87 protein-coding genes (1 of these 87 only partly in view) are annotated in these 85661 nt (G+C 49.5%); 14 read left to right on the forward strand and 73 right to left on the reverse strand.

Annotation, left to right across the window (positions count from 1 at the left end; translation table 11 throughout):
• The 6 genes from xerD to A3849_RS24995 form a co-directional block, all read right to left on the reverse strand.
• On the reverse strand, window positions 1-47 hold the 5' portion of the coding sequence (gene xerD, locus A3849_RS24970) for a site-specific tyrosine recombinase XerD (RefSeq protein WP_074113816.1). It extends 847 nt beyond the left edge of the window; 47 of the gene's 894 nt are visible here — the first part of the coding sequence; its start codon is at window positions 45-47; the stop codon falls past the left edge of the window.
• Between the two features lie 155 nt (window positions 48-202).
• Entirely contained in the window at window positions 203-436 is a 234-nt protein-coding gene (locus A3849_RS24975) for a DUF4227 family protein (protein WP_074113817.1), read from the reverse strand.
• A 168-nt stretch (window positions 437-604) separates the two neighbouring features.
• Entirely contained in the window at window positions 605-1072 is a 468-nt protein-coding gene (gene fur, locus A3849_RS24980; protein WP_074087517.1) for a ferric iron uptake transcriptional regulator, read from the reverse strand.
• A 131-nt stretch (window positions 1073-1203) separates the two neighbouring features.
• Window positions 1204-1836 carry a stage II sporulation protein M gene (gene spoIIM, locus A3849_RS24985; RefSeq protein ID WP_074113818.1) on the reverse strand — a complete coding sequence of 211 codons (633 nt, stop codon included), beginning with the start codon at window positions 1834-1836 and terminating at the stop codon, window positions 1204-1206.
• A 74-nt stretch (window positions 1837-1910) separates the two neighbouring features.
• Window positions 1911-3104, reverse strand: a complete 1194-nt coding sequence (locus A3849_RS24990; RefSeq protein ID WP_074113819.1) for an endonuclease Q family protein — start codon at window positions 3102-3104, stop codon at window positions 1911-1913.
• Entirely contained in the window at window positions 3095-3667 is a 573-nt protein-coding gene (locus A3849_RS24995) for an NUDIX hydrolase (protein ID WP_074113820.1), read from the reverse strand. Before A3849_RS24995 ends, A3849_RS24990 begins: the two co-directional genes overlap by 10 nt.
• A 78-nt stretch (window positions 3668-3745) precedes the next feature.
• Here A3849_RS24995 and A3849_RS33100 point away from each other — a divergent pair, with 78 nt between their 5' ends.
• Window positions 3746-3922, forward strand: coding sequence for a hypothetical protein (locus A3849_RS33100; RefSeq protein WP_178382797.1), 177 nt, complete (start codon window positions 3746-3748; stop codon window positions 3920-3922).
• A gap of 122 nt (window positions 3923-4044) precedes the next feature.
• On the opposite strand, the gene A3849_RS25000 is transcribed toward A3849_RS33100, so the two are convergent.
• On the reverse strand, window positions 4045-5172 hold the full coding sequence (locus A3849_RS25000; RefSeq protein ID WP_074113821.1) for a M20/M25/M40 family metallo-hydrolase: 1128 nt from the start codon (window positions 5170-5172) through the stop codon (window positions 4045-4047).
• 96 nt (window positions 5173-5268) lie between these two features.
• On the opposite strand from A3849_RS25000, the gene prli42 reads away from it, so the two are divergent.
• Window positions 5269-5370 carry a stressosome-associated protein Prli42 gene (gene prli42 / locus A3849_RS32500; RefSeq protein WP_143186211.1) on the forward strand — a complete coding sequence of 34 codons (102 nt, stop codon included), beginning with the start codon at window positions 5269-5271 and terminating at the stop codon, window positions 5368-5370.
• A 79-nt stretch (window positions 5371-5449) separates the two neighbouring features.
• On the opposite strand, the gene lipB is transcribed toward prli42, so the two are convergent.
• From lipB to lpdA, 5 genes are all read right to left on the reverse strand, one after another.
• A complete protein-coding gene (gene lipB, locus A3849_RS25005) occupies window positions 5450-6172 on the reverse strand; it encodes a lipoyl(octanoyl) transferase LipB (protein ID WP_074113822.1) in 723 nt (240 codons plus the stop codon).
• Between the two features lie 57 nt (window positions 6173-6229).
• The gene (locus A3849_RS25010) at window positions 6230-7669 is read right to left on the reverse strand and encodes a dihydrolipoamide acetyltransferase family protein (protein ID WP_074113823.1); all 1440 of its coding nucleotides are present in this window, start codon (window positions 7667-7669) and stop codon (window positions 6230-6232) included.
• Between the two features lie 359 nt (window positions 7670-8028).
• Complete coding sequence (locus A3849_RS25015) at window positions 8029-9015, reverse strand: alpha-ketoacid dehydrogenase subunit beta (protein ID WP_074113824.1); 987 nt, start codon at window positions 9013-9015, stop codon at window positions 8029-8031.
• A 3-nt stretch (window positions 9016-9018) separates the two neighbouring features.
• Window positions 9019-10050, reverse strand: a complete 1032-nt coding sequence (locus tag A3849_RS25020; RefSeq protein ID WP_074113825.1) for a thiamine pyrophosphate-dependent dehydrogenase E1 component subunit alpha — start codon at window positions 10048-10050, stop codon at window positions 9019-9021.
• 251 nt (window positions 10051-10301) lie between these two features.
• Window positions 10302-11723, reverse strand: coding sequence for a dihydrolipoyl dehydrogenase (lpdA, locus tag A3849_RS25025; protein ID WP_074113826.1), 1422 nt, complete (start codon window positions 11721-11723; stop codon window positions 10302-10304).
• Window positions 11724-11893: 170 nt separating this feature from the next.
• Between lpdA and A3849_RS25030 the strand changes: the two genes are divergently transcribed.
• Window positions 11894-12199 (forward strand): DUF2627 domain-containing protein, encoded by a 306-nt coding sequence (locus A3849_RS25030; RefSeq protein ID WP_074113895.1) that lies wholly within the window; start codon window positions 11894-11896, stop codon window positions 12197-12199.
• An 88-nt stretch (window positions 12200-12287) separates the two neighbouring features.
• On the opposite strand, the gene A3849_RS25035 is transcribed toward A3849_RS25030, so the two are convergent.
• Genes A3849_RS25035 through A3849_RS25045 form a run of 3 tightly spaced genes read right to left on the reverse strand, consistent with a single transcriptional unit; the run spans window position 12288 to window position 16086 of the window.
• The gene (locus A3849_RS25035) at window positions 12288-14135 is read right to left on the reverse strand and encodes an ABC transporter ATP-binding protein (protein ID WP_074113827.1); all 1848 of its coding nucleotides are present in this window, start codon (window positions 14133-14135) and stop codon (window positions 12288-12290) included.
• Window positions 14116-15861, reverse strand: a complete 1746-nt coding sequence (locus A3849_RS25040; RefSeq protein WP_074113828.1) for an ABC transporter ATP-binding protein — start codon at window positions 15859-15861, stop codon at window positions 14116-14118. Before A3849_RS25040 ends, A3849_RS25035 begins: the two co-directional genes overlap by 20 nt.
• 18 nt (window positions 15862-15879) lie before the next feature.
• Entirely contained in the window at window positions 15880-16086 is a 207-nt protein-coding gene (locus tag A3849_RS25045) for a hypothetical protein (RefSeq protein WP_074113829.1), read from the reverse strand.
• A 186-nt stretch (window positions 16087-16272) separates the two neighbouring features.
• Here A3849_RS25045 and A3849_RS25050 point away from each other — a divergent pair, with 186 nt between their 5' ends.
• Complete coding sequence (locus A3849_RS25050) at window positions 16273-16842, forward strand: thymidine kinase (protein ID WP_074085406.1); 570 nt, start codon at window positions 16273-16275, stop codon at window positions 16840-16842.
• Window positions 16843-16926: 84 nt separating this feature from the next.
• Here the strand turns inward: A3849_RS25050 and A3849_RS25055 are convergent, their stop codons facing one another.
• A complete protein-coding gene (locus tag A3849_RS25055; RefSeq protein WP_074113830.1) occupies window positions 16927-17181 on the reverse strand; it encodes a hypothetical protein in 255 nt (84 codons plus the stop codon).
• A 41-nt stretch (window positions 17182-17222) separates the two neighbouring features.
• Window positions 17223-17747 carry a DinB family protein gene (locus A3849_RS25060; protein WP_074113831.1) on the reverse strand — a complete coding sequence of 175 codons (525 nt, stop codon included), beginning with the start codon at window positions 17745-17747 and terminating at the stop codon, window positions 17223-17225.
• A 127-nt stretch (window positions 17748-17874) separates the two neighbouring features.
• On the opposite strand from A3849_RS25060, the gene A3849_RS25065 reads away from it, so the two are divergent.
• From A3849_RS25065 to sda, 4 genes are all read left to right on the forward strand, one after another.
• Window positions 17875-18531, forward strand: a complete 657-nt coding sequence (locus tag A3849_RS25065) for a hypothetical protein (protein WP_074113832.1) — start codon at window positions 17875-17877, stop codon at window positions 18529-18531.
• The gene (locus A3849_RS25070) at window positions 18528-19043 is read left to right on the forward strand and encodes an accessory gene regulator ArgB-like protein (RefSeq protein ID WP_074113833.1); all 516 of its coding nucleotides are present in this window, start codon (window positions 18528-18530) and stop codon (window positions 19041-19043) included. The genes A3849_RS25065 and A3849_RS25070 overlap by 4 nt, the downstream gene beginning before the upstream one ends.
• Window positions 19044-19184: 141 nt before the next feature.
• Window positions 19185-19520 carry a LytTR family DNA-binding domain-containing protein gene (locus A3849_RS25075; protein ID WP_074085267.1) on the forward strand — a complete coding sequence of 112 codons (336 nt, stop codon included), beginning with the start codon at window positions 19185-19187 and terminating at the stop codon, window positions 19518-19520.
• Window positions 19521-19741: 221 nt separating this feature from the next.
• Window positions 19742-19921: a sporulation histidine kinase inhibitor Sda gene (gene sda / locus A3849_RS25080; protein WP_074113834.1), complete on the forward strand. Its 180-nt coding sequence runs from the start codon at window positions 19742-19744 to the stop codon at window positions 19919-19921.
• 128 nt (window positions 19922-20049) lie between these two features.
• On the opposite strand, the gene A3849_RS25085 is transcribed toward sda, so the two are convergent.
• Entirely contained in the window at window positions 20050-20358 is a 309-nt protein-coding gene (locus tag A3849_RS25085) for a hypothetical protein (RefSeq protein WP_074085269.1), read from the reverse strand.
• 117 nt (window positions 20359-20475) lie between these two features.
• Window positions 20476-21135: a helix-turn-helix domain-containing protein gene (locus A3849_RS25090; RefSeq protein ID WP_074113835.1), complete on the reverse strand. Its 660-nt coding sequence runs from the start codon at window positions 21133-21135 to the stop codon at window positions 20476-20478.
• Window positions 21136-21307: 172 nt separating this feature from the next.
• On the opposite strand from A3849_RS25090, the gene A3849_RS25095 reads away from it, so the two are divergent.
• Complete coding sequence (locus tag A3849_RS25095) at window positions 21308-22123, forward strand: FlxA-like family protein (RefSeq protein WP_074113836.1); 816 nt, start codon at window positions 21308-21310, stop codon at window positions 22121-22123.
• Between the two features lie 160 nt (window positions 22124-22283).
• Window positions 22284-22682 carry a TM2 domain-containing protein gene (locus A3849_RS25100; protein WP_083613654.1) on the forward strand — a complete coding sequence of 133 codons (399 nt, stop codon included), beginning with the start codon at window positions 22284-22286 and terminating at the stop codon, window positions 22680-22682.
• Window positions 22683-22973: 291 nt separating this feature from the next.
• Here the strand turns inward: A3849_RS25100 and spo0A are convergent, their stop codons facing one another.
• The 26 genes from spo0A to A3849_RS25235 all read right to left on the reverse strand — a co-directional run bounded on the left by spo0A (window position 22974) and on the right by A3849_RS25235 (window position 45099).
• Entirely contained in the window at window positions 22974-23789 is an 816-nt protein-coding gene (spo0A, locus tag A3849_RS25105) for a sporulation transcription factor Spo0A (RefSeq protein ID WP_074085273.1), read from the reverse strand.
• A 199-nt stretch (window positions 23790-23988) separates the two neighbouring features.
• A complete protein-coding gene (gene spoIVB, locus A3849_RS25110) occupies window positions 23989-25089 on the reverse strand; it encodes a SpoIVB peptidase (RefSeq protein WP_372237795.1) in 1101 nt (366 codons plus the stop codon).
• Between the two features lie 138 nt (window positions 25090-25227).
• On the reverse strand, window positions 25228-26955 hold the full coding sequence (recN, locus tag A3849_RS25115) for a DNA repair protein RecN (protein ID WP_074113838.1): 1728 nt from the start codon (window positions 26953-26955) through the stop codon (window positions 25228-25230).
• 42 nt (window positions 26956-26997) lie between these two features.
• Complete coding sequence (ahrC, locus tag A3849_RS25120; protein ID WP_074085276.1) at window positions 26998-27447, reverse strand: transcriptional regulator AhrC/ArgR; 450 nt, start codon at window positions 27445-27447, stop codon at window positions 26998-27000.
• A 30-nt stretch (window positions 27448-27477) separates the two neighbouring features.
• Window positions 27478-27948 (reverse strand): hypothetical protein, encoded by a 471-nt coding sequence (locus tag A3849_RS25125; RefSeq protein WP_083613655.1) that lies wholly within the window; start codon window positions 27946-27948, stop codon window positions 27478-27480.
• 173 nt (window positions 27949-28121) lie between these two features.
• Window positions 28122-29000 (reverse strand): TlyA family RNA methyltransferase, encoded by an 879-nt coding sequence (locus A3849_RS25130; protein ID WP_074113840.1) that lies wholly within the window; start codon window positions 28998-29000, stop codon window positions 28122-28124.
• Between the two features lie 46 nt (window positions 29001-29046).
• Window positions 29047-30951, reverse strand: a complete 1905-nt coding sequence (gene dxs, locus A3849_RS25135; protein ID WP_074113841.1) for a 1-deoxy-D-xylulose-5-phosphate synthase — start codon at window positions 30949-30951, stop codon at window positions 29047-29049.
• A gap of 98 nt (window positions 30952-31049) precedes the next feature.
• Window positions 31050-31997 carry a polyprenyl synthetase family protein gene (locus A3849_RS25140; RefSeq protein ID WP_074113842.1) on the reverse strand — a complete coding sequence of 316 codons (948 nt, stop codon included), beginning with the start codon at window positions 31995-31997 and terminating at the stop codon, window positions 31050-31052.
• The gene (xseB, locus tag A3849_RS25145) at window positions 31984-32241 is read right to left on the reverse strand and encodes an exodeoxyribonuclease VII small subunit (RefSeq protein WP_074085281.1); all 258 of its coding nucleotides are present in this window, start codon (window positions 32239-32241) and stop codon (window positions 31984-31986) included. The genes A3849_RS25140 and xseB overlap by 14 nt, the downstream gene beginning before the upstream one ends.
• The gene (gene xseA, locus A3849_RS25150; RefSeq protein ID WP_074113843.1) at window positions 32225-33598 is read right to left on the reverse strand and encodes an exodeoxyribonuclease VII large subunit; all 1374 of its coding nucleotides are present in this window, start codon (window positions 33596-33598) and stop codon (window positions 32225-32227) included. Before xseA ends, xseB begins: the two co-directional genes overlap by 17 nt.
• Before the next feature lie 9 nt (window positions 33599-33607).
• Window positions 33608-34471, reverse strand: coding sequence for a bifunctional methylenetetrahydrofolate dehydrogenase/methenyltetrahydrofolate cyclohydrolase FolD (folD, locus tag A3849_RS25155; RefSeq protein ID WP_074113844.1), 864 nt, complete (start codon window positions 34469-34471; stop codon window positions 33608-33610).
• A gap of 84 nt (window positions 34472-34555) precedes the next feature.
• Window positions 34556-35005, reverse strand: a complete 450-nt coding sequence (gene nusB / locus A3849_RS25160; protein WP_074113845.1) for a transcription antitermination factor NusB — start codon at window positions 35003-35005, stop codon at window positions 34556-34558.
• 196 nt (window positions 35006-35201) lie between these two features.
• On the reverse strand, window positions 35202-35435 hold the full coding sequence (locus A3849_RS25165) for a DUF2273 domain-containing protein (RefSeq protein ID WP_074085285.1): 234 nt from the start codon (window positions 35433-35435) through the stop codon (window positions 35202-35204).
• Between the two features lie 15 nt (window positions 35436-35450).
• On the reverse strand, window positions 35451-35990 hold the full coding sequence (amaP, locus tag A3849_RS25170; protein WP_074085286.1) for an alkaline shock response membrane anchor protein AmaP: 540 nt from the start codon (window positions 35988-35990) through the stop codon (window positions 35451-35453).
• Between the two features lie 73 nt (window positions 35991-36063).
• The gene (locus A3849_RS25175) at window positions 36064-36480 is read right to left on the reverse strand and encodes an Asp23/Gls24 family envelope stress response protein (protein WP_074085287.1); all 417 of its coding nucleotides are present in this window, start codon (window positions 36478-36480) and stop codon (window positions 36064-36066) included.
• A 116-nt stretch (window positions 36481-36596) separates the two neighbouring features.
• Window positions 36597-37940 carry an acetyl-CoA carboxylase biotin carboxylase subunit gene (gene accC, locus A3849_RS25180; protein WP_074113846.1) on the reverse strand — a complete coding sequence of 448 codons (1344 nt, stop codon included), beginning with the start codon at window positions 37938-37940 and terminating at the stop codon, window positions 36597-36599.
• Between the two features lie 56 nt (window positions 37941-37996).
• On the reverse strand, window positions 37997-38503 hold the full coding sequence (gene accB / locus A3849_RS25185) for an acetyl-CoA carboxylase biotin carboxyl carrier protein (protein ID WP_074113847.1): 507 nt from the start codon (window positions 38501-38503) through the stop codon (window positions 37997-37999).
• Between the two features lie 280 nt (window positions 38504-38783).
• Window positions 38784-39701 carry a SpoIIIAH-like family protein gene (locus A3849_RS25195; RefSeq protein ID WP_074113849.1) on the reverse strand — a complete coding sequence of 306 codons (918 nt, stop codon included), beginning with the start codon at window positions 39699-39701 and terminating at the stop codon, window positions 38784-38786.
• A gap of 118 nt (window positions 39702-39819) precedes the next feature.
• Window positions 39820-40464 carry a stage III sporulation protein AG gene (spoIIIAG, locus tag A3849_RS25200; protein ID WP_074113850.1) on the reverse strand — a complete coding sequence of 215 codons (645 nt, stop codon included), beginning with the start codon at window positions 40462-40464 and terminating at the stop codon, window positions 39820-39822.
• A gap of 36 nt (window positions 40465-40500) precedes the next feature.
• The gene (locus A3849_RS25205; RefSeq protein ID WP_074113851.1) at window positions 40501-41292 is read right to left on the reverse strand and encodes a stage III sporulation protein AF; all 792 of its coding nucleotides are present in this window, start codon (window positions 41290-41292) and stop codon (window positions 40501-40503) included.
• 26 nt (window positions 41293-41318) lie between these two features.
• Complete coding sequence (spoIIIAE, locus tag A3849_RS25210) at window positions 41319-42569, reverse strand: stage III sporulation protein AE (protein WP_074113852.1); 1251 nt, start codon at window positions 42567-42569, stop codon at window positions 41319-41321.
• Window positions 42570-42619: 50 nt separating this feature from the next.
• The gene (gene spoIIIAD, locus A3849_RS25215; protein WP_039875230.1) at window positions 42620-43009 is read right to left on the reverse strand and encodes a stage III sporulation protein AD; all 390 of its coding nucleotides are present in this window, start codon (window positions 43007-43009) and stop codon (window positions 42620-42622) included.
• 9 nt (window positions 43010-43018) lie between these two features.
• The gene (gene spoIIIAC / locus A3849_RS25220) at window positions 43019-43222 is read right to left on the reverse strand and encodes a stage III sporulation protein AC (RefSeq protein ID WP_020426549.1); all 204 of its coding nucleotides are present in this window, start codon (window positions 43220-43222) and stop codon (window positions 43019-43021) included.
• A gap of 13 nt (window positions 43223-43235) precedes the next feature.
• Window positions 43236-43754, reverse strand: coding sequence for a stage III sporulation protein SpoIIIAB (spoIIIAB, locus tag A3849_RS25225; protein ID WP_074113853.1), 519 nt, complete (start codon window positions 43752-43754; stop codon window positions 43236-43238).
• Complete coding sequence (spoIIIAA, locus tag A3849_RS25230; protein ID WP_074113854.1) at window positions 43747-44751, reverse strand: stage III sporulation protein AA; 1005 nt, start codon at window positions 44749-44751, stop codon at window positions 43747-43749. Before spoIIIAA ends, spoIIIAB begins: the two co-directional genes overlap by 8 nt.
• Before the next feature lie 84 nt (window positions 44752-44835).
• Complete coding sequence (locus tag A3849_RS25235) at window positions 44836-45099, reverse strand: YqhV family protein (protein WP_074113855.1); 264 nt, start codon at window positions 45097-45099, stop codon at window positions 44836-44838.
• A gap of 277 nt (window positions 45100-45376) precedes the next feature.
• Here A3849_RS25235 and A3849_RS25240 point away from each other — a divergent pair, with 277 nt between their 5' ends.
• On the forward strand, window positions 45377-46243 hold the full coding sequence (locus A3849_RS25240; RefSeq protein WP_074113856.1) for a YitT family protein: 867 nt from the start codon (window positions 45377-45379) through the stop codon (window positions 46241-46243).
• Between the two features lie 54 nt (window positions 46244-46297).
• Here the strand turns inward: A3849_RS25240 and A3849_RS25245 are convergent, their stop codons facing one another.
• The 4 genes from A3849_RS25245 to A3849_RS25260 form a co-directional block, all read right to left on the reverse strand.
• Window positions 46298-47551 carry an aspartate kinase gene (locus A3849_RS25245; protein WP_074113857.1) on the reverse strand — a complete coding sequence of 418 codons (1254 nt, stop codon included), beginning with the start codon at window positions 47549-47551 and terminating at the stop codon, window positions 46298-46300.
• Between the two features lie 215 nt (window positions 47552-47766).
• Entirely contained in the window at window positions 47767-48324 is a 558-nt protein-coding gene (gene efp / locus A3849_RS25250) for an elongation factor P (protein WP_074085298.1), read from the reverse strand.
• A 45-nt stretch (window positions 48325-48369) separates the two neighbouring features.
• Complete coding sequence (locus A3849_RS25255; protein ID WP_074113858.1) at window positions 48370-49437, reverse strand: M24 family metallopeptidase; 1068 nt, start codon at window positions 49435-49437, stop codon at window positions 48370-48372.
• Between the two features lie 74 nt (window positions 49438-49511).
• Entirely contained in the window at window positions 49512-50003 is a 492-nt protein-coding gene (locus A3849_RS25260) for a YqhR family membrane protein (protein WP_074113859.1), read from the reverse strand.
• A 207-nt stretch (window positions 50004-50210) separates the two neighbouring features.
• On the opposite strand from A3849_RS25260, the gene A3849_RS25265 reads away from it, so the two are divergent.
• Together A3849_RS25265 and A3849_RS25270 are read left to right on the forward strand one after the other, a co-directional pair.
• The gene (locus A3849_RS25265) at window positions 50211-51158 is read left to right on the forward strand and encodes a DUF1385 domain-containing protein (RefSeq protein ID WP_143186213.1); all 948 of its coding nucleotides are present in this window, start codon (window positions 50211-50213) and stop codon (window positions 51156-51158) included.
• A 7-nt stretch (window positions 51159-51165) separates the two neighbouring features.
• Complete coding sequence (locus tag A3849_RS25270; RefSeq protein ID WP_074113860.1) at window positions 51166-51507, forward strand: hypothetical protein; 342 nt, start codon at window positions 51166-51168, stop codon at window positions 51505-51507.
• Window positions 51508-51598: 91 nt separating this feature from the next.
• Here the strand turns inward: A3849_RS25270 and A3849_RS25275 are convergent, their stop codons facing one another.
• The 3 genes from A3849_RS25275 to mntR form a co-directional block, all read right to left on the reverse strand.
• Entirely contained in the window at window positions 51599-52546 is a 948-nt protein-coding gene (locus tag A3849_RS25275; protein ID WP_074113861.1) for a patatin-like phospholipase family protein, read from the reverse strand.
• Window positions 52547-52604: 58 nt separating this feature from the next.
• Complete coding sequence (locus tag A3849_RS25280; RefSeq protein WP_074113862.1) at window positions 52605-54269, reverse strand: family 10 glycosylhydrolase; 1665 nt, start codon at window positions 54267-54269, stop codon at window positions 52605-52607.
• Window positions 54270-54450: 181 nt separating this feature from the next.
• Complete coding sequence (gene mntR, locus A3849_RS25285; RefSeq protein WP_019909637.1) at window positions 54451-54876, reverse strand: transcriptional regulator MntR; 426 nt, start codon at window positions 54874-54876, stop codon at window positions 54451-54453.
• A gap of 191 nt (window positions 54877-55067) precedes the next feature.
• Here mntR and splB point away from each other — a divergent pair, with 191 nt between their 5' ends.
• Window positions 55068-56144 carry a spore photoproduct lyase gene (splB, locus tag A3849_RS25290; RefSeq protein WP_074113863.1) on the forward strand — a complete coding sequence of 359 codons (1077 nt, stop codon included), beginning with the start codon at window positions 55068-55070 and terminating at the stop codon, window positions 56142-56144.
• Here the strand turns inward: splB and A3849_RS25295 are convergent.
• The 21 genes from A3849_RS25295 to A3849_RS25395 form a co-directional block, all read right to left on the reverse strand.
• Complete coding sequence (locus A3849_RS25295) at window positions 56141-56854, reverse strand: cytochrome c biogenesis CcdA family protein (RefSeq protein WP_074113864.1); 714 nt, start codon at window positions 56852-56854, stop codon at window positions 56141-56143. The two genes, splB and A3849_RS25295, sit on opposite strands and share 4 nt — an antisense overlap.
• Before the next feature lie 63 nt (window positions 56855-56917).
• Complete coding sequence (locus A3849_RS25300) at window positions 56918-57721, reverse strand: metal ABC transporter permease (RefSeq protein ID WP_074113865.1); 804 nt, start codon at window positions 57719-57721, stop codon at window positions 56918-56920.
• 300 nt (window positions 57722-58021) lie between these two features.
• Window positions 58022-58771: a metal ABC transporter ATP-binding protein gene (locus tag A3849_RS25305; RefSeq protein ID WP_074113866.1), complete on the reverse strand. Its 750-nt coding sequence runs from the start codon at window positions 58769-58771 to the stop codon at window positions 58022-58024.
• Window positions 58772-58803: 32 nt separating this feature from the next.
• A complete protein-coding gene (locus A3849_RS25310; RefSeq protein WP_074113867.1) occupies window positions 58804-59778 on the reverse strand; it encodes a metal ABC transporter solute-binding protein, Zn/Mn family in 975 nt (324 codons plus the stop codon).
• 183 nt (window positions 59779-59961) lie between these two features.
• The gene (metG, locus tag A3849_RS25315; protein WP_074113868.1) at window positions 59962-61986 is read right to left on the reverse strand and encodes a methionine--tRNA ligase; all 2025 of its coding nucleotides are present in this window, start codon (window positions 61984-61986) and stop codon (window positions 59962-59964) included.
• Window positions 61987-62430: 444 nt separating this feature from the next.
• Window positions 62431-62694 (reverse strand): membrane protein insertion efficiency factor YidD, encoded by a 264-nt coding sequence (gene yidD, locus A3849_RS25320; RefSeq protein ID WP_074113869.1) that lies wholly within the window; start codon window positions 62692-62694, stop codon window positions 62431-62433.
• A gap of 1 nt (window position 62695) precedes the next feature.
• Window positions 62696-63157, reverse strand: coding sequence for a Fur family transcriptional regulator (locus A3849_RS25325; protein ID WP_074113870.1), 462 nt, complete (start codon window positions 63155-63157; stop codon window positions 62696-62698).
• A gap of 158 nt (window positions 63158-63315) precedes the next feature.
• The gene (locus A3849_RS25330) at window positions 63316-65580 is read right to left on the reverse strand and encodes a stalk domain-containing protein (RefSeq protein WP_074113871.1); all 2265 of its coding nucleotides are present in this window, start codon (window positions 65578-65580) and stop codon (window positions 63316-63318) included.
• 319 nt (window positions 65581-65899) lie between these two features.
• The gene (locus A3849_RS25335; RefSeq protein WP_074113872.1) at window positions 65900-66691 is read right to left on the reverse strand and encodes a response regulator transcription factor; all 792 of its coding nucleotides are present in this window, start codon (window positions 66689-66691) and stop codon (window positions 65900-65902) included.
• Window positions 66669-68531 (reverse strand): cache domain-containing sensor histidine kinase, encoded by a 1863-nt coding sequence (locus A3849_RS25340; protein WP_074113873.1) that lies wholly within the window; start codon window positions 68529-68531, stop codon window positions 66669-66671. Before A3849_RS25340 ends, A3849_RS25335 begins: the two co-directional genes overlap by 23 nt.
• 28 nt (window positions 68532-68559) lie before the next feature.
• The gene (locus A3849_RS25345; protein WP_074085315.1) at window positions 68560-69390 is read right to left on the reverse strand and encodes a carbohydrate ABC transporter permease; all 831 of its coding nucleotides are present in this window, start codon (window positions 69388-69390) and stop codon (window positions 68560-68562) included.
• Window positions 69390-70274 carry a carbohydrate ABC transporter permease gene (locus A3849_RS25350; protein ID WP_074113874.1) on the reverse strand — a complete coding sequence of 295 codons (885 nt, stop codon included), beginning with the start codon at window positions 70272-70274 and terminating at the stop codon, window positions 69390-69392. The genes A3849_RS25345 and A3849_RS25350 overlap by 1 nt, the downstream gene beginning before the upstream one ends.
• A gap of 102 nt (window positions 70275-70376) precedes the next feature.
• Window positions 70377-71780 (reverse strand): extracellular solute-binding protein, encoded by a 1404-nt coding sequence (locus A3849_RS25355; RefSeq protein WP_178382799.1) that lies wholly within the window; start codon window positions 71778-71780, stop codon window positions 70377-70379.
• Window positions 71781-72030: 250 nt separating this feature from the next.
• Window positions 72031-72768 carry a pyruvate formate-lyase-activating protein gene (gene pflA, locus A3849_RS25360; RefSeq protein WP_074085318.1) on the reverse strand — a complete coding sequence of 246 codons (738 nt, stop codon included), beginning with the start codon at window positions 72766-72768 and terminating at the stop codon, window positions 72031-72033.
• A 130-nt stretch (window positions 72769-72898) separates the two neighbouring features.
• Entirely contained in the window at window positions 72899-75160 is a 2262-nt protein-coding gene (gene pflB / locus A3849_RS25365; RefSeq protein WP_074113876.1) for a formate C-acetyltransferase, read from the reverse strand.
• Between the two features lie 262 nt (window positions 75161-75422).
• Complete coding sequence (gene adhE / locus A3849_RS25370; protein ID WP_074113877.1) at window positions 75423-78044, reverse strand: bifunctional acetaldehyde-CoA/alcohol dehydrogenase; 2622 nt, start codon at window positions 78042-78044, stop codon at window positions 75423-75425.
• Between the two features lie 345 nt (window positions 78045-78389).
• On the reverse strand, window positions 78390-79856 hold the full coding sequence (locus A3849_RS25375) for an ABC transporter substrate-binding protein (RefSeq protein WP_074113878.1): 1467 nt from the start codon (window positions 79854-79856) through the stop codon (window positions 78390-78392).
• A gap of 132 nt (window positions 79857-79988) precedes the next feature.
• Window positions 79989-80861: a carbohydrate ABC transporter permease gene (locus A3849_RS25380; RefSeq protein WP_074113879.1), complete on the reverse strand. Its 873-nt coding sequence runs from the start codon at window positions 80859-80861 to the stop codon at window positions 79989-79991.
• A 1-nt stretch (window position 80862) separates the two neighbouring features.
• Window positions 80863-81786, reverse strand: coding sequence for a carbohydrate ABC transporter permease (locus A3849_RS25385; protein ID WP_074113880.1), 924 nt, complete (start codon window positions 81784-81786; stop codon window positions 80863-80865).
• 114 nt (window positions 81787-81900) lie between these two features.
• Entirely contained in the window at window positions 81901-83229 is a 1329-nt protein-coding gene (locus A3849_RS25390) for a response regulator (RefSeq protein ID WP_074113881.1), read from the reverse strand.
• A gap of 15 nt (window positions 83230-83244) precedes the next feature.
• Window positions 83245-85038 carry a cache domain-containing sensor histidine kinase gene (locus A3849_RS25395; protein WP_074113882.1) on the reverse strand — a complete coding sequence of 598 codons (1794 nt, stop codon included), beginning with the start codon at window positions 85036-85038 and terminating at the stop codon, window positions 83245-83247.
• Between the last annotated feature and the right edge of the window lie 623 nt (window positions 85039-85661).

Here is an 85661-nt window from a genome sequence, read left to right on the forward strand (position 1 = left end):
TTGTCTTCGGACAAATACTGCATAAACGGCTGCAAATGTGACTTCATCAATCCACGCTCCTGTCTTACTCAGGCTGCTCTTCACGATTCTGCAGCATTTTAGGCATAGGGTTCGCGGCAAGCTTTTAAGGGCAGGCCATGTCAGGTCCCACCCTTGTCTTTTTCGACAGACTCTCAGCTATTTCCTGCTTATGGAGTAGCACTCACTCACCGTACCAGTAATAAAACCGCAATCTCTCCCCCGCGCCCAGTGCTTCGGGACGATGCGGAACCTCTTGGAATGCCCGGACGGCCGTTCCTTCAGGAATTTCATGTTGCTCATAAGGATTGATCCAACTGCTGATCCAGCTCATAGCATAATAGGCAAGGCAGCTCATGGCCACCAGCAGTGTCATAAAATACAGCCGGCGCATGGTCTTCGGCACAGAGACGATCATCGGGATTCCTCCTCAAAGATTTATGGAGCAAGTCAGCCCCACGGACTCGTCCTACACTCTATGCACCGCTGACTCCTAATATGTATGAAGCTCCTTAAATCATTTAAAAAGCCCCCTCCGGTATATCGTACCGGGGAGAGCTTATGCGGTAAATCTTCATCTATAAGCTTATTCGGAAGGCTTGCTGTCCGTGCTATTCTTGTCCTTGCAGCGGTAGCAGATTCCGTGAAAATCAAGTCTATGATCCAGCACGGTAAAATTAAACTCGTTCTCCAGCCGCTCTTCCAGCGGTCCGAGCCAATCTTCACGAATCTCATCCATGGTGCCGCACTGCACACAGATCAGATGATGGTGGTGATGCTTCGCTGTATCAGTCCGCAAGTCATAACGGGCTACGCCATCGCCGAAATTGATCTTCTCCACGACATGAAGTTCACTAAGCAGCTCTAGGGTACGATAGACAGTAGCGAGTCCGATCTCAGGAGCTTTCTCCTTCACCAGCATGAAAACATCTTCTGCACTTAAGTGGTCTTCCTCATTCTCCAGCAGCACTCTTAAAGTCGCTTCCCGTTGGGGTGTCAGCTTATATCCTTGGGATTGTAGCTGTTGCTTAATCTTATCTATCCGGGCTTCCATTGTCTGCCTCCCCCTTGGAAAATTACCGCTCCGGGCAACAAAATCACTTCTTCCATTATAGGGGGAGTCGGTTTGAGAAGTCAAACGCTTTTGGAGCGGAGAGCTCCTCTGAAGCAGCCCGGTAATCCCTGTTATCCTTTGGGGACCAGCATAGGTGTAACCCAGCGCATCATCGATGGGGTGACCCAGGCTTCAAAACCGGAGACACCCAGTACCAGAACCGCCAGCCCCAAAGAGAGCAGTGAATACATCGCGAACGGCCGGGTTACCGGAGAACGCCGCTGGCCCAGCACCCGGCTGCGGATCATCAGCAGCGAAAAAGCAATCGCCGCCGCGCTGCTTACTAACAGCACCGGAATCAGCACGAGATTATGCGGAGCAACCGAGACCAGCGCGAACAGCATGCCATGCCATGAATACTCGCTGACCAGTGTGCCGACGGTAAAGCCGATCAGTACGCCTTTGAGAAAATCCAGGATCAGTATGCCGGGAAGTCCAATCACAGACAAACCGAGAATCCAGATCAGACCGATCCATTTCAGATTCAGCGCAGCAATGTCCCAGTAAGAATCCGGCGCTGCCGGGAGCCCCTGCTGATCGACGGTGATGAAGAAATTCCCCAGGTAATCCCCAAGCTCCTGCTGCTGATCCAGTGTCAGTGCACTCACAATCAAAGCCCCGAAAACGACCCCAACCAAAAACAATACCGCGACAAAAATATAAAGAGGCGTCTGTTCCTTCATCATCAGCCGTAAACTACGCATCGGGACGTTCTCCTTTCCGGTCATATGTTACACCATATGAAGAAACGTCCCGCTCTATGACTTGTCCTTTGCCGTTAGCTCTTCACTACCTTGCCATAAGTCCCGCCCCCGCCAGACGATAGCGCAAGTGTGCCGGAACGGGCTCTCACAATCTGCGACGCCAGATCTGCTCCGGCAACAGCGGCCAATTCCGCCTCACTGGCAGAGTGCAGGATCCTCATCTCGGTGCCAAAAGCCTGCAGCAACAGCTCCAGCTTACGTTTGCCCAGCCCCGGAATAAACTCCAGCGGCACCTGATAATGGTACTCAGGCCGATGTGAAGGAATTATTGGCTCCCCGCGGTCTGCAATCGCCAGAATCCGGTCTAACACACCTTGCACCAGTTTTGGGCTACCGCAATACGGACAACGCTCCGAGGTGGCATATGCCTCGTCAACGATGCTGCCACAGCCGGCACAATAGGTACGGTGATACTTGCCGAGCCGCGGATTCAACCCATAGTTAGCGCTGACCCTGCGCCCTTCCTGGCGCGCCAGCGCGAGCCGCAGCTCAGCGAACGAGGGCTTTTCCATCTCAATCACATTATACTCGCGGCCGATTTTACCAAGTGAATGGGCATCGGAATTGGTCAGGAAGGTGTAGGGGTCAAGCTCGGAAATATAACCTGCCATTCCCGAATCGGCGCTCAGCCCAAGCTCCACCGCAGCAATCCTCTCCAGATCAAACAGTTCGGCCATTCGTTCAGCGGCACACCCGTACAATCCTTTATGGGGGGTGAAAATATGTGCCGGAATGAGTATCCCGCCCCGCCCGCAGATCTCATCCTGCAGCTCCCGGGCCGGAACATACAACCGCTGGGAGCTCAAATTAATGTTGCGCATATGCTTGCTCATCCAGCTGCTGAATGCCTCCATTGCCGCAAGATCCGGCAGGAAAGCCAGGACATGGCACTCTTTACGCCCGGGCTCACGGATTTCGATTTCCGTTCCCAGCACAATCGTCGTTCCCTGGTAAGCGATCCCACCTCCATCCGCTTCGCCCATCTCACCAGAGGCCAGCAGTGTACGGATATCCGCCTGAACTCCCGGCGCATGGCTGTCGATAATACCGATCAGCTCCATTCCTTTACGCTGTGCCGCCTCTTTGGCGATGTTAGCAAAAGTAAGGCTGCTGCTGCCGCTGATTTTGACAGCTTGCCCTTCAGAAGTCCGCCCGATATGCACATGAAGGTCACAATAGAAGCTTTGAAGCTTAGCTCCTAGTGCCATTGGCCTGTAAGCGTATATAAATGCCAGGCGTAGACGGCCATCATGGTTTTGGCGTCGGCAATCCGCCCATCCGCAATGTATTGATACGCTTCCTCCAATGTCAGCTCCGAAACCTCCAGGAACTCATCTTCATCCAGCGACATATCTCCCGTCTGGGCATTGTCCGTGACATACAAGTGGATGATTTCATCAGCAAAACCGGGAGAGGTATAGAACGATTTCAGCAGCTTCAGCTCACCGCTATGAAAACCCGTTTCTTCCTGAAGCTCCCGACCGGCTGCCACCAGCGGATCTTCGCCTTTATCCAGCTTGCCGGCAGGAATTTCCACCTCGGTGCGGTGCATCGGCTGACGGTACTGTTCAACCACCAGCATTTTACCCTTGTTCAGTGCCAGTACAGCTACAGCCCCCGGATGCTTCACGACCTCGCGTGTTGCGGTATTGCCGTCAGGCAGCTTGACAGTATCTACCTGCAGCGAAATGATTTTACCTTCAAAAATCGGCTGTGTGGATAAGGTCTCTTCGTCCAGTGCGGGATTGCGTTTAATTTCAACTTTTTTCATAGATTATATGGTCTCCTTTGGCTTCAATCTGCATAGGGTGTATTATAGCAAACTTAAGAGGAAAGAAGGAATGCAGGCATGTATGACATCCTTGTCCGTTCAAGCTCATCCGCCGTCACAATGGTAGGCAAACCGGAGCAAATCAAGGCTGTGCTGGCCGGGTGGATGAAGCAATATGGACGTGATATGCCGCTGGCCTATATCCTGATGCTGCATTCCGAAGAACGGAAAAATAACGCGAACAAGGCCGGATAATCTCTTGGTCGCCTCTCTGGTGTTCATCAGGGTGAGTAAACATAAGGAGCTGTTCCCGGGGATGGACCGGAGACAGCTCCTTCATGTATGTCACGCAGCAACCTAAGCGGCCTGTGGCTGGATCAGCCTTTTACACTTTCCTTCACAATAGCAACAACGAGTTCGGCCACCTTAACGATATCCTCGGCTTTGATCCGCTCTTTGGTCGTATGGATATTTTGATAGCCGATCGCCAGGTTTACCGTTGGAACCTTCAATCCGTTGAATACATTGGCATCGCTGCCACCGCCGGACGCGAACAATCTTGGGGACAGCCCAAGTGAGGTAATCGCACGTTCCGCCAGCTTCACTACCGGATCATGCTCATTGAAGCTGAATGCCGGATAGATAATTTCACTGCGGAACTCACTTTCCGCACCGTATTCGCGGGCCGTAGTCTCCAGCGCTTCACGCATGGAAGCAATCTGCCGCTCTACCTTTTCCTGCACAATACTGCGCGCTTCGGCATCCAGCTGCACATGGTCACAGACCACATTCGTTGGGCCGCCACCGGCAAATTTGCCGATATTGGCTGTTGTCTCATTATCGATGCGTCCAAGCTTCATCGCCGAGATGGCTTTGCTGGCGACTTGAATCGCGCTGATTCCATCCTCCGGATTCACGCCGGCATGAGCGGATTTGCCAAAGATCTGCATGGTCACCTTCGCCTGGGTCGGCGCAGCGACTGCTATGGCTCCCACTTCACCGTTAGAGTCCAGGGCAAAGCCGAACTCGGCATCCAAGAGGCGTGGGTCCATGTTCCGGGCACCCAGCAGCCCCGACTCTTCACCTGCGGTAATAACAAACTGAATCTGTCCATGTGGCAGTTTGTGCTCCTGAATCACACGAATGGCTTCGAATACAGCAGCGAGTCCAGCCTTGTCATCCGAGCCAAGAATTGTGCTGCCGTCGCTGGTAATCCAGCCGTCTGCGCCCAGGGAAGGCTTAATATTTTTACCGGGAACCACGGTATCCATATGGCAGGTGAACAGCATCTTAGGTGCTGAAGCCCCTTCTACGGCTGGCCAGGTTACGAATAAATTGCCCGCCCCATGACCCGTGCGGTCTTTGGAATCATCTTCAATGGCGGTAAGGCCCAGTGCGCTGAATTTTTCTGTGAGCACATCGGCAATCTGTCGTTCGTTTCCTGTTTCACTATCTACACGGACAAGCTCCATGAATTCCTGAATCAAGCGGTCTTGTGAGATCATTGGACTTCCCTCTCTTTCACGGATACGTTACAATAACAGTATTGTGCTAAACTTTCCATACGCTTCTAACTTAAACTAATTTCAAAGGAGTCACTCATGCAACGTCAAAAATGGTTCCGCATCGTTATCTATGTTATGCTGATCGCCATGATCGCCTCAACCGTGCTCTTCGTCCTTGAGCCCTTCCTGGCCGGCTGATGATCCCATTGGCCCGTTAATAATAGCGTCCGGATGCTCCGGGCGCTATTTGACTTGAGCGTACCTTAGAATGTCCGGCTTAATCAGCTAGCAGCGAATCCGCCTGAAGTACGGCATCAGACGTCTCATAAGGAAAATACTTCAGGAAATAAGGAATCAGTTCTCCGGCTACCTCCCGGAGTTCAAACGGACGCCCGGCGCATTCCTCCAGTGAGGTGATTCCATACTCGGCAATCCCGCACGGAATAATCCCCTGAAATCCCTGTTCCCCGATTCCAGCAGCGATATTAAACGCGAACCCGTGGCTGGTGATAAAGCCTTTGCGGAATTTGCTTTTATTAAACTTAACCCCAATGGCACAGATTTTCTCATCGCCAACCCACACACCCGTATATTCCGGTTTACGGCTGCCTTCAATACCGTAAGCTGCCAAAAAATCAATAATTACAGATTCCAGACGGCGCAGATAACCGTGCAAATCCACCTTGCCATCCACCCCAAGCTTCAGCAGCGGGTATCCAACCAGTTGGCCGGGACCATGATATGTAATATCTCCTCCCCGGTCGATTTCAAACAGCGAAATGCCTTTTTGCTTAAGCTGTCCGGCACTGAGGAGAAGATGTTCAGGATGATGCTGGGAGCCGATGGTATAGGTTGGCGGATGCTGCAAAAGAATCAGCCGCTCTGGCCCTGTTCCGGCATCAATTGCCTGAACAGCTTCCTTTTGCAGGTCCCAGGCCGCCCCGTATTCCATCAGCGGAAGATATGAAACTTCCAATAAGCTTAGATCCGAGCTGCTCATGCTATCAGGTCCCCTTTGTATTAGAGTCTCCTGTTACAGGGATATACCGTTCATTTATTAATACACCTTCGTATCAGGTGTGTAACCCTCCACATTCTCCTTGACACGCTGGAGGAACCGTCCAGAAATAACGCCGTCCAGAATCCGGTGATCCAGTGACAGACAGATATTTGCCATAGAACGTACGGCAATCATATCGTTGATCACAACAGGCTTTTTCACAATGGATTCGAAGGTAAGTATCGCTGCCTGCGGGTAATTGATGATCGGATAGGACAGAATCGAGCCGAATGAACCGGTATTGTTCACTGTAAATGTGCCGCCCTGCATATCCTCCAGACGCAGCTTGCCTTCACGGGTCTTCAAAGCCAGCTCGTCGATTTCGCGGGCAAGCCCAGCAACATTCTTCTGATCAGCTTTTTTGATGACCGGCGTCATCACTGAATCCTCTGTACCGACAGCCAGCGAGATGTTGATGTCGCGTTTGACGATAATTTTGTCAACAGCCCACACCGAGTTCATGATCGGATAATCTTTAATGGCACTTACGACAGCCTTCATCAAGAAGGCCAGATAAGTCAGGTTAATCCCTTCTTTGCGTTTGAACTCATCCTTCAGCTTGTTACGCAGCATGACCAGATTGGTCACATCCACTTCGATCATCGTCCAGGCATGCGGAATCTCGGAGACACTCTGACGCATTCTTGTAGCAATTGTGTTACGGATTGGGGTTACGTCGATCAGATACTCCGAACTGCTGCCCCGTCCGCCCTCTACCTCAATTGTAGGAATACGTGGTGTTTCACTTAGATGCAGGCCAGAATGGCGAACCGGTACCGTTGGATCCTGCACTTCTTCCTGAATCGCCTGTATCGCAGGCTGCTGCGTAACTTCCGCAGCCTGCTGCCCAGCAGAGGCTGCTGGGGCAGCAGACATGCGAGCGGCAGACGCGCCGCCGTTATCAAGGAACGTCAACACATCCTTACGCGTGATGCGGCCGCCAAGGCCAGTTCCCGGCACCCCCGCGAGATCAATGCCGTGCTCCGCGGCAAGGGTCTGCACTGCCGGTGAATACCGGGAGCGCATCGGTGCGGATGCGTCAAACGCAGCGGCAGGCACTAGCGGTCTGCCCGCTGCCGGAGCTTGATTGGGTGCGGCCGGACGGGACGCGGCCTGCGCTTGCGGCGCAGTACCCACGGAAGGAGCGGCCGCTGGTGCGGCCGGTGCGCTCGAAGCCTCAGGAGCAGCTACCGCTATGCGTGCAATCACCTCGCCTACGCTCACGGTCTGGCCTTCTTCTGCCAGTAGCTCCACCAAAGTGCCATCCACGGTTGCAGGCAGCTCCGCATTGACTTTATCCGTAATCAGATCACAGAGCGGTTCGTACTGCTCGATGGAATCCCCTGGCTGCTTCAGCCATTTACCGATCGTCGCCGACACCAGCGACTCCGCCAGCTGCGGCATAATCACATCGGTCAGCTTTGTATTGTCAGACATAATGTCACTCCTTAAAGTTTTGTAAGCATATGCTTACAGATAGTACTTCGTACAAAACCCGGCGGATTCCCTGCGAGCTATGAGATTCAACAAGAAACCAGGTTAGATTCTAAAGTTCACTCTATATTAAGTGGAAAAAGTAAAACTAATTTGCTGTAATCCTGGTTCGATAAGGTTTTAGTGGGATTTTGTACACCTAATTCATACCTATTCATTACATACAGGGTTTTTCAGCCGGATTAGTGGTACTTTTTCCCACTTGGATTACTCCATAAGCTGAATGAGTCCAATTCATGATACTTTTTCCACTAACGATGCTGCTCTTTGTTTTTTCAAGTTTGGGCTAACTGGTATGAAACTTAGTACTGCGCAAGGCGCAGCATTTCCGCTTTCACTTTATCCTTGCTCAGCATGAAGAACTTCTCCATCGGCGGGCTGATGGGCATCGCCGGCACGTCCGGTCCACAGAGACGGAAGATCGGCGCATCCAGTTCGAACAGGCAGTGTTCTGCGATAATTGCCGCCACTTCTCCGCCGATACCTCCGGTCTTGTTGTCCTCATGGACAATTAGAACCTTGCCGGTCTGGCGGGCGGCAGCAATAATGGCCTCGCGGTCCAGCGGCTGCAAGGTGCGCAGATCAAGGATATGCGCAGTAATGCCTTCCTCGCGCTCCAGCTCTTCCGCAGCCTGCATGGCAAAATGAAGCGGCAGACTGTACCCGATTACGGTAATATCGCTGCCTTCACGCAGCAGATTTGCTTCACCGATCGGAACGGTGTAATCCCCTTCCGGCACATCTTCCTTAATCAGCTTATAACACTTTTTGTTCTCGAAGAAGAGGACCGGATCAGGATCACGCACAGCAGCCTTCAACAGCCCTTTGGCGTCATAAGCCGAGTACGGTGCTACGATCTTCAGCCCTGGCGTCCCAAAGAAAATCGATTCCGGGCATTGCGAATGGTACAGTCCGCCGAAGATCCCCCCGCCAATGGGAGCACGGATCACCACCGGACAGCTCCAGTCGTTATTGGAGCGGTAACGGATTTTGGCAGCTTCGCTGATGATCTGGTTGGTTGCCGGAAGCATGAAGTCTGAATACTGCATTTCGGCAATCGGCTTCATCCCGTACATCGCTGCACCGATAGCTACACCGACTATCGCGGATTCTGCGAGTGGCGTATCCAGTACACGTTCTTCCCCGAACTGCTCCTGCAGACCTTTGGTGGTGGTGAAGACCCCGCCCTTAACGCCGACATCCTCACCGAGCACGAACACCGATTCATCGCGTTCCATTTCTTCTTTCATTGCCAGCCGGATGGCATCAATATATTCCATAATCGCCATGGGTTAGGCTCCTCCCTTGAGGTCAGATTCACTGTATACATGCAGCAGCGTATCTTCCGGTTTCGGAAACGGCGCATTTTCAGCGTATTCAATGGCTGCCTTCAGCTCCAGATTATATTCTGCAGCCAGATCACGTTCCTGCTCGTCACTCCAGAGTCCAAGATCAATCAAGTAGGTGCGGAAGGCGGCAATGCCGTCTTTTTTCCAGTTGGCATCCACTTCTTCCTTCGTCCGGTAAGCCAGATCATTGTCCGAGGTGGAGTGCGGAGACAAGCGGTACATCATCGCTTCAATCAAGGTCGGGCCTTCACCGGCAAGGGCACGCTCACGCGCTTCCTTCACCACGCGGTACACCTCCAGCGGATCATTGCCGTCTACCTGGATACCCGGGAAGCCGTAGCCCAGCGCACGGTCGCTGACTTTACCCCCAAGCTGCTTATGGGCGGGCACCGAAATTGCATACTGGTTATTCTGGCAAAAAATAATGACCGGCAGCTTATTCACCCCGGCGAAATTGCACGCTTCATGGAAATCCCCCTGGTTGCTGGAGCCTTCCCCGAAGGTGACAAACGAAACGAATTTCTTCTTCTGCATTTTGGCTGCCAGGGCAAAGCCCACGGCATGCGGAACCTGTGTGGTCACCGGACTTGACCCGGTCACAATCCGCAGGCGTTTACTTCCGAAATGGCCCGGCATCTGCCGGCCTCCGCTATTAGGGTCTTCGGCTTTGGCGAACACAGACAGCATCAATTCACGGGTTGTCATACCCACAGTCAGCACAAAGGCATAGTCACGGTAATAAGGTAAAAAATAGTCATTCTCCCGGTCCAGCGCAAAAGCTGCTGCTACCTGGGCCGCCTCTTGGCCGATCCCGGAGACATGAAAGTTGATCTTCCCGGCGCGCTGAAGCAGCAGGCTGCGTTCATCGTACTTCCGCCCGAGCTGCATATATCTGTACATATCGATGACCTGGCCGTCACTGAGTCCAAGCGGCTTATGTCTATTAACGGTTTCTACAGTACCTTGGGATTCCATATGAGGTACCTCCTAAAAGTTTGTTAAGCGATGCTTCCTTGATTGATTTTCTTCGTACAACTTGCATCAGGAGGCATACACTCAAGCTAATCTGTGCCTGATCTTAAAACCAGGTACTAAATCATACTCCAGTCCATTATAATCCCTTTTCCTCTAAAAAGAAAAGCCACGAAAAGCCGGTTTGGAGCTGTTTTAGCGCAAATGGCGCCTTGAGCTCCGCCCGGCATTCCCGTGGGGGCATTCATCGTTTCCTAGAATCCGATTGCTCTTCCATCCACAGCGAGCATAGCTTCGCCAATGATCTCGGAAAGCGTCGGATGGGCATGTATCGCTTCCCCGACTTCCCAAGGTGTGGCATCCAGCAGTTGTGCCAATGCCGCTTCCCCGATTAGATCCGTAACATGGGGACCGATCATCTGCACACCGAGGATATCTCCGCTGCTCCGGTCGGCAACGACTTTGACGAAGCCGTCCTTCATCCCGTAGACAATCGCTTTTCCGATGGCCGAAAACGGGAACTTACCAGTGACCACATCCGTTCCAAGCGCCTTGGCCTCTTTTTCCGTATACCCTACGCTAGCCACTTCAGGACGCGTGTAGACACAGCGCGGAACCAGGTGCTGGTGATAGGGATGAAGCGTCTCCCCCGCCAGATGGTTCACTGCGCGTATTCCCTCATGACTTGCAGCATGGGCCAGCTGGAGTCCGCCGATGCAATCGCCGATCGCATAGATATGCGGTTCATTAGTCTGCATGTTGCCATTAACTTCAATTACACCTTTATCAAAATGGATATCAGTATTCTCCATACCAATATTCTCAATATTGGCCACTCTGCCTACAGATACCAGAAGCTTCTCCGCCATCAGGGTCTGGCTCTGTTCACCCTTGCGGGCTTCAATGGTAACCCCGGATTCCGATACCACACAAGTTTCAGCATCTACAGTTGTCCCGGTCAGCACTTTAACGCCGCGTTTCTTCAACAGCCGCAGCAGTTCGCGGGCGATCTCCTCGTCTTCAAGAGGCAGCAATTGGCCTGCCGCTTCGACCACAGTGACCTGCACGCCAAAATCAACCAGCATCGAAGCCCATTCCACACCGATGACTCCGCCGCCCACAATAATGATCGAGGCTGGCAGTTCTTCCAGTGTCAACGCTTCTTCGCTGCTCAGTATAACCTTGCCGTCCGGCTTCAGACCGGGCAGCACGCGTGGTCGCGAGCCGGTTGCCACAATGAGATTGCCGGAAACCACAGTCTCCATCTCGCCATTCTCCAGCTCCACGGCCACGGCCCCGCTGCGCGGAGAGAAAATCGAAGGGCCAATAATGCGTCCTTTTCCCTTCAGCACCTGGATTTTATTTTTACGCATCAGAAACTGCACACCCTGATGCAGCTGCTCAACCACAGCTTCCTTGCGGGCCTGCACCTTCGGGAATACCAGTTGCACTCCCGTAGTCTCGATGCCATAACTCTCACTCTCTTGTATTTCAGCGTATACCTCGGCACTGCGCAGCAGGGATTTGCTCGGAATGCAGCCGCGGTGCAGACACGTTCCGCCCAGTTTGTCCATTTCAATGACAACGACAGATTTCCCGAGCTGGGCTGCGCGGATCGCCGCCACATAACCTCCGGTACCTCCGCCAAGAATGGCCACGTCACATGAAATCGTCATATATGTATCCTCCATTCATTACTCGTAAGTTCTAAATTAACCTATTACATTGTACTCTCTTTTATCCCCATAACAAAGCTTACAAACGTCATATATACATGGACTTTTACCCGTTGAAGCGTTATCATATGGGTGAATTCAATGGGATACAAGTGGAAAAGGAGGAAATCATGAAACTGCTCACCACACGCTTCATTGCCATCCTGATTCTGGTGATTCCCGGCCTCCTCGCGATGACAGGCTTCCTGATGATGAAAGACGATATTTTCAACTATATTTCCATGCATGGCGACGATAAGGCATCTCCTGTTTTTGCCTGGCTGCATTTTGGCGGAGGGCTGCTGCTGTTCCTGGCCGGAATGAGCTTTCTTGGCGGCTGGATTCTGACCCGTGACCGGAAGCGCAATTACGTCGGCCCCCGTTTCAAGGAGAAGCAAAAGACCCAGCAGCCCCCCTCACCGGATGCCTCCAGCTAAAAGGCAGTAATCATTGGCGAAAATAATCCGTTCCCCTTATAAAGAGCAAAGGCAGTTCCGAAAAATTCCGGGACTGCCTTTTTATAACCTACCCCGTCGCGGAATCCGAAGATCCCCGCACCAGATCACTGTACAAACCGCCCTGTTGCAGCAGTTCTGTATGAGATCCCTGCTGCAGCAGCCGTCCGCCCTGAAGCACCAGAATACGGTCTGCCGCACGGATCGTCCCCAGACGGTGGGCGATCACGAAGCTGGTCCGGCCTTTCATCAGCGCCTGTAGCCCCTCCTGAATCTTAATCTCCGTTATTGTGTCGATACTGCTTGTTGCTTCATCAAGCACCAGCATGGACGGATTGGCAAGAATCGCGCGGGCGATAGCCAGCAGCTGCTTTTGTCCCTGGCTGATCCCCGTACCGTCCACGGACAGCATCCGTTCGTAGCCGCCTTTCATCCGCATAATAAAAGAATGGGCATTCGCTAGCTTCGCTGCTTCCTCCACTTCCTCGTCGCTGGCATCCAGCCGGCCGTAGCGGATATTGTCACGGATTGTTCCCTTGAACAAGAAAGAATCCTGCAGTACAAAAGCCATGTGGCTGCGCAAGCTCTCACGCCGGATCGAAGACAGGTCCCTGCCATCCAGCGTAATGCTGCCCTTGTCAGGATCATAGAAGCGGGACAGCAAGCCGATCAGCGTGGTCTTACCTGCTCCGGTTGGACCCACTAGTGCAATCATCTCACCGGGCTTAGCCTCGAAGCTGATATCCTGAAGCGTTTCGGCTCCGTCATCATACGAGAAGGACACTCCGGAGAATTTCACCGCACCTTCCACGTGATCCAGCGTTCCCGCTGTGCCTTCATCCTTGGCTTCGGCTCCTTCATCCAGCACCTCAAATACCCGTTCCGCACCGGCAATCGCCGACAGCAGCGTGTTCCACTGGTTCGCCAGATCATTCAGCGGGCGCGTGAATTGGCGCGTGTATTCCACGAATGCGATAATAACGCCTACGGTAACTAAATCCCGGATAGCCAGCAGACCGCCGACTCCGGCTACAATGGCAAAGCTCAGATTGTTCAAGCCATTCATCAGTTTGGGGATGAAGCCCGAAATCGCCTGAGCCCAGTAGCCCGACAGCATGATCCGGGTATTGCGCTCACGGAAGCCCGCAATGACCCGCTCCTCCTGTGAAAAAGCCTTGATGATTCTCTGTCCGGACAACGTCTCCTCAATAAATCCGTTAAGCTCGCCCATATTGCGCTGGCGTTCCTTGAACAGCGGACCGGTCCGCCGTGTAATCCAGCGCATGCCGAGGATCATCAGCGGTACTACGATGAAGGTCAGCAACGTGAGCAGCGGGCTTAGCCACAGCATCACACCCACTGTGCCCAGCAGAGTCAGTACACTTGAGAAAATCTGAATCGCCGAGCTGTTCAACGTGGAACTGATATTCTCAATATCATTGGTCAGACGGCTCATGATTTCACCCTGCTGCCTGCGGTTGAAGAACGAAATCGGCAGCCGGTGCAGGTGCGCGAACAGATCGGTCCGCATCCGGAATACGGTCTCCTGGGCAATCTCGATCATCCAGATGTTCTGCAGCCAGGAGGTCAGGGAATTAAGCAGATATACGGCGGCAAGCGTGATCAGGAAAAATCCCCAGCTTCTGCCTCCGTTCCCTTCAAGATAGTGGTCCACCGCTCTGCTGATCAAATAAGGTCCGAGTAGAGCAAGACCCGAGCTAAGAAACACCATCGCCAGTACAAGCGCCAGCTTGGCCTTGCGTTTCGCCAGATAGCTCCAGATTCTCCGTAGTGTGGCCGACCAGTTCTTGGCTTTTGCCTTAGGTTTACGTCCTCCCGGCGAACCGAAGCTTGCCGCGTCACCTAGTCCGACATTGAGCTTAGGGTGGCGAAAAGGGTCAAGTAAAGCTTTGAACATGCTGCGCCACCTCCCTGTCTTGGGATTCATTGATCTTCCGGTACAGCTCCGAATCCTTCATCAGCTCATCATGTGTCCCCTTCGCAATCAGTCTGCCTTCATCCAGCAGTAATATAAGGTCAGCAGAGACAGTCGAGCTGATTTTTTGTGTGATAAGAAATGTGGTACAGGACATGTTTTTCAGTTCCGCCAGCAGCCGGCCTTCGGTTACCGCATCCAGTGCACTGGTACTGTCATCCAGAATCAGAACCGCGGGTTTTCTAACTAGCGCTCTGGCAATCGTCAGCCGCTGCTTCTGCCCCCCGGAGAGATTGACACCACGCTGACCCAGCATGGTGTCATAGCCGTGCGGCAATTCTTTTACCGTATCATGTATTTGCGCGGCTCCAGCTGCCCGTTCAATCTCCTCCTGGGTGGCATCCGGCTTGCCCCAGACAATGTTCTCCCGCACCGATCCGGTAAACAGCAGGACCTCCTGGGGTACATATCCGATGGCTCCGCGCAGTCTGGTCATTCCCATCTCTGAACTTGACGTCCCGTCAATCCGGATGACACCGCTGTTCTGCTCATACAAACGGGGAATCAAACCTACCAGAGATGATTTGCCTGAGCCGGTTGCTCCCATAATTGCCACCCGTTCTCCCGGCTGCACCGTAAACGAAATATCCTCCAGCACAGCAATATCACTCTCCGGATAACGGAAGCTAACGTGCTGGAACTCAACTTTACCTTGAATAGGCGCGGTCTTTATTATAGCTGCCGCCACTGCATCTTTAGCTTCCAGGTGATCTGCCGACATAACTTCCTGAATCCGTTGCGAAGAAGCCTTGGCCCGGGAAAAGGTCGCCATTATCCAGGATAGTGCTGACAAGGCTCCGATCGTACGCAGGGAGTAGTTAATTACTGCTACAGTCTGTCCAAGGGTTGCATCTCCAGCGGAAATCTCGATACGTCCGAACCACAGTACCAGCATAATTCCCACATTCACAATCAGCATAATAAGCGGAGCCGAGGTCTCCGTCAGACGCAGCGCAGCATTAGTGGAGGTCATCAGTTCCCTGCTGAATGAAGCGAAACGGTAAGTCTCATGGCTCATACGCACAAACACCCGAATCAACCGGATACCGGTAAGGTTCTCCTGAATTACACTGTTGACTCCATCCAGCCGGATCTGCACGCTACGGAACAATACCGCCGCCTTCCTCATCACCCAGAACAGAAACACAATAAGTACCGGAAGGGTAACTGCCAGAAGCAGCCCCAGCTTCACATGTACGACTAATGCCATCACCACACTTCCCACAACAACGAGCGGCACACGAGTCATGAAGCGGAGTCCCATAAAAATCGTATCCTGCAACTGCGACACATCCGCCGTAAGACGGGTGATTAGAGATGATGTGGGGAAACGGCTGAATACGGCATAGGCAAAGGACTGAACCTTCTCATATAACTTATCCCGCAGATCAAAGGCAAATCCCTGGCTGGCATGAGACGCAAAAAAAGAGCTGAGCACGCCCGCAATAAACGCCACAACTGCGCTTACTACCAGCACACCGCCCCATAGCCAGACGACCCGGTTGTCCTGTTCCCTGATTCCGTCATCAATAATTTTGGAGATCAGCAGGGGCTGGGACAGCTCCACCGCCAGTTCGATCACCATCATCACAAGCGCAGCGATTGCAGCTACTCTGTATTTGTTGAGATAGGAAAAAATGATATTCATCAGCGTTACCCCATTTGTCTATTCGTAGAGCGCTTCACGCAGGCGGGTGGACATCGATGAAGATTGTCCCTTCAAAATCACCCGGCGCAGCGCCTTGTTGCTTCGGTTCATTTCAACCAGCTCGCCCAGCATCTCTGTCAGCAAGCTTAACGTATCCGGTGATAGCTCCCCCTTTTCTTGCAAAGCGGCTATCTTCTCTTTGTAACCTTCCATGTGATCCGTCAATTGTAAGCCTTCTTTCTATAAACGTTCTTCTGAATAAATACACATAACCGCGATCATTATAACATTCTTTAGCCATTACCCGAAATGTTTTCACTGGCTACATTTACTGAGAATATGCTACTCTAATAAAGTCGCATTTTTATAGATGAGGATTCATCAGGCTGATTAACGAAAGGATAGATGGACGTGGCACAGTTGTTTTTCAAGTATGGGGCAATGAACAGCGGCAAATCCATTGAGATACTCAAGGTTGCACATAATTACGAGGAGCAGGGCAAGTCGGTGCTCATCTTCACTCCATCCCTTGACGACCGGGACGAAGTCGGATATATATCCTCCCGTATCGGCCTGCGGAAGCAAGCCATAGCGATCGATGAGAATACGGATATATACAGCATTGTCAGCAGCAATTTGCCCAAACCCCATTGTGTACTTATTGATGAATGCCAGTTTTTGACGAAGGATTGCATCCTCCAGCTGGTTAGGATTGTGGACGAGCTGAATATTCCGGTCATGGCATTTGGGCTTAAAAATGATTTCCAGAACAATCTGTTCGAAGGCAGCAAATATATGCTGATCTATGCAGACAAAATTGAAGAAATGAAAACAATCTGCTGGTTCTGCGAACGCAAAGCCACGATGGCGCTGCGCGTCGAGAACGGCAAGCCTGTATACAGCGGCAAGCAGATTCAGATCGGCGGCAATGAAGCCTACTACCCGGTATGCCGTAAATGCCACAAGAATCCGCCGCTCTAAAAGAAACGAAAAAGCACACACTCTACGGCAATGGCCGGCCTTCGCATAGTGTGTGCTTTTTGTATGGAGATCGAAAGTCTTACGTTAATGGATAGCCTGTGCTGCAAGGTACTCATCTTCCTTGCGGACATAGAGATCATGCTGAACGGAAGCTTTGCCGCCATATTGGGCGCGCTGGACCGTAGCCTGCATTCCTCCATTGATTTTGGAACGATGGGGAATGCCAGCCTCAGTAAGGCGGCCTTTGGCTCTGAAATATTGGGCCTGATCAAAAGTCGTGAACACCAGCGTGCGTTCTCTTGGAATGAAGAAATGCAGTATGCCTTTGAATAAACCCATCTGCAGCTTCCTCCTCTCATTCACACTGTCTTCCTTGCATCTTATACCTTATTCAAGTAGCGTTCGTTAAGAACATTCAGATGATGAAGCTCATGCCCAATGATGACACATGCTATTGCTCTGACGGAAATCGGATGATTACTGGCTGTCCCCATACGGGTCCAGGCTTCCTCAGGCAGGCTCTCCAGCAGAGCAATGGTAGACATACGAACCAGCTTGTAGTGCTGTACCATTTCACTCAGCGTGAACCGGTCAAACTCCCCTGCCGCCGCATAATCATTCTCCTCATACCCAGGCAGCGGAGCCTTTTCTCCCCTGGCAATAGCAAGCAGACGGTAGGACATAATGCGGTCATTGTCAGTCAGATGCCCCAGCAGCTGCTTAACACTCCATTTCCCTTCAGCATAACGGTAGTTCCCCTGCTCCTCGCTCAGCCCTATCAGCAGCTCATACACCTGAATGGATTGTTCGTTCAGAATATCCACAAGATCCCCTTCTGGAGGCACCAATGCAATGTACCGGGCCGGAAATTCGCTGTACTCTTTTTGTTCAGGACGCTGGTTCATAATTAACCCTCTCTCATGAAGAAATATTTACCGGGAAGTGTCAAATGCTGTTGTTGTATTTTAGTTCATTATGTATAATATTTGCAAGAATAGAAGTTGAGTGAACCTGATCTCCGGGAGTGTAAGCATGCTGGAATTTTTGCTGTATATGGTGTTTTCGGTATTGGAAAGCTCCGCTTTATTTTATCTGGGATTCAAGATTTTCAAGATTGACCTCTACCCCAAAGAAATTGTTTTCGCTGGATTAATCATGGCGGTTTTCTCCTATTTCATCCGGGTTAACAATGGCTTTGCAGAATTAGATGTCTTAACGCAATATGCCCTTGTTTTTTGCTTTTTCTGGCTGTTATTTCGTATTCATATTTTTTATTCAGCAATTATGACCGGTATGTCATATCTGCTATACATGTTATTTCAATCCACTTTTTATTTATTATTGAATTCCACCCCTATATTTAACTTGCATGTTCTGGGGATCTCTATAGGAATATACTTTTTACAGTTGGTTTCTGCATTATCAGCCTTCGCTTTTGGTTTTTATATCGGTAAAAAAAGAATGGGCTTTGACTTTATTCCCGATAAACCGAATGAGAAAATCATCATTGGCAGCCATGAGAAAATACTATTTTCATTAAGCTTCCCTTCCATAATCGTGGTGGCACTGATGATTTATTTCTTTGAGAGTTACTCCCAATTTTTCATTGTAGTCCCCTTGTTTTATGTGGTGCTGCTATTCGGATATCTCAACTTTTCAATAAAAAAGAACCGCGGTGAAGAATTTTGAACAGCCTGGCCATTAAGATTTCTGCCGCAATCAAACGCGCAAATCCTGAAGAAACCTCTTCTCTTGAAGTCATGCAATATGCATTGAACATCATTCTGAATACCCTTATCACGTTCTTTGCTGCCATGGCCATTGGCCTGTTCTTCAATAATTTACTGGCAACCTTTATTTTTTATTTAAGTTTTTCCGTGTTACGCATCTGCTCTGGCGGTTTCCACTTACCCACGGCCTGGGCTTGCAATATTGTTACCGCTTTATTATGTTCGCTCACACCACTGCTCAATCCGGTTGGACAAGCCCTTTGGATCATTAACGCTGTAAGTTTAGTGATAATGCTTGTATTCTCACCAAATCCGGATAAGCATGCCCAAATTCCCCCTAGCTGGTTCCCTGCATTAAAGTTGATTTCTATAGTAATGGTTAGTTTGAATTTTCTAATTGGTTCGTCTGTCATCGGATTGGCCTTTATAGTCCAGTCCTTAACAGTAATCCCTTGGAAAAGGAGGTTATGAGATGAAAGCATCAATGGCCAAACATGCTTCTGCAGCGCTTGAAGCTTCTGCCCGTTTCTTTGCATCTGTTATGAAGATTGGATTACACAGTCCAGAAGCACCTAAAGAATTGCGGAAGTAATTTACAAGGATGGGGAGAACATGCGGGTCTTGTTAAACGACGGGTTCTCCCGGGATATCCGGGAAGAAGATATATTGTATTTCTCCAGCTATAAGAATACAATATTCGTCCATACGAAAGAAGGCGAGTTTGTTCTCCCTACCACACTTTCCGATCTTTTGGCTGCTTATAAGGGCAAAGGCTTCGAGCGTCTTGACCGCAGCAATGTAGTTAGTCTAAGTAATATTGAAAGTTATGATTCGGAACGTAAGATTGTTACGTTTCAAGAGGGAGAACAATTCGCTACAGTATCAGAACCAAATGAAACAAGGCTCAAACGATTTTTAGCCTCACGCAAAGATACCTCTGAATCATAACATCATACTCAATAAGGCATCATCAGCCATCCCGACAACCTCTGGTTTCGAGATGGTTTTTATTTTCACCAAAAAAATATATATTATCCCATATGATGCATCAGTTGTAAAGGACTATTCACAGGGCGAATGACAGGAGACGGGTTACCTTCCAAATGGTACCATTTAAATAGATTCGCAGTATTTTCTCAATCTACCAAAATAACCGATGGAGGAATCTAATGGATTATTATTTTCATCCTTCTCCGCGCCCCTCATCCCTGGAGCTATTATCTGACGAACAACTGTTGAACATCTACGAATTGGCCGTGGAGGCCAAAGCCTCACTTGATTTCATTGAGATCATCGAAACCGTTCTGACCGCGAGAAACATGGGTGACTTTGACCGTTCAGAAGATTGACCGTTAATTGTTCAGTACTACTACATATATCTTATGAACACATGATGTATGATCTGCAACAGACAGCAAAAAAGCCAGCCTCACTATTCAGTGGAGCTGGCTTTTTTGTGGGATAAAATGGAAAAAGACTACTCGATAAACTCCGTCTTGAAGACATTCTCCAGCTTGCCGCCCAATCTTTTTTTCAGGGGAACCTTAATATCCCGGCCCAGCTCCTTGAAAAAAGTATCCACATCACACTTCACGTTCTGTGCCATGGCAATAACCGTTCCGTCACTCACAATATTCTGGTTCACTTCAAGAGGTACATCCACTTCAATATCATACTTCTTGGTCAATGTTTTGATATATCTGGCAAAGATCTCAAGCAGCTCTTCATTGTTGAAATTCTCAATCGCGGCTTTTCCCTTGCTGGTAAATTTCATATTAACTCTCATTAGGATTTCCCCTTTTCTGTCATACCATTTTTTGTTGTTTGCTATATGGTTCAAGATGAATAGATGGCTGCAAGAAAGGGCAACATTATTCATTATTGAAAACGGATGAGTCAGCTGTTATTTGAAGGCTCCGTTAACCTGCTGCACTTTAAATTGGGTAAATTCCTTAAGGGCTTGAATGACCTGATCCTGCTCGTCTTCCTTCAGCTCGTAGATACATTCCCGGAGCCACTCTCCGAACATGTACGCCTGTCTGCCTTTTCGGGGCTGCTTGCGCAGGGAGTCTAGACTGCCTTCAAATTTATCGTTCAGTACATCGTTAAGATTATATTTCTCAATTTTTTCTATTACCATTCCTGCCCCATATTCCGTTTCATAAACGATCACCTCGTTTGAGTCGAACGAAACATAGGAGGTTTCCTTGCCTTCCTTCGCCCGGAATTCCTTCAGCTTGTTGAAAGCTGTCTCATAGATGTAATCCTGGGACTGATTGTGCTGAGGATGCTTATATTCCTGCTTGAGGGTCTTGATATATTCTAGGTCAGGCATATAATCCGCCAGATGGTACATCCGGTTCTTGAGATCTGCTCCAAGCGCCTCAATAATCTTATCCAGATTATCTTTTAGCGGAATACTCTCGCCTCGTTCAATCTTGCTGAGCTGGGAATAGCTGATGCCGCTCTTCTCCTCCAGCCCTCTTAAGGTCAGCCCACGGGTTTTTCTGAAGTGCCGGATGAAGTTCCCCAGCTCATCGGGATAGTTATCGAAATCGTTCATAGGAGTCACCTCTACCTATATCATAACACAACATAACACTTTGTGTTTCATTATAACAATTAATACCTGAAAAACTTTGGCTGGCGAAGCCAATTTTACTTATTTTCCCTTGTCGTATTACCGATATAGCTTTTATATGGAAAATAATTCTTTCATTTAGGAGGAAATCCTCATGGCATTGATCTCATCTATATCTAGTAACACTAGTCCTATTCAAAATAACAGCCATCAAGCCATTTCAAATTCCAGAGACAAAGAAATTCAAGGCTTGATGGACCAGAAATCAAGAATCAACGAGCAAATTGAAGCTGTAAAATCCAATGAGAATATGGATAAAAAACTAAAGCAAGAACGGGTACAGGCCCTGAAAACATCCATACAGGAAATTGATGCACAAATCGCCCAGATAAAAGCCGAGGAAATGCAGGAAAAGATAGAGAATAGCAAGCCCAATAAGGCCGAAATAAAAAAGCCTGAAACGGAACCCACATCGGATATTACCGCTGAATCCATGCATGTCCTACTGCAGAATCATATCACTTATGACCGGCTGGGCAAGCTGGTGGGCCTTAGCAAGAAGGTGGAAGGTGAAATCAAGCCTTTGGAGGGTGAGGTGAAGCTGGAGGAAGTCCGATTATCCAACAACCCAACCCATGATGCCGGAAGAGCCACTATGCTGGAAAATGCGGAACGCACAGTCCTTCAAACCAAAAGAGACAGGGTCCAGGATATCAAATCTACTGTTCGTAGCATCGACAGCAAAATTGGAGATGCAGTATCCGAACTGAAAGACAACGGCAATACGGCAGCAACAAGAAAAGATCTCCCCAGGTCGCTTTTACATCCCGAAGGTACAGAGAAGGAGGATCAGGACCATTCTTCAGCAAGCCAAAAGAAAACAGACACCGCTGAGGCCCCAGCCACCGGCGTATCGGGTCAGCTAAACGATAAATCCTCTGGATCACGTTCGATCGATATTCGGGTTTAGGCTCCTAGGACTAGGATAATAAATACATATATTTAAATTTGAATATTTTTAAATTAAATATAATTCCATTTATTAATAAATTTCCCTCTATTTCAACAATATATGATAGAATATTCATAGGTGAAATTACCTATATTATTATTTGCTGGAGGAATATAAAATGTCCGGTTCTAACCTAAGAACAGCACAACCAACGAATTCAACTCAAATGAAATTTTGCTTACACTGCGGGGAGAAAATACCTCTAAAAGCAGTCGTGTGTAATAAGTGCGGACTGCAAGTAGAAGAGTTGAAAGGATCAGCCTCTCAACCCCATATTGTTATTAATAATTCTAATTTGAACAACAACGTAAACAACAATGCAGGGTCGGGTAGAAGAAAAAGCAAATGGGTTTCCGTTCTTCTCTGTTTCTTCCTTGGTGTCTTTGGAGTACATAGATTTTATGAAGGCAAAATTGGGACTGGGATCCTTTATCTATTTACTGGAGGGTTGATGGGAATCGGAGCTTTAGTTGATTTCATCATTCTTTTATTTAAACCAGATCCTTATTTTGTATAAAACAAAAGGACTGACTCTACATGGGGAGTGTTAACAAAAGGAGGTTATGGGTGAAAATCCACAACCTCCTTTTGTTTTCCGGATTTTCATCACAAAGGGGAATAAAAAAATTCTGAAGTGCACAGCGATTGGAACAACGGTCCGTTCGTGCAGCGTCCTAACCGAGCGCAAATGTCCATCCTACTCCAAAACAAGGGGCGTCCCAACCATTTCATGGCTTATGGGACACCCCCGTTTCATGAATAATAATCAGATTTCAATACCCCGTCACGTATCCTGCCCCTTACCCTTTCAAGACACCTTATGCTCAATCCGCAGCTTGTCGGCTACCATGGCAATAAATTCCGAGTTAGTCGGCTTGGATTTGGAGATATTAATGGTATAGCCGAACAGGTGGGAGATGCTGTCGATGTTGCCACGGGTCCAGGCCACCTCGATGGCGTGTCGAATGGCGCGTTCTACACGAGACGGTGTTGTCTTGAATTTTTCGGCTATTGCCGGGTACAAGGTCTTGGTGATGGCTCCCAGGATCTCAATGTTGTTATATACCATGGTAATGGCTTCACGCAGATACTGATAACCCTTGATATGCGCAGGTACGCCAATTTCATGAATGATCGAGGTAATGTTGGCATCCAGGTTCTTGCCCTTGGAGAGCGGCACTACGTTGCTTCCTCTGGAGCCCGAATAATTGGACATGCTGGATGAAGTGCTCATGCTGCCCTGTGTACCGGCGAGTTGCCGCACACGGTTGGCGAGAACCTCCATATCGAATGGCTTCAAAATATAATAAGATGCGCCTAGCTGCACAGCACGCTGAGTGATGTTCTCCTGACCGAAGGCGGTCAGCATAATGACCTTTGGTTCCGGCTTCAGATCCATATCGCGCAGGCGCTCCAGGACACCCAATCCGTCCAAATGAGGCATGATGATATCAAGAATAAGGACATCGGGAATTTTGCGTGCTTCGCTCAGCATTTGAAGTACTTCTTCCCCATTATAGGCGATGCCCGTCACGGTCATATCTTCTTGTTCCGTAATGTACTCGGCAAGCAAATTCGTAAACTCCCTGTTGTCATCGGCCAACAACACTTCAATGTTCTGCACTGGCTGCTTCCTCCTTATTTATATCTGCTATTCGAAAATAATCATTTATCTTCGCTCCCTTACAATTTCGACATACTGATTCAATATCCTTCTGTCGAAAATTATTTTTCTTTATTTTTTTTTAGAGTTGGATTATAATTAATAATTTTATTTCATGGTTCGATCTTGTTCGCTGGTCTTCGACAAAAAAATCTTAAGGCTAAACCGCCTTAAGATCATAGGGAAAAGTGTGTTCTTGCAGGGCTGCACCGGAATCCTGAAGCATCCATTCGATAAAACAGCCATAGCCTGATTTGGGATCATTGACGAATACATGGGTTACCGCACCGACCAAACGCCCATTCTGTACAATAGGACTGCCGCTCATACCTTGAACAATGCCGCCCGTCTTATCAATCAGTCGGGGATCGGTAATACGAAGCACCATGCCTTTGGTCGCTGGAGTATCCTGACGTGCAACATGAATAATCTCTACATTAAATCGTTCCACCTGCTGTCCATCCACAACCGTCAGAATTTGCGCCGGACCTTCCTTCACTTCATTACTCATAGCCACCGGAATCGGTTCCTTGTATAGGCTGTGCTCCGGGTTGCGGGTCATTTTACCGAAGATTCCAAAATCCGTATTACTCTCCACATTCCCGAGGACCTGACTCTCCTTAAGAAAATGGGCCCGTTTCTCACCTGGATCGCCATCCTGGCTCTTGGATATAGAGGTCACGCTGGATTGCACAATATGTCCGCTGCCAACGACAATAGGAGTCCCGGTGTTCATATCGGTAATAACATGGCCCAGTGCACCATACACTCCCTGCTCCGGTGCATAAAAGGTCAGAGTCCCGACACCCGCCGCAGAATCGCGGATATAGAGGCCCAAGCGCCAAACCTTGTCATTACGGTCATATGCCGGTGTCAGCTTAGCTGTATGCTCTTTACCGGCACGTTTGTACACAATCGTAAGGGGCTGATGGGATTTGCCTGCATGCTCCACTAGCCTGGAAACCTTGGACACCTCGTCCAGCTTCACCCCATTGATGGAGATCATCAAATCCCCGGGCAGTAAACCACTGTTCTCACCAGGAGAAAGCTTGGACTGCTTTGACACTTCAATTAAATGATGTCCTACAACAAGCACGCCTGCTGACTTTACTTTTACACCAATCGTTTGCCCCCCCGGGATCACCTTGAGATCACGGGTTTCCCCCAAAACGGTCTTGTCAGCCTGCGCTGCAGCATAGCTCTGATGAGGTCCCGTTATGCCTGATAAGCTGAGAAAGAAGGCAAATAAAAGGCCGGGCATTAATTTCCTGAGGTTCGGCTTCAATGGCTGTCACGCTCCCTTTTGCTTCTTTCGCTTGACGAAAAAGGTGGTCGCCAATTGCGTACCTATAAGATAACCTTGCCCCCAGGCTTTTATTACTGTCAATCATTGTCCCGCTTACCCTGCAGCCGCCTTGCTGGCCTCGGCCAGTCCGAGCATTTCCTGTGCGTGGTGCAAGGTTTTTTCGGTAATTTCCACACCGCCCAGCATTCTGGCCAGCTCCATGACCCGGCCTTCTAAGGGCAGCGATTCCACTTCGGTCATCGTGCGCCCGTCTTCAACTTTCTTGCGGATCAGATACTGATGATCAGCCATGCACGCTACCTGAGGCAGATGGGTAATGGAGAACACCTGACAGGTGGCTGAAAGCTTGTACAGCTTGTCAGCGATTGATTGGGCTGCTCTTCCGCTGACCCCGGTATCCACTTCGTCAAAAATGAGTACAGGGATCGCATCGTGCCGGGCAAAAATACTCTTCATCGCCAGCATAATCCGTGACAGCTCACCGCCTGAAGCGATTTTGCCCAGCGGGCGAAGCGGCTCACCTGGATTCGGAGAGATCATGAACTCTGCACTGTCGATGCCTTGGCGGGTCAGCCGGTAGCGGCGGTCCTGGTATTCCACACCACGGGGGTCCTCCAGAATATCCATTTTCACCTGAAGCGAGGTCCGTTCCATCTGCAGGTCTTTCAGTTCACTTTCAACTTGGGTAGCCAAATCTGCTGCACACTGCCGGCGGGCTTCACTGAGCGCCTCCGCTGCTTCCATTAATGTGTTCAGGAGTCCGTTGCGCTTCACGGTCAGCTTCTCAATATATTCATCCTTATTCTCCAGCAAATCGGTCTCCCGGCTAATTTGCTCATAATAAGCCAGAATCTGCTCTACGCTGTCTCCATATTTGCGCCGAAGTCCGGAGATCTGATCCAACCGGTTCTCAATATCCTCGAGCCGTGCCGGGTTGAACTCAATATCCTCACGGTAATCCCGCAGCTGAAAGGCGGCATCCTCCAGCTGGTAATATGAGGATTGAAGCTGGTCCAGGATACCCTTCAGACCTTTCTCATCGTATCGAACCGCATCCTCCAGCCGGGAAATCACATTACCGATGGATTCCAGCCCCTGCCTGTCATACAGCAGCTCGTATGCGCCGGATACCGAATCCATCATTTTCTCGCTGTGGGATAGTTTGACCCTTTCTTCGGCAAGTAATTCATCTTCCCCCGGTTTTAGTCCTGCGGAAGAAATTTCCTCCAGCTGAAAACGGTATAAATCCAGCATCTGATAGGCCTTCTGGCTGGTTTCCTGCAATTCACGGAGTTCTTTTTCCACCTTAGCAAAGGCGGTATATTTCTCTTGATAGTCGGCCTTAAGCGGTCCGATAACAGCTTCGCCGTAAGTATCCAGTAGGCCCAGATGGCGCTCTGCCTTCAGCAGATTCTGATGCTCATGCTGTCCGTGAATATTAACCAGCTGTTCACCGATTTCCCGCAGCATGCTAAGATTTACCATCTGTCCGTTGACACGCGAAGTGCTTTTGCCTTGGGAGGTAATCTCACGGCGGATAATTAAATGCTCCTCAGGATCTGCTGTGATGCCAAGACGCTCCAGCGTCTCCCATACGGGATGTGATACAGGCAGGCTGAATAGCGCTTCCATCTCTGCTTTGTCTGTACCGTAACGGATGGAATCCGCTGAGCCACGGCCTCCGACCACAAGTCCAAGCGCATCGATAATGATTGATTTCCCTGCACCGGTCTCCCCTGTAAGTACATGAAAACCGGGATAAAAATGCACATCCACCGCTTCAACAACGGCAAGATTACGGATCGACAATGTGTCTAACACGAATACTGCACCTCCGAAAAGATGATTGCGACATCTATGATTCTAGGATATATATCCCATGATTTGCGAAATTACGTCTTTGCTGTTCTCTGGCTGACGGCAGATAATCAGGATCGTATCGTCACCGGAAATGGTACCCATAATCTGCGGCCAATCAATATTATCGATCAGGGCAGCGACAGAGTTAGCCGTTCCCGGGAGACATTTCATCACCACAAGGTTCCCGGAGGAATCAATATGCACAAAATTGTCCACCAGCACACGCTTCAGCTTCTGTGTCGGGTTGTAGCGTTGATCTGTAGGCAGGGAATATTTGTATCTCCCATCGTCCATAGGTACTTTTATCAGCAAAAGCTCCTTAATATCCCGCGACACCGTAGCCTGGGTAACCTGAAAACCGGCCTCTCGCAGTGCTTCTACCAAATCGTCTTGCGTCTCAATTTCCTGTTGTGTAATGATCTCACGTATCTTTATGTGCCTGTGACCTTTCATTGTTGCCTCCCGTATGATTAAGTTAACTTTCTAATTGGATTCGCCGTCGTCTTTGCCCAGCCTGATCTCATGGATTACAGAAGTGACGGTATTAACATATAGCACTCCGCTGCAGTCCGGATAAATCAGCAGGTAAGGCAAAAGTGAATCCCGGAGGCTGCTTCCGGTAAAGTCGAGCGTTTTGCGCGGGCGGGATAGAATGACCAAATAGTAGGAATCCTCTTCCTTGCTCGCTACATAATCAATGAACAGCCTGCTGTACATGGAAGCCCCGTCTACATTAAAAGACAGCGGAATCTTCAGCTTGCCTCCGATCACTTCGTAGCCCGCTGCTTCCAGCAAATCAATGGAAGGATGAGGCAAAATGACTTTATTCAGCGGAAGCCTGTCCTTAATGAACGAACGCGGGGAGCTTTGCAGCCATATGTAAATCCGATAAATGATAAATATTGCGACTGCCAGTCCAATTAGCACCATTACGGTTTTATCAGAGCCCGCCAACTTCATCACCTCGGTGATTAATTCGCGTGAAGCCCGCTAAAATCCTGCTTTGGCAGCCGAAATCGCAGCTGAAAGTGATTGTAGCAATTTCATAATAGAGGAAAGATAAGGCTAGACTACCTTATTCCTCAGTATATTGCAAAAAAGCTTTGGTACAGTCAAAAAGAAACTCATCACTTGGATGAGTTTCCAGATTTGCTGACTTTGAAGGTTGCTGCCGCTTCCTGGATCACAGCCTCGGCGATTGCTGCGAAGTTGTCCGGCAGTAGTTCTCCTGAAGGCTGTTCATCGCCGGACTCTATTGCCTCAGGCAGGAGCTTCCAGTGGGCCAAAAACTCGATATTGCCTTCACCTCCAGTGATGGGGGAGAAGGTTAAGCCTTTCAGCCTGTAGCCCAGTTCAGCAGCCATGCCCAGAACGTTCATGAGCACCTCTTTGTGGACAGCCGGTTCGCGGACCACACCTGATTTCCCGACCTTTTCCCGGCCGGCTTCGAACTGCGGCTTGATCAGCGCAGCAATATCTGCAGGGCGTTCAAGAAGCGCCATCAGCGGCGGTAAAATAATTTTGAGAGAAATAAATGATACATCTATGCTGGCAAAATCGGGAACAGGACCTTGAAGGTCGGGTGGGGTCATATAACGGAAATTCGTCTGCTCCATCACACTTACCCGTTCATCATTGCGCAGACTCCAGTCCAGCTGATTATAGCCTACATCAATAGCGTATACGTGGCTTGCTCCGTTCTGGAGTGCGCAATCGGTAAAGCCTCCTGTGGAAGAACCGATATCCAGCATGGTGCGCCCGTTCAGGTCAATACCAAACTGCCGCAGCGCCTTCTCCAGCTTCAGCCCGCCACGGCTGACATAGGGGTGTACCGCACCTTTCACCCTCAGGACGGCGTTACGCAGCACCTTCATCCCGGCCTTCTCAATCCGTTCCTCATTCGCAAGCACCAGCCCGGCCATGATAGCTGCCTTGGCCTTCTCACGGCTATCGTAAAATCCTTGTTCCACTAACAATACGTCAATCCGTTCCTTAGGGTGTTCCATGGTCATCTCCTGATTGTTCTTAGGCTTGCCGCTTCAACTGTCCTGTTCAGGAGGTTGAGGTCGTCTTATAGGCAAATGAGCTCGATGCCTTCATCGTCTTGATCCGGCTGACTACTGCTTCAACAGTCAATCCGGTTTGCTGGCGCTGTTCTTTGATGGAGCCATGCTCTACAAAGATATCCGGCACGCCCATCAAATGAACACGGGCATCATAAATTTCATGCTCCGCATAAAATTCAAGCACCGCGCTGCCCAGACTTCCCGCCTGGCTGGCTTCTTCCAGTACAATCATTCCAGTGCCTGCGTGGGCCAGATCGAGCAGCATGGAGCTGTCAAGCGGCTTCAGGAAGCGGGCGTTGACAACACTCAACTGAATGCCTTCCCGCTTCAGCTGCTCTGCCGCTTCTTCAGCCACCTGAACCATAGGTCCGCAGGCGAGTACAGCGTAGTCATCGCCTGGACGCAGCCGCTCCCAGGAACCGATTGGAAGTACCTGTAGCTCGGTATCCATGTCAACACCGGTGCCGTCAATCCGCGGATACCGGTAAGCGATCGGACCATCATTATATTCAAGAGCTGTCTTCATCATATGGCGCAGCTCGTTCTCATCCTTCGGCATCATCATCACCATATTCGGAATATGGCGCATAAAGGCTATATCATATACCCCTTGATGTGTCTCGCCGTCAGCACCGACAAAGCCTGCACGGTCGATAGCGAACATAACATTGGCGTTATGACGGCAGATATCATGCACAATCTGATCATAGGCCCGCTGCATAAAGGTAGAGTACACTGCATACACAGGTTTCATCCCCTCCATCGCCAAGGCTGCACATAAAGTTGCCGCATGCTGCTCGGCAATGCCGACATCAATCATCCGGTCGGGAAATTCCTTGGCGAACGGGAACAGTCCTGAGCCGCCAGGCATCGCCGGAGTCACTGCGATCAGCCGCTTGTCCTGACGGCCCAGTTCGATTAATGTCTGACCAAATACTTCAGTATACATAGGATTCCCGACAGCTTTTAAGGACTGGCCGGACTCAATTTTATAAGGAGAAATGGCATGTGATTTGTAGAAATCGGTTTCAGCAGGTTTGTACCCCTTGCCCTTAGTAGTCAGAACATGCACCAGTACAGGTCCGGATACATTATCGGCCTGATGAAAGGTATCTATCAGCTTCTCCATGTCATGACCGTCGACCGGTCCAAGGTATGTGAAGCCAAGCTCCTCAAACAGCACACCGGGAACCATCATATATTTAAGACTGTCTTTCACATTCTGGGCAGTCTTGGCGAGCCTTCCACCGATGGCAGGAATCTTCTTCAGCAGTCCTTCGACTTCATCCTTTGCTCGCAGGTAGTGGCGGTCCGAACGGATTTTGCTCAAATAGTTGTGCATTGCCCCCACATTCGGCGCAATCGACATTTCATTGTCATTGAGGATAACCATCAACTTGCGGCGTTCGTGGCCGATGTGGTTAAGTGCTTCAAACGCCATCCCGCCGGTCAGCGCTCCGTCCCCGATGACAGCGATAACCTTGTTGTCTTCGCCTTTCAGATCACGGGCCATGGCCATACCCATTGCCGCTGACAGCGAAGTACTGCTGTGCCCGGCTTCCCAGACATCATGTTCACTTTCCGAACGCTTAACAAAGCCGCACAATCCGTCTTTTTTGCGCAGCGTGTCAAAACGGTCCTGGCGGCCGGTCAATATCTTATGGACATATGCCTGGTGGCCTACGTCATATATCATTTTGTCCCGGGGACTATCATAACAGTAGTGCAGGGCCAGTGTGAGCTCCACTACCCCCAGATTGGAGCCGAGGTGCCCGCCTGTTGCAGTAAGTTTCTCGATCAGAAACCGGCGGATCTCCTCCGCAAGAGTAGCCAGCTCCTCGACTGACAAAGATTTAAGTTGCTGAGGATCATTTATTTGTGGAAGCAGCACGAGTATTCCCCGCTTTCCTAGATGTTGTAAAATATATATAAACCCCATTATAACACAAACGAAACGGCTGTCGAAATACAGCCGTCCCGGAATTCATGCTAGTGATCACGCTTCATCAGGTATTCCGCGATGTCCAAGAGGCGGGTACTGTCGTGAAAACCGCCTTCAAGTACTGCACTGCGGGCGGCCGCTGTCAGCCGCCGGACCTCTTCGCGGGAAGCGTCCAGCCCGATAAAGTACGGGTAAGTCACCTTCTGTTGCTTAACGTCGCTGCCTGTTTTTTTGCCGAGCTTGCCTTCGTCCCCGACCAGATCAAGAATATCATCCTGAATCTGAAAGGCCAGTCCGATATGGGTTCCGAAATCACGCAATGCTTCAAGCTGTCTGCTGTCTGCTCCTGCAATTCGTCCGCCTGCCACAAGGGAGAATATGATCAGATCCCCTGTCTTATGTTGGTGGATATACTGAAGCTGCTGCAGATCGGTAAGCCCCTGTTCGCCCTCCATATCGGCAATTTGTCCTCCGACCATGCCCCGCGGGCCTGCCATTTCTGCCAGATCCTCTACAACTGAAAGGGCTCTGTCCGCTGAAATGCCATGTCTCCGTGAAGCCTGGACAACGCTGTAAAAGGCATGTGTCAGCAGCGCGTCTCCGGCCAGAATCGCCGTAGCCTCGCCAAACACCTTGTGGTTGGTCAGTTTGCCGCGACGGTAATCGTCATTATCCATTGCGGGCAGATCATCGTGGATCAGCGAATAGGTATGTACCATCTCGATTGCAGCTGCTACCGGCAGAGCCGCTTCACGGCTGCCTCCCAGTGCCTCGCAGGCTGCGACTACCAGCAGTGGACGGAGACGTTTGCCCCCGGCTTGCAGAGAATAGTTCATCGCATCCTTCAGACTGCCGGGCACCTTCCAATGCTCAGGCAAGGTCGCCTCCAGCTCCTTCACAACCAGGCCGCTGATCTCCGTAATATATTTACTCAACGGCTGACGCTGCAGATTCCCCGTAGGCTCTGCCGCCTGCTTGGGTTCAAAGCGATTCATCGCCGTCACCTTCCAGCCGGGCACCGAACGGTTTTTTGCGCAGTTCTCCGTCCATCTCGGTGATCATTTCGATTTTGCGCTCCACCTGCTCCAGCTTACTTCCGCACAGCTGCGAGAGCTTCATGCCCTGCTGAAACAAATCGATTGCCTTTTCCAGGGGAACGTCGCCGTGCTCGAGCTCACGCACGATTTCTTCCAGCCGCTCCATGGCTCCTTCAAAGTCCAATTCAGCTTCCTTCGCCATTTGTTATGCCATCCTCCTTCATTCCCCATACCTGGCAGCTTAGCTGTCCGTCGTTCAGCTTTATGTTGACCATGTCGCCGAGCTCTACTTCGTTCAGCGATTTGATTAAGTGCTCTTCCTGCTCGTCATAGACGAGACTGTACCCTCGCGACATCACCTTAAGCGGACTGAGCGCATCGAGATGGCGCAGCTCGGCAGCGAAGCGCGAGCGCTTCTCCTGCAGGCGCACCTGCATGGCACCCGCAAGCTCGCGGGTGATGCTCTCGGTGCGCCGCCGCGCAGCGCTGACACTCGCCTGCGGGTGGAAGCGCTGCAGGCTGTGATGCAGCACGGCCTGGCGCTCCCGCGCTCGGCCGTGCCGTTCTCTCGCTGCGCGGAGCAGGCCCCCGCGCAGCATGTCCAGCCGCTGCGCGTGCTGGGCCAGCTGGCGGCGTGGGCCGACCAGCTCCAGCGAGCGCTGCAGCGAGGCCAGGCGCTCGCCGCCGCGCTGCGAGCGGCGCAACAGTCCCTGGCGCAGGCGCTGCTGCGCTGTGCGGAGCTGTGCCGCCAGCTCCGCGGCATGCGGTACGGCCAGCTCAGCCGCCGCCGTCGGGGTTGCCGCCCGAAGATCGGCGGCGAAGTCGGCGATCGTGAAATCGGTCTCATGGCCTACGGCCGAGATGACCGGAATACGTGAGGCTGCAATCGCTCGGGCTACAGCCTCCTCATTGAAGGCCCATAGCTCTTCCAGGGAGCCGCCCCCGCGTCCGACAATGAGCACATCGGCTTCGCCCATAGCGTTCAGGTTCTCAATCGCCTTCACAATGGAAGACCCTGCACCATTCCCCTGTACCAGGACTGGATACAGTACAACTGCAACCTGCGGAAACCGCCGCTGCAGCGTGATGATAATGTCCCGCACGGCCGCACCTGTCGGGGAAGTCACTACCCCGATGCAGTGGGGAAACCGAGGGAGCGGCCGTTTGCGTGCCGCCGCAAACAGGCCTTCCAGCTCCAGCTTATTCTTCAGCTGTTCATATGCCAGATACAAACTGCCGATACCATCGGGCTGCATATGTGTGGCATAGAACTGGTACTGCCCGTCCCGTTCGTAGACGGTCACATTCCCTCTTGCGATTACCTTGGTCCCTTCCTTCGGTACAAAGGGCAGCCGCTGGTTATGGGAAGCAAACATGATGGACTTGATCCGGCTGCTCTCATCCTTAAGTGTAAAATACATATGACCGCTGCCGTGGTGGGTGAAATTCGAGATTTCCCCGCGAACCCATACATCAGAGAGCACTACATCCGAATCGAGCTTCATGCGGATATAACGGTTAAGCTCTTTAATCGAATAAATCTGCCGATCTGCCGCCATGGGCGCTACCTATTCCTTATCCAGGCCGCGGCGGCGTTTGGCTGCAGTAAGCGTATTGGCCATCAGCATGGTAATGGTCATCGGTCCTACGCCACCAGGTACAGGAGTAATGTATCCGGCAACTTCCTTCGCGCTTTCATAGTCCACATCTCCGGCGAGCTTGCCGTTATCCAAACGGTTCATTCCGACATCGATAACCACCGCGCCCGGCTTTACAAAAGAGCCGTCAATGAAGTTGGCCCGGCCAATAGCAACAACCAGAATATCTGCCTGACGGCTAAGTTCAGCCATGTTTGCGGTCCGCGAATGACACATCGTTACTGTAGCATTCTCGCGCTGAAGCAGCAGGGATACCGGTTTGCCGACAATGTTGCTCCGTCCGATTACAACAGCATGCTTGCCGGACATTCCGGTGCCTGTGCGCTTGATCAGTTCGATCACACCCGCAGGCGTGCAGGGCAAGAGGCTGTCATCTCCGATAACCAGATTGCCGACGTTAATCGGATGGAAACCGTCCACATCTTTGTCCACAGCAATGGCATTAATTACAGCCTTCTCGTCAATGTGATTTGGAAGCGGAAGCTGCACCAGAATCCCGTCAATTTCATCCCTGCGGTTCAGTTCAGCTACAAGCGCCAGCAAATCTTCCTGACTTGTCGCAGCATCCAGTCTGTGCACTTCGGAATGGAATCCCAGTTCAGTACTGGATTTTTCTTTATTGCGCACATAGACCTGAGATGCAGCATCTTCACCAACGAGTACAACAGCAAGACCAGGCTTTACGCCCCGTTCGGCTAATGAGGCAACTTCCCGGGCAATGTCGATACGAATTTCGTCAGATACTTGTTTACCGCTGATAATTGCTGCTGTCATGTAATTCTCTCCCCTTTTATCTGCTTTGAAAGTTTGGATGAAGCGTGAAACCAGTACATTCTTATATTTCGATAAAAACAGCTTTTACAGATCCGTCTTAAGCGTATCAATCTCCTGAATCATCTTGCCAAGCACACCATTAACGAACTTCCCGGAATCATCAGTGCCAAAATGTTTGGCCAGATCAATGGCTTCATTGACAGAAACCTTAGCCGGCACATCGTTTGCAAAGACCATCTCATACGTGGCAAGACGGAGAATCTGGCGGTCTACCCGTGAGAGCCGGCTCATCTGCCAGCCCTTCAGATAATGCTCCAGCATATCGTCAATGGCCATCTTGTGTTCCCATACACCGTTAACATGCGCTACAACATAAGCTTTCAGCTCGATTTCGTCTGTAATTACACGTTCGGTCTCATTTTCTTCCGAAGCTTCGGCTATCAGCATTTCCACCGCTTCCGCACTTTCCACTTCATTCATTTCCATCTGATACAGGCTTTGGACAATAATTTCTCTTGCTAAACGTCTTTTCATGTGTTCCTCCTACAAACATATCTTGTTTGCTTATATTGGGTGTATCGTTGTTTCTTCCTGCAACTATTGTAAGCTTAATGGAGCAGGTTCTATCCTCTAAGAGAGCAGCAACTGCAAAAAAACCGCGCAGCCCTTCCTCCGGCATCAGGCAACTCATACTACGGGTTCCAGGCTCCGGAAGAAAAACTATCGCGGTTCATTTGAAAGGACGCCAGCGTCCGGACAACCGCCCTACCAGCTCCTGCCACTGAAACAGCGGGGGCTGAGCGGTGTCCTTTCTTTTGCCAAGCGTATATCCTATGAACACAACCAGTGCAAAGAACAGCATATCCCAAAAACCGCTAATCAAATAAATCAACCCGAGAACGACACCGAAGGTGACTCCGGCAATTCTACCCCCGTGACTTTCCCATACTGCTTTCCACAACATAAGGGAAACTCACCTCTATTCCACTCGACTTTTGAAGCTTGGAGACTGTGTGAGGTTAGCAATGTATACCGAGACGTCCGCTACAGGAATACCGGTCGTTTCCTGCACAAAATCATGCACCTGGCGCTGAACCTCGGTAGTCAGCAACGGAAGGGAATGCTCCCCGTCCACAACTGCGCGGATCATAATCTCAAGACCCGCCTGTGAGACCCGGATTCGCGACTTCAAATCTCTGATTCCCTTGACTTTGCCGGCAGCCTTCAGGCTCAGGTTCTCAATCGTTTCCATGGAGATTTGAATATCACCATACTCTGTGCGCTGATCGACCGAAGGCAAGGATGCCCGGTCACGCCGCAGTGAAATGTAGAAGAAACGGATGCTGAGCAGGAACAAAATGACAGCAACAGCTATGGCAGCTATATATGCCTCAGGTCTGTCCAGCATTTCAAAGGAGTCCGGAATAGCACCGCTTAACAGGAGGATGGCAATTACAGATAATATTCCGATGCATAAGCTGTAGAGGAACAGCAGGAGCCTGTCCAAAATTTTTGCCACGAGTCTCATAACCTCCTCAAATTAGAGTAAACCCTCGACGGTGCTGTCGGGGGTTTATGGAAGAAAGCTGGCTTTATTTCACGCGGAGAACCGCGTCCGTTTCTTCGTTCTTGTCTACAGCAGTGTTGCTGCGGAACTGAACATCATGAATATGCACATTCACTTCAACTACGGTCAGACCAGTCATGGTCTCGATCGAACGTTTCACGTTGCGCTGAATTTCTGCAGCCACTTCCGGGAGACGGTTGCCGTACTCGATAATCACGGACACATCCACTGCAGCTTCGCGTTGCCCAACCTCTACCTTTACACCTTTGGAGAGGTTCTTGCGGCCTAGAAGTTCAACGATGCCTCCGGCAAAACCGCCGCTCATACCTGCCACACCTTTAACTTCCACAGTTGCCAAACCTGCGATTACCTCAATCACTTCTGGAGCGATCTGGATTTCACCGATTTCCGTACGTTCGTATTCTGTCGGCAATGTACTCATTGTGGACTCACACCTTTCAAAGAAAAAGTTGTTCAATATTTCAAGCGCAAAGCACGTCTCTTATTAAACATACTATATCATTTGGCGAACTTTATGACAAACAAAGCAAAGCCGTCCTAAATTTCATAATCCTCCAGGAATTTAATATCAAAATTACCGTCCAAAAACACCGGATGCTCCAGCAATTTCTGGTGGAATGAAATCGTTGTATGTATGCCTTCCACAGCAAATTCAGAGAGCGCCCGCTTCATCTTGGCGATGGCTTCCTGGCGGGTCGGAGCCCATACAATGAGCTTGGCAATCATTGAGTCATAAAAAGGGGAGATCGTATACCCCGGGTATGCTGCGCTGTCCACCCGTACACCTAAACCTCCCGGCGGGAGATAAAAACCGATTTTGCCCGGTGAAGGCATGAAGTTCTTCTCCGGATCTTCCGCATTGATCCGGCATTCAATGGACCAGCCATTGATGTGAATGTCTTCCTGGGTAAAGGACAAAGGGTTGCCTTCCGCAACAGAAATCATCTCTTTGATCAGGTCGACACCCGTGACCATCTCTGTTACCGGATGCTCAACCTGAATCCGGGTGTTCATTTCCATGAAATAAAATTGGCCATCCGGTCCAAGCAGGAATTCGAGTGTACCCGCACCCGAGTAATTCACGGCTTGAGCGGCACGTACGGCAGCCTGGCCCATGGCATCGCGGATATCCTGAGTCAGAACCGAGCAAGGTGCTTCTTCAATCAGTTTCTGACGCCGGCGCTGGACAGAACAGTCCCGTTCACCCAAATGCACCACATTGCCATGGTTGTCGGCAATAATCTGAATCTCCACATGCTTCATACCTGTCAGGAATTTCTCCAGGTAAACCCCGGCATTGCCGAAGGCCTTTTGCGCTTCCTGCTGGGCAGCTGTAATCTGCTTCACCAGGGATTCCTCATCCTCGGCTATGCGGATGCCCTTGCCTCCGCCGCCTGCAGTAGCTTTGACGATAATCGGGTAGCCGATATCACGGCCCAGCATGACTGCCTCCTCTACATCACCCACAAGCCCGTCAGAGCCCGGAATAATCGGAACGCCCGCCAGTTTCATCGTTTCCTTGGCCACAGCCTTGTCACCCATGCGGGTGATGGCATCCGGCGAAGGTCCGATAAAAGTGATGTTGCAGGATTCACAAATCTCTGCGAAATCCGCATTCTCGGCCAAAAATCCGTAACCGGGATGAATGGCGTCGCATTCCGTCAATGTAGCTACACTCATAATATTGGTAAAGTTCAGATAGCTGTCCTTGGCTGGCATCGGGCCAATGCAGTACGCTTCATCAGCCAGCCGGACATGCAATGAATCCCGGTCAGGCTCCGAGTAAACCGCAACGGTGGATATGCCCAGTTCACGGCAAGCTCTGATAATGCGGACCGCGATTTCACCGCGGTTGGCAATCAACACTTTTTGAATGTTCATGCGTTTCCTCCCAAAGTTTAACGAAGCTTGCTAGCTCCTCATGATTCTCGCGGCTGTTATTCCGGTTTCACCAGGAACAGAGGCTGACCATATTCAACAAGCTGGCCATTCTCCGCGAGGACAGACACGATTTCGCCTCTGACTTCCGCCTCCAGCTCATTCATCAGCTTCATGGCTTCAATGATGCAGACCGTTGATTTTTCACTAACCCGGTCGCCCACATTGACAAAGGATGGGGTTTCTGGAGAAGCCGCACTATAAAAGGTCCCTACCATCGGAGAGACAATTTTATGCAGTGTGCCTTCTGTAGAGACCGGCTGCTGAGATGCTGCCGGAATTTCGGTCACTACCGCAGGTGCAGCATACTGCTGGCTTTGCGGCTGAGGGGCTGGCGTAAAAGGATAGGCATAAGGAGTCGCCTGAATCGCCATACCATCCGCTTCAGAGCGATCCGGTTTGCGGATAGCAAGCTTCATTCCTTCGCTTTCAATCTCCAGTTCGTGTACGGAGGAGGTTTGGTCCAGCAATTTAATCAGTTCCTTAATCTCGCTTAACTTGAACATTCAATAGTTCACTCCTTCAGCTTTCTCTCGAAGCCACAAGCAAAAAAGGCTTCTCCGTTCTTCTCAGGAAGCGTATGCTTCAAATGACATGCAGTTTTACCCGAAACGCTTTCAGATACCCGCTTCTTGCAAGAAATATAAAAAAGAAAAACAATGTGCCACTTATTCTTCTTATATTCCAAGATAACTTTATGTATTATATCACAAACGCTAGAAATGGAAAGAGCCCGGGGTAACCCGAGCTCTTTCGGCATTTTCTGTTGTTTTTCTCAAGCGGATATTATTGCTCGGATACATACTGGACTCTAATCTTATCCTGTGTGACACTCAGTTCCTTCATAACAAGGTCTACAATTCCAACCGCCTGCTTCACATCAAGCTTGTCACTGAGGACAACAACGGTATAGGTATCGCCGGATTCCTCTTTGACAATGGCTTCACCGTACTTTTGCTGCAGCTGATCCTCAATGCTGGTAATTTTGGATTTCTTTTCCTCCAGCTTATTCAGTTGCTCATTGGCTGCCGCATTCTCGGCAGGTGTCTTATCCATGTTATTGATTGTGGCGAGCAGATCGTTCTGGTCTTTCAGATTCTTCTGCTCGCGTTCATACAGATAGTTGGTGAATAGGCTGCTGGCTGAAACACTTTGTGAAGCTACTTCGTCCAGGATTGCAGCGTCGCCTTTTGCTGGATTCTTCTCCGTATTGGCGGCTGCGCTGTCTTTGCCTGTTTTCGTGTTATTTTTGTCTATTTTGGAGGGACTTGCAGTAGGGTCTGAAGTCGGAGCCGGTGTCTTATCGGCTTCTGCTGTAATCGTTTTTTCTGAGGAAATGCCGGCATCAGCGGCTGTGCTGTCCTTATCGGTTACTGCATTGGCAGCCTTGTCTTTATCATTCGATGTGGCCGCCTTACTACTGTCATCTGTAACGGCAGCTGTGCTGCTGTCTTCCTTCACTGTGGCATTGCCTGCATCCCCGGTTACCCCTTGCGTAGATACTTCGTTGATAACCAGTCCGCTGTCCAGAGCAGGAGACTGGGCTCCGTCGGCTCCGCTTTTAATATTATCCACCTGCATACTGCCAGCCGTTTCCTTGGGAACAGCGGCACCCGAGTCTTCCGTAAATAAATAGTATGCGGAGAGAACCACCATCAAACTGAGCATGGAAACCAACCAAATTGTCTGTCGTTTGCCCTTCATTTATAATTCCTCCTAAAAGTTTTGTTAGCATTTACTCCCTGGGTTTTCTTCGTACAAAACTCACTCCGGAAGCATACGCTTAGTTTTGTTAGCATGAACTACAGTACGAATGAATCGGCTATTCCTGCTTGCGCGGAACTACGGATATGCGATAACCTGGCACGTTCAGGCCTTTTTCTATCGCCTCTTCAATCAGACCCCTGACAATTTTGTTCTCTGCACCTTTGGCGACAACCAGCACACCACGCACCTGGGGTTTGATCCGCTTGGTAATAATCGGGGTTTCATCGCCTGACTGGCTGTAGGTAACGATTTCGCCATCCCTTGTATACTGTGTGGTGTGACGTTTACCGCCGCTGGCATCTGTTTCTTCGCTCTGCTGCTGGGAATCGTTCATATTGCGCTGTACTACGATTTCCTCTGTAGAATCCACGGTAACCATGATATCCACTGTGCCGACACCGACGATTTTCTCCAGAATCTCTTTGGTGCGGTTCTCCATCGCCTGTTCAATGCTGTCAAAAGAATCGGAGGCTGCTCCATTCCCCTGCTGCAGGGTCGCCTGTGAACTTTCGATTGGCGGCGGCTCACGCCCCGTATTCTCGCTGTCCAGCTTCTTCACATTCACAAAGGAGTTGAACAGCATAATTGCCGCGCCGAGCAGCCCGAGAATAATCAGCCAGCGGAAAGTGTGACTCCGCTTCGGACTGCCAGAACCACCGCCTCCAGCCCATTGCTCAAGTTTTTTCAGCCAGTTGCCCATCTCTTATCCTCCCTGCAGTCGCGTGATTGGTTAGGTTTACAGCTTTGCTTCCCCGGTAATGCTCTTCTGCACATGAATGACTTCCCGGCTCAGATTCCAGTTCTGCTCCAACAGCTTGATGATCGACTCAGCCTGGTCTTGGTCCAACCCGCTTCCCGGTGTGGCACTGCTGCCCTCCGGTATGTCAGGTGAGGATGTCGCGGATGCGGCGGCGGAAGTCTTATCGGAATCAGAGCCCAGATTAACCTGTACCGGCTCTACTGGTGTAATAACAATCGACTCCGAGGGTGAGCCTGTTGTTGTGCCCGTCGCCGCCCCGCTGCCTGTTCCTGAGCCAGAGAATGCAGCTGGAAAGGATACGTTCACCGAAGCTATCACCGGTACAGCTTCACCCTGAGTGGTATCAGAGGCTTTTCCCATCCCCAGCGTCACTGTAACCTTGGCACCCTGCACACCGGTGATCCCGGCAATCTGGTTTCGCATCTGCCCGGCAACCTCTTCAGCAGCCAGCTTCAGGCTCTGCTCCTGCGCTCCTGCCGCCAGCACCCGGCCCTCTGCCAGAATCTTCTCCAAAGAACCCGCACCTTTCCCTGCTCCCGAGAACACTCCGCCTTTCTTCTCCTGCTGATTCATGGCCAGGCTAAGCTCTCCGGTGACATCTCCCTTCAGCAGGGCCACAATAGGGCTAAGTAGGGTCAGCAGCACCAGAAGGCTAAGCACCAGCCTGGCATACCGCTCCATGGATTTGCTAGGCAGCAGCATTTCCACAAAAGCAGCCAACAGCACCACCAGAATAAGTTCCCTAAGCCAACCGCCCAACCAGGTCATTGTCTTTCCTCCCAACAGTTTGTACCTCACCTCATCATGACGGTGACATTTCCGGCGGTCAGCATGATTGTGACAGCCAGGAAGAACATGAGCGATACGGCGGCCAGCGCCGCGAACACGTAGATCATGCTCTTGCCGATCGTCTGCAGACAAGTAACAATCGGCGTCTCGCCCAAGGGCTGCATTACGGCCGCAGCCACGTTGTAGATGAGGGCGAGCACGAGTATTTTAATGGCCGGAAATGCGCAAAGGAACAAAATGATAATGACACCCGAAAGCCCGATGGCGTTCTTCACCAGAAGCGATGCAGAAATCACCGTATCGGTGGCATCTGCGAACATTTTGCCGATGACCGGCACAAAGTTTCCTGTAATGTATTTGGCGGCGCGGAGGGTTACTCCGTCCGTCACCGAACTGGTAATCCCTCTGACGGAGATGACTCCAAGGAATACGGTCAGCAGTACGCCCAGCAGTCCGGCACCGACATTTCGCAGCAGATTGGCAAGCTGGGTTAACTTGTATTTCTCCGACATCGCACTCACCAGATGCAGCACCGCGGAGAAAAAGAACAGCGGGAAAATCACGGTATGAATGAGCGTGCTTACGGTATGAATCATGAATACAATCAGCGGATGGGTGACGGAGACGGTCACGATATTCCCCATGGATGCCAGCAGTGCGAACAGCAACGGGATCATGGCCATCATGAAGTCAGACATGTGGTCGATAGCATCCTTTGCATATCCTATAGCTACGTTGAAACTGTTCACAGCAATGACCAGTACAACCATGTAACAGAGCATATAGGCGATTTTGCTAACCGATTTGCGTTCAAAAGCGGTCTGCAGCGTTTCGAGAATCATGCTGAGTACGCTGATCATAACGATCGTTACCAGCAGCTTGCCATTGAAAAGCACCTCATGCCACATGTAAGAGGTCAGGCCGGACATTACGCTTTTGAAGCTTAGGCCGTTATCTCCAGGCAGCAGCATATCCATCAGCGAAGGTGTTTTGCCTTCCGGAAAAAATCCCCCATAGTCCTTCATCAGCTGATTCCAGTACGACTCCACCTCACCCGTAGGCAGATTCTGCACCTGTCCCTTTACCCAGTGGTCTACCGCGGAGGAACCTCCCTGAGTTGTGGGCTGCGGCGAAGGTGATGGTGTAGTTTGGGCTGCGAAGGCTATTCCTGAGCCCCACAGCAGCAGCAATAAGCAGGGCAGAAGGAGCAGGATTGTTTTTAGTTTTGGTGGCCGAAAAACATTGCGCGCACGCATATCCTTTCCCCCGCTCTGCTTCTAACTTCTTCTGTCGTCAAGGTGTTTGCTCATGCCGGCAGAAGCTTCATTACCGTCTCGATAATAATGCTGATAATCGGAACAGCCAGCACCATAATCAGCACCTTACCGGCCAGCTCTATCTTGGAAGCAATGGATTCCTGCCCGGCGTCGCGCACAATCTGCGCTCCAAACTCTGCGATATAGGAAATCCCTATAATTTTGAATACAGTTTTGATGTAGATCATTTCCATACCCGAGGACTCCGCCACCCGCTCCAGCGTCCCCAGAATCGTTCCAATCTTGCCGATCAGGAACAGGAAGATCAGAATGCCTGCGGCAGTGGTCAGCAGGAAGGCGAACATCGGCTTTTGTTCCTTGAGTACGAGTATCAGGACCGTCGACAAGAGCCCAATTCCTACCACTTGAATAATTTCCATAACCTTGGCCTATTGAAAAAGAAAAATCGTTTTGATTTCCTGGAGCAGGCCGTCCAGCATACGTATGACCATAAATAACACGATGATGAAGCCGACAATGGTAACCCAGTGGGCGATGTCTTCCTTGCCCATCTGCTTTAGCACCGTGTGGATCATGGCGATAATGATGCCGATGCCGGCAATTTGGAAGATTGCGTTGACTTCAATATTCATTCCTGGCACCTCGCTAAAAGATCAATATGACGATCAATGCTCCAAGCAGCAGACCCAGGCTTTTGCTCATTTTTTCATATCTGCCCTGATCTTCTCTGGCCACTGTCTCCTCCTGCTTCAACTGCTGCAAAGCCAGCGCGATGTGAGTGCTCTGATTCGATCTGTCGCTCGTGCCCAGCGTGCAGCTGAGCTGACGGAGTATCTCCTTCTCCGTGCCTTTCAACGAAGCCGCCCTCCAGTGCTCCTCCATCGCCATGGAGATCGCTTCTTCGGCGCTGCGGTCCAGCGGGGGGCTCATCTCCACGGCCGCAGTGATGAAAAAAGCTCTCAGCGGCTCCTTCGACTGCATCCCGATCCGGCGCAGTGCTTCCGGCAGCGGGGTATAGCCATATTGAATCTCGGTCTCCAGCCGCTGCAGGGCTGCGATCAGGCCTCTGATGTGCCGTGGCCTGTCTGCATACTGTGCAGCCCGCTTGAAGCCGGCCAGCGTGCCTGCCAGGACAATAAGCACTGCTCCGAACAGCTTAAGCATGGCGTTCACCGCCCAGTGTTTCCCCAGGCGAGACCAATAGCAGGCTGCGCTTCTGCCCGTCCAATATCCGGAAGGTTAATCCCGCTTCTGCCCGGTGCAGGATGACATACCGCTCGAACATCCGGTGCTCCAAGAGTGCACCCAGGCCAGGCCGCCGGGCCAGCTCAGATACTTCCTTGCCGTGGGCAGAAGCGACGACCGAAATGCCCGCGTGAAGCGCTTCGGTCACGGCGTCGGCATCCTCGAGGCGGCCGATCTCATCGGCGATCAGCACATCGGGCGAGAGCGACCGGATCATCATCATCATCCCTTCGGCTTTGGGGCAACCGTCGAGGATATCCGTCCGGGGACCGACATCAAAAGCGGGAATGCCGCGGCGGCTGCCGGCGATTTCGGAGCGTTCATCTACGATGCCGACCTTCAGGCCGGGCCGGCTGCCCTCTCGCATGTTCTTTCCACCTGCTGAGATCTGTCTGGCAAGATCGCGCAGCAGAGTGGTTTTGCCATGCTGTGGCGGCGAGAGAATCAGCGTATGCAGGATCCGCTGCCGTCCCTTGTCGAGCAGGTAAGGCAGAATGCCGTCGGCAATGCCCAGCACCTCCCGTGCAATCCGCACATTAAAACCGGTAATGTCCCGCAGATGCTCCACACCCCCGCCGCTCAGCACGGTCCGTCCGGCCAATCCAATCCGGTGTCCCCCGGGAATCGTAATGAACCCCTTGCGAAGCTCCTCTTCCATTGTATAGAGCGAATGATTGCTGATCAGGTCCAGCAGCCTGTGCGCATCTTCACGGTCCGGCTTGTACGCTTCTTCGGGGTTCAGCGTCAGGCTTCCGCCTGGGCCGAGAAAATGGTATTTGCCCCCGGAATAATTGATTTCCAGCGGGCGCCCTTCGCGGACGCGGATCTCTTCCACTTTTTCGAGCAGCGGAGCCGGCAAGCCTCTCAGCAGTGCTCTTACTTTTTCAGGAAACAATAGCAGCCATTCATTAGCCATACAGAGTACCCCCAAGTTGTCCTCTTCTTTAAATAGCTTTAATCCATACTTATGCTTGTACGCGTGCTTTATGACTATCATCTATCATTTTTTTAGAATTCCGATTAAGAGAAAGGCTACCCCGCAGCCAATCCAGCCAAGCTTGCCCCAAGACAACTCCTGTGCCATCCCCGTCAGTCCGACTGCCGTAGTCAGAATCAGAATAGTCGGCCCTACAAGAGCCAATCCGGAATTGACCGCCAGTGCCTTGTCCACCTGGTTCAGCTTCAGCATGATCAGGGCCGCCATTATTTCCACACTACCTGAGAGCAGCCGCAGCGCTGCCATCCAGCTCACATACTTGTCCATTCCTTTTCACTCCTTTCAAAAAAATCATATCTTAGGATTCTTACGATATTTCGTGCTGTAATCCATGGATATGCGGGACGGGCCCGCTTTAGACAAGAAGAAATGAACGATTATACCAATCAAAGTGTGAAAGAAATCATAGTGCCCCCCTCTATAAAAAAATATCATCAGTATGATAAAATATATTTTGCACGTTTCAAACATGTTAATTTGGAAAATAGAAGTACTCGTTGTTGGACAGACTATCTAGACACCGGAAGAAGAGGGGATTCATGTCATGCAAGTTCGCAATGTTGTAGTGCCGCTCGTTTCAGGGCCCGTAGCCAAGCAAGTCAAAGAAGTCGCCATTATTATTTTCTCGGCCTTTCTGTTAGCGAGCGGGCTGCGCCTGTTCCTCATTCCGCATCAGCTGCTGAGTGGCGGAGTTGCGGGAACGGCATCCGTCATCGGTTATCTAAGCCATCCAAAGTACATTTCGCTGTATTATTTCGCCATCAATCTGCCCATCCTGATTTGGGGTTTTGTCGCTGTAGGAAAAAAATACATCTGCTATAGTCTGCTGTCGGTCGTGTCGACTACATGGTTTCTCAACATTATTCCGTTAATCAAGCTGACCAAAGATCCTATTCTGGCGAGTATCTTTGGCGGAGTTATCATCGCAGGGGGGGTAGGCTTCTCACTTCGTGCCGGAGGATCTTCCGGGGGATTTGATATCCTGGGCTCCATCATTACCCGCAAACGCGATATTCCGATGGGCACCGTACTGTTTGTAATGGATGGACTGGTCATACTGAGCCTGGGCTTCTTCAAAAGCTGGGACTCCGCCCTGTACGCCATGCTCTGTATTTTCGTCAAAAGCCGTGTAGTCGATATGATCCATATCCGCCATATCAAGCTGACCTGCTTCATTGTCACCAAGGAGCGCGAAAAGATGCTGAGCCGCCTTACTTGTCTGCCTCATGGCGTCACTGTAGTCAATGCGGAAGGCGGATACAGCCACGAGGGCAATACCATGCTCATGACCGTAACCACCCGCTACGAGCTGGCCGAGCTGCGCAAGACGATCCTTGAGACAGACCCCAAATCATTCGTGAACGTGCTGGAGACTGTGGAGATTGTTGGCCGGTTCAGAAGATTGGGATAAAAAAATGCCCCGAAGCCAATTAAGGCTTCGGGGCATTTCATATGAGTAAGGCTTCTAGCGGCGGTCTTTGGGTCCACCCACAAATGCCTGCTCTTCTGTATCCAGATTGTAGGCGGTGTGAAGCGCCTGGATGATCTTTTGCAGATTGCCGGATTCAATGACACAGGACACTTTGATCTCGGAGGTGCTGACCATCTTGATGCTCACACCTTCCTTGGAGATCACTTCGAACATTTGCGCCGCTACACCAGGATGGCTGACCATACCCGCGCCGACAATGGATACCTTGACCAGATTATCCTCGGAAGTAACTTCGCGGTAAGGAAGCGCGCTGTGGAGCCCCTCAATCACCTCTTTAGCATGCGCCAGCTCGCTCAGTGCGACGGTAAAGGAGAAGTCAGCCTTCTCGTTCTGAACACCGCTCTGTACGATAATATCGACGTCAACCCCCTCTTCGGCAAGCTTGCCGAAGACCTGGGCAAGCACACCCGGCTCATCGGGCACGCCCAAAATACTAATCCGCGCCACATTCTTGTCATAAGCAATTCCGCTAACTACTACACCCTGCTCCATGCTTGCTTCCTCCTTCACAACAGTACCTTCATTATGATTAAAGCTCGATCTGACGACCAGCTTCACTTGATATCGCTTCGCATATTCTACAGCCCGCGGATGCAGCACAGCTGCTCCCAGATTAGCCAGCTCCAGCATCTCATCGTAAGAGATCTCCTTCAGCTTGCGCGCTGTCTTGACAATACGCGGATCCGTAGAATAAATGCCGTCTACATCCGTGTAGATTTCACAGACATCCGCTTTGATGGCGGCGGCCAACGCTACCGCTGTGGTATCCGAGCCCCCACGGCCCAGTGTGGTAATCTCTCCGTCCAGGGTCATCCCCTGAAAACCGGCCACAATTACGATCTGCTCACGCTCCAGGGACTCCAGGACGCGGCGTGGAACGATTTCATTGATCCGTGCCCGGCCATGTGTCCCGTCCGTCCGAAAGCCTGCCTGCCAGCCAGTATACGATACAGCGCTGCGGCCAATCCCATGCAGGGCAATGGAGAGCAGCGCCACAGAGATTTGTTCTCCGGTAGTCATTAGCATATCCATTTCGCGTGCAGGCGGCTGCCCGTTCAGCTGCTTGGCCTGATCGATCAATTCATCCGTAGTATCTCCCATAGCGGATACAACCACAACGCAGCGGTGACCCTCATCCTGCTTGGCTGCGATGCGCCCCGCAACGCGTTTCATTCGTTCAATGTCGCCGACGGAGCTGCCTCCGAATTTCATGACATAAAGTGACAAAGTCCATTTCACTCCCTATTTCGGTCTATGTAACAGCCTAGAATTAATTTCGTGCTTTAAACCAGTATAATACGAAAAACACCTCATGCGTTAATGGTTTCACAAAAATTCTAATCTGAACACAGTTTCTGGCTAACCGGATGGTACGAAAAAAGCCCCGCCGCATATGCGGGGAGGCTGGTGCAGAAAAAACTGCATCTCTACTCTGGGAAATTCTAAGCGCGGGAAATATATTTGCCTTCGCGGGTATCAACCAGCAGAACATCGTTTTCATTGATGAACAGCGGAACCTGAACCGTATGGCCTGTTTCCAGTACAGCCGCTTTGGTTGCGCCTTGAGCCGTGTTCCCTTTAACACCCGGTTCTGTTTCAGTAACCTTCAGTTCAACGCTGGTAGGCAGGTTAATGCCGAGGATTTCACCTTTGAAGCTGACGATATTTACGGTCATATTTTCTTTGAGGAAGTTAAGCTCCCATTCTAATTGTTTGGCAGACAGCTCGAACTGATCGTAGGTTTCATTGTCCATGAATACATGTTCCGATCCGCTTGCATACAGATATTGTACTCCACGGTTTTCGATGATGGCACGGCCAATGGTTTCACCGGCACGGAAGGTACGTTCAACGGTGTTGCCGTTGCGCAGGTTCTTAAGCTTGGAGCGCACGAATGCGGCACCTTTACCTGGCTTCACATGCTGGAAATCGATGACAGTAAAAATATCACCCTCTACTTCTACGGTCAAGCCTGTTTTGAAATCGTTAACTGAAATCACTAAAAATCCCTCCTGGAATCAATAATTTACCCGATTAAAGCAGTCTTACAGTACCAAATAATCCTTTGAAGAATGAGTCAGCAGCGAAATGCCGCTCTCGGTGATTACGATATCATCTTCGATCCGCACACCGCCAAGTCCGGACAAGTAAATACCCGGCTCCACAGTCACGACCATGCCCGGTTGCATAATTTCATCAGCCAGCTTGGACAAACGAGGGTATTCATGAACCTCCATACCCAAACCGTGCCCTGTGCTGTGTCCGAAATATTCCCCGTAGCCATAGCGGGTGATAATATCACGTGCTAACGCATCGCATTCCCGACCGGTCATACCCGGCTTGATATTTGCCAGCGTATGTAGCTGAGCTTCAAGCACAATATCGTAAATTTCTTTCAGCTTGGGGTCCGGAGAGCCCAGAGCTATAGTACGAGTTACGTCCGAGCAGTAGCCGTCCAACAGTGCACCGAAATCGAAGGTTACGAATTCATTGTTCTGAATGACCTTGCTGCTTGCCACACCATGCGGCATTGCCGACCGTTCACCGGAAGCGACAATCGTATCGAACGAAGAACAGGTTGCGCCGTGGGTGCGCATGTAGAATTCCATTTCAAGATCCACATCACGTTCGGTCATGCCGGGCTTGATCACATTCAGGATGTGACTGAACGTAGCATCCGCCAGATCGGCAGCACGCTGCATAACCGCCAGTTCCTCTTCATCCTTGAACGCCCGCAGATTCTCTACAGCCTTGGAAACCGGCACCAGCACCGCCGGCTGCAATGCAGCTGCATAGGCTGTATAGGCACTGAAAGTCACATCATCCTGCTCGAAACCGATACGGACATTTGCACCCTGCAGCAGTTCGCGGACAGTGTCAATAAACTTCGAACTGTGTTGAACAACCTTCATACCTGTTACCTGTTCCGCCGCCTGTGTCATATACCTGAAGTCAGTCAGAAGATAGCTGTCATCGCCGGTAACCAGAACATAACCGGAAGAACCGGTGAATCCGCTCAAATAGCGGCGGTTAATGCCGCTGGTTATTAAGAATGCATCCAATCCCTGTTCCTGCAAAACCTTCCGCAGCTTGGAGACACGCTTGTTGCCCATTTTCATTCTCCTCTCGAAATAGCCACATTGTATTTTAACATAGGGTCATGTCCTTGAGAAGTTTTTTCGGGCGCTCAGGCAAGCTTTGTCTTCTGTTCACGTTTTCGTTCATCCGTATACTCGATTGCCGCTGTATATCCTATGAACAATCCCCAGAGTAAAAAGATGCAGAACTCGCTGATTACAGAGTTCCACGACAGGCGAAATGGCGGCTGCTGCAGAAACAGCCATGATCCGGCGAGGAAGATCGCCGACCACCACAGCACCCCGTATATCATTCCCGGCCAAGGCCCCTTAATTTTGCGGAAGAGCAGTACATAGAGCAAGGTCGCTATAACCGAACAGGCAATAAAAAATAGATACCCTATAAGATGTCCCGCCGAAGTCTTCAAAAAATCATGTTTAAAAAAAGGCTCGGCCAAAAACCCCGGGAGCACTTTTGTAAAATGCATGGCATACATCAGCCAGCGCGCTCCTCCCCAGATCAGCCCGGCGAAATAACCCAGTTCCAAGGAGAAAGTCCATAGGTTGGTATGCTCCGATTTTTGCGTATAGGATTTGCTCATTCTGCTGCCTCACTTTCAATGGTTGGAATGCTTGTGCTGTCTCTCTGCTCCCAGTTCCTAGTATGTACAGCAAAAGGCAATCCAACTAGCAATGTCAGCATAAATTAGTTACAATGTATTATATAAATCACATTAATACACGGGAAGGTGAATTGGTTGTCCCAGGAAACTCCAAGTTACGGCGGGCAGGCCGTCATTGAAGGCGTTATGTTCGGCGGCAAGCATATTAACGTAACAGCCGTAAGAAGGAAGAATCAGGAAATCACATTTTTGGAGGTGCCGAGAAGCGATAAGAGCTGGGTTGTCAAGCTGCGCAAGATTCCGCTTCTCCGCGGCCTTGTCAGTATTATAGATTCCAGCGCCAAAGGCTCCAAACACTTGAATTACTCTGCAGAATCCTATGCAGAAGATTCTGCAGAGCCTGAAGATCTAGCCAAACAGCAGGAGAAAGCCAAGAAGAAGGAAGAGGGCTGGAGCCTGGGGATGATTTTTGGCGTAGCAGTTATGGGTATTTTATCATTCCTCTTCGGCAAGCTGATTTTCACTCTTGTGCCTGTCTTTGTAGAAACTTTTTTGTTTAAGGATGCATTTGATAACTACATTCTGCACAACCTCGTAGAAGGCGGAATTAAACTGATACTATTGCTCGTCTATCTCTGGGCCATTTCCCAGACTCCTGTGGTCAAGCGGTTGTTCCAGTACCATGGTGCCGAGCACAAGGTCATCAGCGCTTTTGAAGCCGGTGAAGAGCTCACTGTAGCAAATGTCCAGAAATACAGTCGTCTGCATTACCGCTGCGGAAGCAGCTTCATGATGCTGACGATCATCCTGGGTGTCATCATCTACTCGGTGTTCCCTTGGGATAGCCTGGTGGAACGTGTAGTGCAGCGTATTGTGCTGCTGCCGGTCGTCATCGGCATCTCCTTTGAGGTTCTGAAAGGGACCAATGCCGTGAGAGATATTCCGGGACTGAAATATCTCGGCTATCCCGGACTGTGGCTGCAGCTGCTCACCACCAAAGAGCCCAAAGATGAAATGGTCGAAGTCTCCATCGCCTCGTTCAACCGGATGCGGGAGCTGGATGCCGCAATCGAAGCAGGGGCATATTCGGAAGCAAGTGTGTCAGGCGGAATTTTGGATCCTGCGAAAGGATGAGTGGTCTATGATCAAGCATGCTTTGATTTTTTGGATAACAGTGTCGCTTGCGGTACTGGGTGTGGTAACACAGTTTATGATGTTTGGTTTCCGGGCACTGACGTCTTTGATTATACCGTTACTGCTTTTAGGAATTGTGTTTTATGCTTACCGGTCGGCTAAGTCGGGCTATGGACAGGGTCCTGGCAGATCCAAAACCAAGGTAAAACCTTCGCAAAAAACCATGGCCAAGGTCGCCGGTCTTCGCAAGACACAGCCAGCTACAACGGGTAAACGCAAGACCTATCCGTTCCAGGTGATTGAAGGCAGTAAGGGCAAGAACGACGAGCAGCTTCCCAAATATCATTAGAAGCTCCGCCGTCCTCTAAACGATAGATTTCAAAAGGCCTTCCCACGTTACAGCTAATGGGGGAAGGCCTTTTTTTATACAAATAAGTCTATTAGAAAATCGTTGGCTTCGGAATCGGCCGCCAATTTTTGAAAAAATCCTCCCCAGCCCTGTACCCTGCGCTATAAAGCGCGTCACTCTTCTCTGTTGAAATATTAAACTCAGTCATCGAGATGCCCAAAGTGGGGATTTTAACCGTACGCACGAATTTCTCAGTTTCAATATATCGTTCATCATGGGCGGACAGCATCGTGCCTACCATCGCCTGCAGCATGCTGAAAGGCCCGGTAATCCGATGGGGCTGCGGCTCTGTTTTGCCGATCATCTGATAGCCTACGGTTGGAACTCTGCGTCCCGGGCTTTTGAAGCCTTCTTCTTTCTCATCGAACAGCCACAGCGGAAAGTTACTGAGCAGGCCCCCGTCCACCATATAGACAAATTGGTCGGCAAATGGCTTCCCCTTGGCTGCCTCGCCGCTCATCCTCAGCCTCACCGGATCAAAAAAATATGGAATACTGCAGCTCATCCTCACTGCTTTGGATACTTCGAATCCTTCCGGTGATATACCATACTGCTCCAAGTCGTCAGGAAGTACAATCAGACGCCCGTTCGTAATATCGGAAGCGATAATGGACAGCTTGCCGCGGGGCAAATCCCCAAAGGTGACAAGCCCCCTTTCCTTCAGTACCCCCCGTATCCACGACTCCAGTGCCTCTCCGGAATACAGCCCTTTTTTGATCAACACACGCACTGCGGGGCCCACATAAGCCGTATTGTAGAGCGCCCCCCGTTTCAGAAACGAGGAAAAGCTTGTTCCCTTAATGATCCGGCTCATCGCCTCCCCGTTATAACCTGCCGCAAGCAGCGAGGCGATGATGGAGCCTGAAGAGGTTCCCGCCACCCGCTTAAACACCACCCCCGCCCGCTCTGAAGCCTGAACAGCGCCCGCGAGCGAGATCCCTTTGACACCACCGCCTTCAAACACGGCATTGATCTCCATAGACAGCAATCCCCCGTTCCATAGATCCTATAGCTTATCTATGAGCACGGGGGAATTTTCATGACTTGAAATAAAAAGTCAGCAGACTCGCTAATCCAAATGGATCACGGGTCACAATATCATTCGCTCTGAACATAATGCTGCCGGCTACCTCATCATATTTCTCATTATATTTCAGCTGGTTGATAATCTGTTCTCCGCTTTGCCATTCGGCACTTTTGTCGGTTCCTACTTTGTAGGTGGCCTGTCCTATGTACAGCTTGACTCCGGTCCCCTTCACCTCATTCACCCACCAGTCCACGAGCTTGTCATAACGGGCAGCACTGAAAGATAGGCTCCAATAAATTTGTGGTGCAATATAGTCGATCCAGCCACTGCGTATCCAGGTCCGAGTATCTGCATACATGTCATCATAAGCAGATACACCTGCCGTGGTGTCGGAACCGGTACTGTCAGCTTTCTTGTTGCGCCAGACCCCAAACGGGCTGACACCAAAGGAGACATTGGACTTCACTCCATGAATCGCTTGACCCAGACGGCTGATGAAATCGTTGATATTATCCCTTCGCCAATCCCCTTTGGAGCTGATCGCTTTGGGATTATAGGCCTTGAATGCCTCGTCGTCGGCAAAAGATACACCGGATGGATAAAAATAATCATCCAGATGAACGCCATCAATGTCGTATCCTTTTACCACTTCCATTACGGTATCGATGATATGCTGTCGCGCCTCAGGAATACCTGGATTGATGTAGAGCTTGTTCTCTGCTGGGACGACCCACTCCGGATGGGCTTTCACTACATGATTACTAGCCAGGCCTGATGTACTGGCATCTGTAGTCGCACGGAACGGATTGAACCAGGCATGGAACTGCATACCCCGGTTGTGGGTGGCGCTGACCATATATTCAAGTGGATCATAACCCGGATTCTTGCCTTGTGTTCCAGTCAGCACCTTGGACCAGGGAACGAGCACAGAAGGATACAGGCTGTCACCAGAGGGTCTGACCTGCACGAATACAGCATTAAATCCGGCACTTTGCAGCTTATCCAGCAGCGTGTCGAATTCCTTCTTTTGCTTGGTCTCATTGCCTGCTGAAGATGTAGACGGCCAGTCCAGATTGAACACTGTGGAGATCCAGGCACCCTTCATTTCTTTGGATGCCTTCGCTCCAGGAACTGAAGGGACCGCTGGTGTTGGTTTCACCGGTGTCGGTACGATCGGAGTTGGTATGCTTGGCGTTGGCACTGTAGGCACTGACGGTGTGGAGGGTCCGCCAATCTCGGCGTTAGAATATAACGCGATATGTTTAGCGGCCTGATTCCATACCACCTGCAGCCCAAGCTGTTCACTTACGAAGCGCAGAGGAACCATCACCCGTCCTTGCACAATTTGCACCGAGGTATCCAGCCCTACTGCATTATCATTGACAAGTGCAGTCTTTAGGCCGCTTGTCAGTTTAAGCACGTTCTCCCCTTTGCTGATCGTCGCCGTCCTGGTGTTCTGATCCCACTCTACTGCTGCACCCAACCCCTTGCTGACTACACCTGCAGGCACCATGGTTACATTCGATGATGTAATATAAGGCGGTACATCAGGGCTTAGCGCCTCGCCATCCAGCTCAATCGTGATTTGCAGGCCCGCCGCTCTAACGCTGCCCATCCCTATAGGCAGGCACAACAACAATACTAACACTCCTAGCATCCATTTACGGTAGTTCATAATTCCTCCCCGGTATAATATAGAATTATTGTATAAAAAAGAAAACGGCCCTCTCGTCCTTGTTAAAGGGAGACGGCCGTTTCACTTGTCAAACGGAGTCCTTAAAACAAAAAAAGAACGTTACCCGTTATGACGTAAAAAAACTGGAAAGGTTGCGGTATACATACAAAAACTGCATCATTTATGAGTCGCTGACGAGTTCAAGATGAATATCGTATAAGGTCTGCAGGCGCGCTTCATCACGGCGAAAATACTCCACCAGCGTCTCAATGCGCGTAATGGAGTCCCAGCTCAAATGATGCTCGATTCCTTCGACATCCTTATAAATATGTTCCTGCTGCACTCCGATAAGGCCGAGAAACTCCTCCAGCAGCTGATGACGGTCAACGAGACGTTTTCCTACTTTTTTTCCTTTGCTTGTTAGGACAAGCCCACGATATTTCTCATAGATGAGATATTCGTCCTTATCCAGTTTTTGGATCATCTTGGTCACAGAGGAGGGGTGTACTTCCAGTCCCTCGGCAATATCCGAGACCCGCGCATAACCCTTCTCGTCGATGAGCTTGTATATGCGCTCCAAATAATCCTCCATGCTGGGTGTTGGCATTAAACTTTACCTCTTTTCTATAATGAGCGTGGCGCGGGGGCCAACCTTGCTCTAACAATGATACATGTTTCTGCCGCTCCTTGGCAAGTCCTGCGCACAGTTCCCGTATCCATTAGCGATGTTTACCACGGTTTCCGCAGGCTTTAATTCGGCACAATAACAATATCCTCATTTATAAGGAGCGTGCATTCATGACTTTAGCAGTGCCTGAACGCCCTTCCGTCAGGAAACCAAAAAAGCCCACCGGACTGTTTATTCCAGAACTTGTTTTTTTTGAGCCGGAGGCACTAAAGTTCCCCAAAGGGGCGCGGATTATGGAATGGGTCAAAGCACAGAATATCCCATATCGTATGACTACCTCACACAACCGGATCACGAATCTTCCGGGAGAAACGGAGGTCGAGCAATATAAAATTGCCAAACGGACCCTCGTAGTGGGCATCCGCAAAACCTTAACCTTCGACCAGTCCAAGCCCTCTGCCGACTATGCAATTCCTATTGCCACCGGCTGTATGGGGCATTGTCATTACTGCTACCTGCAGACAACACTGGGCGCCAAGCCATATATCCGTGTCTATGTAAATACAGAGGATATCATCGGCGCTGCCAAAAAGTATCTGGAGGAGCGCGCGCCAGAGATTACTTCTTTTGAAGCAGCCTGTACCTCAGACCCACTGGGACTTGAGCATATCACCGGTTCTCTTGCAGAACTGATCAACTTCATGGCAGAAGAGCCGCTGGGAAGATTGCGTTTTGTTACCAAATACCAGCATGTCGAGCCGCTGCTCCATTTGAAGCATAACGGACATACCCGGGTCCGGTTCAGCATAAACGCCGATTATGTCATTAAAAATTTCGAGCCGGCGACCTCACGCTTTGAGGAACGGATTGAAGCTGCCGGAAAAATCGCCCGTGCAGGATATCCGCTTGGTTTCATCATCGCTCCGATCATCTGGCATGAGGGCTGGCAGGAAGGCTATGCCGAACTGCTCGAGAAGCTGGCTAAGACGCTGCCGCCGGAGACGGGCAAAGGCCTGACTTTTGAGATGATTCAGCACCGGTTCACCAAGACGGCCAAGACCGTCATCGAGAAACGTTATCCGAAATCGAAACTTGAAATGGACATGGAGAAACGCAAAAAGAAATGGGGCCGCTGGGGCCAGTATAAATATGTTTATCCCGATGAACAGCAAACCGCCCTGCGGGAATTTATCACAGAGCGGATTTTCGAACATTTTCCGGAAGCGGGGATCGATTATTTCACCTAAAATTTCAACCAGTCCGGTGTAATTCCTTGCAGCCATATGGTGATGCGGAACATCTGATCTGTAAACAGCAGGAGTCCCATAAAAATCATGAGTCCGCCGCCTGCCTTCATAAGCAGATTGGAATATTTGAGAATCCGCCGGGCCCCCCCGAGGAAGAAGGCCAGCACAAAGAAAGGCAGTGCAAACCCAATACAATAGGCAGTAATCAGCGTAAACCATGCCCCCTGGTCGCTGGCCGAAAGTGCAATGATCGGCGTCAGGATCGGCCCAATGCATGGAGACCAGCCTGCTGAGAAGCCAATTCCCAGGATGAATGAACCTAAATATCCTGCGGGTTTCCACTTCATATTAAGTTTGTGTTCCCGGAGGAGAAACTTCGGCTGAAAGATGCCTAATAGGAATAGCCCCATCAATATCACAAGAATAGCCGATAATTGACGGATCAGGTCACGCTGTTCCTGGAATACTTCTCCAAACAGACCGGCACCAAACCCGATCGTGTAGAACACCGCAGACAATCCAAGAATAAAAGCCAACGTATGGCTTAAGGTATGGAACCGGGCCTTCCGGGTATTGCTCCCTGCTTTTAATTCCTGAACGGACAAACCGGTAATATAGGACAGATAAGACGGGTATAGCGGCAGACAGCATGGAGATATAAACGACGCAACCCCAGCGGCAAAAGCAATTCCGGCATTCAGGTTGGACAAAGTGGCTTCTCTCCTTCCGGGTTAGGGGTCACTTCGTATGAATGGATACTCTCACAGGCTAGTTTACGCCGGCAGTCCTTTTTTACCGATCAGGGTCAAGGTCAGCAGCGCAATCAGCAGCAGGACAATCGTCGCACCAGGTGCAAGATTCCAAATTCCCGCAACTACCAGCCCCCCCACAACCGCGATTTCAGCAATGATAACCGACAGCATGACCGAGGACTTGAAGCTCCGAGAGAGCAATAGGCTGATTGCCACGGGAATGGTCAGCAGGGCCGACACCAGCAATGAGCCGACAATTTTGATAGCTGTACTGATGACAAGCGCTGTTAAAACTGTAATCAGCATATTAAGCAGCTTTACAGGCAACCCGCTCACGCTGGCCGCATCCTCTTCAAAGCTAAGCAGGAAAAATTCTTTGAAAAATAAGGTTACCACTACCACAACCGCAAGGGTCACAGTACCCACTACTATGAGATCGGTATTATCGAGTGTATAAATGCTGCCGAACAAGTAGCTCATTACATCCGCATTATACCCTTTGCCCAGGGTGAAAAAAAGCGAAGCCAACGCTACACCGCCCGACATAATGATGGCGATCGATAGCTCGGCATAGCTTTTGTATGCTTTGCGCAGCTTCTCAATGGCGAAAGCCGCCATTACTGCAAAGATCAGCCCCGCCCCCAGCGGGTAGAAACCTGTCAAGAACCCGAGCGCTACCCCTGCGATCGTCACATGTGCCAGTGTATCACCGATCATGGACAAGCGGCGGAGCACCAGAAACACACCAATGAGCGGAGCGGTAATGCCAATCATGAGCCCGCCTGCAAGTGCCCGCTGAAAAAAATCACTGAATAGAATGTCCAAAATTACAATCTCCTTTATATTCGATCCCTCCCAAACCCTCCCTTCCAAGAGAGGGCTCCAAGGGCTCTGCCCTCTGGACACCCGGCTAAGTGCAACATTCGTAAGTGAACAGTTAGATGGTGCTTGGAGACGTGAGAGGAAGGATCGCTTTTCGTCCCTGAAGGGACACGCTATACCCATACGGATCTAGGTCCGAGTAAAGACTAAGAGCAAGAGTTTACCTAAATCCAAAAGACTAGAGCAATGACCAGGTCGTCCTATGTTGTACTATGGATTGGATAACCTGGACAAAGAAGCACTCTAGGAAAGTGTATGCTGCAGGTTATCTACTTCGCAATCCTGTGCGTCATGAGAGTGACGGCAGTAGAAATTGATTTTGCCGTTTTTTTGCACAGGGTCCTTACCCAGATAATTCTTGATCATGTCGATGTCATGCGACACCATCAGGAATGTCATGTGGTGATGCGCATGCATATGCATAATCAATTCGAAGAATCCGGCCTGAGTTTCGGCGTCAATGCCGACCGTAGGTTCGTCCAGAATCAGCAGATCGGGATGATTGATCAGCGCCCGGGCCAAAAAGACGCGCTGCTGCTGGCCGCCGGACAACTGGCCGACTCTTTTCTCCGCGATGTCCTGGATCCGCATCACTTCCAGCGCATCGTCGCATTTCTGCTGCTGTGCCTTGGATATTCTGCGGATTAGGTTTTTGTTATTGTATAGTCCGGACAATACTACCTCCCGCACCGTCGCAGGAAACAGAGGATTGAATGCATTCTTCTGCGGCACATAGCCGATCCGTTCCCAATCCTTGAATTTTCTGACCGGCTGTCCGAACAACTTAATTTCACCGCTAGTTGCAGGGAGCAGGCCCACAATCATTTTCAGAAGCGTAGTTTTACCGGCGCCGTTCGAACCAATAATGCCCAGGAAATCCCGTTCCTTCACGGTATAATTGAGGTCTGTAATCACCTTCTGCTCTCCATAGGAAAAGGATAAATCCTGTATTTCGATCATATGCTGATGGCAGTCCAGGGATACCGATTGCATGTGAGTACCGCCTTTCACTTATACTTTCCTTTTTATTGTAAGGCCAGAATGAGATTTTGCAAATTTTTCTCCATCAATGTAAAGTAGTCGTCCCCATTCTTCTCTTGCGTCTCTGTCAGTCCCTCGACCGGATTGAGTACCATCGTGGATACACCGGCTTCCCCTGCAAGGGTTTTGGCCAGTTTGTCAGATACCAGCTCCTCGAAAAAAATGTAGCGGATGCCTTCCTTCTTCACCAGATCAGCAAGCTTAAGCAGGTCCTGACTTCGTGGCTCCGCATCAGCCGACAGCCCCATAATGGCATGCTGCTTCAAACCATAATCACGGGCCAGATAAGCAAAGGCTTGATGGGAAACCACAATTTCATGATTGGGAAGTTTGGTCAGCTCCGAGGTGAATTTACGATCCAGCGTCTCAAGACGTTCGGCAAGCTTGTTATAACGCTCTTCATAACCATCCTTATGCGAAGGGTCCACGGACTGGAGACTTTCTTTTATATTCTTAGCCATGATGAGTGCTGACTTCGGACTTACCCAAGTATGAGGGTCAGTATGCAGAGTATCCGTACTTACCTCTCCCCCTGCTTCACCTTCTCCTCCATGATCATGCCCGTCTTCCTCATCGGACATAATATAATCAACACCCTTGCTGACCTGGGTTGCTTGGACCTTGCTGTCACTATCCAGACTTTTGAGGAAATTCGGCACCCAGCCTTCCAGCCCGGCACCATTATACAGGAACAGCTGCGCTTTGGAGGTGTTGATAATATCCTGACTGCGCGGTGTCCAATCATGCGGCTCTACACCCACTGGCAGCAGGTTGATGGCATTAATGTCCTCCCCGCCAATCTCGCTGGCAAATTCATATATGGGATAAAAAGTAGTAATCACATTCACTTTACCTTCGACAATACTCCCGCTGCTCTTCGGACCACAAGCTGCAAGCAGCAAAAATACCAGCAAAGTCAGCGTAAGCAGCACGCCCCTGTGCAGGCTCTTGTATAACATTTGATTGATCGACTCCTCAAATCGTAAATTTTACTATTTGAATTATAATAGTAATCGTTACGATAAGTCAATAAGTTCACTACGATCATATCCACAAACATACCTGTAAAAAAGGAACACCTGCCGGTACCCGCGGCAGGTGTTCCTTGATTCAACAATAAATTCAGGCTGGATTAGCCCAGCCTATTTCACAATCGCGCCGTTCGGCATGCTGTCCGGCACAGTAGCAATGGTCAGCTGGTCGCCCTTGGAGGCTGCCAGGATCATTCCTTGAGACAGCTCACCCCGCAGCTTCACCGGCTTCAGGTTAACGATACAGATTACCTTGCGTCCCACCAGTTCCTCCGGTGTATAGAACTTGGCAATGCCGGAGACAACCTGGCGCTGCTCATACCCTAAATCCAGATGCAGCTTCAGCAACTTGTCCGCCTTCTTAACCGGCTCAGCAGCAATCACCTGAGCCACACGCAGTTCAGCTTTGGCGAAATCATCAATACCGATTTCTTCCTTGTGCTCCTCTTCCGGCTCAACCGCTACAGTTGCTACAGCTCCCGCATTGGCAACAGGGGCAGTTTCTGCTTCTGCCGGTTTGCCTGCGCCCATCGCTTCGGCGATATAGGCCACTTCCTGTGCCACATCCAGACGCGGGAAGATAGGATCACCCTTGGCCAGCTTGGTTCCGGTTGGAATGAGTCCAAAGGTTTTGCCGCTGTCCCAGGTCGTCAGCTCGCCCTTATCAATGCCTAGCTGCTGCCAGATCTTGGCCGGTGCTTCTGTCAGAAACGGCTGCAGCAGGATTGAAGCTGTGCGCAGTCCTTCAACGAGATGTCTCATCACGGAAGCCAGCTCACCGTTCCGGCTCTCATCCTTCGCAAGAACCCAAGGCTGGGTCTCGTCGATGTATTTATTCGTCCGGCTGATGAAGGCACCAATAGCGGTAAGTGCAACGGAGAATTCCATCTTCTCCATTGCTTCTTCCACTTTGGCATAAGTATTCTGAGCCGCAATCTCAAGCTCGTTGTCAAACGCCGTCACATTGCCTGCATAGGCCGGAAGCACACCATTGAAATACTTTTCCACCATGGCCCCCGTACGGTTCAGCAGATTGCCAAGGTCATTGGCCAAGTCATAGTTAATGCGGTCGACAAAGCTTTCTGGAGTGAAGGTCCCATCCGAGCCAAAAGGAACCTCGCGCAGGAGATAGTAGCGCAGCGCGTCCAGACCGTAACGGTCAATCAGCGTCACAGGGTCCACCACATTCCCCTTCGACTTCGACATTTTGCCGTCCTTCATCAGGAGCCAGCCGTGCGCGAATACCTTCTTCGGCAGCGGCTCACCGAGTGCCATGAGGATGATCGGCCAGTATATCGTATGGAAGCGAACAATTTCCTTACCTACAATGTGTACGTCTGCAGGCCAGAACTGATCATACAGGCTCCGGTCCTCCGAGCCATATCCAAGAGCTGTAATATAGTTCGTCAGCGCATCGATCCACACATAGACCACATGCTTGTCATCACCTTTGACCTTTACGCCCCAATCAAAGGTTGTCCGGGAAACAGCAAGATCCTCCAGACCCGGTTTGATGAAGTTGTTAATCATTTCATTCTTGCGCGATTCCGGTAAAATAAACTCCGGATTCTCGTCATAGAACTGAAGCAGCCGGTCAGCATATTTACTCATCCGGAAGAAATAACTTTCTTCCTTGACCAGTTCAACGGGATGTCCGCTGTCCGGGCTTTTGCCACCCGTTATATTACCATCCGCATCACGTTCGATATCCACCAGCTGAGTCTCGGTGTAAAAAGTCTCATCCGAGATACAGTACCAGCCCTCATATTCCCCTTTGTAAATATCGCCTTGCTTCAGCAGCCGGTCAAAAATATCCGCCACCACTTTTTTATGACGCTCTTCAGTTGTGCGGATGAAATCATCATTCGAGATGTCGAGCTTGCGCCACAGGTCTTTGATGCCGGCAACGATCCCGTCAACGAACTCCTGGGGTGTCTTGCCGGCCTTGGCAGCCTTCTCTTCAATCTTCTGCCCGTGCTCATCCGTACCGGTCAGGTAACGTACGGCATAGCCGCGCAGCCGCTTGTAGCGTGCCATTGCATCTCCGGCCACCGTCGAATAGGCATGGCCAATATGCAGCTTGTCACTCGGATAATAGATTGGGGTTGTCAGATAAAATGTTTTCTTGTCGCTCATTTCTAGTCATCCTTTCGTCTTTGCAAGTGGAAACGGCTTTCAACGTCCAATTAAGGACGGGTTCCGTTTCAGTGAGAAATATAAGGATCATTCGTAAAACATATAAATTCTTATATTTCAAACACAAAAAACTCCCGCCCCAATATGGGGCGAGAGGATTACTCACGCGATACCACCCAAAATTCCCCGGCTCTTCGCAGAGTACAGGCTTCGCCAGTTCCCGAAGTGGGAACTGTCCATTAACGCTGGAACACGCCGTGACCTTACGCAGCCTCCTTGCACGGCCTGCCGCTCGCCCACAGTTCCTCCCGGACCATCTTCAACCTTCTCACCATACCGGCTTTCAGCACATTCCCGGCTCTCTGTTATGGTTGTCCCGGTTTACTTATCCGTTCCTTGGAATTCATCGTATTATCCAAAATATACGCATCTCAGGCAACCATGTCAAGTTGCCTTTGCTGATTCTCCCCCGGTGTGCCGATCATCCCGCGGAGGCACAGGATCAAGTCCTCCGGGATGGAAGGGATGACATCTGGCGATTCGCTTGGCTGCCAGCCACGAGCCCTTCACCGGACCATGGACTTCGATCGCTTCCAGTGCATAGGCTGAGCAGGTAGGATAGAAGCGGCAGGTCGCCGGTTTAATCGGTGAAATGAACTTGCGATACACACGAATTGGTGCCTGGATCGTCTTGCGTCCTATATCCATGTCAGCGGCCTTCTTTGCCATGAGCCACAAGGGGCGTCTCTTCTTCGCGGTTCTGTTCACAATCCTTGCAGTATCCGAACACCTCAAATTTATGCTTGACCACCCGGAACTGATCGGGCGTATCCGTTAGATTCATCGGGCAAAAATTGATCGGGTAAGTCTTCATGCATTGAAGGCAAATCATATGGTGATGGTGATGATCCTGATTGCAGCTGCCCTTGAACTTGACACCCTCCTCAAACACCACCTGCTCCAGCACCCCAAGCTCCTCCATGATCCGAAGATTGCGGTACACCGTATCGAAGCTGAGCCCGCTGTATTTACGGCCCATATGCTCATATACATCCTTCGCGGATAAATACCCTGTATTCTCGCCGAATAGCTTGGCAAGCGTTTTGCGCTGATCGGTGATTCGCAGTCCCTGCCCCGACATGGCTTCCAGTATTTGATCTGTCGACAGCATTTGCTCATCTCCCATAACATGGTCTTTGTTTTGCACTCTCTTTATAATGCCCCAAAACAAAAGCCCCGTCAATAAAGCCTCGCGGCTCCTGCAGCAAAAGGCCTGTCAGCCGTTCCCATATGGGAATGCTGACAGGCCTTTTGACGAAACTGCCCGGTTTATTTTTTGGCCAGAATGGGTGTAAAGACCAAGTTAACCGGAAGATTGCTGCCGGAAGCCACCGAGAATATGATATCCACCGGACCTGTATATTCGCCGGATCGATAGAGCACAGCGTTCATATCGGAGCTGGATAGATTCCCTTTGTTCGGCAGATTGATAATCGATCCGTTGACCATTATAGACCCCAGATAATTACCTCCGCGCGGATTAAAAGTAATCAGGGTGTTCTTGGCGACACTTTCGAGTCTGATTTTGTATAGAACCCCGAAGTTGCCTGAGTTCGAAGCGGCTGTTCCGCTCATCGGATCAACACCGACCAGATTCAGGTCTTTGTTGTTGTCACCAAGCACAAGCTTCGACTGTGTGGCTCCAACCTCATCAAAGACACTGATTACACGGGTAGAGTCATCATAGGTTCCCCGGTTGTGTACGCCATCACGGTCCAGAAGGGGCAGGGTAGGCAACAATGCAACCGGATCTTTGGTCTGCTCAACCATTACAACGTCATACTGCACTGCCAAATCACTGGACAAGTCAGCACTCAGCGAGAGTACTTCACCAGGTTTCATAGCGATTTTACTGATATCTGTCATGATAGGCATACTTTGCCCCGGCTGAAGAGTAATCGTTCCATAACTTGAATTATTAAGCATGGATTGGTAATACTTTTGGATCGAAATTTTGCCTGTGTATTCCGGTGATGTCGCCGGACCTGCAATCCCCAAATATTGGGTAGTGATTGTAGTTGGGTATAAGTTATTGTTCGTTGCGATTACATACAGCTTCTGTCTTGTGGACATATTGTTCATGTGGTGAACCAGGAAACGGGTTAGTCCAACCGATGTTTCGCGGTACAGGACACCCTCCGAATTGACCGTTTCCGGACTGTTGCTGCGAATCAGCTTATATCCCTCGGAAGACAAATTGTACTGCAGGTTTGGCAATCCAGGAATCAAACCGCCGTCCATGGAGATAATGTCACCAGGAACTGTGAACAATTTGGCTACCTCATCCTGGGTATACAACTGCTCACTAGTGATATTAATGGTTTTCTCGAACGAACTGCTCAGTCCGTGTTTGTCAGTTACTTTAAGCTGGATCGAAACAGGCCCCGGATTAAAAAAGGCCAGTGCGCGGTTCGTCCACTCAACCGTCAGTTCTTCGCCTTCCGGGTCATAACTAAGGTCGGTAAGGGTCACCGGCTCACCCATTTTGTATTCCTCTTTATCGGAAGAGAAATTGGCAACAGGCGGCTGGTTTGGCTGGAGCACTTGAAAAGTCACAGAATACGGATCACTCCATTGTCCGGAAGCATCCATTACCGAATAGGTCACTGTATAAAACCCTGGCTGATCGTATATATCCATTTTATTGCCGCCCCACTGCTCATTTACAATTGCAGTGCCGTTAGGCGATGAACTCTTGGTTACATAATTCACAGTCGTTTGTCCGGCATAAATTACAGACGGCTGTACAGTAAACGAGGCCGTAGGCTTCGTGTTCAGTGTAAGAATGACACGTTTCCCTACGTTATCAACAGTATAAGGAATGGAAAGAGCGCCTGTAATCGAGGTCAAAGGAATCATGAAGGTACCTTTGAACTGGTAGGCAGGCCCTTTCATGGGTACCTTGGTGCCATTTACCGTATAGATCTTGCTGTCTGTCTTAAAACGCATGATGCTGTCACCTTTGGTTACAATAACTTCCTTTGTTTTTGTATCATAGGTATATTTAACGCCAACCATTTCCACCATGGCACGAATCGATACATAGGATACGCCGTATTTAACCGCCATTGGCTGATTGGCCAAATACGGGGTGCCATTCTTATACATTTTATTACTGTTCATCATAAGAATCAGTTGGTTTGCTCCGGCCGCTGGGATGATTTGTCCCCCTGTGGTCCCACTTGGTGTGATAGTGCCGGGAGTAACTGCCGGTAATGCTGATTGTGCGGGTACCGGCGTCGCCGATGGTACTACCGTTGCAGCAGGAATGGCTGATGCTGAAGGCACCGCTGTTGGTGTCGATGTTGATAATGGTGTAGGTGTAGGTGTTGCAGTTCCCGGTGAAGCCAGAGGAGGCAGCGGGTCAGTAGCTTCAGGCTCTGGCGCCGTCACAGGCGTAGGAGTAGCCTCGGCTGCTTGAACTACTTTTCCAGTTGTGATAGAGGTGCTTACAGGGGCGGCAAACGCCGGCACTGCCGCTGCAACCTGCGATATAGCCAGGACTGCAACTAACGAAATTTTCTTCAAATTCATGGTATGACTCCTTCTGCTCCTATTAGTAGTATATAAGGAAAGTATGTCTCTCTCTGCAATCCTTATAATCCCCGCAAAAACGCAATCGCCCGTAAGGGACGAAACTGTGATTTTTGCCACGTTCATTTACAAAACATAGTATTAGACGCATGACTCCCTAAAAAGTTTCATTAAATGTAAAGAAAAGATTAAAAATTATTACCATTTATTATCACCAGAACCCCAATTTCATTCTAACAGGGTTCACCTTGCACTACAAAAAGAGACGCTAACCTTGTGGACAAGGTTGTCGCCTCTTCGGGTGTATCTATCCCTAAACTTACCGAGTCTCCGGCGTTCTATGCAGGTCACGGTATTCCTTGGGGGTCATTCCCGTCTGTTTCTGGAACACTTTTGTAAAATATCGGCGCTCCTGATAACCCACCCCTGCGCTAATCGCAGTAATGCTCTTATCACTGCTTGCCAGCATGAACTTCGCTGCCTCCATACGCTGTTGCGTTACATATTCCACAAAGGTCATGGCAAAGCGGTTCTTGAACAGAAGACAAAAATAGCTGCTGCTAATGCCAATTTTATTCGCCACTTCCTCAATGCCCAGATCATAATTCAGCCGCTCCGACATATATTGGGCCGCCAGATTCATCAGCTGTTCCGGTGTTTTCCGAGCAGAATCCTCATCCGGCGGCTGCTCCTGGAACAGCGGAATGCTGTTGAACAGCTTATCCTTATACTGTTTACTGCGGATTCGCGTGCCCATTTCCCGCACCTTGTTGCCCAGCTCTTCATAATGAATCGGCTTGCAGATATATTCCTTCACCCCAAGCCGGATGGCTTCCCGTGCATAATCGAACTCCTGATAACCGCTAAGCAGCAGAACCTCGCTGTCCAGTCCCATCTCGCGCAGCTTACCGATGAATGTTAATCCATCCATGACGGGCATACGGATGTCGCAGAGTACAAGATCCGGGGCTTGTTCCTCAGCAATCCGGAGCGCCTCCATTCCACTGCGGGCCATGCCGGTGATCTCCATCCCCATTTCCTGCCATGGCAGCACACGACGCAGATTGCCCAGTATAGGGGCTTCATCGTCAACCAATAATACCTTTAGCATAATGATCTTCCCCCTGCCCGTATTTTGGGATGACGCATTGGATAATGGTACCTTCTCCCGGACTTGCGCAGATAAATATCCCATATCTGTCTCCATATTCAATCCGGATGCGGTCAGCTACACTGCGTACACCAAGCCCGCGCCGCTCCAGATGAATGCCATGCTCCGGCTTATTCCCGGTGAGGGTTTCGGCAGCCTCTCCTGATTCACTCACCATATACTGGAACATGGACAGCTGGGCTGAGCTCATCCCAATCCCGTTATCCTTAATCTGCAGAATCAGATTCCCCCGCTCTTCCCAGCCTTTTACACTAACCATCCCCTTGTATTCGATCCCTTCGAACCCGTGCTGGATGCTATTCTCGACAAGCGGCTGCAGGGTAAGCTTGAGGACGCCACAGCCTAACAGCTCCTGGGGAATATCAATCTCATAATCGAAGATATCCTCAAAGCGGAATTTCTGAATATCCAAATAATTGCGAAGGTGCGTAACTTCCTCATCCAGTGTAATTTCATCCCTGTCCTGAATGCTGATGCGAAGGATGCTGGCCAGCCTGTAGACCATCTCGCTGACCTTACGGCCTTCATTCTGTACAGCGAGCACATTAATGGATTCCAGCGTATTGAACAGAAAATGTGGCTTGATCTGTGCCTGAAGCACCCGCATTTCAGCCTGGTTTTTCCGATGCTGCTCCACATGCACCCTATTGAATAAACTGTTAATTTTATCCATCAGATCATTGAAGCCCCGCGCAAGCAGTGTCATTTCGTCGCTGCCCTTCTCCTCCACACGCGTAGTGAGATCTCCATCCTCCACCCGCCGCATAAACCGGACTATAACAGCAATACCGCCCGTAATCCGGTTCATGAAAAACAAGTTAAATATGACTGCACCCAGCAGGCACAAGAAGATTACCACCACAAACCATCGGGCGAACACTGTTACTTCCCGGGACAGAGAATCCCAGGAGGTAATGGAGACAAGACTCCAGGGATAATCCTTAAGATGATAGACCGAAAGTATGCTTTTCTCCCCATCGAACTCTGTTCTGAAGCTTTGGAAGCCTTTTTGAAAAGTGAAGTTCTTCGCTGTAAAGGAGTGGAAGTCCTGGCCATCCAGCTTGCGGTCCGGATCAAACAGAATCATGCCATCATCGTTCACAAGCATAAAGGAAACCTTCTGGTCACTATCCCCGATTTTGAGATTGCGGAAGATTGATTCGAATTCCCAGTTTTTGATCTGCACCACCAGAATACCGATATTCTGAAAAAAGCTTAGTTCCTTCACCAGCCGGATCTGCGTAAATACAGCCTCCGTTCCGGTCAGTTCCGGATATTCATGAGGTGCAATCCATTTGGGCACTCCGTTCAGCTTCATGACCTCCTGATACAGCTCACTTCCCTTGAACTTGTCATAGGGGAGTGTACGGAAATTCTCCTTATTGAAGATAGAGACGATCTCCGAGCTGCCTTTCCCGTTAAAATTGTAGAGAAAAGCATAGCTGATCGATGGATGATTGTACAAAAGACTGCGGAAATTGCGCTGGCTGGCATTCAGACTAAGCTGCTCGGCATCGGTCAAATCCTGTGTGGACGGGTCTTCTGCACTAAGTGCCATATGAAATACCGAGGTGGCAATTCCGTTATCGGTGACGTTGTCCATGTCCTTGAAGACACTGGATATGCTGTAGCTGATGGCTTTGAGCGAATACTCGGATTGCTGGCTGTACTTCTTCTCAATTGAATTATAAGTCACAAAAAACATAATCATGCCAAGAATAAACAGAGGAATGATAATCAGGCCCAAAAACGCCGTAAACAACTTGTAGCGCAAATTCATCGGCTAGTGCCCCTGACTGTGAATAGGATTATCCTTTTACGCTGCCCGCTGTAACCCCTTCAATAATCTTCTCCTGCAAAATGGCGTAAATAATTACGACCGGCAGCACACTATAGACAATGCCTGCGGACATCTGCGCATAGTTCATCTGATACTGATCACGGAATTGGACCATTCCCACCGGAAGTGTGCGCAGCTCGTCATTCGAAAGAAAATAGTTGGCCAACAAAAACTCATTCCAATTTCCCAGGAAATTAACAATGAATACTGTAACCATGGCGGGAACCGTCAAAGGTACAATAATTCTAGCAAAGATACCCGGGGCCTTCAAGCCATCCATAACAGCAGCTTCCTCAATTTCACTGGGCAAAGAGCGCATAAACGCCGCCAAAATAATAATCGTGAATGGAATCGCGTTGGCGATATAGGGGATAATCAGTGCCCAGTGGGTGTTCAGAATATGGAGCTTGCGTACAATCGTATAAATCGGCAGCATCAGCGCATTATTCGGAATCAGCATCCCTATCAGCACCAGTGAGAACAGGATTTGGTTCCACTTGCCCTGGCGCATCCGCGTAACCGCAAAGGCGAACATGGAAGCCAGCAGAATAGATACTACAGATGACAATATAGAAATGTATAAGCTGTTAAAAAAGTACGTACTGATCTTGGCATTCACCCAAGCCTCAACATAATTGTTAAACACAAACTCCTTCGGAATTCCAAAAGGATTCAGCGCTATGGCATTATTGTCCTTCTTCACAGAAGAGAACAATACAAAAAGAAAAGGAAACAAAACAACTACAAGATAACCCAGCAATGCGATATGAGGTATGCTCTTTTTCAAGGTTCGCGCCATTAGTACTCAATCCTTTCATTACGCCGGGAGAACAGCAGATGATAAAGTGCTGTAACCACAAGCGTGAACATAAAGATCAGAACGGCTATGGCGTTCCCGTACCCATATTTAAAGTTAGTGATAGCATATTTGATCATGTAGGTAGCCATTACCTCGGTTGAACCTGCCGGTCCACCTTTCGTCATAACGATGACGATATCTGCTGCCTTCATGGCCCCGGCAATGGATAGCATGATAACAACGGAAATGATCGGAACGATTAGCGGCAAAGTAATGCGTGTAGCCCGCTGGAAGCCCGTTGCACCGTCAATGGCCGCGGCCTCATCCAGTTCTCCTGGAATGGATAGAATCGCTGCTAGCACCATTACAATGTAAAAGCCGGTCCACTGCCAGGCATTGGTTATCAGTATAGACAGCATGGCGAACCGTTCATCCGACAGCCAGTATACCGGTTCAATTCCTATAACCCCCAGCAATTTATTGAACAGCCCGATATTGGGCTCATAGATGAACCCCCACAGGATGCCAATAACCGCCGTAGACATAATGGAAGGCATAAAGACTGCCGTCTTATAGAGTCCCTTCAGCTTTTTGACATTAGCAATCAGCAGAGAGAACAGAATAATAAGGGGAACCTGAACGAATACGGAAAACAATATAAACCAACCGTTGTTTTTAACAGATACCCAGAAGCGCTCATCGCCCAGGGCTTTTTCAAAATTACTCATTCCTGTGTACTTTACGGTGTCTGAAACGCCGTTCCAGCTGGTAAGACTGTAATATAGCGAGCTGAATATCGGATAAATGAAGAACATCAAAAACAAGATCAATGCAGGTAAAATAAATAAGGTGAACACCAGCGGATTTTTAAGTGATTTATTCATGACTTTCCTCCGATTACATGAGAATCAAGGAGCTCTGTGCCTTATATTTTTATAAAAATGCACCCTGGAGCAAGCACCAGGGCACATTCTGTTCACCGAACCTTATTCCACTGCTGCATTGGCCTCCTCTTGAACTTTTTGCAGAGCCCCTCCCATTTTCTCAGGTGTCGTCTGACCGCCGATCAGCTTTTGAATCTGAATATTGCTGATTTCGGTAGTGACATCCGCCTGTACGAGAGAGTCGAAGGCCGGGAATGAAGACTCGGAGCTATTCAGAACAGCTACAATTTCACTCATCAGATCATCCGTGATATTTTTAGTTAACACTGCCTGATCAATCTTCATAGCCGGCAGTACACCGTCTTCAACCAATCCGCGCAGCTGCATTTCCTCATTGTACATATTTTTGATAAAAGACTTCACTGCTGCCAGCTGCCGTTCGTCCTCACCCGCAGAAGCAGAAAAGCCATAACCGTTATTCACGTCACGCATCAAGGCTGTCTGATCGCCAACTCCACCTTCCACAGCTGGAATATTGAAGAAGCCGACCTTGCCGATCAAGCCTTCACCGGATTGCCCAGCCTTGAATACGGAGGACTTCCATGTACCATCGTACATCAGGATTGCTTCACCACTGGTGAACTGGGTTGTGTATTCAGCATATTCGAAACCAAGCTCGCCCTTTTTGAAGTAGCCTTTATCTTCCCATTCCTTGTACTTGGCAAAACCCTTCACTACATTGGGATCACTCCATTTGGCTTCACCGGTGGCGAACTTAGCCGTAACATCCGGACCTGCATACCGCGACCAGAGATGGTTCGCAAGCATTAGCGGAACCCAACCCGCTTTGGAAGCACCCGCCAGCGGCACTTTGCCGTCGGCTTTGATAGCAGCCAGCTGCTGCTCTAATTCAGCAAAGGTTGTTGGAGCCTTCCAGCCCTTACTCGCATAGTATTCTTTATTATAGAAGAAACCTTCACCGGAGCCGCCGATTGGCAGCCCGTATATTTTACCTTCGTACGTAAATGGATCGAGATTCGAAAATTTATCTTTGATGCCCAGTTCTTCTAGAATCGGTGTGAGATCGAGCAATTTACCTTCTTTGGCATAAATTTTAGAGTCAGGACTGCCGAAGAGATCAAAAATCTCAGGCGGATTCCCCGCCGCCATTTCACCCCGCAGCTTCTCCTTGCGGTTCACATCAGAGTCCACACCATCCAACTTAAAAGTGAGTCCTGGCACTTCTGCCTGTACTTTTCCTACAACATCTTCCAGGATAGCCAAGCGTTTCTGTTTGTCGGCACCTACTTGCGTATGACGAATGGTCATTTCAAAAGGCTCGCTGCTGGCCGGTTCCTCGGTAGCTGGTGTGTCCGTAGCTTTCGCTGCATTAGTTGCAGCCGCCTCACCTTGGTTACCAGCGGAATTGTTGTTGTTGCCGCAGCCAGCCATGATCGCCGAGCTTACAAACAGCAGAGACAATAGCAATGTTACACTTTTCTTCATTATGGGTGACCCTCCCTATGTTGATTTCCCTTACATTTCTTATTATAGAAAACTAGGTTTGGAACCGTAAGGTTAAGATTCATCCACTCTAGGGATAAAAACCTCTTATGTAAGCGGACTCATATCTATTATCTATCAAATAGCGTTATGTTTCCTAACTTCTGGTGTGTATATTTCCCAAATCTATTTTACACAAAAAAAACCGCCCCAACAGTAATTACACTATTGGATCGGTTTTGGTGTGGCGGGATTAGACTAATGCGGTTTGCTTGCGGCCTTCTTCAATTAACCGGTAGGCACGCTGAACTTCTTCTTCCGTTGGTGAAGGCACTCCCTCAAGCTCATAAGGTCTTCCAAGTACTTCCCATTTATAGATACCCATTTGATGATAGGGGAGAATTTCGAATTTTTCGACACCATTCAATGTGCCAATGAAGCGTCCCAAATTGATTAAATCCTCTTCACGGTCATGAATACCCGGCACATACACATGGCGGATCCACATCTTACGGTCATGGTCAGACAGCCAACGAGCCAGCTTCAGGGTACGTTCATTGGACTTACCGGTAAGTTTGATATGTGCTTCATCATCAATGTGCTTCAAATCAAGCAAGACGAGATCCGTTTGTTCGAGCAGATCATTGATCTTATCACCTTCATTGTATCCGTTAGTATCAAGTGTGGTATGCAAATTCCAGCGCTTCTTCACTTCGGTGAACAGCTGTTTCACAAAATGTGCCTGTAAAGTCGGTTCACCACCCGAAACGGTCAGACCGCCGCCGGAGGAACGGTAATAATTCAGGTAAGGCTCAATTTCAGCCAGTACCTCATCAATACTCATTTCTCTGCCTTCATTCAAACCCCATGTGTCTGGATTATGGCAGTATTGGCATTTCAAGAGGCAACCCTGCATGAACAAGACAAAACGAATACCCGGCCCGTCAACGGTTCCAAAGGTTTCTAAGGAGTGTATATGTCCATTAGCCATATGATGTCATCCTTTCGAAAATTTAAAATTTTAATCAATCTTAAACAAGATAGTACCGCCCTTGAGACAAGGGCGGTACACCTTGCAGCTATTTCACTGTATCCCTAAAACTCAAGCAAATGTTTGTATATTACATTGCACCATGGAATGTGCGGTTGATTACATCCATTTGTTGTTCGCGAGTCAACTTGATGAAGTTAACAGCATAGCCGGATACGCGGATAGTCAATTGTGGGTAGTTCTCAGGGTGCTCCATAGCATCCAGCAATTGTTCGCGGGCAAATACGTTAACATTCAGGTGATGACCTTTGCTTGCGAAATATCCATCAAGCATCGATACCAGGTTGGATTTACGTCCTTCTTCTTCTTTACCCAGTGCTTTTGGCACGATGGAGAAGGTGTTGGAGATACCATCCAAGCTATCTTCGTATGGCAGTTTAGCTACGGAGCTCAGGGAAGCCAAAGCGCCTTTCTTATCACGTCCGTGCATTGGGTTGGCACCTGGAGCGAATGGTTCGCCTTTTTTACGTCCATCAGGAGTAGTACCAGTTTTCTTACCATACACAACGTTGGAAGTAATCGTCAGGATCGATTGAGTTGGCAGAGCATCACGGTAAGCGTGGTGTTTGCGGATCATCGTCATGAATGATTCAACCAGTTCTACAGCAATGTTGTCAACGGAATCGTCGTTGTTGCCGTAGCAAGGGAATTCACCTTCGATTTCAAAGTCGATGGCAATACCTTCTTCATTGCGGATAGGTTTAACTTTAGCATATTTAATGGCGCTCAGGGAGTCAGTCGCAACGGACAGACCAGCAATACCACAAGCCATAGTCCGCAGGATATCGCGGTCATGCAGAGCCATTTCAATACGTTCATAAGAATATTTATCATGCATGTAGTGGATGACATTCAGTGTGTTCATGTAAGTCTTAGCCAACCACTCCATCATTGGTTTGAAGCGTTTCATTACTTCTTGATAATCCAATACATCGGAAGTGATGCGTGGCAGTTCAGGTCCTACCTGTACGCCGGACTTTTCATCCACACCACCGTTGATAGCATACAGCAAAGCTTTTGCCAGGTTGGCACGAGCTCCGAAGAACTGCATTTGTTTACCGATACGCATTGCGGATACGCAGCAAGCAATACCGTAGTCATCACCGTAGATTGGACGCATCAAATCGTCATTTTCATATTGAATTGAGCTGGTTTCGATGGAAACCTTAGCACAGAATTTTTTGAAGCCTTCTGGCAATTTTTCAGACCACAGTACAGTCAGGTTTGGCTCTGGAGCTGGTCCCAGATTGTACAGGGTGTGCAGGAAACGGAAGCTGTTCTTGGTTACGCGTGTAGTTCCGTCTACAGACATACCGCCAATGGATTCAGTAACCCAAGTTGGGTCTCCACTGAACAGTTCATTGTAATCAGGAGTACGCAAGAATTTAACAATACGCAGTTTCATGATGAAGTGATCTGTCAGTTCCTGTGCTTGTTCTTCAGTCAGTGTACCTTCTGCAAGGTCACGTTCTACATAGATATCAAGGAAAGAGGATACGCGTCCCAGGGACATTGCAGCACCGTTCTGTTCTTTGATAGCAGCCAGGTAACCGAAGTACACCCATTGGAAAGCTTCTTTAGCATTATTTGCAGGTTTGGAGATATCCATTCCATGCATTTCAGCCATCTTTTTCAATTCGCCAAGTGCACGAATCTGTTCAGAAATTTCTTCACGAAGACGAATAACACTTTCGGTCATGGAATCAACTTCAAGGTTGTTAAGGTCTTGTTTCTTTTCTTTGATCAGGAAATCAATGCCGTAAAGAGCTACACGACGGTAGTCACCGATAATACGGCCACGGCCGTAAGCATCAGGAAGACCAGTGATAATACCTGCTTTACGAACAGCTCTCATTTCAGAGGTATATGCATCAAATACGCCTTGGTTATGCGTTTTGCGGATGTTCGTGAACATTTCAACAATGTTTTGCGGAAGTTCGAAGCCGTAAGCCTTGGTAGCATCGATCATCATCTTGATTCCGCCGAAAGGTTGAATAGAACGTTTGAAAGGCGCATCTGTTTGAACACCGACAATTTGTTCTTTGTCTTTGTCAATATAACCAGGGTTGTGCGATACGATAGTGGATACGGTATTAACATCCACATCCAGCACACCGCCATTAGCAATTTCCTGCTTGGTCATTTCAGATACGATTTTCCATAGTTCAGTAGTATTGTAAGTAGGGCCTGCAAGGAAATCTTCCTTGCCAAGATAAGGCTTGATGTTCTTTTCAATAAAATCATTCACGTTTACTTTTCTGGACCATTTACCTTTTGCAAAACCGCGCCATCCAGACTTAACCTCTTGTACATCTTTTTCAATCACCGACATGCTAAATCCCTCCATTTATATTTAGTATATTTGTAGAGATCGCGGGCTTGAAGGTTAATCCCGTGTCTCGTGATCCCAAAAAGATCTGGTTGTTATAAATTTCACAATTGCATCTTCATAACCGGGACCGTTGTTTATATAAACATTTTAGTTTATTTTCTGAAAAAGGACTGTGACAAATATCACTCTTCCGGTGATATTTGTCACTTCCATCCAGTCCCATATTAACCTATAAACTCATTTTTTGCTAAACAACCGTTAATTAGTTATCGAATCTGCCGTAGAAAGCATTCCGGTATACATCAGCAAGTTCAGAAACCAGTGGCAGCTTAGGGTTGGCAGTTGTGCATTGGTCTTCAAATGCACGGTCAGCCAAGTAGTCTACACGGGATTCGAAATCCTTAGGATCGAAACCAAGTGCTTGGAACGACTCTTCAATGCCGAGTTTTTTGTTCATGTCGCGGATCGCGTTGATCAGGCTTGTTACACCTTCTTCAGTAGTGCGTGCTGGCAATCCCAGAATCCGTGCGATTTCAGCATAACGTTCGTCAGCTACAAAGTGAGAATATTTAGGGAACGAAGCGAACTTTGTAGGTTTTTTAGCGTTGTAGCGGATTACGTGCGGCATCAGAATCGCATTGGTGCGGCCGTGAGCGGTGTGATACTGTCCGCCCCATTTGTGCGCCAAGCTGTGGTTGATACCCAGGAATGCGTTGGCAAATGCCATACCAGCCAGCGTAGATGCGTTATGCATTTTTTCGCGGGCAAGTTTGTCGCCTTGCAATGCCGATTTTTCAAGGTATTGGAACACCAATTGGATAGCTTTGATAGCCAGACCATCCGAGTAGTCACTTGCCATTACGGAAACGTAAGCTTCGATGGCATGAGTCAATACGTCCATACCTGTATCAGCTACAGCTGTTTTTGGCAAGCTGTATACAAATTCAGGATCGATGATAGCTACGTCTGGAGTCAGCTCATAATCAGCCAATGGGTATTTAGTGTTGTTGGCAGTAGTTTTGTCAGTAATAACCGCGAAAGATGTTACTTCCGAACCTGTACCCGAAGTAGTTGGAATCGCTACGAATTTCGCTTTGTTTCCAAGCTTAGGGAATTTGTATACACGTTTGCGGATATCCATGAACTTCTGTTTCAGGCCGTTAAAGTCAGCGTCTGGGTGTTCGTAGAACAACCACATGCCTTTGGCAGCATCCATAGGGGAACCGCCGCCGAGTGCGATGATGCAGTCCGGTTGGAATCTGTTCATCATTGCAGTACCTTTTTCTACAGTAGTAGTCGATGGATCCGGTTCAACTTCAGAGAACACTTCGATCGCTACTGGAGTCTGGCGTTGACGCAGGTAGTGCTCAACTCTTTCTACATAGCCCAGTTTAACCATCATTGGGTCAGTGATGATAGCTACCCGTGTGATGTCAGGCATTTTAGCCAGGTATTGAGTGGATCCCTTTTCGAAGTAAATTTTGTCAGGTACTTTAAACCATTGCATATTCACGGTACGACGGTTCACCCTTTTCACGTTGATCAGATTGATGGCAGTTACGTTCTGCGATACAGAGTTGCGGCCGTAAGATCCGCAGCCCAGAGTCAGTGAAGGGATATTCGTATTGTAGATATCGCCGATTGCGCCATGTGTGGAAGGTGAATTGACGAGAATACGTCCTGTTTGCAGACGGTGCGAGAACTTCATGATCACTTCTTCGTTGTTGGAGTGGATGGCCGAGCTGTGGCCCATACCGCCAAATTCAACAATCTGTGCTGCGCGTTCGATACCCTGGTCTGCGTTTTTAACTTTGTAGCAAGCAAGAACCGGGCTCAATTTTTCAGCGGACAGCGGATATTTGGTGCCTACGCCTTCAAGCTCAGCTACCAGAATCTTCGTGCCGGCAGGAACTTGAATTCCGCACATTTCAGCAATTTTCACTGCGGATTGACCTACAATTGCAGGGTTTACTGCGCATTTTTCTACGTTCATAGCGCCGCTTGTCAACTTGGCAGCTTCTTCTTTATTTACAAAGTAGCAGCCGTTAGCGATCATTTTCTTCTTCACTTGGTCAAAGATTGCTTCTTCAATGATAACTGCTTGCTCGGAAGCGCAGATCATACCATTGTCGAATGTTTTGGAAAGGATAAGGTCGGTTACTGCCTGATCGATATCTGCACTCTTTTCAATGAAGGCAGGTACGTTACCAGGACCTACGCCAAGAGCTGGTTTACCACAGCTGTAAGCTGCTTTTACCATTGCGGAACCGCCTGTTGCCAGGATCAGCGCTACGTCTGGATTGTTCATCAGTGCGTTTGTTTTGTCCATTGTAGGAAGCTCGATCCACTGAATGCAGTTCTCAGGAGCACCAGCTTTTACAGCTGCGTCATGGAGAATTTTGGCTGCTGCGGCGCTACACTCTTGCGCAGATGGATGGAAACCGAATATAATAGGGTTACGTGTCTTAGCAGCGATCAATGCTTTGAACATCGTAGTGGATGTTGGGTTAGTTACCGGTGTGATCCCCATAACGATCCCGACTGGTTCAGCAATCTTCTGGAAACTTTCGTATTGATTGTCTTCTACTACACCTACTGTTTTGTCATACTTAATGCCGTGCCAGATATATTCTGTTGCGAAGATGTTCTTCGTGATTTTGTCTTCATATACGCCGCGGCCTGTTTCTTCTACAGCCAGCTTTGCCAAGTACATATGCTTGTCGAGTCCTGCCAACGCCATTGCATGAACGATTGTGTTAACCTGCTCTTGATCCAGCTCCATATAAGCTTCTTGAGCTTTCTTTGCTTTATCCACCAAAGTCTGAATATACTCTTCAGCGGTGGTTTGTTTCACTTGGGCGGCGACTTCGTTCTTAACTGCCATCTCCCTCGTCCTCCTGTCAATTTTTAGGTTGTTTTTCTCTACACACTTATCTTATCACATTCTCCCACGGGTTGTATAGTGAAATCTTTCACAAAGTATAAAGTTTTTTTTGATTTGTTTTCAAAGCGCTTTCATTCGATCACATTCAGGATTATTTCCCATTTTATGTTTAAATTCAGCTTAATTTTTGTCGTTTATGCGAACGTGAATTTTTTCATTTGACATATTTCACTTTAAAACAGCTTTTCTGTACTTTGCCTCTATTAAAATAGCAAAAAGGACCGGAAAGTCTCCCGGCCTTTTAGAGATAGTACTATTTACATATATTCGCCCTTTTCCCCTGCGCTACTCTACCTTAATCGTATCAAAGAATTTCTGCTGTACGGTCTTGGCTGCAGCGTCAAGCTGGGTTTTGGAGTCTGTGCCTTTTTTGGAGAAGAGTTCCTGGATCACATTGGACATGGTTGCATAATAGTCCTGCGTATTATATTGCGCTTCAGGCTTTCCATCCAGCAGTGCCATAATATCCGGGTTATATTGATAGACAATATCGTACTTGTCATAGACTGCTTTGGTTTTTTTGCCAAAATCAGAATCGGCGGCATAGTAGTCCAGAAGCGGCGGAATAAAGTATTTGCCGTCAGCTTTGCGTTGCTGCAGAATGGCATCCAGTGCTTCAAGGCCTTTGTCAGAGAAGTAATCAAAAGTAATGTAGCGGAAAGCCATCTCCTGCTCATCTTTGCTAGCGTTCGGGTTGATGACCAGATAGTCGCCGCCGAGCACCCCCGTGTGCTTGCCGCCCTTTTCCGCAGCAGGCATTGGATAAGTAAGTACATCCTCCGGTTTCAGACCACCTTGATTCAGGGCTTGCTCAATCACACCATCCGAACCGGCCATAACCATCGCTGTGCGCCCCTGCTGAAATGCGCCAACGGCGTCACCCCAGCCCAGTGCCCAGTCTTGAGGAATAGCATTTACTTCCCATCTCAGCTTCTTATAGAAGTCCAGCGCCTTCACACCCGCATCAGAGTTAAAAGTAGCTACCACCTTGCCACTGTCAATCTTCTGGATTTCTCCGCCGGCTTCGAACAGGAAGTTGGTCCAGTTCCAGCCTGCTTCATTACCTTTACCCATTGGAGCAATACCAGAGATGCCTTTTTTGGGGTCTGCCACTCCTTTGGCGGTATTCAGCATGTCATCCCATGTCCAGTCCATGGCCGGAACAGCCACGCCCTTGTCATCAAGCATCTTCTTATTGATCATCGTAGTGGTAACATAGCCTTTCTGGGTGATGCCGTAGACTTTGCCGTCTATAATGAACTGGTTCTGCAGTACGGGATTGATCTGATCCTTGTATTCGTATTTATTCCAGAGATCGGTTATGTCTGCAACCCAGCCTTTTTCAACCAGGAATTTCGCTTCTGTCGCATACGTATTGAAAAAGGTCGGGGCTTCGTTCGCAGCCATTTTCACCCCGATTTCGCTAACGTTGTACTGCCAGTCGTCTTTAACGATCTCTACATTCGGATATTCCGCCTGGAACCTCTTGATCTTGTCATCCTCCTGGGCCCGTACCTCTGTCAGGTCCGGTGTAGGATAGTGGATCTTAATGGTGACTTTGCGCTGGGTGATATCATCTGCTGGTGCGTTGGTAGCTGCGCTGCTGTTGTCTGCGGCTTTGTCAGTTGCCGCTGGTGATGCTTCTCCACCATTGGTTCCCTTGGCGCTATTGTTGTTATTATTGCCGCCGCAGGCAGATAACAACGATCCTGTCACAAGCAGACAAGCCAGGACGCTGGAAAATTTACGCATTGAAACTCCCCTTTTCCATTCATAATTAGCTTACAGATTCATCTTAAAAGAGAAACCCTTTCCAAACGAGGTGTATTTATATTCTTTTCAGGTGCAGGTTTACGATCTAAGCCGCTCTGGTCCCATCCTCTCCTACCCCTTGACTGCCGACAAAGACACACCTCGCATAATGAATTTCTGAAACACCAGGAACACGAGAATCGGCGGCAGCGAGACCAGAAAAAGAATTGCGAACTTGATATTGGTATTGAGCGCCTTGACGGCGATAACATATTTATAGATCGCTGTGGCTAGTGTGTATTTATCCTCAGTGTGCATAACAAGAGATGGCCAGAACCAGTCATTCCAGGCGGTAGAGAAGATGAAGATCGCCAGTGTGGCAAATATGGGTATGGACAGGGGGACCGCAATCGAAAAAAAGCTGCGGGGCTCCGAGGCCCCGTCTATCCGTGCAGCTTCAAATATCTCCGGATGAATCCCGTCAAAAAAGTTCTTCAGGAGCAGGAAGTAGAACGTGTTAGCCCCCGCTGGCAGCCAAAACGCCGCATATTGGTTCAGCAGTCCAAGCTCCTTGAGATTCACAAAGTTCGGAATCATGTAACTGGTCGCCGGGATAAACAAAGTCATCAGGAAGAAGAAATAAAAGACCTTGCGGTACGGCACGTTCATCCGCGAAATGCTGAAGGACGCCAGCCCGAGCACAATCAGCGTCACGACCATATTCCCCACGAAAATATACAATGTGTTCCTGAGGAACATCAGCAGATCAATATAATTCAGCGCATCCTTCAAATTGCTGAAATGCCACTCCTGCGGAAAAAAATGCGGCGGGAATGAATTGACCTCAGCGTTGGATTTGAGTCCATTGAACATCGTCATCAGGATCGGATAGAGCATGGTGACGACCATGACCAGGATGAAGAAGACCATAATCCCGTAGACGAACTTATTGCTTGTTTTTTTCAAATCATGTTCGGAAAGAATGCCTCTGTCAGTGCTCTTCATGCTAGTTGTCCTCCTTGTTCAGTCTGAACTGCAGAATCCCCAAACCGCCCAGGACCACAAACATCAGCATACCCAGCGCCGTCGCTGTTCCATAATCGAGCCGGGTAAAAGCATACTTCACAATCAGCAGCGCATAGGTCAGTGTCGTATTGTTCGGCCCTCCATCAAGCAAAGCGAGCTGCGACTGGTATCCCTGTGAGGTGGCAATAATCTGCAGAATCAGCATCAGAACAATGAGGTTACGCAAAGACGGCAACGTAATATGGCGAATGCGGGCCCACACGCCAGCGCCGTCAATTTCAGCGGCTTCGTACCAGTCACGCGGAATACTAAGCACAGCTGCCAGATAGATCAGCATCCCCGACCCGAATTGCTGCCAGGTTTCCATAAAGACAAGCGAGATCATGGACCACCTGCTGTCCGTCAGAAACGGGATTGGATCTGCTCCCATCGTGCCCAGCAAAGCGTTAATCGGACCGACCGGATCATACAGCCATCTCCACAGGCCATACAGTACTACAGCCGGCAATACAAATGGCAGATAAGCAGCCACGCGCACCATGCCGCCGAACTTCCGCAACTCAGAAATAGCGACTGCAAAAGCAATCGGTACCCAAAAACCGATCACGAGACAGAGCACCATGTAATAGAGGGTGTTCTTCACGGCAATCCGTACATCCGGGTCCGAAAGCACTCTGGAATAATTGTCGAGACCCACAAAGGTATTGCCCTTCACGAAGTCCACGGTATAGAAGCTGTACATAAAACCTTTAAATATGGGAACCCACATGAACAAAATAAAAATAACAATGGCGGGCACAAGAAACATATATCCCCAAAAGTTTTTTTTCCACCGGTTCTGTTTGTACGGTTTACGCTCAGGCTTCACCGGTATCGTCTCGCGGATTGCAGCGGTTTGGTTCATCTGGCTCCCTCATTCCTTTCGTCTGTCAGCACTTCATCAAGTACTGTCTGCATTAATTGTAGGAAAGGAGCCGGGGACTGAACATGTCTATATCTACCGCAATCGTAAGCGTTCTTACTTCTTCAGCTCGCTGGGACTGACACCGTAATATTTTTTGAAAATCTTGCTGAAATGCTCCGGCGATTCATACCCGACCCGCTCCGCGATCTCGTAACGGCGCAAATCCGTACGCAAAATCATCTCCCGGCTCTCCTCCATCCGCAGCTTGATCACATATTCCCATAGGTTATGGCCTGTGTTTTTTTTGAACAGATAGCTTAGGTAGTTGGGGCTTACGTGGTTTTTTTTGGCCACCTCATGGATCGTTAAGCCTTTCTGGGCATAATTCTCGTCGATATACGCCTTGGCTTTCTGCACAATCAGGTTACTGTGGGTATAGATATCCTCGGGTGACGGATCGGCGGCATAGCTGCTCCAATTGAAATCTCCATAATAAAATACATAATGATCCGAGTGTTCCTTGTTCCACTGAATAGCCTTTGCGGCCTGACGGTTCAGCACATCCATAAATGACAGGCCTTTGAGGATCTGACTGATGCCGATCACGGCGTTCAGGTGCAGATACTTGTGGATGTTCAAATGCAGACTGCGCCCAAGCACATCCAACCGGTTGATCTGACCTGTTGCCGACTCCTCATAATTTTTCTCATCCCACTGGATAATGACGGTGATCTCTTCCTCAGGAGAATAAAAGGCTACGGTGCTCCACTCCTGATCAAGCAGCTCCTTGGCAATATTAAGCGCTCCATAACGCAGTAGCTCCTGGTCGCGGGAGGTGTACTGCTGCACCTTATTCTCCTCAGGCAGTGGCAGCTTAATCTTGATCACGGAGAAAAAAGGACCCCGCAGCTTCAGTTCATCCAGCTTCCGCAGCCTCTCCTCATCGCCTAGTGCTGAGCTCGGGTCTTGAATCAGCGTATTCAGCAGCTTACTGTATTCGGGCAGCGGCTCCTCCAGACGAAAGCTTTCCCCGATTCCGGCCATGAAGGTCGCAAGTTCCGGCGAAGGCTTATCCATTTTGAGCAGCACACTCCGAACGGAATCCAGAAAATGTTCGCTGTTCAGCGGCTTGATCAAATAATCCTTCGCCCCCAGGCGGACAGCCATCTGAGCATATTGAAATGTCTCATGCGCAGAAATGATGATCGTCTGCACCCACGGTTTGGCCAGCTTCGCATGTTGCATCAGCTCAATTCCGCTCATCGCTCCCATCTGGATATCGGTCACCAGCAGATCCACCTCCTCCATGCGGATACAGTCCAGCGCTTCAAAACCGCTGTTCGCGGTATAAATACGATCGATCTCCAGCCCCGAGGAGGCCAGCAGACTGCTGAGCCCTTTGCAAATCAGCGGTTCATCGTCTACAACCAGAATATTGAACATATAGTAGGCCACCTTTCATTCTTGATTCTCCGACTTCGGAAGTTTAACCGTTACGACGGTCCCTCCACACTTGCGAGGCGCATAGCTGATCCCATAATGCGGGCCAAAATGCAGATGCACACGCTGATTGATGTTACGGATGCCATAACCGCTCTCCGGATGGGGGCTCTCATCATTCAGCACCTGCTCAATGGCCTTGTAATCCACCTGTTTGTAACCATTATCTTCTATAGTAATTACAATGGTATCCTCTTGAAGAATCGAGGTGATGATGATCTCCCCGTCCTCATCCATATTTTTGACTCCGTGGATGATCGCATTTTCGATGAGAGGCTGAAGGGTGATCTTGGGAATGAGATTGACCTTGGTCTCCGGGGCAATGTTCCAAATAACGGTAAACACATAATCATACCGGTGCTGTTGCAGCTTGATGTAGGCGCTGGCATGCTCCAGTTCCTCTTCCAGCGTAATCAGTTCCCGGCCCCGGCTTAAGCTGATCTTCATTAGCTTGGACAGCTCCTTGATCATTTCCGCGGATTCCACATTGCCTTCCAGCGAGCTTTTCCAATAGATGCTCTCCAGGGTGTTATACAGCAAATGCGGATTGATCTGCTGATATAGCAGCTGCAGTTGCGATTCCTTCTGCTTCAGCTCCATCTGGTATTTGTACATGATAAGACTGTTCAGCCTGCGGGCCATATCATAGGTGGAATCGATAAGCACACTGACTTCATCATTTGTCCCTCTTTGCGGCGTCTCCGGTACACGGTTGCCCGGCTCATATTTGCGCACAAAAAAAGCCAGCTTCTGAAGAGGAGTCATTAGAGAGCGCCAGAAATAAGTGATGATAATCAATCCAAAGAGCGCGTAGGCAACCGTTATGTATTGAATCACCCGCTTCATTTCCTTCTGCTGCTGGAGCAGCGCTTGTACCGGAACCTTGTAGATCAGCTTCTGGGCGAAGGCATGATTGTTGTTCACCACATAGATAAAGTCATCCGTGATCATATCCTCTGTTCCTTCGGGATCACCGGGATCAGCCCCTTCCGGCAGGCCGATAACTTCCCCTGTGGCATTGGTGGTAGAAGCCAGCACGCGGTTGTTCATATCGGTTAAATAGATTTCACCTTCAGGCAGCGAAATGGATTTGAGGGACTCTCCGATTTTGGATTCCATCTTAGTCACAACCAGCACACCGACGGTACCCGCCCCCCTGTAAATGTTATTGACCGCACGGACGTAAGTTAGCGTCTTCAGATTCTCTGCCTGCGGACTCAGCTTCTCCGTGAACATCAAATAACCCCGGCCCTTCTGCTGGACCACCTGGTCAAACCAGTATGGCTTCTCTCCCTTGGAGAAAAAATAAACCCCCGCCTTCTTCACCTGTGGAAAATTAGGGGCAAAAAAATAATAATTATCGGGGTCATACACGTACAACGAGTAATAGATTCCATCGCCGCGCTCAGCTCCCTGCGAATAGCTGCCAAGCAGCTTTTCTATCGTTTCATAGCGCTCCACCCGATCCAGTACTGGTTCATCGCCGCTCACATGCAGCCGCTGCAGAATCGGATTCTGGATGATCGTGGTGGTGATTTTGTTCACCGTATCTATGTCTCTGTTAATAATCGCAAAATTCTGTTTGTTCAGCTCCACATAAGCATTGGTCACATGACGCTTCAGGATTTCCTCAGCCTTGTAATTACCGTAGCTGTTAAGGATCAGGATGGGCGAGATCATAATTAGAAACAGCAGGATGAGCTGCTGCTTGACGTTAAGCCTGACGATTGGCTTGATAAAAGCAGACAACATCTGGATACACCTCCAGTTTCAATAATATATCAAACAGATAAGCGCTTACACAGGTTTATTTCAAAGGAAATGATGTTCATTTATATGCAATTTTTCCGGTTTGGAGGTGGGAGAGGTGGAGGGGAGTCACTCCGTGGAAGATTTGGACTTCCGGCCGCTCTTGTCTGCAGATTTCTTGATTTATACCGCTGTTCGCGGTGGAAATCCGCAGACAAAGGCGGCCGCTACCGCTCCTACAGTTCCAAATTTCCACTCCGCGTCTTCATCACCACAGTTCCCAAACCCAGAAAACCGAAAAAATTGTGGGGTTGGGAGGCGGCAGGAAGTAGGGTAAGACGAGGGATTACTCCCTCGGACTCCCCGTCAAACCGTGCATGCAGATTTCCCGCACACGGCTTTCCTTCGTCAGTTCCCCATCTTCAGGAGTGAGTTTCCTTCATCCGTCGCCGGATTGCCTATTTCACTCCTGAATTAGGAACGTGTGGTGAGTAAACTTGTTAGAAAGACCATTCCGGCTGATTCCAATGCTTTAATTGGAATCAGCCGATTTGACACCGTAGATTTCTTTTTGCGCATAAAGGCTCGCACCCTCATTCGCATCCATTTATCCAGACGTTCAAACT

It is taken from the genome of Paenibacillus sp. P46E (genome assembly GCF_001909095.1).
In the GTDB taxonomy this organism is placed as follows: domain Bacteria; phylum Bacillota; class Bacilli; order Paenibacillales; family Paenibacillaceae; genus Paenibacillus_AQ; species Paenibacillus_AQ helianthi.

Bases quoted from the DNA above. Each gene is read 5' to 3' on its own strand.
- A3849_RS25395 (WP_074113882.1), bottom strand. From the start codon at position 85,038: ATGTTGTCTGCTTTTATCAAGCCAATCGTCAGGCTTAACGTCAAGCAG.
- A3849_RS25265 (WP_143186213.1), top strand. From the start codon at position 50,211: ATGTTCGGCGGCAAGCATATTAACGTAACAGCCGTAAGAAGGAAGAAT.
- accC (WP_074113846.1), bottom strand. From the start codon at position 37,940: ATGAACATTCAAAAAGTGTTGATTGCCAACCGCGGTGAAATCGCGGTC.
- A3849_RS24995 (WP_074113820.1), bottom strand. From the start codon at position 3,667: ATGAAAAAAGTTGAAATTAAACGCAATCCCGCACTGGACGAAGAGACC.
- A3849_RS25065 (WP_074113832.1), top strand. From the start codon at position 17,875: ATGCTGGAATTTTTGCTGTATATGGTGTTTTCGGTATTGGAAAGCTCC.
- A3849_RS25310 (WP_074113867.1), bottom strand. From the start codon at position 59,778: ATGTTATACAAGAGCCTGCACAGGGGCGTGCTGCTTACGCTGACTTTG.
- metG (WP_074113868.1), bottom strand. From the start codon at position 61,986: ATGAGCGACAAGAAAACATTTTATCTGACAACCCCAATCTATTATCCG.
- mntR (WP_019909637.1), bottom strand. From the start codon at position 54,876: ATGCCAACACCCAGCATGGAGGATTATTTGGAGCGCATATACAAGCTC.
- A3849_RS25100 (WP_083613654.1), top strand. From the start codon at position 22,284: ATGTCCGGTTCTAACCTAAGAACAGCACAACCAACGAATTCAACTCAA.
- ahrC (WP_074085276.1), bottom strand. From the start codon at position 27,447: ATGAAAGGTCACAGGCACATAAAGATACGTGAGATCATTACACAACAG.
- splB (WP_074113863.1), top strand. From the start codon at position 55,068: ATGACTTTAGCAGTGCCTGAACGCCCTTCCGTCAGGAAACCAAAAAAG.
- A3849_RS25330 (WP_074113871.1), bottom strand. From the start codon at position 65,580: ATGAATTTGAAGAAAATTTCGTTAGTTGCAGTCCTGGCTATATCGCAG.
- A3849_RS25140 (WP_074113842.1), bottom strand. From the start codon at position 31,997: ATGAATCGCTTTGAACCCAAGCAGGCGGCAGAGCCTACGGGGAATCTG.
- A3849_RS25260 (WP_074113859.1), bottom strand. From the start codon at position 50,003: ATGAGCAAATCCTATACGCAAAAATCGGAGCATACCAACCTATGGACT.
- xseB (WP_074085281.1), bottom strand. From the start codon at position 32,241: ATGGCGAAGGAAGCTGAATTGGACTTTGAAGGAGCCATGGAGCGGCTG.
- A3849_RS25075 (WP_074085267.1), top strand. From the start codon at position 19,185: ATGCGGGTCTTGTTAAACGACGGGTTCTCCCGGGATATCCGGGAAGAA.
- A3849_RS25205 (WP_074113851.1), bottom strand. From the start codon at position 41,292: ATGACCTGGTTGGGCGGTTGGCTTAGGGAACTTATTCTGGTGGTGCTG.
- A3849_RS25000 (WP_074113821.1), bottom strand. From the start codon at position 5,172: ATGATCTCACAAGACCGCTTGATTCAGGAATTCATGGAGCTTGTCCGT.
- A3849_RS25280 (WP_074113862.1), bottom strand. From the start codon at position 54,269: ATGAACTACCGTAAATGGATGCTAGGAGTGTTAGTATTGTTGTTGTGC.
- spoIIIAC (WP_020426549.1), bottom strand. From the start codon at position 43,222: ATGAATATTGAAGTCAACGCAATCTTCCAAATTGCCGGCATCGGCATC.
- A3849_RS25060 (WP_074113831.1), bottom strand. From the start codon at position 17,747: ATGAACCAGCGTCCTGAACAAAAAGAGTACAGCGAATTTCCGGCCCGG.
- A3849_RS25175 (WP_074085287.1), bottom strand. From the start codon at position 36,480: ATGAGTACATTGCCGACAGAATACGAACGTACGGAAATCGGTGAAATC.
- A3849_RS25385 (WP_074113880.1), bottom strand. From the start codon at position 81,786: ATGAACCAAACCGCTGCAATCCGCGAGACGATACCGGTGAAGCCTGAG.
- A3849_RS25035 (WP_074113827.1), bottom strand. From the start codon at position 14,135: ATGTTCAAAGCTTTACTTGACCCTTTTCGCCACCCTAAGCTCAATGTC.
- pflA (WP_074085318.1), bottom strand. From the start codon at position 72,768: ATGGCTAATGGACATATACACTCCTTAGAAACCTTTGGAACCGTTGAC.
- A3849_RS25380 (WP_074113879.1), bottom strand. From the start codon at position 80,861: ATGAAGAGCACTGACAGAGGCATTCTTTCCGAACATGATTTGAAAAAA.
- A3849_RS25165 (WP_074085285.1), bottom strand. From the start codon at position 35,435: ATGTTGTGGAAAGCAGTATGGGAAAGTCACGGGGGTAGAATTGCCGGA.
- A3849_RS25350 (WP_074113874.1), bottom strand. From the start codon at position 70,274: ATGAATAAATCACTTAAAAATCCGCTGGTGTTCACCTTATTTATTTTA.
- spoIIIAA (WP_074113854.1), bottom strand. From the start codon at position 44,751: ATGGCTAATGAATGGCTGCTATTGTTTCCTGAAAAAGTAAGAGCACTG.
- A3849_RS33100 (WP_178382797.1), top strand. From the start codon at position 3,746: ATGTATGACATCCTTGTCCGTTCAAGCTCATCCGCCGTCACAATGGTA.
- A3849_RS25255 (WP_074113858.1), bottom strand. From the start codon at position 49,437: ATGGGCAACAAGCGTGTCTCCAAGCTGCGGAAGGTTTTGCAGGAACAG.
- A3849_RS25085 (WP_074085269.1), bottom strand. From the start codon at position 20,358: ATGAGAGTTAATATGAAATTTACCAGCAAGGGAAAAGCCGCGATTGAG.
- adhE (WP_074113877.1), bottom strand. From the start codon at position 78,044: ATGGCAGTTAAGAACGAAGTCGCCGCCCAAGTGAAACAAACCACCGCT.
- A3849_RS25275 (WP_074113861.1), bottom strand. From the start codon at position 52,546: ATGGAGATCAATGCCGTGTTTGAAGGCGGTGGTGTCAAAGGGATCTCG.
- A3849_RS25240 (WP_074113856.1), top strand. From the start codon at position 45,377: ATGCAAGTTCGCAATGTTGTAGTGCCGCTCGTTTCAGGGCCCGTAGCC.
- yidD (WP_074113869.1), bottom strand. From the start codon at position 62,694: ATGGATATAGGACGCAAGACGATCCAGGCACCAATTCGTGTGTATCGC.
- sda (WP_074113834.1), top strand. From the start codon at position 19,742: ATGGATTATTATTTTCATCCTTCTCCGCGCCCCTCATCCCTGGAGCTA.
- spoIIIAG (WP_074113850.1), bottom strand. From the start codon at position 40,464: ATGGGCAACTGGCTGAAAAAACTTGAGCAATGGGCTGGAGGCGGTGGT.
- A3849_RS25305 (WP_074113866.1), bottom strand. From the start codon at position 58,771: ATGCAATCGGTATCCCTGGACTGCCATCAGCATATGATCGAAATACAG.
- A3849_RS25020 (WP_074113825.1), bottom strand. From the start codon at position 10,050: ATGGAATCCCAAGGTACTGTAGAAACCGTTAATAGACATAAGCCGCTT.
- A3849_RS25375 (WP_074113878.1), bottom strand. From the start codon at position 79,856: ATGCGTAAATTTTCCAGCGTCCTGGCTTGTCTGCTTGTGACAGGATCG.
- A3849_RS25130 (WP_074113840.1), bottom strand. From the start codon at position 29,000: ATGGAACACCCTAAGGAACGGATTGACGTATTGTTAGTGGAACAAGGA.
- A3849_RS24975 (WP_074113817.1), bottom strand. From the start codon at position 436: ATGATCGTCTCTGTGCCGAAGACCATGCGCCGGCTGTATTTTATGACA.
- A3849_RS25355 (WP_178382799.1), bottom strand. From the start codon at position 71,780: ATGAAGAAAAGTGTAACATTGCTATTGTCTCTGCTGTTTGTAAGCTCG.
- A3849_RS25340 (WP_074113873.1), bottom strand. From the start codon at position 68,531: ATGAATTTGCGCTACAAGTTGTTTACGGCGTTTTTGGGCCTGATTATC.
- spoIIIAD (WP_039875230.1), bottom strand. From the start codon at position 43,009: ATGGAAATTATTCAAGTGGTAGGAATTGGGCTCTTGTCGACGGTCCTG.
- nusB (WP_074113845.1), bottom strand. From the start codon at position 35,005: ATGAAAAGACGTTTAGCAAGAGAAATTATTGTCCAAAGCCTGTATCAG.
- A3849_RS25090 (WP_074113835.1), bottom strand. From the start codon at position 21,135: ATGAACGATTTCGATAACTATCCCGATGAGCTGGGGAACTTCATCCGG.
- A3849_RS25195 (WP_074113849.1), bottom strand. From the start codon at position 39,701: ATGAAGGGCAAACGACAGACAATTTGGTTGGTTTCCATGCTCAGTTTG.
- accB (WP_074113847.1), bottom strand. From the start codon at position 38,503: ATGTTCAAGTTAAGCGAGATTAAGGAACTGATTAAATTGCTGGACCAA.
- fur (WP_074087517.1), bottom strand. From the start codon at position 1,072: ATGGAAGCCCGGATAGATAAGATTAAGCAACAGCTACAATCCCAAGGA.
- folD (WP_074113844.1), bottom strand. From the start codon at position 34,471: ATGACAGCAGCAATTATCAGCGGTAAACAAGTATCTGACGAAATTCGT.
- A3849_RS25345 (WP_074085315.1), bottom strand. From the start codon at position 69,390: ATGGCGCGAACCTTGAAAAAGAGCATACCTCATATCGCATTGCTGGGT.
- A3849_RS25030 (WP_074113895.1), top strand. From the start codon at position 11,894: ATGAAACTGCTCACCACACGCTTCATTGCCATCCTGATTCTGGTGATT.
- spoIIIAB (WP_074113853.1), bottom strand. From the start codon at position 43,754: ATGCTTAAGCTGTTCGGAGCAGTGCTTATTGTCCTGGCAGGCACGCTG.
- A3849_RS25235 (WP_074113855.1), bottom strand. From the start codon at position 45,099: ATGGACAAGTATGTGAGCTGGATGGCAGCGCTGCGGCTGCTCTCAGGT.
- spoIVB (WP_372237795.1), bottom strand. From the start codon at position 25,089: ATGCCCGGCCTTTTATTTGCCTTCTTTCTCAGCTTATCAGGCATAACG.
- spoIIIAE (WP_074113852.1), bottom strand. From the start codon at position 42,569: ATGCGTGCGCGCAATGTTTTTCGGCCACCAAAACTAAAAACAATCCTG.
- A3849_RS25015 (WP_074113824.1), bottom strand. From the start codon at position 9,015: ATGGCGATTATGGAATATATTGATGCCATCCGGCTGGCAATGAAAGAA.
- A3849_RS25335 (WP_074113872.1), bottom strand. From the start codon at position 66,691: ATGCTAAAGGTATTATTGGTTGACGATGAAGCCCCTATACTGGGCAAT.
- A3849_RS25390 (WP_074113881.1), bottom strand. From the start codon at position 83,229: ATGTTCAATATTCTGGTTGTAGACGATGAACCGCTGATTTGCAAAGGG.
- A3849_RS25010 (WP_074113823.1), bottom strand. From the start codon at position 7,669: ATGTCTGACAATACAAAGCTGACCGATGTGATTATGCCGCAGCTGGCG.
- A3849_RS25055 (WP_074113830.1), bottom strand. From the start codon at position 17,181: ATGGGTTTATTCAAAGGCATACTGCATTTCTTCATTCCAAGAGAACGC.
- prli42 (WP_143186211.1), top strand. From the start codon at position 5,269: ATGCAACGTCAAAAATGGTTCCGCATCGTTATCTATGTTATGCTGATC.
- A3849_RS25095 (WP_074113836.1), top strand. From the start codon at position 21,308: ATGGCATTGATCTCATCTATATCTAGTAACACTAGTCCTATTCAAAAT.
- xseA (WP_074113843.1), bottom strand. From the start codon at position 33,598: ATGGCGGCAGATCGGCAGATTTATTCGATTAAAGAGCTTAACCGTTAT.
- lpdA (WP_074113826.1), bottom strand. From the start codon at position 11,723: ATGACGATTTCATGTGACGTGGCCATTCTTGGCGGAGGTACCGGAGGT.
- A3849_RS25270 (WP_074113860.1), top strand. From the start codon at position 51,166: ATGATCAAGCATGCTTTGATTTTTTGGATAACAGTGTCGCTTGCGGTA.
- pflB (WP_074113876.1), bottom strand. From the start codon at position 75,160: ATGTCGGTGATTGAAAAAGATGTACAAGAGGTTAAGTCTGGATGGCGC.
- A3849_RS25325 (WP_074113870.1), bottom strand. From the start codon at position 63,157: ATGCTGTCGACAGATCAAATACTGGAAGCCATGTCGGGGCAGGGACTG.
- A3849_RS24990 (WP_074113819.1), bottom strand. From the start codon at position 3,104: ATGGCACTAGGAGCTAAGCTTCAAAGCTTCTATTGTGACCTTCATGTG.
- spoIIM (WP_074113818.1), bottom strand. From the start codon at position 1,836: ATGCGTAGTTTACGGCTGATGATGAAGGAACAGACGCCTCTTTATATT.
- lipB (WP_074113822.1), bottom strand. From the start codon at position 6,172: ATGAGCAGCTCGGATCTAAGCTTATTGGAAGTTTCATATCTTCCGCTG.
- A3849_RS25040 (WP_074113828.1), bottom strand. From the start codon at position 15,861: ATGAATATCATTTTTTCCTATCTCAACAAATACAGAGTAGCTGCAATC.